The sequence below is a fragment of the Ruegeria sp. BF10 genome, assembly GCF_056538725.1.
Window position 1 is genome coordinate 1 of the sequence record NZ_JBQFTR010000004.1, and the last position, 112,770, is coordinate 112,770.

Annotated in this window: 105 protein-coding genes, 1 tRNA gene and 1 pseudogene (1 of these 107 only partly in view); 59 read left to right on the forward strand and 48 right to left on the reverse strand. The window is 58.0% G+C overall.

What is annotated here, in order from left to right:
- The first annotated feature begins 832 nt into the window (after window positions 1–832).
- The gene (locus ACR0DJ_RS15085; RefSeq protein WP_480685477.1) at window positions 833–2,452 is read left to right on the forward strand and encodes a GMC family oxidoreductase; all 1,620 of its coding nucleotides are present in this window, start codon (window positions 833–835) and stop codon (window positions 2,450–2,452) included.
- A 5-nt stretch (window positions 2,453–2,457) separates the two neighbouring features.
- On the opposite strand, the gene ACR0DJ_RS15090 is transcribed toward ACR0DJ_RS15085, so the two are convergent.
- Window positions 2,458–3,303, reverse strand: a complete 846-nt coding sequence (locus ACR0DJ_RS15090; protein WP_171616716.1) for an SDR family oxidoreductase — start codon at window positions 3,301–3,303, stop codon at window positions 2,458–2,460.
- 88 nt (window positions 3,304–3,391) lie between these two features.
- Here ACR0DJ_RS15090 and ACR0DJ_RS15095 point away from each other — a divergent pair, with 88 nt between their 5' ends.
- Window positions 3,392–4,024, forward strand: a complete 633-nt coding sequence (locus tag ACR0DJ_RS15095) for a class I SAM-dependent DNA methyltransferase (protein WP_170345968.1) — start codon at window positions 3,392–3,394, stop codon at window positions 4,022–4,024.
- A gap of 57 nt (window positions 4,025–4,081) precedes the next feature.
- On the opposite strand, the gene ACR0DJ_RS15100 is transcribed toward ACR0DJ_RS15095, so the two are convergent.
- The gene (locus ACR0DJ_RS15100) at window positions 4,082–4,837 is read right to left on the reverse strand and encodes a class II aldolase and adducin N-terminal domain-containing protein (RefSeq protein WP_480685479.1); all 756 of its coding nucleotides are present in this window, start codon (window positions 4,835–4,837) and stop codon (window positions 4,082–4,084) included.
- Between the two features lie 112 nt (window positions 4,838–4,949).
- Between ACR0DJ_RS15100 and ACR0DJ_RS15105 the strand changes: the two genes are divergently transcribed.
- The 5 genes from ACR0DJ_RS15105 (at window position 4,950) to ACR0DJ_RS15125 (ending at window position 10,517) form a co-directional block, all read left to right on the forward strand.
- Window positions 4,950–5,819, forward strand: coding sequence for a LysR family transcriptional regulator (locus ACR0DJ_RS15105; RefSeq protein WP_480685481.1), 870 nt, complete (start codon window positions 4,950–4,952; stop codon window positions 5,817–5,819).
- 178 nt (window positions 5,820–5,997) lie between these two features.
- Window positions 5,998–7,800 (forward strand): adenine deaminase, encoded by a 1,803-nt coding sequence (gene ade, locus ACR0DJ_RS15110; RefSeq protein WP_480685482.1) that lies wholly within the window; start codon window positions 5,998–6,000, stop codon window positions 7,798–7,800.
- Window positions 7,797–9,260 (forward strand): AMP nucleosidase, encoded by a 1,464-nt coding sequence (locus ACR0DJ_RS15115; RefSeq protein WP_480685483.1) that lies wholly within the window; start codon window positions 7,797–7,799, stop codon window positions 9,258–9,260. The genes ade and ACR0DJ_RS15115 overlap by 4 nt, the downstream gene beginning before the upstream one ends.
- A 130-nt stretch (window positions 9,261–9,390) precedes the next feature.
- Complete coding sequence (locus tag ACR0DJ_RS15120) at window positions 9,391–9,678, forward strand: HU family DNA-binding protein (protein ID WP_117871130.1); 288 nt, start codon at window positions 9,391–9,393, stop codon at window positions 9,676–9,678.
- A gap of 350 nt (window positions 9,679–10,028) precedes the next feature.
- Window positions 10,029–10,517: a CHAP domain-containing protein gene (locus ACR0DJ_RS15125; protein WP_480686285.1), complete on the forward strand. Its 489-nt coding sequence runs from the start codon at window positions 10,029–10,031 to the stop codon at window positions 10,515–10,517.
- Window positions 10,518–10,719: 202 nt separating this feature from the next.
- Here ACR0DJ_RS15125 and ACR0DJ_RS15130 read toward each other — a convergent pair whose 3' ends face one another.
- Window positions 10,720–11,916 (reverse strand): BCCT family transporter, encoded by a 1,197-nt coding sequence (locus ACR0DJ_RS15130; RefSeq protein ID WP_480685726.1) that lies wholly within the window; start codon window positions 11,914–11,916, stop codon window positions 10,720–10,722.
- 182 nt (window positions 11,917–12,098) lie between these two features.
- Here ACR0DJ_RS15130 and ACR0DJ_RS15135 point away from each other — a divergent pair, with 182 nt between their 5' ends.
- Entirely contained in the window at window positions 12,099–12,986 is an 888-nt protein-coding gene (locus tag ACR0DJ_RS15135; RefSeq protein ID WP_480685485.1) for a DMT family transporter, read from the forward strand.
- Here the strand turns inward: ACR0DJ_RS15135 and ACR0DJ_RS15140 are convergent.
- Window positions 12,962–13,483, reverse strand: coding sequence for a glutathione peroxidase (locus tag ACR0DJ_RS15140; RefSeq protein ID WP_480685486.1), 522 nt, complete (start codon window positions 13,481–13,483; stop codon window positions 12,962–12,964). The two genes, ACR0DJ_RS15135 and ACR0DJ_RS15140, sit on opposite strands and share 25 nt — an antisense overlap.
- Window positions 13,484–13,628: 145 nt before the next feature.
- Here ACR0DJ_RS15140 and msrB point away from each other — a divergent pair, with 145 nt between their 5' ends.
- Entirely contained in the window at window positions 13,629–14,075 is a 447-nt protein-coding gene (gene msrB / locus ACR0DJ_RS15145) for a peptide-methionine (R)-S-oxide reductase MsrB (protein WP_170345953.1), read from the forward strand.
- Window positions 14,075–14,587 (forward strand): peptide-methionine (S)-S-oxide reductase MsrA, encoded by a 513-nt coding sequence (gene msrA / locus ACR0DJ_RS15150; protein WP_480685488.1) that lies wholly within the window; start codon window positions 14,075–14,077, stop codon window positions 14,585–14,587. The genes msrB and msrA (ACR0DJ_RS15150) overlap by 1 nt, the downstream gene beginning before the upstream one ends.
- 39 nt (window positions 14,588–14,626) lie before the next feature.
- Here the strand turns inward: msrA (ACR0DJ_RS15150) and ACR0DJ_RS15155 are convergent, their stop codons facing one another.
- The 8 genes from ACR0DJ_RS15155 to ACR0DJ_RS15190 all read right to left on the reverse strand — a co-directional run bounded on the left by ACR0DJ_RS15155 (window position 14,627) and on the right by ACR0DJ_RS15190 (window position 26,833).
- Window positions 14,627–16,630: a hydantoinase/oxoprolinase family protein gene (locus ACR0DJ_RS15155; protein WP_480685490.1), complete on the reverse strand. Its 2,004-nt coding sequence runs from the start codon at window positions 16,628–16,630 to the stop codon at window positions 14,627–14,629.
- 72 nt (window positions 16,631–16,702) lie between these two features.
- Complete coding sequence (gene queG, locus ACR0DJ_RS15160; protein WP_480685492.1) at window positions 16,703–17,740, reverse strand: tRNA epoxyqueuosine(34) reductase QueG; 1,038 nt, start codon at window positions 17,738–17,740, stop codon at window positions 16,703–16,705.
- Between the two features lie 75 nt (window positions 17,741–17,815).
- Window positions 17,816–18,481 carry an FtsZ-binding protein FzlA gene (gene fzlA / locus ACR0DJ_RS15165; protein ID WP_170345944.1) on the reverse strand — a complete coding sequence of 222 codons (666 nt, stop codon included), beginning with the start codon at window positions 18,479–18,481 and terminating at the stop codon, window positions 17,816–17,818.
- Window positions 18,482–18,539: 58 nt separating this feature from the next.
- Entirely contained in the window at window positions 18,540–19,274 is a 735-nt protein-coding gene (gene mtgA / locus ACR0DJ_RS15170; protein WP_257599644.1) for a monofunctional biosynthetic peptidoglycan transglycosylase, read from the reverse strand.
- 39 nt (window positions 19,275–19,313) lie between these two features.
- A complete protein-coding gene (locus ACR0DJ_RS15175; protein ID WP_480685494.1) occupies window positions 19,314–20,228 on the reverse strand; it encodes a Hint domain-containing protein in 915 nt (304 codons plus the stop codon).
- A 180-nt stretch (window positions 20,229–20,408) separates the two neighbouring features.
- A complete protein-coding gene (gene gltB / locus ACR0DJ_RS15180; protein ID WP_480685495.1) occupies window positions 20,409–24,941 on the reverse strand; it encodes a glutamate synthase large subunit in 4,533 nt (1,510 codons plus the stop codon).
- The gene (locus ACR0DJ_RS15185; protein ID WP_170345937.1) at window positions 24,938–25,375 is read right to left on the reverse strand and encodes a GFA family protein; all 438 of its coding nucleotides are present in this window, start codon (window positions 25,373–25,375) and stop codon (window positions 24,938–24,940) included. Before ACR0DJ_RS15185 ends, gltB begins: the two co-directional genes overlap by 4 nt.
- Before the next feature lie 24 nt (window positions 25,376–25,399).
- The gene (locus ACR0DJ_RS15190) at window positions 25,400–26,833 is read right to left on the reverse strand and encodes an NAD(P)-dependent oxidoreductase (RefSeq protein WP_480685497.1); all 1,434 of its coding nucleotides are present in this window, start codon (window positions 26,831–26,833) and stop codon (window positions 25,400–25,402) included.
- Window positions 26,834–27,063: 230 nt separating this feature from the next.
- Between ACR0DJ_RS15190 and ACR0DJ_RS15195 the strand changes: the two genes are divergently transcribed.
- Window positions 27,064–27,867: an undecaprenyl-diphosphate phosphatase gene (locus ACR0DJ_RS15195; protein WP_425079492.1), complete on the forward strand. Its 804-nt coding sequence runs from the start codon at window positions 27,064–27,066 to the stop codon at window positions 27,865–27,867.
- On the opposite strand, the gene ACR0DJ_RS15200 is transcribed toward ACR0DJ_RS15195, so the two are convergent.
- On the reverse strand, window positions 27,868–28,851 hold the full coding sequence (locus ACR0DJ_RS15200) for a complex I NDUFA9 subunit family protein (RefSeq protein WP_480685499.1): 984 nt from the start codon (window positions 28,849–28,851) through the stop codon (window positions 27,868–27,870). It lies immediately after the preceding gene.
- Between the two features lie 201 nt (window positions 28,852–29,052).
- Here ACR0DJ_RS15200 and ACR0DJ_RS15205 point away from each other — a divergent pair.
- Both ACR0DJ_RS15205 and ACR0DJ_RS15210 read left to right on the forward strand, forming a co-directional pair.
- Window positions 29,053–29,139, forward strand: a tRNA-Leu gene (locus ACR0DJ_RS15205).
- 163 nt (window positions 29,140–29,302) lie between these two features.
- Window positions 29,303–29,668, forward strand: coding sequence for an Arm DNA-binding domain-containing protein (locus ACR0DJ_RS15210; protein WP_480685501.1), 366 nt, complete (start codon window positions 29,303–29,305; stop codon window positions 29,666–29,668).
- Here ACR0DJ_RS15210 and ACR0DJ_RS15215 read toward each other — a convergent pair.
- Both ACR0DJ_RS15215 and ACR0DJ_RS15220 read right to left on the reverse strand, forming a co-directional pair.
- Window positions 29,638–30,540 carry a class I SAM-dependent methyltransferase gene (locus ACR0DJ_RS15215; protein WP_480685502.1) on the reverse strand — a complete coding sequence of 301 codons (903 nt, stop codon included), beginning with the start codon at window positions 30,538–30,540 and terminating at the stop codon, window positions 29,638–29,640. The two genes, ACR0DJ_RS15210 and ACR0DJ_RS15215, sit on opposite strands and share 31 nt — an antisense overlap.
- 562 nt (window positions 30,541–31,102) lie before the next feature.
- Window positions 31,103–32,065: a viperin family antiviral radical SAM protein gene (locus tag ACR0DJ_RS15220; RefSeq protein WP_480685504.1), complete on the reverse strand. Its 963-nt coding sequence runs from the start codon at window positions 32,063–32,065 to the stop codon at window positions 31,103–31,105.
- Between the two features lie 97 nt (window positions 32,066–32,162).
- Here ACR0DJ_RS15220 and ACR0DJ_RS15225 point away from each other — a divergent pair, with 97 nt between their 5' ends.
- A complete protein-coding gene (locus ACR0DJ_RS15225) occupies window positions 32,163–34,181 on the forward strand; it encodes a hypothetical protein (RefSeq protein ID WP_480685505.1) in 2,019 nt (672 codons plus the stop codon).
- A 173-nt stretch (window positions 34,182–34,354) separates the two neighbouring features.
- Here ACR0DJ_RS15225 and ACR0DJ_RS15230 read toward each other — a convergent pair whose 3' ends face one another.
- From ACR0DJ_RS15230 to ACR0DJ_RS15240, 3 genes are read right to left on the reverse strand one after another with little or no spacing between them, the layout of a single operon-like run.
- Window positions 34,355–35,848 (reverse strand): heme biosynthesis HemY N-terminal domain-containing protein, encoded by a 1,494-nt coding sequence (locus tag ACR0DJ_RS15230; protein ID WP_480685506.1) that lies wholly within the window; start codon window positions 35,846–35,848, stop codon window positions 34,355–34,357.
- A 10-nt stretch (window positions 35,849–35,858) separates the two neighbouring features.
- Entirely contained in the window at window positions 35,859–37,121 is a 1,263-nt protein-coding gene (locus tag ACR0DJ_RS15235; RefSeq protein WP_480686286.1) for a COG4223 family protein, read from the reverse strand.
- A 54-nt stretch (window positions 37,122–37,175) separates the two neighbouring features.
- On the reverse strand, window positions 37,176–37,889 hold the full coding sequence (locus tag ACR0DJ_RS15240; RefSeq protein WP_480686287.1) for a uroporphyrinogen-III synthase: 714 nt from the start codon (window positions 37,887–37,889) through the stop codon (window positions 37,176–37,178).
- A 98-nt stretch (window positions 37,890–37,987) separates the two neighbouring features.
- Between ACR0DJ_RS15240 and tsaD the strand changes: the two genes are divergently transcribed.
- The 5 genes from tsaD (at window position 37,988) to ACR0DJ_RS15265 (ending at window position 42,205) form a co-directional block, all read left to right on the forward strand.
- Window positions 37,988–39,085 (forward strand): tRNA (adenosine(37)-N6)-threonylcarbamoyltransferase complex transferase subunit TsaD, encoded by a 1,098-nt coding sequence (gene tsaD / locus ACR0DJ_RS15245; RefSeq protein WP_480685511.1) that lies wholly within the window; start codon window positions 37,988–37,990, stop codon window positions 39,083–39,085.
- A complete protein-coding gene (locus ACR0DJ_RS15250; RefSeq protein WP_257599661.1) occupies window positions 39,082–40,044 on the forward strand; it encodes an NAD(P)H-dependent glycerol-3-phosphate dehydrogenase in 963 nt (320 codons plus the stop codon). The genes tsaD and ACR0DJ_RS15250 overlap by 4 nt, the downstream gene beginning before the upstream one ends.
- Window position 40,045: 1 nt before the next feature.
- The gene (locus ACR0DJ_RS15255; protein ID WP_480685514.1) at window positions 40,046–40,315 is read left to right on the forward strand and encodes a YciI family protein; all 270 of its coding nucleotides are present in this window, start codon (window positions 40,046–40,048) and stop codon (window positions 40,313–40,315) included.
- Window positions 40,315–40,737: an EVE domain-containing protein gene (locus ACR0DJ_RS15260; RefSeq protein ID WP_480685516.1), complete on the forward strand. Its 423-nt coding sequence runs from the start codon at window positions 40,315–40,317 to the stop codon at window positions 40,735–40,737. Before ACR0DJ_RS15255 ends, ACR0DJ_RS15260 begins: the two co-directional genes overlap by 1 nt.
- 160 nt (window positions 40,738–40,897) lie before the next feature.
- On the forward strand, window positions 40,898–42,205 hold the full coding sequence (locus tag ACR0DJ_RS15265) for a hypothetical protein (protein ID WP_480685517.1): 1,308 nt from the start codon (window positions 40,898–40,900) through the stop codon (window positions 42,203–42,205).
- Between the two features lie 218 nt (window positions 42,206–42,423).
- On the opposite strand, the gene ACR0DJ_RS15270 is transcribed toward ACR0DJ_RS15265, so the two are convergent.
- The 4 genes from ACR0DJ_RS15270 to ACR0DJ_RS15285 form a co-directional block, all read right to left on the reverse strand.
- Entirely contained in the window at window positions 42,424–42,765 is a 342-nt protein-coding gene (locus tag ACR0DJ_RS15270; protein ID WP_170345908.1) for a DUF2853 family protein, read from the reverse strand.
- Between the two features lie 141 nt (window positions 42,766–42,906).
- Window positions 42,907–43,656, reverse strand: coding sequence for an extensin-like domain-containing protein (locus tag ACR0DJ_RS15275; protein ID WP_170345906.1), 750 nt, complete (start codon window positions 43,654–43,656; stop codon window positions 42,907–42,909).
- Between the two features lie 12 nt (window positions 43,657–43,668).
- A complete protein-coding gene (gene ahcY / locus ACR0DJ_RS15280) occupies window positions 43,669–45,057 on the reverse strand; it encodes an adenosylhomocysteinase (protein WP_170345905.1) in 1,389 nt (462 codons plus the stop codon).
- A gap of 103 nt (window positions 45,058–45,160) precedes the next feature.
- Window positions 45,161–45,475, reverse strand: coding sequence for a hypothetical protein (locus tag ACR0DJ_RS15285; RefSeq protein WP_170345903.1), 315 nt, complete (start codon window positions 45,473–45,475; stop codon window positions 45,161–45,163).
- Between the two features lie 206 nt (window positions 45,476–45,681).
- Here ACR0DJ_RS15285 and ACR0DJ_RS15290 point away from each other — a divergent pair, with 206 nt between their 5' ends.
- Window positions 45,682–46,275 (forward strand): HD domain-containing protein, encoded by a 594-nt coding sequence (locus ACR0DJ_RS15290; RefSeq protein ID WP_425079480.1) that lies wholly within the window; start codon window positions 45,682–45,684, stop codon window positions 46,273–46,275.
- 49 nt (window positions 46,276–46,324) lie between these two features.
- A complete protein-coding gene (locus ACR0DJ_RS15295; protein ID WP_480685520.1) occupies window positions 46,325–47,038 on the forward strand; it encodes an SGNH/GDSL hydrolase family protein in 714 nt (237 codons plus the stop codon).
- Between the two features lie 66 nt (window positions 47,039–47,104).
- Here ACR0DJ_RS15295 and ACR0DJ_RS15300 read toward each other — a convergent pair whose 3' ends face one another.
- The 3 genes from ACR0DJ_RS15300 to ACR0DJ_RS15310 all read right to left on the reverse strand — a co-directional run bounded on the left by ACR0DJ_RS15300 (window position 47,105) and on the right by ACR0DJ_RS15310 (window position 48,841).
- Window positions 47,105–47,476: a VOC family protein gene (locus ACR0DJ_RS15300; protein WP_170345897.1), complete on the reverse strand. Its 372-nt coding sequence runs from the start codon at window positions 47,474–47,476 to the stop codon at window positions 47,105–47,107.
- Window positions 47,477–47,576: 100 nt separating this feature from the next.
- Window positions 47,577–48,131, reverse strand: a complete 555-nt coding sequence (locus ACR0DJ_RS15305; RefSeq protein ID WP_152459641.1) for an ActR/PrrA/RegA family redox response regulator transcription factor — start codon at window positions 48,129–48,131, stop codon at window positions 47,577–47,579.
- A gap of 80 nt (window positions 48,132–48,211) precedes the next feature.
- A complete protein-coding gene (locus ACR0DJ_RS15310) occupies window positions 48,212–48,841 on the reverse strand; it encodes an SCO family protein (protein ID WP_170345895.1) in 630 nt (209 codons plus the stop codon).
- 90 nt (window positions 48,842–48,931) lie between these two features.
- Here ACR0DJ_RS15310 and regB point away from each other — a divergent pair, with 90 nt between their 5' ends.
- The 10 genes and pseudogenes from regB to ACR0DJ_RS15360 all read left to right on the forward strand — a co-directional run bounded on the left by regB (window position 48,932) and on the right by ACR0DJ_RS15360 (window position 61,537).
- The gene (gene regB / locus ACR0DJ_RS15315) at window positions 48,932–50,329 is read left to right on the forward strand and encodes a sensor histidine kinase RegB (RefSeq protein WP_480685522.1); all 1,398 of its coding nucleotides are present in this window, start codon (window positions 48,932–48,934) and stop codon (window positions 50,327–50,329) included.
- A gap of 66 nt (window positions 50,330–50,395) precedes the next feature.
- Complete coding sequence (locus ACR0DJ_RS15320; RefSeq protein WP_480685523.1) at window positions 50,396–51,904, forward strand: PAS-domain containing protein; 1,509 nt, start codon at window positions 50,396–50,398, stop codon at window positions 51,902–51,904.
- 41 nt (window positions 51,905–51,945) lie between these two features.
- On the forward strand, window positions 51,946–52,419 hold the full coding sequence (gene tsaE, locus ACR0DJ_RS15325; protein WP_480685525.1) for a tRNA (adenosine(37)-N6)-threonylcarbamoyltransferase complex ATPase subunit type 1 TsaE: 474 nt from the start codon (window positions 51,946–51,948) through the stop codon (window positions 52,417–52,419).
- Window positions 52,416–53,420: an aminoglycoside phosphotransferase family protein gene (locus tag ACR0DJ_RS15330; RefSeq protein ID WP_480685527.1), complete on the forward strand. Its 1,005-nt coding sequence runs from the start codon at window positions 52,416–52,418 to the stop codon at window positions 53,418–53,420. The genes tsaE and ACR0DJ_RS15330 overlap by 4 nt, the downstream gene beginning before the upstream one ends.
- The gene (locus ACR0DJ_RS15335) at window positions 53,417–54,103 is read left to right on the forward strand and encodes a nucleotidyltransferase family protein (protein WP_480685528.1); all 687 of its coding nucleotides are present in this window, start codon (window positions 53,417–53,419) and stop codon (window positions 54,101–54,103) included. Before ACR0DJ_RS15330 ends, ACR0DJ_RS15335 begins: the two co-directional genes overlap by 4 nt.
- Entirely contained in the window at window positions 54,096–57,020 is a 2,925-nt protein-coding gene (gene addB / locus ACR0DJ_RS15340) for a double-strand break repair protein AddB (protein WP_480685529.1), read from the forward strand. The genes ACR0DJ_RS15335 and addB overlap by 8 nt, the downstream gene beginning before the upstream one ends.
- Window positions 57,017–60,373, forward strand: coding sequence for a double-strand break repair helicase AddA (addA, locus tag ACR0DJ_RS15345; protein ID WP_480685530.1), 3,357 nt, complete (start codon window positions 57,017–57,019; stop codon window positions 60,371–60,373). Before addB ends, addA begins: the two co-directional genes overlap by 4 nt.
- A gap of 51 nt (window positions 60,374–60,424) precedes the next feature.
- Window positions 60,425–60,754 (forward strand): annotated as a pseudogene (gene trxA, locus ACR0DJ_RS15350) (thioredoxin); the annotation flags it as partial.
- Between the two features lie 73 nt (window positions 60,755–60,827).
- Complete coding sequence (locus ACR0DJ_RS15355) at window positions 60,828–61,178, forward strand: Lin0512 family protein (protein ID WP_257599675.1); 351 nt, start codon at window positions 60,828–60,830, stop codon at window positions 61,176–61,178.
- A complete protein-coding gene (locus ACR0DJ_RS15360) occupies window positions 61,175–61,537 on the forward strand; it encodes a Lin0512 family protein (RefSeq protein WP_170345876.1) in 363 nt (120 codons plus the stop codon). Before ACR0DJ_RS15355 ends, ACR0DJ_RS15360 begins: the two co-directional genes overlap by 4 nt.
- A gap of 61 nt (window positions 61,538–61,598) precedes the next feature.
- On the opposite strand, the gene ACR0DJ_RS15365 is transcribed toward ACR0DJ_RS15360, so the two are convergent.
- On the reverse strand, window positions 61,599–61,793 hold the full coding sequence (locus tag ACR0DJ_RS15365; RefSeq protein ID WP_171640561.1) for a DUF1127 domain-containing protein: 195 nt from the start codon (window positions 61,791–61,793) through the stop codon (window positions 61,599–61,601).
- Window positions 61,794–61,990: 197 nt separating this feature from the next.
- Between ACR0DJ_RS15365 and hslV the strand changes: the two genes are divergently transcribed.
- A complete protein-coding gene (hslV, locus tag ACR0DJ_RS15370; RefSeq protein WP_170345873.1) occupies window positions 61,991–62,548 on the forward strand; it encodes an ATP-dependent protease subunit HslV in 558 nt (185 codons plus the stop codon).
- Here the strand turns inward: hslV and ACR0DJ_RS15375 are convergent.
- The gene (locus tag ACR0DJ_RS15375) at window positions 62,540–63,781 is read right to left on the reverse strand and encodes an MFS transporter (protein WP_480685532.1); all 1,242 of its coding nucleotides are present in this window, start codon (window positions 63,779–63,781) and stop codon (window positions 62,540–62,542) included. The genes hslV and ACR0DJ_RS15375 overlap by 9 nt on opposite strands.
- 191 nt (window positions 63,782–63,972) lie before the next feature.
- Here ACR0DJ_RS15375 and hslU point away from each other — a divergent pair, with 191 nt between their 5' ends.
- From hslU to ACR0DJ_RS15390, 3 genes are all read left to right on the forward strand, one after another.
- Window positions 63,973–65,280, forward strand: coding sequence for an ATP-dependent protease ATPase subunit HslU (gene hslU / locus ACR0DJ_RS15380; RefSeq protein ID WP_257599679.1), 1,308 nt, complete (start codon window positions 63,973–63,975; stop codon window positions 65,278–65,280).
- A 68-nt stretch (window positions 65,281–65,348) separates the two neighbouring features.
- Window positions 65,349–66,479: an alpha/beta hydrolase gene (locus ACR0DJ_RS15385; RefSeq protein ID WP_480685534.1), complete on the forward strand. Its 1,131-nt coding sequence runs from the start codon at window positions 65,349–65,351 to the stop codon at window positions 66,477–66,479.
- Complete coding sequence (locus ACR0DJ_RS15390) at window positions 66,476–67,696, forward strand: MFS transporter (RefSeq protein WP_480685535.1); 1,221 nt, start codon at window positions 66,476–66,478, stop codon at window positions 67,694–67,696. The genes ACR0DJ_RS15385 and ACR0DJ_RS15390 overlap by 4 nt, the downstream gene beginning before the upstream one ends.
- Here the strand turns inward: ACR0DJ_RS15390 and ACR0DJ_RS15395 are convergent.
- The 3 genes from ACR0DJ_RS15395 to ACR0DJ_RS15405 are packed head-to-tail and all read right to left on the reverse strand — an operon-like array spanning window position 67,693 to window position 69,976.
- Window positions 67,693–68,280 carry a Smr/MutS family protein gene (locus ACR0DJ_RS15395; RefSeq protein WP_170345865.1) on the reverse strand — a complete coding sequence of 196 codons (588 nt, stop codon included), beginning with the start codon at window positions 68,278–68,280 and terminating at the stop codon, window positions 67,693–67,695. The genes ACR0DJ_RS15390 and ACR0DJ_RS15395 overlap by 4 nt on opposite strands.
- Window positions 68,280–69,320, reverse strand: a complete 1,041-nt coding sequence (mltA, locus tag ACR0DJ_RS15400; protein WP_170345863.1) for a murein transglycosylase A — start codon at window positions 69,318–69,320, stop codon at window positions 68,280–68,282. Before mltA ends, ACR0DJ_RS15395 begins: the two co-directional genes overlap by 1 nt.
- Complete coding sequence (locus tag ACR0DJ_RS15405) at window positions 69,317–69,976, reverse strand: Tim44/TimA family putative adaptor protein (protein ID WP_480685537.1); 660 nt, start codon at window positions 69,974–69,976, stop codon at window positions 69,317–69,319. The genes mltA and ACR0DJ_RS15405 overlap by 4 nt, the downstream gene beginning before the upstream one ends.
- 108 nt (window positions 69,977–70,084) lie before the next feature.
- On the opposite strand from ACR0DJ_RS15405, the gene ACR0DJ_RS15410 reads away from it, so the two are divergent.
- Window positions 70,085–70,585: an FxsA family protein gene (locus tag ACR0DJ_RS15410; RefSeq protein ID WP_170345859.1), complete on the forward strand. Its 501-nt coding sequence runs from the start codon at window positions 70,085–70,087 to the stop codon at window positions 70,583–70,585.
- A gap of 54 nt (window positions 70,586–70,639) precedes the next feature.
- Complete coding sequence (gene secB / locus ACR0DJ_RS15415; protein ID WP_152459620.1) at window positions 70,640–71,140, forward strand: protein-export chaperone SecB; 501 nt, start codon at window positions 70,640–70,642, stop codon at window positions 71,138–71,140.
- A gap of 24 nt (window positions 71,141–71,164) precedes the next feature.
- On the opposite strand, the gene dnaQ is transcribed toward secB, so the two are convergent.
- From dnaQ to ACR0DJ_RS15435, 4 genes are read right to left on the reverse strand one after another with little or no spacing between them, the layout of a single operon-like run.
- Complete coding sequence (gene dnaQ, locus ACR0DJ_RS15420; protein WP_152459619.1) at window positions 71,165–71,887, reverse strand: DNA polymerase III subunit epsilon; 723 nt, start codon at window positions 71,885–71,887, stop codon at window positions 71,165–71,167.
- Window positions 71,880–72,473: a dephospho-CoA kinase gene (coaE, locus tag ACR0DJ_RS15425; RefSeq protein WP_425079466.1), complete on the reverse strand. Its 594-nt coding sequence runs from the start codon at window positions 72,471–72,473 to the stop codon at window positions 71,880–71,882. The genes dnaQ and coaE overlap by 8 nt, the downstream gene beginning before the upstream one ends.
- Window positions 72,470–73,303, reverse strand: coding sequence for a shikimate dehydrogenase (locus ACR0DJ_RS15430; protein WP_171330670.1), 834 nt, complete (start codon window positions 73,301–73,303; stop codon window positions 72,470–72,472). Before ACR0DJ_RS15430 ends, coaE begins: the two co-directional genes overlap by 4 nt.
- A complete protein-coding gene (locus ACR0DJ_RS15435; protein WP_170345851.1) occupies window positions 73,300–73,899 on the reverse strand; it encodes a Maf family protein in 600 nt (199 codons plus the stop codon). Before ACR0DJ_RS15435 ends, ACR0DJ_RS15430 begins: the two co-directional genes overlap by 4 nt.
- Before the next feature lie 404 nt (window positions 73,900–74,303).
- On the opposite strand from ACR0DJ_RS15435, the gene ACR0DJ_RS15440 reads away from it, so the two are divergent.
- The 7 genes from ACR0DJ_RS15440 to ACR0DJ_RS15470 all read left to right on the forward strand — a co-directional run bounded on the left by ACR0DJ_RS15440 (window position 74,304) and on the right by ACR0DJ_RS15470 (window position 81,676).
- Complete coding sequence (locus tag ACR0DJ_RS15440; protein ID WP_170345850.1) at window positions 74,304–74,753, forward strand: CopD family protein; 450 nt, start codon at window positions 74,304–74,306, stop codon at window positions 74,751–74,753.
- Between the two features lie 122 nt (window positions 74,754–74,875).
- Window positions 74,876–76,147 (forward strand): transcription termination factor Rho, encoded by a 1,272-nt coding sequence (rho, locus tag ACR0DJ_RS15445; RefSeq protein ID WP_170345848.1) that lies wholly within the window; start codon window positions 74,876–74,878, stop codon window positions 76,145–76,147.
- A gap of 31 nt (window positions 76,148–76,178) precedes the next feature.
- Window positions 76,179–77,465 (forward strand): tRNA uridine-5-carboxymethylaminomethyl(34) synthesis GTPase MnmE, encoded by a 1,287-nt coding sequence (mnmE, locus tag ACR0DJ_RS15450; RefSeq protein WP_480685539.1) that lies wholly within the window; start codon window positions 76,179–76,181, stop codon window positions 77,463–77,465.
- Between the two features lie 12 nt (window positions 77,466–77,477).
- Entirely contained in the window at window positions 77,478–79,346 is a 1,869-nt protein-coding gene (gene mnmG / locus ACR0DJ_RS15455) for a tRNA uridine-5-carboxymethylaminomethyl(34) synthesis enzyme MnmG (RefSeq protein ID WP_425079464.1), read from the forward strand.
- Window positions 79,346–79,963, forward strand: a complete 618-nt coding sequence (gene rsmG / locus ACR0DJ_RS15460) for a 16S rRNA (guanine(527)-N(7))-methyltransferase RsmG (RefSeq protein WP_480685727.1) — start codon at window positions 79,346–79,348, stop codon at window positions 79,961–79,963. Before mnmG ends, rsmG begins: the two co-directional genes overlap by 1 nt.
- Window positions 79,956–80,759 (forward strand): ParA family protein, encoded by an 804-nt coding sequence (locus ACR0DJ_RS15465; protein ID WP_306977794.1) that lies wholly within the window; start codon window positions 79,956–79,958, stop codon window positions 80,757–80,759. The genes rsmG and ACR0DJ_RS15465 overlap by 8 nt, the downstream gene beginning before the upstream one ends.
- Before the next feature lie 20 nt (window positions 80,760–80,779).
- Entirely contained in the window at window positions 80,780–81,676 is an 897-nt protein-coding gene (locus ACR0DJ_RS15470) for a ParB/RepB/Spo0J family partition protein (protein WP_170345840.1), read from the forward strand.
- Here ACR0DJ_RS15470 and ACR0DJ_RS15475 read toward each other — a convergent pair.
- From ACR0DJ_RS15475 to rph, 4 genes are read right to left on the reverse strand one after another with little or no spacing between them, the layout of a single operon-like run.
- A complete protein-coding gene (locus tag ACR0DJ_RS15475) occupies window positions 81,666–82,019 on the reverse strand; it encodes a YbaN family protein (protein ID WP_170345838.1) in 354 nt (117 codons plus the stop codon). The two genes, ACR0DJ_RS15470 and ACR0DJ_RS15475, sit on opposite strands and share 11 nt — an antisense overlap.
- Window positions 82,020–82,021: 2 nt before the next feature.
- Window positions 82,022–83,176 (reverse strand): radical SAM family heme chaperone HemW, encoded by a 1,155-nt coding sequence (gene hemW, locus ACR0DJ_RS15480; RefSeq protein ID WP_480685540.1) that lies wholly within the window; start codon window positions 83,174–83,176, stop codon window positions 82,022–82,024.
- Entirely contained in the window at window positions 83,166–83,780 is a 615-nt protein-coding gene (gene rdgB, locus ACR0DJ_RS15485; RefSeq protein WP_257599691.1) for an RdgB/HAM1 family non-canonical purine NTP pyrophosphatase, read from the reverse strand. The genes hemW and rdgB overlap by 11 nt, the downstream gene beginning before the upstream one ends.
- Window positions 83,777–84,490, reverse strand: coding sequence for a ribonuclease PH (gene rph / locus ACR0DJ_RS15490; protein WP_425079459.1), 714 nt, complete (start codon window positions 84,488–84,490; stop codon window positions 83,777–83,779). Before rph ends, rdgB begins: the two co-directional genes overlap by 4 nt.
- A gap of 112 nt (window positions 84,491–84,602) precedes the next feature.
- Between rph and hrcA the strand changes: the two genes are divergently transcribed.
- On the forward strand, window positions 84,603–85,667 hold the full coding sequence (hrcA, locus tag ACR0DJ_RS15495; RefSeq protein ID WP_152459604.1) for a heat-inducible transcriptional repressor HrcA: 1,065 nt from the start codon (window positions 84,603–84,605) through the stop codon (window positions 85,665–85,667).
- A 10-nt stretch (window positions 85,668–85,677) separates the two neighbouring features.
- Entirely contained in the window at window positions 85,678–86,241 is a 564-nt protein-coding gene (locus ACR0DJ_RS15500) for a nucleotide exchange factor GrpE (RefSeq protein ID WP_171116719.1), read from the forward strand.
- 57 nt (window positions 86,242–86,298) lie between these two features.
- On the opposite strand, the gene mutS is transcribed toward ACR0DJ_RS15500, so the two are convergent.
- Window positions 86,299–88,914: a DNA mismatch repair protein MutS gene (gene mutS / locus ACR0DJ_RS15505; RefSeq protein WP_480685728.1), complete on the reverse strand. Its 2,616-nt coding sequence runs from the start codon at window positions 88,912–88,914 to the stop codon at window positions 86,299–86,301.
- A 161-nt stretch (window positions 88,915–89,075) separates the two neighbouring features.
- Between mutS and ACR0DJ_RS15510 the strand changes: the two genes are divergently transcribed.
- A complete protein-coding gene (locus tag ACR0DJ_RS15510; protein WP_171206495.1) occupies window positions 89,076–91,331 on the forward strand; it encodes an NADP-dependent malic enzyme in 2,256 nt (751 codons plus the stop codon).
- Window positions 91,332–91,334: 3 nt separating this feature from the next.
- Window positions 91,335–92,207 carry a ribokinase gene (locus tag ACR0DJ_RS15515; protein ID WP_170345832.1) on the forward strand — a complete coding sequence of 291 codons (873 nt, stop codon included), beginning with the start codon at window positions 91,335–91,337 and terminating at the stop codon, window positions 92,205–92,207.
- On the opposite strand, the gene msrA (ACR0DJ_RS15520) is transcribed toward ACR0DJ_RS15515, so the two are convergent.
- The 4 genes from msrA (ACR0DJ_RS15520) to ACR0DJ_RS15535 all read right to left on the reverse strand — a co-directional run bounded on the left by msrA (ACR0DJ_RS15520) (window position 92,204) and on the right by ACR0DJ_RS15535 (window position 95,090).
- Window positions 92,204–92,875, reverse strand: coding sequence for a peptide-methionine (S)-S-oxide reductase MsrA (gene msrA, locus ACR0DJ_RS15520; protein WP_480685542.1), 672 nt, complete (start codon window positions 92,873–92,875; stop codon window positions 92,204–92,206). The genes ACR0DJ_RS15515 and msrA (ACR0DJ_RS15520) overlap by 4 nt on opposite strands.
- A 190-nt stretch (window positions 92,876–93,065) precedes the next feature.
- Complete coding sequence (locus ACR0DJ_RS15525; protein ID WP_170345830.1) at window positions 93,066–93,347, reverse strand: SCP2 sterol-binding domain-containing protein; 282 nt, start codon at window positions 93,345–93,347, stop codon at window positions 93,066–93,068.
- Between the two features lie 79 nt (window positions 93,348–93,426).
- Window positions 93,427–93,831: a DUF1810 domain-containing protein gene (locus tag ACR0DJ_RS15530; RefSeq protein WP_480685729.1), complete on the reverse strand. Its 405-nt coding sequence runs from the start codon at window positions 93,829–93,831 to the stop codon at window positions 93,427–93,429.
- Between the two features lie 32 nt (window positions 93,832–93,863).
- The gene (locus ACR0DJ_RS15535) at window positions 93,864–95,090 is read right to left on the reverse strand and encodes an argininosuccinate synthase (RefSeq protein WP_480685544.1); all 1,227 of its coding nucleotides are present in this window, start codon (window positions 95,088–95,090) and stop codon (window positions 93,864–93,866) included.
- 177 nt (window positions 95,091–95,267) lie between these two features.
- Between ACR0DJ_RS15535 and ACR0DJ_RS15540 the strand changes: the two genes are divergently transcribed.
- Together ACR0DJ_RS15540 and ilvA are read left to right on the forward strand one after the other, a co-directional pair.
- Entirely contained in the window at window positions 95,268–95,999 is a 732-nt protein-coding gene (locus ACR0DJ_RS15540; RefSeq protein ID WP_480685545.1) for a hypothetical protein, read from the forward strand.
- A gap of 58 nt (window positions 96,000–96,057) precedes the next feature.
- Entirely contained in the window at window positions 96,058–97,284 is a 1,227-nt protein-coding gene (gene ilvA / locus ACR0DJ_RS15545; RefSeq protein WP_170345826.1) for a threonine ammonia-lyase IlvA, read from the forward strand.
- Here ilvA and ACR0DJ_RS15550 read toward each other — a convergent pair.
- The gene (locus ACR0DJ_RS15550; protein WP_425079454.1) at window positions 97,281–97,610 is read right to left on the reverse strand and encodes an Hpt domain-containing protein; all 330 of its coding nucleotides are present in this window, start codon (window positions 97,608–97,610) and stop codon (window positions 97,281–97,283) included. The genes ilvA and ACR0DJ_RS15550 overlap by 4 nt on opposite strands.
- Window positions 97,611–97,773: 163 nt before the next feature.
- Here ACR0DJ_RS15550 and ACR0DJ_RS15555 point away from each other — a divergent pair, with 163 nt between their 5' ends.
- On the forward strand, window positions 97,774–99,048 hold the full coding sequence (locus ACR0DJ_RS15555) for a PP2C family protein-serine/threonine phosphatase (protein ID WP_480685546.1): 1,275 nt from the start codon (window positions 97,774–97,776) through the stop codon (window positions 99,046–99,048).
- Here the strand turns inward: ACR0DJ_RS15555 and ACR0DJ_RS15560 are convergent.
- On the reverse strand, window positions 99,045–99,488 hold the full coding sequence (locus tag ACR0DJ_RS15560; RefSeq protein ID WP_480685548.1) for an NUDIX hydrolase: 444 nt from the start codon (window positions 99,486–99,488) through the stop codon (window positions 99,045–99,047). The two genes, ACR0DJ_RS15555 and ACR0DJ_RS15560, sit on opposite strands and share 4 nt — an antisense overlap.
- Window positions 99,489–99,564: 76 nt before the next feature.
- Here ACR0DJ_RS15560 and hslO point away from each other — a divergent pair, with 76 nt between their 5' ends.
- The 8 genes from hslO to ACR0DJ_RS15600 all read left to right on the forward strand — a co-directional run bounded on the left by hslO (window position 99,565) and on the right by ACR0DJ_RS15600 (window position 108,804).
- Window positions 99,565–100,551, forward strand: a complete 987-nt coding sequence (gene hslO, locus ACR0DJ_RS15565) for an Hsp33 family molecular chaperone HslO (protein WP_224858535.1) — start codon at window positions 99,565–99,567, stop codon at window positions 100,549–100,551.
- Window positions 100,526–101,140 (forward strand): CoA pyrophosphatase, encoded by a 615-nt coding sequence (locus ACR0DJ_RS15570; RefSeq protein ID WP_480685550.1) that lies wholly within the window; start codon window positions 100,526–100,528, stop codon window positions 101,138–101,140. Before hslO ends, ACR0DJ_RS15570 begins: the two co-directional genes overlap by 26 nt.
- On the forward strand, window positions 101,137–102,291 hold the full coding sequence (locus ACR0DJ_RS15575; protein WP_480685551.1) for a CCA tRNA nucleotidyltransferase: 1,155 nt from the start codon (window positions 101,137–101,139) through the stop codon (window positions 102,289–102,291). Before ACR0DJ_RS15570 ends, ACR0DJ_RS15575 begins: the two co-directional genes overlap by 4 nt.
- A gap of 191 nt (window positions 102,292–102,482) precedes the next feature.
- The gene (locus ACR0DJ_RS15580) at window positions 102,483–104,321 is read left to right on the forward strand and encodes an ABC transporter ATP-binding protein (protein WP_480685553.1); all 1,839 of its coding nucleotides are present in this window, start codon (window positions 102,483–102,485) and stop codon (window positions 104,319–104,321) included.
- Window positions 104,318–106,150, forward strand: a complete 1,833-nt coding sequence (locus ACR0DJ_RS15585) for an ABC transporter ATP-binding protein (protein ID WP_480685554.1) — start codon at window positions 104,318–104,320, stop codon at window positions 106,148–106,150. The genes ACR0DJ_RS15580 and ACR0DJ_RS15585 overlap by 4 nt, the downstream gene beginning before the upstream one ends.
- A 39-nt stretch (window positions 106,151–106,189) precedes the next feature.
- Window positions 106,190–107,419, forward strand: coding sequence for a class I SAM-dependent RNA methyltransferase (locus ACR0DJ_RS15590; RefSeq protein ID WP_480685556.1), 1,230 nt, complete (start codon window positions 106,190–106,192; stop codon window positions 107,417–107,419).
- 21 nt (window positions 107,420–107,440) lie between these two features.
- Window positions 107,441–108,226 (forward strand): ion transporter, encoded by a 786-nt coding sequence (locus tag ACR0DJ_RS15595; protein ID WP_170345807.1) that lies wholly within the window; start codon window positions 107,441–107,443, stop codon window positions 108,224–108,226.
- Between the two features lie 59 nt (window positions 108,227–108,285).
- Window positions 108,286–108,804 carry a L,D-transpeptidase family protein gene (locus ACR0DJ_RS15600; protein ID WP_480685557.1) on the forward strand — a complete coding sequence of 173 codons (519 nt, stop codon included), beginning with the start codon at window positions 108,286–108,288 and terminating at the stop codon, window positions 108,802–108,804.
- Here the strand turns inward: ACR0DJ_RS15600 and ACR0DJ_RS15605 are convergent.
- The 3 genes in view from ACR0DJ_RS15605 to ACR0DJ_RS15615 are tightly spaced (at most 6 nt apart) and all read right to left on the reverse strand, a layout consistent with a single transcriptional unit that may run on beyond the window.
- Complete coding sequence (locus ACR0DJ_RS15605) at window positions 108,801–110,240, reverse strand: nodulation protein NodH (protein WP_480685559.1); 1,440 nt, start codon at window positions 110,238–110,240, stop codon at window positions 108,801–108,803. The genes ACR0DJ_RS15600 and ACR0DJ_RS15605 overlap by 4 nt on opposite strands.
- A gap of 6 nt (window positions 110,241–110,246) precedes the next feature.
- Window positions 110,247–111,947, reverse strand: coding sequence for a DUF5927 domain-containing protein (locus ACR0DJ_RS15610; RefSeq protein WP_480685560.1), 1,701 nt, complete (start codon window positions 111,945–111,947; stop codon window positions 110,247–110,249).
- Window positions 111,944–112,770, reverse strand: the 3' portion of a protein-coding gene (locus ACR0DJ_RS15615) for a glycosyltransferase family 2 protein (protein WP_170345982.1). The gene runs 160 nt beyond the window's last position; the window shows 827 of its 987 coding nt (coding positions 161–987); the start codon falls outside the window, past its right edge; the stop codon is at window positions 111,944–111,946. Before ACR0DJ_RS15615 ends, ACR0DJ_RS15610 begins: the two co-directional genes overlap by 4 nt.

A 112,770-nucleotide genomic window follows, 5' to 3' on the forward strand; every position in this document is an offset into this window, starting at 1 on the left:
GCCAGGATCAAACTCTCAAGTTGAAAGGCTATTGCTAACCTATCCTTGACGTTCGAACCTCTGCACATCTCATCAGGAGGCTAATCCTGATGAAGTCTTCTGTTTGATGTACACAGACTTCCTAAGAAATCAGTGAACCACTCAAACAGTGAAGCTGACACTCTATAATCGGGCCGAAACCCTAAGAGCGCGATATACAGACATTCAATCCGTCGAAACGAACCAAACCGCCCACATATCTCTTCAGTTATCCATCAATGTCAAAGAGCAATACACCCAGAGCCAAAAACCAGACCGTTGCGCCAATCCCTCAGCGCGCCCGCCTAAATCCTAACCTCAGATGCCCCCGGCCTCTCCCGGGCGTCTCAACCGTCTTTCCAGTCCGTCAGGCCAGCTATCCGACCCATCAGCACCGCCTCAGCAGCGCCGGTGAAGGGGTATTTACGGATTAGGCCTGAGACCTGCAACCCCCATTTTCAAAAAACTTTGCATTTCGCGTCGATTTCTTGTGTTTGTTAACTAAAACAATGAGTTAGTTTAACAAATCAAGATTCTCAGGCCATCTGGAACGTGCGGATTTCCCAAGAAGGAACCCTAAGACTCGCCCCTGCGGGGGAATCGAGAGGTTCGGCAGACAGAAACGATCTGCAAAACCTTTCCGCACCTGTCGTGCAGCCCGGACCTGACCCTCAAGAAAAGGCTGGGTTACGCAAATACTGACTTTGGGTCACAGTTGTTTTTTTGCTCCATTAACGCACTCTCACCGGGAAGGTGGTAACCTTGCCCGACCAGTCAATGAAACGAATACGTCGCAAGAGGTGCGTAAGACAGAATGGATTTCGACTATATCATCGTAGGCGGCGGTTCGGCCGGCTCGGTTCTGGCCAACCGCCTGAGCGAAGATCCATCCACAAGTGTCTGCCTGCTTGAAGCGGGTGGTGGTGGGAAAAGTCTTTTCGTCAGAATGCCTGCCGCTGTCGTGACCGCACTTCCGGGGCGCCCCAGAATCAACAACTGGGCCTTTGAAACGGTCCCGCAACCCGGTCTGAACGGGCGCAGAGGCTATCAACCACGCGGCAAGGCACTGGGCGGCTCGAGCGCGATCAACGCCATGCTGTATGTACGCGGTCAGCGGCAGGACTATGATGGCTGGGCCGATCTGGGCTGCGACGGCTGGGACTGGGACAGTGTAGTGCCATATTTCAAACGGGCCGAAAACAATGAGCTTGGCGCAGACAGCGTGCATGGTGACAGGGGGCCGTTACAGGTTTCACGGCAAAAAGAGCCTCGTCCAATCACCCATGCGTTCATTCAAGCCGCACAGCAGCTGCAACACCGCCATACCGAAGACTTCAACCGCGGCGACAACGAAGGCGTCGGCCTGTACCAGGTCACCCAGTTTCACGACCCGGCAAAGAATGGAGAACGGTGTTCTGCGGCGGCTGGTTATCTTTTTCCAGTTTCCGACCGCCCGAACCTGAAGGTCATCACGCATGCACATGCCAGCAGGCTGCGCTTTGAAGGCAAGCGCGCGACGGGCGTTGTATACCGGGCGAAAGGCAAGGGCGCAGACATCACCATCCGGGCGAAGCGCGAAGTCCTGCTGTGCGCAGGCGCTTTGAAATCGCCACAACTGCTTCAGGTTTCGGGTGTTGGTGCAACGAGCGATCTTGAGCCGCACGGAATCGCTGTTCACCACGAACTGCCTGGCGTGGGGCGGAACTTGCAGGATCATCTGGATTTCGCGTTGATCTTCAAAACCACAGACACCGACAATTTTGGTATCGGCCCCGCAGGGGCAGCGCGGTTGTTGAGACATATTCAAAGGTGGAGCAAGACGGGCGTCTCGATGGCGGCCACCCCATTTGCCGAAGGCGCAGCGTTTCTGAAAACCACCCCCGATCTGGAGCGTCCCGACATTCAGCTGCATTTCACCATCGCAATGGTCGATGATCATGCCCGCAAACTGCATTACGGGTACGGGTACAGTTGCCATGTTTGCAAGCTGCGACCGGAAAGTCGGGGGACCGTAGGCCTGAACAGCGCAGATCCCATGGCGGCCCCCGCCATCGATCCGGGGTTTCTGTCGGACAAACGCGATCTGCAAACCATGATCAAAGGCGCGCGAATGGCGCGGGATATCCTCAACGCGCCAGCTTTGGCCAAGTATCGGCACAAAGAACTGTTCGGCACCGATACCGCCCAGACCGATCAGGATTGGGAGGAGCACATCCGCGCCCGCGCCGACACGATCTATCACCCCGTGGGCACCTGCAAAATGGGCGTAGACGAAATGGCGGTCGTCGACCCTCAGCTTCGCGTACGAGGGCTTGAAGGCCTGCGGGTCGTCGATGCCTCGGTGATGCCGACATTAGTGTCGGGCAATACAAACGCACCCACCATCATGATAGCCGAAAAAGCGGCCGCCATGATCAAAGCGGCGGCGATGTAACGGCGCTACTTGCCTTTCATCAGGGCTTCCAACCCGACACGGTAATTGGGATAGATCAGATCAATACCCAGTTCTTCCTTGATCCGGTCGTTTCGAACCCGCTTGTTTTCGTTGTAGAAACTGCGCGCCATCGGCGACAGATCGGCGTCGTCGAACCGGACCGCAGGAGGCAGGGGCAGACCCTGCAACTCGGCAGCATAGCCTATGACATCCTGCGGCGGGACCGGTTCGTCGTCACATACATTATAGACCCGTCCCGGATTCGGCTTCATCATCGAAGCTTCCAGGATCTGCGCGATGTCTTCCACATGAATGCGCGAGAACACCTGCCCCGGCTTGATAATGCGCCGCAACCCACCACGCTTGAGCTTGGAAAACGGCCCGCGCCCCGGCCCGTAGATACCCGCCAGGCGGAAGACATGAACAGGCAGGCCCGGAATGGCCGACCATTGCGCCTCGGCCAGCATACGCCATCTGCCGCGCTTGGCGGTCGGTGCAGGTGGTGTGTCCTCATCCACCCAGCCACCCTGATGGTCGCCATAGACGGCCGTTGTCGACAAATAGCCCACCCATTCGAACTGACTGGACCGCTTGGCGATTTCACCGCCCAGCGCCGCCAAAACCGGATCACCCGCTTCAACTGGCGCAGTCGAGATCAGCAAATGGCTCACCCCATCAAGGTTCGGTGCCTCACCCGGCCAGATCAGCGGCTCGGCGCCAGAGGCCCGAATTGCGGCCATCCCTTCACGGTCTCGCGTAGTGCCAACAGTTTTCCAGCCTTTCGGGGCAAGGTTTCGGGACAGGGCCTGGGCAGAATAGCCATGGCCGAAGGAAAAGAGCGTCTTGGTCATGCCCCTTTGATGATCTGCGCCGTACCGGGATGCAAGCGCCGCATGGACGCACTTGAATCGAATCTTCGAATGCGCCTTTCTGTTGGTCATGAGCAAAAAAACACCTGACCTGCATTCGGCCTACGCGCTGAGTTCTCCGGACGAGAACAGACAGCTCTATGCGGAATGGGCAGGAGATTATGATGACGGTTTCGCCGCGCGTGAAGATTATCAGCTTCACACCCATACGGCGCGGGCATTTGTCGGCGCGGGCGGTCAGGGGCCCGTTCTGGATGTCGGCGCAGGAACCGGCCTGTGCGGCGCGGTGCTGTCGGCGCTAGGCGTCGGACCCATTGATGCAACCGATATCAGCGCAGAGATGCTGGATCAGGCGATGCGCAAGGACCTTTACCGGGACGCGATCGAGGCTGATCTGACACAGGGCATCCCCGTTCCGCGTCACAGATATTCCGGCATAGTTTCATCCGGCACTTTCACACATGGTCATTTGGGCCCCGAGGTGTTGCCCGAACTGTTACGCGTGGCGCGGCACGGGGCGCAGTTTGCCCTTTCGATCAATGCGCGCCATTACAAGGAACTGGGTTTTGCTGACGCTTTCCGCAAACTGGAACAGGATCAGATTCGCAACCTGACCCTGCCCGAAGTCCGCATATACGGAGATCTCGCGGCTGGCCCCAACAAGGATGACACCGCTTTGATCGCTTTGTTTGAACGGGTTTGAGTCCGGTTATTCGGATGCAATCAAACCCCCCGCTTCGACCAGGCGCATCGCTTTGCCTCAGGTCGCGTAGTCCGAATTTTCGGAATCAAGGATCGCTTTGATCTCACGCAGGTGCGCCTCGGCCTGATCGGGATAGGCATCCAGCTCTTGCGCTGTTTTCTCGGCAATCTCGTCGGACAATACGCGCAGGGGCAGCCCGGTCTGCAAGGCACGAATGTAGGTTTCGGCCGCGCGTTCGAAATAATACAGCCTGTTGAAGGTGTCGGCAGGGTCGCTGCCGATGACCAGAACACCGTGATTGCCCATGATCATGACCTTCTTCCTGGGATCTGACAGCATCCCGGCGCAGCGCTCACCCTCGCTTTCAAAGGCCAGACCTCCGAATTCTTCATCAACCACGTAACGGTTGTAAAAGGTCGCCGTGTTCTGATCGATCGGCGGCAATGAACTGTCGGCCAATGAGGCCAGAACGGTTGCAAAGATCGAATGCACATGCATGACGCAGCGCGCATGAGGGCAGTGGCGGTGGATTGAGCCGTGCAGCCCCCAGGCCGTCGGGTCCGGGGCACCGGGTTGTTCCATCACATGCGGGTCATTGGCATCCAGCAACAAAAGATCCGAGGCACGAATGCGCGCAAAGTGCACCTGACTGGGGTTCATCAGAAACTGCGTGCCGTCATCATTCACCGCCAGGCTGAAATGGTTGGCAACCGCCTCATGCATGTTCAGCCGGGCCGTCCAGCGGAAGGCGGCGGCCATATCTACGCGCTCGGACCAATGGTCGATATTGGGACGAAGACTGGTGAGGCTCATGCTCGGCTCCTTTCGCGGCTGGTCGTGGCCAAACCTGCATGGGGCCCGGCAGTTTGACCAACGAAAAAAACACGACTATCCCATTAGCTGAACTTATGCCGGAGTTATGTCGATGCAAAACAAGCTGCCGCCGCTTGGCTGGTTGCGCACTTTCGAAGCCGCCGCACGCCATCTCTCGTTTACCGGCGCGGCGCGAGACCTGAACATGACGCAAAGCGCCGTCAGCCAGCAGATCAAATCTCTGGAGGGGCATCTGGGGCAGCCACTGTTTCTGCGCCGCCCCAAAGCTCTGGAACTGACCGAGGCCGGAATCACCTATCTGCCAGTTGTGCGAGAAGCCTTTCGGACACTGATGCGCGGAACCCGGGCAGTTACCGGTGCGCAACCAAACGCGGTTCAAGTGCAATGCAACATCAGCTTTGCCGTCAACTGGCTGGCCCCGCGCCTGCCGGCATTTCGGGCGGAACATCCACATGTTCAATTGAACGTCTTCACCGAGCTTTGGGAACCGCGCGAAATGGCCGAATGCGCAGCGGTCGAGATTCGGTTCTCGCTTCGTCCGTCGGATACGGTCCGAACCGAGATTCTGCGCACCGAACACTATTATCCGGTCTGCGCTCCCGGATATCCGGTATGCCTGGAAAACCTTCAGGAACAGCCACTTTTCGACTGCTCCAACCTGCTGTCCAACTGGCCAAGTTGGGCGGAAGATAAGGGTCTGAATTGGGAAAATCCGCCGATAACCTACGCGACGACCTATCTGGTTTGCCTGTCAGCGGTCATGGCTGGCGGTGGTCTTTGCCTGGCACATGACACGATCGCCAGTCATCTGATCAAGCGCGGTCAACTGGTTGCGCCATTTGAGCACCGCGTTCGAATGCCCGAGTCCTACTATCTGCTGCTGTCCCCACAGGCCGAGGACACACCCGGCGCCGTGGCCTTTGCCAACTGGGTGCGGCGTGAGATCGGGTCTGCGGCATAAAGGGAAGTACTCCCGCCCAACGGCAATGCCCCGCCGGGGCATCTTCGTAGGTTGGGCCGGGCAGCGCTGACGCGCTGCGGGCGCGCTCGGACCAGAAAGCATACCCAATACACATGAGGAATCCCCAACACCGAAGAACCGGGGTTGCACCCGCTGGCGCATTCGTGAAAGTTGAGCCATGGAATACACACCTTTCCCAAGCTGGCCCGATGTCGCCCCCAAATTGATCGCAGTTGCAGCCGGACGTGAGGCGGCGGACACGGTCATTCAGGGCGGAATCTGGGCGAACGTACACAGCCGCGAATTGCTGCCGGATCATTCCGTGGCGATTGCTGCCGGGCGCATAGCATTCGTCGGACCGGATGCCTCGCATTGCGTGGGGCCGGATACGGAAATCATCGAAGCACAAGGGCGCTACATTCTGCCCGGCTTGTGTGATGCGCATATGCATATCGAATCCGGCATGCTGACCCCCGCCGAGTTCGCCCGGGCCGTCATCCCGCATGGAACCACCAGCATGTTCACCGATCCGCATGAAATCGCCAACGTGCTGGGTCTGGACGGCGTGCGCATGATGCATGACGAAGCGATGATGCAACCGGCCAATATATTCACTCAGATGCCATCCTGCGCGCCATCCGCACCGGGGTTGGAGACGACGGGCTATGAGATCACGCCCGAAGACGTGGCCGAGGCGATGAACTGGCCGGGTATCCTCGGGCTGGGTGAGATGATGAATTTCCCGGGCGTGATCCATGGCGATCCCAAGATGCTGGCCGAGATTGCAGCCACTCAACGGGCCGGGAAAACAGTCGGAGGGCACTATGCTTCGCCCGACTTAGGGCCTGATTTTGCTGCTTACGTGGCGGGTGGCCCCGCAGATGATCACGAAGGCACGTGCGAGGCCGACGCCATTGCACGGGTTCGCCAGGGGATGCGCTCGATGATGCGTCTGGGCTCGGCCTGGTATGATGTGGAAAGCCAGATTTCTGCCGTGACAGAAAAAGGGCTGGATCCGCGCAACTTCATTCTGTGCACGGATGACTGTCATTCCGGCACATTGGTAAATGACGGGCATATGAACCGCGTCGTACGTCATGCCATTGCCTGCGGGTGTGACCCGCTGATCGCGTTGCAAATGGCGACGATCAACACGGCAACGCATTTCGGGCTGGAACGCGAGATCGGTTCCGTGACTCCGGGGCGGCGGGCGGATATCATCCTCAGCTCGGATCTGACTGAGTTGCCGATTGAGATGGTGATGGCACGCGGGCAGGTGGTCGCGGAAAACGGTTCTATCAAGGTGGACTGTCCACATCTGAACTGGCCCGAAAAATCACGCAACACCGTGCATCTGGGGCATGAACTGACGTCGGCCGATTTTGAGATCAAGGCACCGGAAGGGGCCAACAAAGTTCAGGCCAACGTCATCGGCGTGGTGGAAAACCAGGCCCCGACTAAGGCGCTGAAAGCAGAATTGCCGATCATTGGCGGGCTGGTCGAGGGCGAAGGCGAAGTGTGCCAGATTGCGCTGGTCGAGCGGCACCAGGCCACCGGGGGCGTCACCAACGCGTTTGTTTCGGGCTTTGGCTATCAGGGAAAAATGGCCATGGCCTCGACCGTGGCGCATGACAGTCATCACATGATCGTCGTCGGTACAGACCGGGATCAGATGGCGCTGGCCGCCAACCGCCTGGCCGAAGTGGGCGGTGGCATCACCTTGTTCCGGGACGGGCAGGAACTGGCGCTGGTCGAGCTGCCCATCGCAGGCCTTATGTCCGACAGTCCTGCCGTCGAAGTCGCAGCCAAGGCCGACAGGATGGTGCAGGCGATGCAGGAATGCGGCTGTCATCTGAACAACGCGTACATGCAGCATTCATTGCTGGCGCTGGTCGTGATTCCCGAGCTTCGAATCTCGGATCTCGGGTTGGTCGACGTACGCACATTCGAAAAAATAGAACTTCTGGAACCATTGGCATGACCACACTCCTGACACCGCAAGCACCCGCGCCAGAACAGTTTACCGATCCCGCCGCCGCCGTTGCACGGCTGGAAGAGCTGTACGTGCAGGCCACCGATTTCCTGTGCGACAGCTTTGCGGCCGCCATGGGAAATGGGGCGCCCGCCGCGAGATACAGAGCCTATTACCCGGAAATTCGCATCAAAACCTCGACCTATGCCCAAGTCGACAGCCGCCTGAGCTTTGGTCACGTGTCCGAACCCGGCGTTCACGCCACGACGGTGACACGCCCGGATTTGTTCAGATCCTACCTGACCCAACAGATCGCACTGTTGATCAAGAACCATGGCCAGCCTGTGACGATTGCGGCGTCGGACACACCGATTCCGGTGCATTTTGCCGTGGCAAACAATCCCGATCTTGTCGTGCCTCATCAGGGCGCGGCCGACTTCACCCTGCGCGATGTGTTTGATGTTCCGGACCTGACAACCACCAATGATGACATCGTCAATGGCGTACATGACCATGATGATGCCGTTGGACCCTTGTCTCTTTTTACCGCTCAACGTGTGGATTATTCGCTTGCGAGGCTGGCACACTATACCGCAACTGACGCAGGTCACTTTCAGAACCACGTGTTGTTCACGAACTACCAATTCTATGTCTCGGAATTCGAAAACTACGCTCGCGAGCAATTGGCGGATCCTGCCAGCGGCTATACCAGCTTTGTTTCAACCGGCAATGCTGAGATCACGGACCCCAAGGCACCTATCGAACAACCGCTGAAACTGCCGCAAATGCCGACCTACCACCTGAAGCGCGAAGATGGTTCGGGAATTACGTTGGTGAACATCGGTGTTGGCCCATCCAATGCAAAGACCGCCACCGACCATATTGCAGTTCTGCGCCCACACGCGTGGCTGATGGTTGGTCACTGCGCCGGGTTGCGCAACACACAGGCATTGGGCGATTTCGTTCTGGCCCACGCCTATCTGCGCGAAGACAAGGTTCTGGATGACGATCTGCCGGTCTGGGTGCCGATCCCGCCTCTGGCCGAAGTACAGGTGGCGCTGGAACACGCCGTGGCCGAAGTGACCAAACTGGAAGGGTATGAGCTGAAGCGGATCATGCGGACGGGCACTGTGGCCTCGGTCGACAACCGAAACTGGGAGTTGCGCGATCAGTCCGGTCCGGTCCAGCGACTCAGCCAATCCCGGGCAATCGCGCTGGATATGGAAAGTGCCACCATTGCCGCGAACGGCTATCGGTTCCGCGTTCCGTATGGCACTTTGCTGTGCGTTTCGGACAAACCCCTGCACGGGGAATTGAAGCTGCCGGGCATGGCGTCTTCGTTTTATACCACTCAGGTCAGCCGACATCTGGCCATCGGCATCAAGGCGATGGAACATCTGCGCGGCATGCCGTTGGAGCGTTTGCACAGCCGGAAATTGCGCTCCTTCGACGAAACGGCCTTCCTCTGAAGCAAAAAAGCAACGTTTTCCCCATATTTTTAGGGGTTTCAGCGCTACTATTCGTTGTGTTTGGCCACAATATCCCGTTACAGTTACGCGGTGAGGCCCTATAGATCGGGCACGTTAAGGAGACCAAGAAATGGCAAAGCCTATGACAAAGACTCAGCTGGTTGCTGCTCTCGCTGAGGAAATGGGAACCGACAAGAAATCCGCGAACTCCGCGCTGGAGGCCATCACCGGCCTGATCACCCGCGAAGTTTCGGCCGGTGGCGCAGTGACCCTGCCCGGCGTCGGAAAAATCTACTGCCGCGAACGCCCCGAGCGTCAGGTTCGCAACCCGGCCACTGGTGAGACCTTCACCAAAGAAGCCGACAAGGTTGTGAAAATGACCATCGCCAAAGCGCTGAAAGACAGCGTGAACGGCTGATTTCAGCTTTTCCAGTCAACGATAAAGGGCCGCCTTCGGGGGGCCCTTTTTCTATCGTCTTGAATGTTTTGTGCCTGCGGGTTTTGAACCCGTTTCGCACAGCATGTGTCGGGCCGGAATTCGCCACCAAAGGGAAAATGCGCCTTCGAGGGCAGCCATTGACCTGAACCTGGGTCGGAGAACTGGCAAAATCTTGCCGTGGCGGTGGCGGGCCTCTTTTCAAGGCTTGTCCGATCATCTTACAACTTCGTCAATCTTCGAACCGGCAATGAAGCATCTTGCAAAACAGCGTCTGTAGAAAGAAAACGACTTGGCCGCGCTTGTCCGGCAGTGCCCGTTCCGCGATTGCGGTGGGTTTAATCACTCTTGTCTCTGCCTGTGCGCAAAACACCAACTATGAGAATCTCGATCCCGAACGTCAGTTGATGGCGCTGCAAGAGGTCTCGAAAAAGCGGGCCCGAGGGCAAAGAGTATGGTGCGTGCCCTACGCCCGAGACCTCAGCGGTATTGAAATTCGTGGCAATGCGAAGGACTGGTGGCGGAAGGCGCAGAAAGTGTTCGAGCGCGGCAAGGAACCGGTTGTTGGTGCGGTAATGTCGTTTCGGGCAACCCGCGGGATGCCCCTGGGTCATGTGGCTGTCGTTTCCGATATCGTCTCCGATCGTGAAGTCATCGTGAATCATGCCAATTGGCACCGCAACAAGGTGTCGTTGCAAATGGGCGTCAAGGATGTCTCGAAAAACAATGACTGGACGTTGGTCCGGGTTGAAAGCCAACCGGGCCGTTACGGCAATCCCTACCCGGTAAACGGGTTCATCTATCCGGCGGTTGACGAATAGCCTTGCCCAACCTCATTTCACGGGTCGGTTGATCGCACCGCGGGCAACGTTCCTTTTGATCGTATCGCAAAGGCAGCCGCCGCCCGGTTTGGGATGCCGCGTGGTTGAAAAGCCTGCAAATTGTTCGGAGCGGTGAGAGCGTGCGGTCAAAATAAAAACGGGCACCAAAGGCGCCCGTTTCTGTTCCGTGTCTCTGGTCCGGTCAGTGGACCGTCTCAACCTTGTGGAAGTCCAGATCACGGTCTTCTGGCATTGAATCGATACTCATCACCTCCTGGCGTTTGGTGATCAGGATATAGACGACGCAGGCCAGATACAGGCCAACCACGACCGCTCCGATCCACTGGATTTGCAGCCACTGGCTCTGGAACAGCAGGGTCAGGACAAACAGCAGCGCGACGTTGCCAGCCACATAGATCGCCTTTCCGAACCGCTCGACGGTCAGGTTCAGGTTGTCGGTGTACAGTCGGATCAGCGAGTCCAATGAGTTGATCACGAACGTCACACCCACGATCACCATCGCAATGTTGGTGATGCCTGCGGTACTGATGTCGTTCAGGTGGTAATAGTAAAGAACGGTGAACCAGATCCCCAGCGGGATGGACGGGAAGATCAACAGCGCGGCCAGCAACTGCCACGTGGTCAGACCACCCACGAAGCGCGACGTAAACTGTCCGATCATGATCGACCATGCAAACCACCAAAACAGATAGAACGCGTGATAGTCGGTCAATGGCAGGACGAACTTGTGCAGGTTGGCGAAATAGGCCCCGATATTGCTGCCGGTTTCCACGAACCCGGTCACGCCCATGCCTGCGGCTGCCCACATGCCCAGAATCAGGGCAAGGAACAGAAAGGTCGAACCGACGGACAGGATGCGAACGTATTTCAGATCGGTCGAGGAATAGGCCGCCGCCAGAATGACGACAAACACGATGATGTAGAAGGTGGTGACGACGGATTCACCATCTCCGACCTCGGGCAGATAGCCGGGCAGGTAGATCAGGAACAGGCTGGCGGTGAAGGCGCAGGTGCCGATGATGACCACGTTGTTGATCAGCTTGACCAGCGGGATCTCAAAGAACTTCACGCGGGGTTCGATCACGCAGAAGTAGAAGGCGGTCAGGAAATAGAAGGCCCAGATCAAAAAACCCCAGAATCCGAACTCGATGGCCAGCGGGTTCGCGAAGGCGTAAGCCGGGTCTTCGGCATATCCACCAAATTCGGTAAGTGGGAACATGATCAGACCGACATCCAGACCGGATGTGAACAGGATCGCGATGAACGTGAACAGATGAACCGGTGTCACGCCGACACAGCGCAGGTTCCACCATTTCACGACGAAAAAAGCGACCAGGCCCAATGCCAGCAGGACGCCGAAAGATAGAATGTACTCCAGAAGCACCGACAAACCTCCCTTGATATGTCAGATCGTGCCGCCGATATCTTTAATTGGCTAGTCAATCAATATAAACATGCACAAGGTTTTTCTTGCATCACGCATGTGTCTTTTTTGACGCGCACCGCTTGCGACCGATCCCGAAATCAGGGACAGTCCGCGCGAAGTGACAGGGGGTCTCCATGGATCTGCGCGCCATAGCCATGGGGCTGACATTTGTCCTGATCTGGTCATCTGCCTTTACCTCGGCGCGGATCATCGTGGAGGATGCGTCCCCTCTGTTTTCGCTGGCCTTGAGGTTTCTGATCTCGGGTGTTCTGGGGGTCATGATTGCCCGCTCGATGGGGCAAAGCTGGCACCTGACCCGAAACCAATGGCGCGCAACGATCCTGTTCGGGATCTGCCAAAATGCCCTGTATTTGGGTCTGAATTTCTATGCAATGCAAACGGTCGAGGCATCGGTCGCGGCCATAATCGCATCCACCATGCCCTTGTTGGTGGCGCTGGCGGGGTGGTTGATTTTCGGCGAAAAGCTGCGGCCATTGGGTGTTTTGGGTCTGTTCGCCGGTTTCGCCGGAGTCGCCCTTATCATGAGCAGTCGGATCAGCGCGGGCGTTGATGTGTTCGGGGTCGCGCTTTGCGGTTTGGGTGCTCTTGCCTTGACCTTCGCAACCTTGGCCGTTCGCGGCGCAACGTCCGGCGGGAACTTCATGATGGTCGTCGGCCTGCAAATGCTGGTTGGTTCAGCCGCGCTGTTTGTGGCTGCTCCGGTCTTTGAAACCATCTACATCCACCCGACGTTGCCACTGGCGCTGGCCTTTACCTACACAACCCTTTTCCCCGGATTGCTGGCGACATTGATCTGGTTCCTGCTGTTGGACCGGATCGGAGCCGTTCGCGCTGCCACCTTCCACTTTTTGAACCCTGTGTTCGGGGTCACCATCGCGGCGATTCTGCTGGGCGAGAAGCTAGGCGCCATGGATGCGGTTGGCGTTGCCGTTACAACCCTTGGCATTCTTGCGGTTCAGCTTTCACGCCAGCCCGCTCAGGGCAGCAAAGCTTCGACCTGAGACAGCAGTTTGCGGGAATCGGGTTTTACATTTGACCCGAAGGTCGCCGCGACTTCACCCTCAGAATCGATCAGGATCTTGTTGAAGTTCCATTTGGGCGTGAACCCGGTCTGCGCGGCGACGGCCTTGTAGAACGGGTGCGCGTCAGCCCCTTTGACCGGAGTGATATCCGTCATCGGCAGGGTTAGCCCATAGTTCATCTCGCAGAACTGTTTGACCTCACCTGCCGTTTCCAGCTCCTGATTGAATGAATCCGACGGAACCGCAAGAACGACCAGCCCTTTGCCGGAATAGGCCTCATGTACCTTTTGCAGCGCCTTGTATTGCCCGGTAAACCCGCATTGTGACGCGGTGTTGACCACCAGCACAGGTTGGCCGCGCCAGTCTTCGATGGCCAATGTGCCTCCGTCGATCGAGTCGAACTCACCGGTCAGAGGCGCCGCCTGAACGGCGCGGCCCAGTAAGATCAGGGCAGTCAAAAGCAGCAATCTCATCATGTCATGTCCTCCCTTTCATCCTGATACGCGCGTCTTTGTTGTTCAGATCACTTGCACGACTGCGAGAGCGGTTTGAAATATCGCTTTGCTTTCCTCCCCGCAGCCCCCAGATAATGGCGCAAACAATTATTCAGCCGGAGGATCCATGACTCGCTATACCAAAGACCCCACGGCCATTGCTGCGCTTTCGCCCGAAGAGTTTCATGTCACTCAGCGCAGTGGTACGGAACGTCCGGGCACCGGAAAATACCTGAACAACAAAGAACCGGGCATTTATGTGGATATCGTATCAGGTGAACCGCTGTTTGCCTCGACCCACAAATACGAATCCGGGTGCGGTTGGCCCAGTTTCACCAAGCCGATCGTGCACGAACATGTCGAAGAGTTCCGCGATACCACGCATGGCATGATCCGGACCGAGGTTCGCTCGAAACACGGCGACAGCCATCTGGGGCATGTCTTCCCGGACGGTCCGCGTGAACATGGTGGTTTGCGGTACTGCATAAACTCCGCCTCGCTTCGGTTCATTCATCGGGATGAGATGGAAGCCGAAGGTTATGGCGAATACCTGATTCATGTGGAGGATATCTGATGACCCAACAACGCGCTGTACTGGCCGGGGGCTGCTTCTGGGGGATGCAGGACCTGATCCGCAAACTGCCGGGCGTGTCGCGTACACGGGTCGGCTATACCGGCGGCGACGTGCCCAACGCGACCTATCGCAACCACGGCACCCACGCGGAAGGGATCGAGATCTGGTTCGATCCGTCTCGGATCAGCTATCGCGACCTGCTGGAATTCTTCTTTCAGATCCATGACCCGACCACGGTCAACCGTCAGGGCAACGATATCGGCATGAGCTATCGATCTGCGATCTACTACGTGGATGACATGCAGAAACAGGTGGCTTTGGACACCATCGCCGACGTGAATGCCAGCGGCTTGTGGCCTGGAAAAGTCGTGACCGAGGTCGAACCCGTCGGAGACTTCTGGGAAGCCGAACCAGAGCATCAGGATTACCTGGAGCGGATCCCGAACGGCTATACCTGCCACTTCCCGCGTCAGGATTGGGTCCTGCCCAAACGCTCAAGCGCAGCAGAGTAAAGCACCACCTACCCGGCCCCTCTGAAGCTTTCAGGGGGGCTAGCCTGCGGCCACCCTCGGACGTCCGCTTGCCTCGACCGTGATCAGGGCCTCGACAAAAACATCCTTTGCCTCGACTCGCGCGGTTTTGATGTCACGATCCACGATCACGCGAATGTCTTCTGCGCCGGCTTCTCGTACTGCGCCCTCTGCTTCGGACATCAAAACCTTTTCCAACAGGGCCAGGGCGTCCTCTGACGCGGCGAAATCCTTCGGGCCATCCTCCAGATGCACACGATATCGCCCTTCCGCCGGGGATGTGACCGTGCCCGAGCGACGCAGAGTCAGCCGCCCCACGACAGCACCAATCGCATTGGCCACGCCCGCATGTTCCGGCAGGATCATTCGGCAATGCAGCCGCTCACCTACGGCAGGGTAGTAACTGGGGGCCGACGCCCCAAGGCCCACCACATCCACATTCAAAGCAGCACTCAGCGACAGCAACCCACGGTGTTGTGCCAACCCGCGCTGTGTCAGCACATGACGCGCCAAGTCTTGCGAAGGCAAACCAAAACCAACCTGCTCTTCGTCAAAAGCAGCCTCTAACAAGGTCAAACTGGTCTGTTCCGTCAATTGATCCACGATCATCTGGGCCAGCGCTTCGGGAGAGTTTGCCAACATATCCCCTGACCCGACCCGTTTGCGCGCCATCAGGTCCAATGCCTTGCGCGCCGCATCGACGTCCCAGGCACGAACCCGCCCCAACACGTGGCTGGCATCAGATGGCGTAACCCCCGACACCTGGATGATTCCGCGATCGACAAGGCGCATCAGCGCCCCGTTCTCCATCCGCGACCGCAGCAGGGCGCTCAGGGGCAGAACGTGATCTCCCAGCCTCTCCAACAGGCTTTCTTCCCGCGCACCTACTCCTTCAGCATGGATGCCGGGCACGCGGCGGGCAAAGCGCGTATCATGCTCGCCCACGGTCGTGGCCCGCAATTGTTCATCCAGTACTGAATGCACAACGTCGGGTGCTTCTGATGCGATCAGCGAAACGGGCAACACGCGACGCGGGCCCAGGAAAACACCGCCCCGCAACCCTTCGGTCGCAACATGAACCTGACTGTCGCCGCCCAGACCGTGGGTTCGCATCGCCACGGCTTCGACCATGGTGCGAAACCCACCCACCTGCGCCCCGGCCGGGTCGATCGCGGGCTTTCCGTCCCGGATAAGCGCCACATCAGTGGTGGTTCCCCCGATGTCCGAGACCAGCGCATTCTCCGCTCCGGTAAGCCACCGCGCCCCGACGATAGAAGCCGCAGGCCCGCTGAGGATAGTCTCAATCGGCCGTTCCCGCGCCTGTTCCGCGCTCATCAGGGCGCCATCCCCGCGCACCACCATCATCGGTGCCGAAATCCCCAGCGCGTGCAGCTGATCCTGTGCACGCCCGATCAGGCGGTCGATCATCCCGATCAGCCGCGCATTCAGCACAGCCGTCACCGCGCGTTTCGGACCATTGAGCTTGGCGGACAAATGATGCGAACAGGTCACTGGCGCCCCGGTTCTTTCCGAGATCATGCGCGCCGCTTCCAACTCATGCGCCGGGTTGCGGGTGGCGAACTGGGCAGCAACCGCAAAGCCGGAAATCCCCTTATGCGAGTTCAAAAAGGCCTCAAGCGCTGCGATATCCAAGGCCGCAGCCTGCCCACCGGAATGGGTATGCCCACCGGCAATCACCAGGGCCGGATCGCCTTTCAACGCCTCTTTCAACCCGTGTTTTTCAAGATCACTGTCCTTGAACCCGATATAGATCAACGCGACACGGCCGCCCTGCCCCTCGACCAGAGCATTCGTGGCCAGCGTCGTCGACAATGACGCCATCGAGATCTGATCCGGCGTGACCTGCGCCTCTGCCAGCACAGACGAGATCGCCTTGCCCACACCAATCGCCAGATCCGCCCGGGTGGTCAGCGACTTGGCCGAGGCGATGACCTCTTTCTCATCCCTGATCAATACCGCGTCGGTATAGGTCCCGCCCGTATCTACCCCCAAAGACACCGTCATCGGGTCCTCCTCACTGTTCGCTGGGGATGGGTGTAGCGGTTATGCACGACACGTCCAGCCTGTTTGCGGCAATTATGACAGTTGTTCCACCGCCCAGCGCGCCGCGTCGGCCACGGTCTCGTCGGGGTCTTCCAACAGACGCTGAGCCACTGCTTTCAATTTCGACTGTCCCGAGTTTCCAATGGCATACAGAACGTTGCGCACGAACCGGTCCCGCCCGATACGTTTGATCGGCGAGCCCGAAAACTTTGCACGAAAAGCAGCATCGTCCAGCGCTGCCAGTTCTTCCAAACCGGGCGCTTTCAGATCGTCCCGGGCGGCATAGCGCATATCGCTCGCGGCGACGGCAAACTTGTTCCATGGACAGGCCGCCAGACAATCGTCGCAGCCATAGATCCGATTGCCCAACTTACCGCGCAGCTCATGGTCGACCGGGCCTTTATGTTCAATGGTCAGATAGGAAATGCACCGCCGTGCATCCAGTTGATACGGGGCCGGAAACGCATCGGTCGGGCAACTGTCCAGACAGGCGCGGCACGACCCGCAATGATCGATCTCTGAATTGTCTGCTGGCAGGTCCAGAGTAGAAAAAACAGACCCTATAAAGGCCCAATTTCCCCATTCGCGGCTTACAAGATTGGTATGCTTGCCCTGCCACCCCAGTCCGGCGGCATATCCCAGCGCCTTCTCGGGAACCGGCGCGGTATCGACAAATACCTTCACCTCGCCTCCGGCTTCGGCAATCAGCCATCGCGCCAACCGCTTCAGCCGCTTCTTGACCAGATCATGATAGTCCTTGTTCTGCGCATAGACCGAAATTGCACCACGATCCGGGTGTTTCAGAATCTCCGTCGGGTCATGTTCCGGCGTATAGCTTTCGGCCAACATGACCACCGATTGCGCCTCGGGCCAAAGGGCGGCAGGATCGCCACGCCAATGTGTGCGTTCGGCCATCCATCCCATTTGCCCGTGGTATCCGGCGTCCAGATATGCCCGCAAGCGTTTCGGCACCTGTGGAACATCCCAAGGGCGGCACACGCGACAGGCAACAAACCCCTCTGCCAAGGCTTGTTGCACCAGCTTTTCCTTAAGATCCGATCCGCTCTTCATCTGGCCAAAAATATCCTCGGGGGGAATCGCGCCCACGGCGCGATGGGGGGCAGACGGCCCCCCTTGCGCACCCTATCAGAAATCCAGATCAGCGTAATGGGGCGGCGGTCGGAACCCTGGCACCTGATCCGCCAGAATTGACCGAAATGCTGGTCGAGACTTGATCTTGGCATACCAGTCCTTGACCACCTGACTGCGGTTCCAGTCCACGTCCGAGATGTAATCCAGCGAAGACAGATGCGCGGCGGCCGCGAAATCCGCCAATGTCATCTGATCCCCGGCCAACCAACGGCGGTGATCCAGCAGCCATGCCATGTAATCCAGATGGTACTTGATCGCCTTGGCACCTTGTTTGACATTCTTGCTGTCCGGATACCCCTGCCCTGTCACCTTTTTGTTCACTCGCTCATACAACAGCTTCGATGTCACCTCGTGGTGAAACTTGTCGTCAAACCACCCGACCAGCCGTCGCACTTCGAACCTGGCTTCGGGGTTTTTCGGCATCAAAGCTGGCTCAGGCCGGGTTTCTTCGATGTATTCGCAGATGGCCGCGCTTTCCGACATGATCTGGCCGTCCAGACGCAAAACGGGTACTTTTCCCGCCGGGTTGCGCCGCAGAAAGTCGGGATCCTGTTCCCAGTATCGCTCTTCTACCAGCTCAACCTCGATCTTCTTCTCCGCCAGCGACAGACGGACCTTGCGGCAATACGGAGAGAGGGGAACGTGAAACAGACGCGCCATGGACTTCCATTCGAACCAGTGAATACCCGACAGATTTACCCTTGTCAGATAGCGGGTTTCAATCCTCGAAACAATCCGCGCGACCATCTGCGCGGATGGTGGCCGCCCCATCGAGGATTGAAGCCGCCCGTCTGCGGGTGTGCGCAGTCGGGTCCGTGACCGACCGGTTGCGCGGGGACGGCAGGATTGCGGCAATCCGTGCCGCCTGAACCGAAGTCAGCTTTGCCGCGCTGGTGTTGAAATAGCGTTGCGCCGCAGCTTCGACCCCAAACACGCCATTTCCGGTTTCGGCGACATTCAAATACACCTCAAGAATACGCTGCTTGCTCCAGAATATCTCAACCAACGGCGTGATCGAGGTTTCCAAAGCCTTGCGCACCCAGCTGCGGCCCTGCCAGAGGAACACATTCTTCACCACCTGTTGCGTGATGGTCGACGCACCGCGACTTCCGCCATCCTCAAGCGCATCGCGAATGGCTTCAACGTCAAATCCCCAATGCAGACAGAAATTTGCGTCCTCAGCCGCCACAACCGATCTTGCCATGATCGGGGCCATGTCCTCGATCGGCACCCATTCGCGTTCAACCTTTCCCAGCCGGCGCCATTCCGACCAGATGGTATGAGTCACGGGCGGGTTCACGACCGAATAAATCAGGACCAGACCAACGACGAGACACACGACTGCCATGGCCGCGCGCGCTACCCAGCGGCGAATCTGCCGCGCCACCGGTACTTTCTTTCTGGATGCCTTGCTTTTTTTACCGCCGGATTTGCGGGCTGCTTTCTTCGCCATGCCTCAGCTATACGACGCAGGGTTCCGGTTTGAAACGGCCTAAATCGCGAAAACACGCGCCTCGCGCGGATGAACGATCGGGCGCGCGGTTTTCAGCGACATCGGATCAAGCCCGGTCAATTCGGGAAACAAGTGCAGCACCTCGCTTTGCGTTTCACGATCCGAGGCCGACAACGCGTGCCCGGGATAATAGCTTTCGCTTTTCGCTCCGTTGGCGAAAATGATCTCATGCTGTTTGAACAAGAGGTGGAAATATTCAACCTCACCGCCCTCGACCCGTGTCACCGTGTCATCGTTGACCAGGGTATGCGCCGGAACCAGAGCTTCGGTATGGCCGAACAGATAGGACGCCTGCCAGTCTTCGATCAGCATCCGGTGCTGCGGTGAAACCAGCAAGGGGCGATCCAGACCGAACACCCCGGCATCGAAACGGATTGGAGCCAATTTGCCTTCGGCTGCGACGGTTTTAGACCCGACCCAGATCAAGGGTTGCGGTCCGTGATCCACCGTGATGACCAGATCACCAGCCTTCAAATCCTCAACCGCGCGCTCACCTTCCGGTGTCGCGATCATGGTCCCTGCCGTAAAACACGGCGGTCCCAGATTTCCGACATTCAGGGGGCCCGATGTATTGACAAAAGTGGTCGACACCAGCGTTCCAGGCTGAAGCACCTGGTTGTCTGTGGGGGTGAAAACCCGTGATCCATCGGCCAGGTAGAAAGTGGTTCCTGTATAGGTCACGTTCCCGACGCCTGACACGTTGATCGTAACAGTATCCCCCGGCCAGGAATTTGTTACGTCTTGTCCGTTGACCGTATCGCCACTGGGCGCGTCAATAAGATTGTCATCATTCACGTCAGTCAGGTTTAAACTGCTGACAGTGACGGCGGTTCCTCCCGGTGGCGGGTTTGCGGGATCAAAGGTGAAGAACTGATCGCGATATGTCGTTGGCATCCTTTTGCCCCTACTCTGTCACCATTGGAAACCGAAACAGGCCATGGCTATCACTACAAGGTAAAAAAAGCATGGCGAAATTCGGGAGAGCAGGCAAGAATCCCACTGAAACCGCTCAAAAGTCGGGGCCCCGCGTGCTGCAAATGGCACGCGGGGCCGGTTTTTTGATGGGATTTCGGGTTACTCCGCCGGAACTGCCGTGACTTCTTCGCTCAGCGGGTGGCTGAGCTTGTTCAGCATTTCCTTGGGACAAACCTGTAGGAAGTTGCCCTTTTCCACATCCCAATGCTGGAGAATATCCGCGGCCTTGCGGCTGTAAGTCTCCTCGGCGTGACGCATGATCAGGGCTTTCAACTGATCCACCCAATGGTCCACGGTGACGGGGCAGGTCACAAGCGTTTCCTTGTTCATCAACGCTTCGGCCTTGCCTTCGGGATCATAAAGATATGCCATGCCACCGGTCATCCCGGCACCGAAGTTGGCCCCGATGTCGCCAAGAATCACGGCCACACCGCCGGTCATGTACTCACACCCGTTCGAGCCACATCCTTCAACCACAACTTTGGCGCCCGAGTTGCGCACGGCAAACCGTTCACCCGCGCGGCCGGCCGCAAACAGATGGCCGTCAGTTGCACCGTAGAGAACCGTGTTGCCGATGATTGTGTTGTCGTCTGCCTTCAGCGGGCTGACCTGCGGCGGGCGCACAACGATCGTGCCGCCAGACAGGCCCTTGCCAACATAGTCATTGGCATCCCCCGACACTTCCAGCTTCAGACCCGGGGCAGCGAAAGCCCCCAGAGACTGACCGGCCGAACCCTGGAGTTTCACGTGCAGGTGGTCATCCTGGAACGTGTTCCGCATGCCGAAGTTCTGCACAATGTGGCTGGAAATACGGGTTCCGACAGTGCGGTGCGTGTTCTGGATGGCATATGACAACTGCATCTTCTCGCCGTCCTTCAGGAACCGTGCCGCATCGCGCACGATCTCGGCATCCAGCGTGTCGGGCACGGCGTTGCGGTCCTTGTCGCGATTGTACACGATGTTATGCGCACCATCGACGGTGATCAGCAGCGGGTTGAGATCCAGATCGTCCAAATGTGCCGAACCCCGGCTAACCTGCGCCAGCAGATCGGCCCGACCGATGATTTCATCCACGGAACGCGCGCCAAGGCTGGCCAGCAGCTCGCGCACTTCCTGCGCGTAGAAGGTGATCAGGTTCACCACCTTGTCCGCGTTGCCGGTGAACTTGGCACGCAGCGATTCATCCTGCGTGCAAACGCCGACGGGGCAGGTGTTCGACTGGCACTGACGCACCATGATACAGCCCATGGCGATCAGTGCGGCGGTGCCGATGCCGTATTCCTCGGCCCCCATCATCGCCGCCATGACGATGTCGCGCCCGGTGCGCAGGCCGCCATCGGTGCGCAGAGTCACCCGGTCGCGCAGGTTGTTCATCGCCAGAACCTGATGCGCCTCGGTCAGACCCATCTCCCATGGCAGACCGGCATATTTGATGCTGGTCGCGGGTGATGCGCCGGTACCGCCATTGTGACCCGAAATCAGGATAATATCCGCTTTCGCCTTGGCCACGCCGGCGGCGATCGTGCCGACGCCCGAGGACGCCACCAGTTTCACCGTCACCTTGCAGCGCGGGTTGATCTGTTTCAGGTCATAGATCAGCTGCGCCAGATCCTCGATCGAGTAGATGTCATGATGCGGCGGCGGAGAAATCAGCGTCACGCCCTTGGTCGAGTGCCGCAGGCGCGCGATCAGGTCGGTGACCTTCATGCCCGGCAGCTGGCCGCCCTCGCCCGGTTTCGCACCTTGGGCTACCTTGATTTCCAGCTCTTCGCACTGGTTGAGGTATTCAGCGGTCACACCGAACCGGCCCGAGGCCACCTGCTTGATCTTGGCCGAGGGGTTGTCGCCATTGGGTTCGGGCACGAAATGCGCCGGGTCCTCGCCGCCCTCGCCGCTGTCGGACTTCGCACCGATCCGGTTCATCGCCACGTTCAGCGTCTTGTGCGCCTCGGGGCTGAGCGCGCCCAGTGACATGCCCGGCGTGACGAACCGCTTGCGGATCGAGGTGATCGATTCCACCTCTTCGATCGGCACCGGCTTGCCCAACGGTTTGAAATCCATCAGGTCGCGCAGATGGATCGGCGGGTTCGATTGCATCTTGGCTGAATACTGCTTCCACAGCTCATAGGACGCCTTGTTGCAGGCCATCTGCAACATGTGCATCGAGGTCGCTTGCCACGCGTGGGTCTCGCCCGTTGCGCGGGCCTTGTAGAAACCACCGATGGGCAGAACGTCCAGACCACTGTTCCAGCCCTTGGCATGGATTTCTTCGGCCTTTGCCTGAATGCCGGTGACGCCGATGCCGGAAATCCGGCTGGTCATGCCCGGGAAATATTCTGCCACCATCGCGCGGCTCAGTCCAACAGCCTCGAAGTTCAGGCCTCCGCGATAAGACGAGATCACCGAGATCCCCATCTTGGCCATGATCTTCAGCAGGCCCTGGTCGATGGCCTCGCGATAGCGGGCAACATTTTCGGTCAGGGTGCCATCCAGCAACCCGCGTTCGATCCGGTCGGCCAGCGAGTCTTCGGCCAGATAGGCGTTCACAACGGTCGCGCCACAGCCGATCAGAACCGCAAAGTAATGCGGATCGACACATTCAGCCGAGCGTACGTTCAAGGAACAGAACGTCCGCAGGCCCTGACGGGTCAGGTGCGAGTGCACTGCGCTGGTGGCAAGGATCATCGGCATCGCCACACGATCTTCACCCGAGTTCATATCGGTCAGCACCAGATGCCCTGCGCCAGACCGTACCGCCTCTTCAGCTTCGGCTCTGACACGGGCCAAAGCAGCGCTCAGCGCGCCTTGACCGGGCTCAAAGCTGCAATCGATCTCGGCCAGCGGAGCATTGAGGTTCCCAACCAGTTCATCCCATTGTGCGTTTCCGACAAAGGGGCTTTCCAGAACGATGATCTCGGTCTGGCTGCTGTCCTCATCCAGCACGTTCTTCAGGTTCCCGAACCGGGTTTTCAAGGACATGACGCGGTATTCGCGCAAACTGTCGATCGGCGGGTTGGTGACCTGGCTGAAATTCTGCCGGAAGAAATGGCTGAGCGGGCGGTATTGCTTGGACAGAACCGCCGAGGGCGTATCGTCTCCCATGGACGCCAGCGCTTCTTTGCCATCTTCAGCCATGGGCGCAAGAATCTGCTCCAGCTCTTCGACTGAATAGCCTGCCGCGATCTGGCGCTTGCGCAGATCTTCACCCGAAAAAATCGGCTTTTCGGTCACGCCTGCCAACGCCTCGTCCAGATCGTTGATCTTGCCGACCCATTCGCCAAACGGCAATGCGCTCGCCAGTTTGTCCTTGATCTGCTTGTCGCGGTACAGCTTGCCCTTTTTCATATCGACGGCCAGCATCTGACCGGGGCCCAGCGCGCCTTTTTCGGTCACTGTGGACTCATCAATCGGCACCATGCCGGCCTCGGATCCTGCAATGACAAGACCATCGCCAGTCACGACGTAACGCATCGGACGCAGGCCGTTACGGTCCAGCCCGGCGCAGACCCAGCGGCCATCCGTCATGGCCAGTGCGGCAGGGCCGTCCCACGGCTCCATCACCGAGTTGCAGTAGGAATACATGTCACGCCACGCCTGCGGCAGTTCCACCGCCTGCTTGGACCAGCTTTCCGGAACCAGCATGGTTTTCGCCATCGGGGCCGAGCGGCCCGCGCGCACCAGAACCTCAAAAACCGAGTCCAATGCTGCCGAATCCGACGATCCTCCGGCGATGATCGGTTTGATATCCTCGGCATAATCCCCAAACGTCGAGGACGCCATGCGGATCTCGTGGCTTTTCATCCAGTTGATGTTGCCTTTCAGCGTGTTGATCTCACCATTATGCGCCAGCATGCGGAAGGGCTGCGCCAGCCACCATTGCGGGAAGGTGTTGGTGGAATAGCGCTGGTGATAGATGGCGAAGGCGGATTCAAACCGTTCGTCCATCAGATCGGGATAGAAGACGGCAACCTGCTCGGCCAGCATCATGCCCTTGTAGATGATCGAACGGCAGGACAACGACGCCAGGTACAGCCCGGAAATACCGGCAGCCGAGGCGGCCTTTTCAATACGGCGACGAATGACATAGAGCTCGCGCTCGAAGGTTTCTTCGTCCACGCCCTTGGAATTCGAGATCAGGATCTGCTCGATCTCGGGCCGGGTGGCGTTGGCTTTTTCACCCAGACAGGTGACATCGACCGGCACATGACGCCAGCCGTAGATGTAATAGCCCATGCGCAGAACTTCGGTTTCCACGATGGTCCGACACTGTTCCTGTGCGCCAAAGTCGGTGCGCGGCAGGAAAACCTGACCAACGGCGATCAGTTCATCCAACTTGGGCTCGTGGCCTGTGCGCCTGATCTGATCGTAGAAAAACGACACCGGAATCTGCACGTGAATGCCCGCGCCATCGCCGGTCTTGCCGTCCGCATCAACCGCGCCGCGGTGCCAGATCGCCTTGAGTGCGTCGATACCGGCGTCCACAACCTTGCGCGACGCTTTCCCATCCACGGACACAACGAGACCTACGCCACAGGAAGAATGCTCTTCCTCCTCGGAATAGAGACCATTTTCAGCCATCCATTTGCGCTTGGCTTCTTCGGCCCGCACCCAATCGGCATCATATTTGGTCATTGGCTGTCTCCTTCGTCAGAGGGGGCATACATGGCTTCGACCTCGGCTTTGGTCATCTGCCGGCGTTCGCCTGCGAACGCGTAGCCCTCGGGCTTTTTGTCGATGTAAAGTTCAAGTTTCAGCGGGTTGCCTGCGGCGTTGTCGAACAGGCCGGCCGCCATTTGTGTCTGGCCGTGCATCTCGCCCGGAAGCGTGATCCGATACCAAAGCGCCGAGCCACAATCGGCGCAAAAGGCGCGCTCGGCCCAGTCAGAGGAAGTGAAGGTTTTGACCGGGCCAAGCGCGGCATAGCCTTCTTCGGCCTGAAACGTCACAAGCATGGAACTGGTCCAGCGGCGGCATTGGTCGCAATGGCACGCCCCAAGCGCATCCCGCGCCGGAGTTGCCGTCACCGTGACCGCGCCACACATGCATTGGCCTTGCAATTCAGGCATTTCAAACCCTCCTGGTCGCCGGGATTATTCAGCCGCAACGGCAGATTTTGCATTGAAGCGTTCGATGATCGCATCAGCGCAGTCACGACCGTCCCGGATCGCCCAGACCACCAGCGAGGCACCGCGCACGATGTCACCGATTGCATAGACTCCGTCCATTTCGGTCTCGCCGGTTTGGAACGCCGCCTTGATCGTACCCCAGCGGGTGACCGGCAGGTCGGGTTGTCCAAACAGCGTGGGCAGGTCTTCAGGTTCGAATCCAAGCGCCTTGATCACAAGATCGGCTTCTTCGACATAGTCCGCGCCCTCGATGACTTCGGGGGCCTGACGACCGGACGCGTCTGGCTGTCCTAGGCGCATCTTCTGAACGATAACACCCTTGACCGTGTCTTCACCCGTGAACCCTTTGGGTGCGCTGAGCCATTCGAAGATCACACCTTCTTCTTCGGCGTTCTGTGTTTCACGCTGTGATCCCGGCATGTTGGCGCGGTCCCGGCGATACAGACATTTGACAGAAGTCGCGCCCTGGCGGATCGAAGTGCGGACGCAATCCATCGCGGTGTCACCGCCGCCAATCACGACAACTTTCTTGCCGTCGGCGTTCAAGCGACCGCTGTCGAAATCTTCGACCTCGTCGCCAAAGCTCTTACGGTTCGAGGCCGTCAGGAAGTCGATTGCCTTCTCGATCCCGGCCAGACCGCTGCCCGGCATTGCCAGGTCGCGCGACTTGTAGACACCGGTCGCAATGATAACGGCATCATGCCTGGCCCTGATTTCCTGGAACTTGGCCGCGTCCACGTCGCAGTTCAGAACAAACTCGACCCCACCATCTGCCAGCAGGTCATTGCGGCGCTGAACAACGTCTTTTTCCAGCTTGAAACCCGGAATGCCATACATCAGCAGACCACCGGCCCGGTCATAACGGTCGTATACCGTGACCTGGATACCAGCCTGGCGCAGCATATCCGCGGCGGCCAATCCACCGGGGCCTGCACCAATGATACCCACGCTTTCAGCGCGCTCGACCGATGGAGCGACCGGCTGGACCCAGCCTTTTTCCCATGCGGTATCCGTTATGTATTTCTCGATCGAACCAATCGTGACCGTTCCATGGCCCGACTGTTCGATCACGCAGTTGCCCTCGCACAGGCGGTCCTGTGGACAGATGCGCCCGCAGATCTCGGGGAAGGTATTGGTGGCCTGGCTTACCTGATAGGCTTCTTCCAGACGTCCGGTCGCAGTCAGGCGCAACCAGTCGGGAATATTGTTGTGCAACGGGCAATGCGACTGGCAGTAAGGAACACCGCATTGGCTGCACCGACTCGCCTGTTCGGCTGCTTTTTCAGCGGCGAACTCGGAATAGATCTCGTCAAAGTCGTCCTTGCGGTCATTGGCAGCACGCTTTTCCGGCATGACGCGGTCGATCTGCACAAATTTCAGCATCGGTTGCTTGGCCACGGGTCAGACTCCATGAATTGGCTAGGTTCCGTTTCTTTACGGGATGAACTTTTGGATGAAAAGTCAATTATACTGACCTAAATTGAAAAAATGCGGCGCGCCTTTAAGAAAAAGGAAAAATAATTGGAAATTTTAGATCCGTTTCGGACCTATATGCGCGCTTTCCTTTTTTCCATCGCCCTTATACCCATAACCCACAAAGAACACGTGGCAGCAGCACGGCAGGGCAGATGAGTTTGTTTCACCTGATTCTCGTAGCAATCATTCAGGGAATCACTGAGTTTTTGCCCATATCTTCATCCGGTCACCTGATCCTGCTGCCCAACCTGTCGGGGTTGCAGGACCAGGGTCAAGCCATTGATGTCGCGGTGCATGTGGGAACCCTGGGCGCCGTGGTGCTGTATTTCTGGTCGGATGTGAAACAGGCCATTGCCGGGTTGCCGCGCGCGCTGACCGGACGCGCGGATACACCGCAGGCCCGGCTTGCTCTGGGCCTGATCGTTGCAACTGTTCCTACCGTGATCGCGGGCCTCATTCTGCATGTCACCGGGTTGAGCCAGGCCATGCGCTCGATCACGGTCATCGGATGGACAATGCTGGGTTTCGGTCTGCTGCTGTATTGGGTGGATCAGAAGGCTCCTGAAACCAAAGGGGCCGAAAACTGGGGAATACGCGACGCGCTCATAATGGGTCTGTGGCAGGTTCTTGCCCTGATCCCTGGCACGTCCCGTTCCGGGATAACCATAACCGGCGCGCGGCAATTGGGATACACCCGTGAAGACGGCGCGCGGATTGCCATGCTGATGTCGATCCCGACGATTCTGGCGTCGGGCACTCTGCTGGCATTGGATGCCGTGCGCGGGGCCGATATGCAACTGGCCCGGGATGGGGCCATTGCGGCACTGTTTGCCTTTCTTTCGGCCCTGCTGGCGCTCAGCTTGATGATGCGGCTTCTGCGCAGCGTCAGCTTCACACCCTACGTCATCTACCGTGTCATTCTAGGCCTGATACTTTTGATCATGGCCTACAGCTGATCAGATGCGCAGGTTTTTGGCCGAGTTCTGAATGTCGTCATACTGACCCGAGGGGCGGAACTTCCACAGGTATTCCGGCAGCACCGATTCCAGCGTGGTCGGTTCAATCCCAAGATCTGCAAATGACTTGGCACCCTCGGCGACAACATTGTCATGGCGCAGGTTCTTGAGCTGGTCGCGGGTCAAAATGTTGTTGGGGAACAGCTGGAAGCTGACAAACTTAACCATGTCCAGCACACCGGCCATGATCCGGGCAACAAAGAACGGCAGACCGATGATGACGCGGCGACGGTGAATCACTTCAAGCATTTGCTGCATCAGGGCGCGGAAGGTTTTCACCTCGGGGCCGCCAAGCTCGTAGATACCCGGCTCTGCCTGTCCCAGAACACCTTTGACGGCAGCCTGCGCCACATCGTCTACATAAACCGGCTGGAATTTTGTCTCGGCCCCGACCAAAGGCAGGAACGGTCCCAGGCGGGTCATTCCGGCGAAACGGTTGAAGAACTGGTCTTCGGTGCCAAAAATCACCGAAGGACGCAGGATCACGGCATTTGGCATATGCTTCAAAACGCCCGCTTCGCCATGTGCTTTGGTCCGGGAATACGCGCTGGCTGAATTCGCATCTGCACCGATGGCCGAGATATGAACCATCCGCTTGATGCCCTGCTCGGCCGCCAAACGCGCGATGCGTTCAGCTCCTTCGGTCTGTACGGTATCAAAACCGTTCTTGCCAAGCTCGTTCAGCACACCCACGCAGTTCACAACCGCATCGGCGCTCTGCATCGCCAGCGCCACCGAGGCATCATCCCGGATATTGCACAGCACCGGTTCGACCTGACCCACGGCACCATAGGGTTTGACGAACATGGCCTCGTTCGGGCGACGTACGGCTACCCGGACACGCCAACCCTCTCTCGCCATGCGCCGCGCGATGTAGCGACCGACAAATCCCGATCCGCCAAAAATCGTCACCAGTTTCGACATGAGAGGGCTCCTGCTGAGAAATTGCGCCCTAGAACTAGCGCCCGCAGGCCAGGCAAACAAGGCGCTAATTCGCCGCGACAGTGTTGAAAATCATGGGCTGAAAACACCGGCCGGGAACCGAAATAAAAAAACTTCAAAAAATCTCACCGAATCTGGTTGACGCCCCCCACGACTAGGCTTAAACGCCCCTCCACGACACCTGCCCAGGTGGCGGAATTGGTAGACGCGCTAGCTTCAGGTGCTAGTGTCCGTATGGACGTGGAGGTTCGAGTCCTCTCCTGGGCACCATTCATCCGAACATAGATGGCCTTGAACGCTCTGTTTCATTGAGTGTTTTACCGAATCTCAATTACCGCCCTGAAGGTGGTGGAACGCTCCACACCCGCGGAAAACACGACACTAGAGGGTTTGATTGGGGCTTCACCCCAAAAAGCACGAGCTTGATGCCCCAATGGCACTTTCCGATCTTTGGATTCGAAAGGCATGGCCAAGTCCAAAACCATTCAAATTGGCGGATGCTGTCGGCTTGTTCGCATTGGCAAGGCCAAGTGGCTCGGGACTATGGCACCGGAACTATCGTCATCTTGAACTTTGCCGAACGCATGGCAACGTCCTGCCGCACCAGCAGCCGGTTTTTCGTTCACGAAGCCTGGGTAAATGCCTGCAACGCGAGGCAAGGCCGAAGATTGTTTTTCTCGACAAGCGCTTTTGCGCACGCGTTGAACGCTGCAACCCGGGATCTGACTGCTTTGTCCGGATCAAAAACCTGCATGAATTGCTTGGTGTTCAAATCCGTTTGAGCGTGATGACCGACTGAGCAAACCTGGATTTGTCATCTATGACGTCAACGACTTTGAAGTCCGGGGCCCAGTTCTCTTCGATATAGGAAACTGGCACGATCGTATCGCCGTAAGTCTTGTTGCCATCTGTGCCTTCCATGAAGACCAGTTCGCCGCTGTCATAACGCGCGGCAAACTCGGGCACCCTATCTGCGGACTCTGCAAGCAGCTTGTGCCAAGCGTTCGACCCTCTTCGTTTTCCAAGTTGGAAGTGACGAAGCAAACCAATTCTGCTTCCAAATATTTTCGGACCCAATATCTCGCGCCCGCGATTTTCAATGTATCTCAGGAACCGCCTCGGCTGGACCGTGATCACCAGCACAGCGCCGGGTTTGGTAACGCGCGCGAGCTCGGTACGCCAATGCAAATGAACATCCTCTGGCAGATGCGTGAAAACTGAATACGCCATTGCAGACGAAATCTTGCCATCGGGCAGGGAAAACGCGCCCAATGGGGAAATATGCATGAACTCGCCTGGCAGAGCTCTTTTCCGGCACTCATCAATGATGTCGGCATTTACATCAGCGGCGAATATTGATCGGCTGGGATAATCTTTGGAAAACAGACGAATATACCGTCCCCAACCACATCCGAAATCCAAAAAGCAATCGTCCTTGCTGGGGTTTTCGCCGTGCGTTGAAAACATCTGCTTTGCGTGCACGTAAAAACCATGCGCTTCTCTGATTGCACTGGAAAGCGCGCTTCCGACATATTCGACTTGAATATCATTTGGAGGAAAGTCCGGCAGAGCGCTTGCAAGCTCGCCGCCTTTGTTTTCGGCTTTATCCAGCCATAGCTGAAGCCATTCGGCATCGGTCAGTTCGTTGAAGCTCTTATACAGGTCTTTCATGTCCGCTGCCCAGTAACTGGAATAATGCTCTTTGGATACGATACGAAATGCGCGATTACAATTGATTGAATTTCTGGCCTTCAGTCGACGGCCCAAGTCTTGCCAACGCACCTAGCGCGAGCGGGTGCACGTTGAGTGCCCGAGCCGAAAGATCAACCGATTTGGAGGCGGCACGACGGTGCGGGACGTCGATGGATAGAGTTCTGTGTCGGCCAAAGGTGGCGCCACAGCACTTCCGTCATGGGCTCGAAGCATTCATCTGACGGTTCAGGCGGGTCGATCCGGTTCGAAGGGCGGTAAAACCGGACAAACCCGCCTTTGCTGTGGTGTCAGTGCCAACCCATCATATACGCGCAGATTCAGCAGCTTGATCGCTGCTGACGGGCTGACAAGATAGCCAACGCATCACATCTGCCGTTATCTGCCGGGATAGCTTCTCAAGCAGAACGCGCATATTGCCTCTCATGAACCCGGCCGCGTTTGCAGGCCCAGCCGGCCTCTGGAAGCTTCCCGATCACTTTGCTTACGTCTTTATCGCCGCAATACTTCTGCGCCGAAAAGCTCATCGGTAACGGTCGGCGAAACCGAGCGCCGAGAATCCGACAGACTCCAAGGCAGCACCCGGACCAGCATCCAGTATGGGTCTGCTGTATCGGTATCCTTCCTTCAGGGTATCATTGTGGTTCTGGTAAAAACGGCCCTTCGGATCGATCATCAGGTACGACCCCAGCATGTCTGCGTTGTCTTCAACGCGGATGATGTCCTTCAACGAGCGGTGCCTGTGCACAAAGGCCCGGAACTGCTTATCCGTCACCATGCCGGCCGTGGTTGTCATCGGAAGCGCCCGGAGGATCTTCCACTTGTGGGGTGCCAATTGCGCAATGACTCGAGCCAAGTCCGCCTCATGGTTCTGGGAATTCACGACCGTATTGATCTTCAGCTTCAGGTCAGGGTTGTCTGAGCGCGCCATTGCGACGCTGTCCCTCAAAGCCTCTAGATCCAACTGCCGAGCGCGACGGTCTTCGCGGCCGATCGCCTTGTTCGTGTGCATGTCGGCCGCGTCCAGGCTTACTCCCAGCCAATCGAGATGCGGCGCCAGGGCAGACATGGTTTCCGCATCAAGCCTGCTGCCGTTGGTAATGATCGAAACATCGAACCCGATTTGGGCGGCCAGCTCAACGGCACGGATCAGGTCAGCGCGACACAACAATGGCTCACCGCCAGCAAAATTGAGACGGACACGCCGCCAAGTCAAAGTGCCATTCAAAGGGTTCTTCAAATTCGCAGGATCGAAAAAAGCCCAGAGCGACCGCAGCAATTTGGCTGTGTTGTCCGGCTGGCGGATCACGTCGCGCGCTGAAGACGGTCGTTCCCACTTGGCATAGCAATACACGCATCGGTAGTTGCAAGCTTCGTTGACGTGCCAATTGATGACCAGTTGGTCGATGCTGTGTTTCAGGGAAGTTTCCACGTTTGGTTCTCCATGTTCATTACATGATTCGAACCTGCCACCGGCGCGCTTCAAAATATCTGACACAAAACGTGCAAACCAATTTCCCGGCGTTGCCCCCCTTCATAATAATACTTATTGTCAAGCAGTTACACTGTTTATGAGGGTTCTCTTGGCACTTGTACCTCCTCCGGAAGCCATCTTTGTCGAACTGTCCCGGTCTTTCTTTGGCTCGGTAATGGGCAAGCGAGAAAAAACGCGCCTTCTTCGGCGAGAGCTTTCGATGAAGCAGATCGAAAAAGAGCACCGTAGAAGTTGTAGAGAGCTCTGCGTTGCTCTTGAGTTTGATGAGAGCGCAGTCCGGGATGCCGAACAAAATATCTGGGAAGTGGTAATGTCCTTTTGGCGGATCGAGCAGGAGCTTTGGACATTCGACGCGCCGATCCAACATATTGTCTGGGAGCTTTTGATTCACCTGTACGTGCCAGGCGCTGCCCGACGGGCCGCATTCTGGATGATCGACGACCGTTCGGATGATGGTTTGCCGGACGGGCGGTTTTGGTTTTTGCCGGAACCGGATCCCGCGGACCCATCAAGGCTTCAGCTTCCGGTTCAACAGGTTTTGGATTGGGCTTTCGATCTGATCGGTCTGTCAGTTGAGGGTTACGCCGTTCGATTGGCGGAAGATCAGATCGAAAATGGAATCTGCAACCCGGACAAAGACCCCAAAGCAAAAATCGCACGGGCGCTTTACCGCTGGCAACAAGGCATAGCTCTTCCTGACCAGGACAGTATCAAACGCACATTTCCGGACAGGTTGGCCGAGTCCGGGGATACAGGACCAAACCCGAAATCCCGGCTACCGTTTTCCGGATGTTGGGAATACGACAAGGGCGAAGATCTGGAATACAACTACCAATCGGCCCGGGATTTCATTCAGGCCCGAAATCTTTCCATCCCACGGCTGCGTTTTGACCTGGGCATTTCAGAAGACGCCCTGAGCCGCGCCCTCGATGGGCATCCGCCCGAGGACGAGAAGGCAAGATTTACCTTTCTTGTAAGTCGGCGCTTTGCGCGGCCCAGCATGAAGACCATTCGCCAAATGTTGTTGCTCGCGCGCGCGATGCAGGACGGTTACTTGCGCCTTCTCAAACTGCTTTGCCCGGATGTTCAGCCCACATGCGCCGATCCCCGTGAAAACCGCGTTCTGGAACTGACCCACATCTTCAAGCTGGTCTACAACCTGACACTGGAAGCCTATCGCAGCACGGCCGGGCACGAAACAGGGGCTCAGGACCAGCATTTCGAGGCCAAACTGAAGGCTTGCGTTCCTTGGATGGAGAGTGCGTTTGCGACGATCATACCCTCGAATTTTCGGTATCCGGATGCAACACGCACGGGCATCTGTGAACGCCTGAGCCGACGCTTTTCCGAGATACAAGACGGTGATCGACTACAGGCTTACCTCCCCGGCTCCGGGGATCGCGACGAGCTCAGGAAAATTGTCGAGCGCGAATACCGGTCATCAAAAAACGTCGTGGCCGAATTTCAGGATCACCAGCGGCATTGTGAAAGACTGGATCATCAGGCTGCCGCGGAAGAAATCGAAAAGGAAACGCGCCTTTGGTTTCTGAACAATCTTGCGCAGGATACGAACGTTCCTGGCGTGATCCGAGCCGCCTCGACGAACCGACTCGCGACAATCGCAAAGGGGACTGCGCTGGAAGGCGTTTGGTTCCGGGACGCGCTTGAAGCGGCTCGTCAGAGGGGCGACAGGACACGCGTCGACAAACTGCTGAGTGAGACGAAAGAGCTTGACCCTTCGGACCGCTGGCGTCCGGTTTGGCTTCACCAAAAAGCACGGCATCACATCAATCTCAATGAATGGAACCAGGCAAAAACATGCTTGAAGGAAGCAATCGAGCTGACGCGGATACAAAGCTTCGGCCCGACCCGCGGCCTTCTTTCACTTGACCTGCTTGGGCTGGAGTTGACGAAGTCAGCATATAACCAGCGAAATCACGGCGGACTGGTCAGAGATGTGATCATGTTCGGAGTCGTGGACGTCCCGCCAACGGACAAGTGGGTAGTTGTCACGGCGGAAACCCATTTCTGGGAAGAGGTGTATCAACCCTACGCAGGGACGACGAGGCGAAAGAGGGCGAGCAAACAGCGCAGCCAGAGGCGCTAACCACGAACAAAAGCATGTACCGTCAAGATCTGGGCCGAAAACTGCGACAGACCACCGAAGGGGCACCAACACGATCAATGGCACCGCTGTGGCGGATCATGTGTTTTGCCCAGAAAAGCCTGACCCTCGGAACGCAGAGGAACAGGCCGGCTGCAAAGCGGGCGTTGCGTGGCTCAGGCCTGTTTGTGAACCTCGGCTTCCTCTGCCACCTCTGCCGACTCAGGTGTCACTTCGACCACATCGTCCTCGTCCGCAGGCTCCATGACGTCTGGCTCTTCGGTTTGATCTTCAAGCGCTCCAACAATCAAAGGCAACATATGTACGCCGGTCGCGCTTGCGATTTCGGGTGTTTGCGGCGTTTGCCAGCTAAGCGTGTCGAAGCTGCCGCAGTTCTGGCAGACCGGTCCCCATTCAGGTTGGATATCATGGCAGTTGGTGCACACCCATTGCGGACCACGCGGCGCATTCAGCGCCTTGGCCAACCAGCCTTGCACAACCGCGTCCGAGGCCCCCTCGCCCCGTTCGATAGCGGCCATCAACGTATAAGCGCGCGCATCGCCCTGCTTTTCGACCACATCGCCCAACGCACGGCGGGCTTCGGGGAAATTCTCGGCCACAATGTTCAATTCGGCGAGAATCAGACGCGTTTCCAAATTCTCGGGGTGAATGCGGGTCAGCGCCGTGAACCTCTTGATACGTTGCTCGGGAGTTTCATCCGGCACGATTTCGGCAAAGGCATGGGCCAGATCCGGATGCGGCTGAGCCTCCCATGCTTTTTTCAAAATCTTGGTCGCGGCCCGGGGTTTGCCTTTGGCGATATACGCGCGCGCGGCCATGGCGGCGGCAGGCACCAGATCAGGTGACAGGCGATTGGCTTCGATCGCGCGTTCCTGCTGTTCAACGGTCGCACCTTCGTCCAGAATGCCTTTGGCTTCGGACAAGGCCAGAACAGCATCGCGCCTTTTGAAGACATCGCGCGGCAAATACCCGGCCTTCAACTTGGCCGTCAGGGTCGAACGCGCCCCGGCCCAATCCTGCGCCTTGGTTTGCAGGTTCAGCAGCACGTCCTGCGTTTCTTCATGACGCGGTTTGATCGCAAGGGCCTTCTCGGCCAGTTTGCGGGCCGTTTCATCATCACCTTCGGCCAGCTTCTGCTTCATGATCCCGCGTACGCCGACAAACCGAGTCGCGTTGTTGGTCACCAGTTTTTTATAAGTATCCGATGCCTTTTTCGTGTCACCGGTCATCTCGGCGGCCTGTGCCACCAACAGATCAGTCAGCTCAGGCTTGTTCAGCAGTTTTTCGGCCTTGGTGGCTTTGGTCATCGCCACGCGCCCTTCGCCCGAGGCCAGCGCCATCAGGCCATCAGCCAGCGCCTGATATCCCTTTTGCTCGCGATTGCGGTCAAAGTACCGGGACAAGGCAGTTTCGTCACCGTTCAGGAATTTCAGCGTTGCGATCAGCAGGCTGAGCAACTTGAAAAACAGCCAGACCGCAAAAACCAACACACCCAGCGCGATCACCGACTGAAGCGGCCCCAGCGTGAATTCCGTGCCCGCGACGGTGATCTGAACCCCGCCACTGGTTTGCATCAGGAAGTGACCGCCCAGCGCCAGCAGGCCGATAATCGCAACAAAAACAAGGATCTTAAACAGTGACCACAGCATGGCAGGTCCTTCAGTTCGAGTTCAGGCTGGAAGCCAGTGTATTCACCGCATCGACGGCGGCGACCCGTGTTTGGGCCGCCTGTTCCCAATCGGCCATTGCAGCCCGTGCCGCCTCGGGAAGTGATTTCAGTTCGCTCAAGGCTTTGGCCAGGTCTCCGTCCGCAAGCGCAGCCTGCGCACGAGACAGGACGGCATCTGGCCCATCCCCTTCCTGGGGCGTGACCGAGCGCGCGCCCGTTTGACGTTGCAGGAATGCGATCAGGCCGGTGCCCTTGTCGGCTTCACGGGCTTCGGCCAGCGCGGTTCGGGCCGCAGGCGCGAAACTGTCCCGCAGAGAAGAGAGTGTTTCAACGCCCTTCTCAGCCGGCCCGGACAGGGCATCCGGCACATCCACACCGCCTGCTTTCAGTTCTGCAACCAGATCGGAATAGGGCTGACCCGCATCCAGTTGCCCACGCAAGCGGGACAGAACGGCGGCATTGGCCGCGGCCTGCGCGTCGGCAGATGCTTTTGCCTCCAGCGCATGGGCGTCGGAAACCATTTTTTCAACCTCGGCCCGTTGCGAGGCCAGCGAGTCCTGGAGCTTCTTCAGCTCAGCTTCGAAGGCGGCCATGGATTCGGGCGACACGTTGGATTCGATCGGGGTTTTCTCAAGCGTCGCGATGCGCTCTGACAATGGTCCGATCTGGCCTGACAGCGTTTCCACAGTGGATTTGATCGCACTCAGGTCACTTTCCACGGGTGCCAGTTTGTCGGACAGCGCATTGACCTGATCCGTCAAACCGGCAACATCCGGACTGTTTGCAAGCTCTTGCGACAGCTTGGCAATCTGGTTGGATTGGTCTGCCAGTTTGGATTCCAACGCCGCCAAGGTATCCGAACTGTCCGAGCCCGTTGACAACAGCCCGCCATTGCCCAGCGCAAACCCGACAGCGGCTGCAATGGCACCGCCCAGCAAAGCGGGAACAAATCCGCCACGCTTTTCAACAACACGCTCGACCACTTTTTCTTCGGCCGGAGCAGTATCTTCAGTCAACGCTTCGGCTTCGGCTTCGGCTTCGGCTTCGGCTTCGGCTTCGGCTTCGGCTTCGGCTTCGGCTTCGGCTTCGGCTTCGGCTTCGGCTTCGGCTTCGGCTTCGGCTTCGGAAAGTTCTTCTTCTACGGTCTCAGTCGGGTCAACAGTCGCATCGTCCTGTTGCAGTTCGGGTTCGACGACGTCATCTGCCTTGGGGGTCTCCACCGGCTTTTCTACGGACTTTTTCTTACCAGCCACCGCAATATTCCCCTTATCGAATCCAAATTCAGATGAATAACAGCCCTGGTTAAGTTAATCGGGGACCGCGCCACCCTCAACCCGCAACGCATGTTTCACAAGCTTTTTGACAGCCTTACGCATTTTCTTTGGTGTCGGCTTCTTTGCGATCTTCAGGCGCGCATAGTCCAATGAATAAAGGGGATCCGCCGTAGCCTGACTGATTGCGGCCAACCACAAAGGCGCGGATCCGGTCCAAATATCGGCAAAATGTCGCGCCGTTCTTGGCGAAAAAAGCGGTGTGATCACCGGCGAATCCAGATCTGCCACCCGGGTCGCTTCGGATGTTAGCGGCAACAGCAATTGCTGGTAGACCGGCAGTTCCCGCACCGTCAGGCCGGATTCGGTCAGTCGACCGGCAACATTGCCGCGCGTGTTCTCACCCCTCAAATGCAACAGCGGGCTTTTGGGCCTCCGCTTGAGCAGATGTCCCACCAGTTCTTCCGCCGTGGCCCCGACCATTTCGGCCTGCCAGCCGCAACCTTTTGCGGTACTGGTCGTTGTCGGTCCGACGCAGAAAGCGGGCAGGTTGCGGTCCACACCCTTCAAGACCGCCGCGTTCACCGCATTGGCCGATGTGAAAATCAATCCCTGCACACCCTCGGTCTCAACGGCAACCGGCAGAGGTCGGATTTCCATGATCGGGGAATAGATGGCCTGAACCCGAGTTCTGGTGCGGGTAGGCAACTGCGCAACGAACCTTTCAGAGGCGGCGCGCGGGCGGGTCATCAACAAATACAACGTGCGGCCCCTTGGCCCTTCAGGATTGTTTGCATCCGCGCAGGGTGATACCCCGCCGTAGGATCATGATGCAACGGATCAGGGTGATGGTGCAAACACTTACCGTACTGGGATTGGAAAGCAGCTGTGACGATACGGCCGCAGCCATCGTGCGCCAAACGACGGGCGCCGAAGCCGAAATCCTGTCATCCGTGGTACATGGCCAAACCGAACTGCACAGTCCTTTTGGCGGCGTCGTGCCTGAGATCGCAGCCCGGGCGCATGCGGAAAAGCTGGATGTCTGCGTTCTGCAAGCACTGGAAGCCGCGGGGCTTTCCCTGAAAGACATGGACGCCATTGCCGTCACCGCCGGGCCGGGTCTGATCGGAGGGGTCATGTCCGGCGTGATGTGCGCCAAGGGGATCAGCGCGGCAACCGGTCTGCCGCTGGTGGGTGTCAATCACCTTGCCGGTCATGCGCTGACACCGCGACTGACGGACAACATTGCCTTCCCCTACCTGATGCTTCTGGTGTCGGGCGGCCACTGCCAGTTCCTGATCGCCCACGGGCCCAAACATTTTACCCGCCTTGGCGGCACCATCGACGATGCGCCCGGTGAAGCCTTCGACAAAACCGCCCGCCTGCTGGGCCTGCCGCAACCTGGTGGCCCTTCCGTCGAAGCCGAGGCGCGCGCCGGTGATCCCAAACGATTCCGGTTTCCAAGGCCGCTTCTGGACCGGCCCGGTTGCGATCTGTCCTTTTCGGGATTGAAAACGGCTTTGATGCGGATGCGCGACCAGATCGTGAACGAAAAGGGTGGTTTGACGCGCCAGGACCGCGCAGATCTGTGCGCTGGATTCCAGCAGGCGGTTGTGGACACATTGGCCGAAAAAACCCGACGCGCAATTGATCTGTATCTGGAAAACTCTCCGTCTGAACCCGTGATTGCCGTTGCCGGAGGGGTTGCCGCCAACTCGGCCATTCGGTCCGAATTAGAGTCTGTTTGTGCTGAAAAAGACACCAGGTTCACCGCCCCCCCGTTGGCGTTGTGCACGGATAATGCTGCGATGATTGCCTATGCTGGCCTGGAACGCTTTCGTACCGGCGCACGGGACGGGCTGGATCTGACCGCCCGCCCTCGCTGGCCTCTGGATCAGCACAGCCCGGCCATGCTGGGCGGCGGCAAGAAAGGGGCCAAGGCATGAGCGTATCCGTTCTGGGATCCGGTGCGTTTGGTACTGCTCTGGCAATCTCGCTGGCAGGCAACGGGCCGGTGACACTGTGGTCAAGAAACGCCGATCAGGCGAAGCAGATGCGCGCGGCGCGCGAAAACGCAACCCGGCTGCCCAACATCGCCCTACCCGCGGACATCACCGTGACCGCGGACATCGCCGAGGCGCTGAGGGCTGACACGCTCTTGTTGGCTGTGCCAATGCAGAAATTGCGCAGCGCTTTGCAGGATCACGCCCCGGTCCTACGTGGCAAGACTCTGGTGGCCTGCTGCAAGGGAATTGAACTGACCTCGGGGCTTGGACCTGTCGCCGTCATCAAAGAGGTTGTCCCGGATGCCCGCATCGCGTTGCTGACCGGGCCCAGTTTTGCAGATGACATTGCACACGGCCTGCCCACCGCGTTGACGCTGGCTTGCGAGGATACGGAACTTGGCAAGGCGCTTCAGGCCGAACTGACGACGGCGAACCTGCGCCTCTATCGCACCACAGACACGGTCGGCGCCGAACTTGGCGGCGCGCTGAAGAATGTCATGGCCATTGGCTGCGGGGCCGTCATCGGCGCAGGTCTGGGAGACAGCGCCCGGGCGGCCTTGATGACTCGCGGGTTTGCCGAGATGCAACGCTTTGCCGCGATGCGCGGCGCGCGTCCCGACACCCTGATGGGTTTGTCCGGGCTAGGAGATCTTGTGCTGACCTGCTCGTCCGAACTGTCCCGAAACTATCGTTTTGGCCTGAGTTTGGGTCTGAATCAGCCCTTCGACAGTCAAACGACGGTCGAAGGCGTCGCCACCGCCCGCGCCATGTCGGACATAGCCGCCAAGGAAGGGCTGGATATGCCCATCAGCACCACGGTGGCGGACCTGAGCCATGGCGCCTACAGTGTCACCGAGGCCATTCAAAACCTGCTCAATCGACCCCTCAAGGAGGAATAACATGCTGATCGCCCTCATCGCTCGTGACAAACCCGGCGCGTTGCAAACCCGATTGGACAACCGCTCGGCCCACCTGGCTTATATCGAAGAAACCGGCGTCGTGTCACAGGCCGGACCACTGCTGGACGGCGATTCCATGATCGGCTCTTTGATAATCCTCGACGTGGAAGACCTGGCCGCCGCACAGTCTTGGGCCGATGGCGACCCCTACGCGAAGGCTGGATTGTTCCAATCGGTCGAACTGATCTCGTGGAAAAAGGTGGTCGGTTGATGGCCTATTGGTTGTTCAAATCGGAACCGTCGACCTGGAGCTGGGATCAGCAAGTCGCGAAAGGTGACGCGGGCGAGGAATGGGACGGCGTTCGCAATTATCAGGCGCGCAATTTCATGCGTCAGATGAAGATTGGGGACCGGGGGTTCTTCTACCATTCGCAAAAGGACAAATCCGTTGTGGGCATTGTCGAGGTCTGCGCCGAGGCCCACCCCGACAGCACCACCGATGACGAACGGTGGGAGTGCGTGGACATCAAGGCCGTGCGGCCTTTTTCCAAACCCGTAGCGCTGGATCAGATCAAGGCGGACGAGCGCCTGGCCAATATGGTGCTGGTGAAGAACTCTCGCTTATCGGTGCAACCCGTGACCGAGGATGAATGGCGGATAATTTGCATGCTGGGTGAAACGCAGCCTGACTGAATGGGAACATGTCGTCAGGTGCAGAACTTCTCAAACACCTGTCAAGATGGTATCTTTCCTTGGGCTTTGCCGAGTGGGGGCTTGTCGATCGCTAATCCTGCAATAGCGTACACTTGGCAGTGTTCGAATAAAGTTCGGTCTTTCTTGAAAGCATGGACCCATGTCTGACGAAGAAGGCGGCAATGGGGTATTCGAAGACGCCGTTGCTGCGAAGAATTCAAAAAACTGGGAAGCGCGCCTGAAAGAGGCGCGTGAAAAGCGTGCCAGAGTGCTCAGCGGGGCGCAGGGTGAAGCGCAGGAAAAACCCGCCCTGAAACCTTCCGAGACAGAGCATCTGTCCCGGCCCGACGAAACCAAAATCGAAGAGATCGTATCAGACCGGGTCCGTTCCCTGCATTTGGAAGAACCAAAAGACAGGAAAAAACCCTTAGTTAGAGCAGGTATTATTCTGGCCGCCTTGGTTTGCGGTGCGGTGCTGCAATGGGGTGTCACCAATATTGCCGGAATTTGGCGCTCTACCAGCGGAACGCCCCCACCCAGCCTGGATGCGGCTACGGAAACTTTGCCTGAAATCGAGGAACTGCTTTCAGACAGAGCGTCCATTGTCAGAATTGATGAGCCACTGGCCCCACGAGACACACAAGCAGCAGAAGAACCCACCGATCCAGCGTCTTCGCAGGGCGCACCCGTTTCCACCCCCCCGATCATCGAAGAGGCCGAGGATGCGATCACAGGCGCATCTCGCGACCAGAGCGTCTCGGTTGAGGCGGTTGTGACGTCACCGGTTCCTGCTGAAGACATTTCGAATGCGGATGGCCAAGGCGAGTTGGAACCAGGATCCCCAGGCCCGGAACCGGCCTTGTCTTTGTCTCCGCCAGCCATTTTCATTCCGCCACAGCTCGAGCCCATCTTGGCCACCGATTCTTCAGCGGATGTTCAAACCTTGCATCCAGCTTCTGCGGAACCTCCGTGGCGCTACTCCAACCGGTCGAACAAAGACAACTTTTCGCAGGTATCCTTGATGATTTTGGACCCTGCCCTGCAAGAGATCACATTATCTGCGGCCCCGTCTTATGCAGAGGTAAAACCGCTTTCGCCCGCTCAATCCCCCATTGATCTGGAAGTTTCGCTTTTTGTCCCGTCGAGAGTGTCACAAGAAGCCAGTAGCCGGGCTTACGAATTGCTTACACAGGGCCGTGCGACAGTTGTATCAACAGACCGCGTGGGTTTCCGCGTCCGAGAAACACAGGTTCGATTCTATCATCCAAGCGACGCTGAAAACGCGGCGCTGGCGGCTGATGCTCTTGACGGTGTTCTGAGGGACTTCACGAATTCAGGCAACAAAACCCGCCCGGGACGGATAGAGGTTTATCTGGCAGGCAGCGGCGGTGCTTCGCAAGGGAGATCGGACCAGAAGCCCACCGAATTCGACAATTTCATTGCGCGCATTCTTGACGAACTCAGATGAGAAACGAGGGAAGGCTCTGACGATACAGAACCTTCCCTACCCCCGCGTGCTCCCTACTCACCACACGCGTATGGAAATATCTGGTTCTGACCGTCCTGGTCACAGGTTGAACTTAGCGCAGCCGCGCCCCTGGTTTCAAATGCCAAGTCTTTAAATTGAAACTCAAATTAAGTACGCCCGCCAAAATCTCGGCGGGCGCTTGGTGAATTTCGACCGGGTCAGCTGTAAACGGATTCTTTTCCGAAATGCTTGGTCAAAATATAATAGACAACGGCACGGTACTTGTTGCGCTCGGACATGCCATAGGTTTCCATGGCTTTGTTGATCCCTTCCATCAGCTCGGGGCCATCTGCCAGACCCAGCTTTTTGATCAGGAAGTTGTTCTTGACGGTTTCCAGTTCCGAGTCCTGGCTGGCCGCGACAGTTGCCGCATCTGCGTCATAGATCGCCGGACCACAACCGATGGTGACCTTGGTCAAAAGGTCCATATCGGGGTCCATGCCGCATTTGGTTTTCAGGTCTTCTGCGTATTTGGCGATCAGATCGTCGCGCTTGCCCATATCCTAGTCTCCTTGATCCGTTTACCCGGCACCTTTTACCGATGATCAAAAGACTAGCCGCGTCCAGGGCTTTTCCAAAAGGAAAAAAAACCGCGATTTCTCCCCCTTGGTCGCAGCCAGCAAGTTTCTTTCCGAAAAATTCTAGCGGCAATAGCCCCACCCCGGGCCTTGCAAGTGGAAATGATCCGCGTGCAAGCGATTGAAGTCGGGCCCAAGAACCACACGAAACCAACCGCAGGCCCCGCGCCAGATCAGTCGAAAAAAGGCGCCTTCCGGTCCGGAGCCCTGCCAGTTTGACAGCAAGGTCAGCGTTCGACCGTCAACGGTATCCACACCGACGATATCTATCGAATCCGCGCGGGCATGGCTGCTCCACCCACTGTTTTGACCCTGCGCGGTGCGTATGCGGCGGCAATTGTAACTGCCGATGTGGCGCAGTCGGGAAATGTCCGCCCCAAGCAGATCGCGTGCGGCGGGCTGCACGACGTGATGTTCCCACATGGTCAGGCGCAACGCCGTGGCGCAACTGGTTTCAACATCCTCGATCCGCGATGTCACCAATTTGGTCAGACGACCCCGACCGGCGATGCCGCAGTTCTGATCGACAATCAGATCCTCCATCGCCTCAAACTGAACACCTGCGTCTTCCAGAGCGGCCCTGCACCGTGCTTCGCTGGCCAGCGCGCGGTTCAACTGGACCTTTGTGACGGGTGTGATCGGGGCGGTTACCTTTAGATCACGCAACGGGTTCCAGTGCGACGGTATCGGCGTTTCGGGATGCGCCAACACCCACCAGACACCACCGCCCAAAAGGATCACAACAACCGCCAGCCTGAAAAGGAAAGACGCCGCCAGGTAAAAATACCGGCGGCGCCCAGAATTCTGCGTCATACCAGACGGCGATCAGTAGCGGTAGTGTTCCGGCTTGTACGGACCTTCCGGTTTGACACCGATGTAAGCGGCCTGATCCGCATCCATCTGGGTCAGCTTCACGCCGATGCGGTCCAGATGCAGGCGGGCCACTTTCTCATCCAGATGTTTGGGCAGGATGTAGACCTTGTTCTCGTACTGGTCACCCTTGGTGAACAGTTCGATCTGGGCCAGAACCTGGTTGGTGAACGAGGCCGACATCACGAAGGACGGGTGCCCGGTGGCGTTGCCCAGGTTCAGCAGACGGCCTTCGGACAGCAGGATGATGCGGTTGCCCGAGGGCATCTCGATCATGTCCACCTGTTCCTTGATGTTGGTCCATTTGTGGTTCTTCAGGCTGGCCACCTGAATTTCGTTGTCGAAGTGGCCGATGTTGCCGACGATGGCCATGTCCTTCATCTCGCGCATATGCTCGATGCGGATCACGTCCTTGTTGCCGGTGGTTGTGATGAAGATATCCGCGCTGGCGACTTCGTCTTCCAGCAGGGTCACTTCGAACCCGTCCATCGCGGCTTGCAGGGCGCAGATCGGGTCGACTTCGGTGACTTTTACACGGGCACCCGCACCACGCAACGACGCGGCCGAGCCTTTGCCCACATCACCGTAACCGCAGACCACGGCAACCTTGCCGGCCATCATCGTGTCGGTGGCGCGGCGGATACCGTCAACCAGCGATTCCTTGCAGCCGTATTTGTTGTCGAATTTCGACTTGGTGACGCTGTCATTCACGTTGATCGCCGGGAACGGCAGGTGGCCTTCCTTGACCAGTTGATACAGGCGGTTCACACCGGTGGTGGTTTCCTCGGAAACGCCCTTGATCTGGTCACGCATCTTGGTGAACCAGCCCGGGCTTGCCGCCATACGCTTGGCGATCTGCTTCTTGATCACTTCTTCCTCTTCCGAACCCGGAACAGGGATGATGTCCTCACCCGCTTCGGCACGGGCGCCCAGCAGGATGTAGAGCGTCGCGTCACCGCCATCGTCCAGGATCATGTTCGGGCCGTCTTCGAACAGGAAGGATTTGTCCAGATAATCCCAGTGCTCTTCCAGCGTCTGGCCTTTGACGGCGAAGACGGGAATACCCGCCTCGGCGATCGCGGCGGCGGCGTGGTCCTGGGTCGAGAAGATGTTGCACGACGCCCAGCGCACATCCGCGCCCAGCGCCACCAGAGTTTCGATCAGAACGCCCGTCTGGATGGTCATGTGCAGCGATCCAACGATCCGCGCACCTTTCAGAGGTTTGCTTTCGCCATATTCCGCGCGCAGGGACATCAGGCCCGGCATCTCGGTTTCGGCTATGTCCAGTTCTTTGCGGCCAAAGCCAGCCAATGAAATGTCTTTAACGATATAGTCCCCGGCCATCAGGTGCTCCATTTTCCGGTAATTCACAGTCCTGGCTGCCCCTAGCATTCCTTGGGGCAGGTGGCAACTTTGAAGACTGTGATCGGAAACGATATGGCCAATATCAGCTTGGTGTGCCTTCAATTTCGATCTTTGGTATCGCTTCAAAAAAATCGGTACCAACGGCAACAATACAACTGATACCGTTCGCATTGGTTACCAAAACGGTATAACTTCCCGTTTCTTTCGAGGTCCAAACCTCCATCACCGATTGCGCGCCGCGTGTTTTTTGCAGGCCGCCAAAGGCCAATTCCTCGGCATAGTTCTCCTGCAATTTGGATATGATGTCGTCCCGTGCCGCACAATTCTGGGCAAAGGCAGGCGGCGCGGTGGCGGCCATTCCGAAAGTCAGTGCGATTGCGAATAAACGTTTGAACATAGGGTGCTCCTTTCGATACGTGTTTCCGTTCGAGAGGGGCACACTGGGAGGAGAATGCACCCCCCTCAGTCTTTAATGTCGGGATCCTACCGCGCCGTTTCAAAGCACGAACGCTCAAGAAAATGTTGGCAGCATGTGACCCAGACAGGTACATCATACCATAAAAACGCGAATTGAACGTGTCCAACTTCACAAGGCATGGCAGAATGGCAACACAACCCAGAGCGTGGCAAAGGATGCTGTCGGGCCGCAGGCTGGACCTGCTGGATCCGACACCGGTGGATATCGAGATTGAAGACATCGCACACGGCCTTGCCTTTGTCGCTCGTTGGAACGGTCAGACAAACGGCGATTTCGCGTATTCCGTGGCCGAACATTCCCTGCTGGTTGAAGAGATTTTTGGCCGTATTGCCCCCAAAACACCCATGAAATGGCGTTTGGCCGCATTGTTACATGACGCGCCCGAATATGTGATCGGCGACATGATCTCGCCTGTGAAATCCGCCGTCGGCCCAGACTATGGCGCGTTGGACGACCGGCTGGCGGCAGCAATCCATATACGGTTTGGACTACCGGCTGAGGTCCCAAAAACGGTGAAGCGCCAGATCAAGAAGGCCGACAAGATCAGTGCCTGGATGGAGGCCACACAAATCGCGGGCTTTTCCGAGGCCGAAGCCACGAAATTCTTTGGCCGTCCGGACAGGGGGGTCATGGCGGGTTTACAGATCAGGCTGCGCCCCCCGGTCGAGGTGCGGCACGCCTTTACAGCACGGCACGCAGAGTTGATCGCACAGATCTGAGAGACGCTGTCCGAAGGCGGTGAGTGGTACGGGGGACTGGTGGAAAAAGATGAAAACAAAGACCGGAACCCGAGCTTTTCTTGTCGTCAACGTCGTGCTGACTGTTGTTCTTGCGGCAGCGTTGGTCGAAACCGGGTATGTTTCGAAGGCACTCAGAAAAATCTCTGGCGCGTATGTCCCGGTCACGGAAACCGATCACTACAAACTCATGGTCTGGCTGCACGAACGGCCAATTTCTCAGGCGCTGGCTTCACCGGATATTCAGATCGCTTTCATCGGTGATTCCATAATCGAAGGGTGGTTGACCAGCAACATCCTGCCCAACTCGCTGAACCTTGGGATCAGCCGCGACACCACCCCGGGCCTCATCGCGCGGGCAAAACCGGATCTGATTGCCCATGTTCCGACATGGTATCTTGGAATCGGGGTCAATGACGCTCTGACTGCCACACCTCCGGAGGAGATTGCAGAGTATGTCGCACAGTTGAAGACCGTGTTCATGCCCGCCGAAAGGTTGATCTGGCGTGCTGTGTTGCCCGTCACCGGTGCAAGCTGGACCCCGGAGAAAGAGGCGTTTCGAACGGCCTTCAATTCGGCTGCCCAACGCGCCTGTCAGGAGATGGCGAACTGCACATTTCTGACCCCGCCGGACGGGTACGGCGAGAACACCGCCGAATGGACATCGGACGGGCTGCATCCCAACGCTATCGGATATCGTCAGCTGGCGCAGCAGCTCTGCGCAGAAATCTCCTGCTCACCCTGAAGGTACTGAACGGAAACTGCCCGCAGAACTGTCCGAAGCTTGGACAGGGTTTGTTGTCACCCTGTTTCAGCCAAAGACGTAGAAGCACAATTTGTTGCCATCCGGGTCACGCACATAGGCACCATAGAACCTGTCGGGGACACGTTGACCGGGTTCGCCTTCGTCCACCGCACCCAGGCTGATTGCCTTGTCGTAAAGTTCCTTGACCTCATCCTTGGAGGCGGCTGCAAAGGCGACCATGTTGCCATTTCCGGCGACGCAGGCATCACCGTCGTAGGGCTCGCACACCGCCAGCATCGGCGCGTCTGGTCTGTTGCCGATGAACGCGATCCGGCCTGCGTCTATAACCACTTTCGCGCCCTTGCCCGCGAAAAGTTTGGTATAGAAGTCCTTGGCGCGTTCCATATCCGAAACGCCTACGGTTACATATCCGATCATCGAGTGGTCCTGTTCTGACAAAAGTTTCCAGATAGCCGAACAGTCCTCGACAGGGTCCAAGGTTACAAGTCACTAAACCGTCATCGAGCGGCCGGCCGACCTAACGAGGGCTGCGTTTCGCCAGTATCCGCTGCAACGTCCGCCGATGCATATTCAACCGTCGCGCGGTTTCAGAGACATTCCGGTCACACAGCTCATAGACGCGCTGGATATGTTCCCAGCGCACACGATCCGCGCTCATGGGGTTTTCCGGCGGCGGGGGCATCTCGTCGCCCTTCGCCAGCAATGCGTTCGTGATATCGGTGGCGTCCGCCGGCTTTGACAGATAGTCGGTCGCGCCGATCTTGACAGCCGCGACGGCGGTCGCGATCGCACCATATCCGGTCAGAACAACAACGCGGCTGTCAGGGCGTTTTTCCCGCAACACCTCGACAACGTCCAGGCCGTTGCCATCCTCAAGCCGCAAATCGACCACGGCATAAGCCGGGGGCCGGGCGGTGGATATCGCGCGCCCTGCCGCGACGGATCCTGCGGTTTCAACCTCGAAGCCACGCTTTTCCATGGCCTTGGCCAGACGTCTCAGAAACGGCTCGTCATCATCAACCAAAAGCAGGGATTTATCAGGGCCGATGTCAAGCTGAGAAGTATCTGCCATATGTTAGGTCTTTCGCTATTTCATGCTTTTGGCTCGAACATGAGTAATAGCAGCGCGGGAACAAAGGTCAAACAACCTTGTTACGACGCGCCCTGCTTCAGAAAGCATTCAACCTTGTCCGCCATCTGTTCTGCCGTGTCTTCGCGCTTGAAAAACTCCAGGAATCCATCTTCGGGTGTGACCAGATATGTGAAAGTGGAATGGTCAACCAGATAGAATTCGTCGCTTTTGTCATGCGCCTTGTAATAGGTCTTGTAGGCCTTGCTGGCCGCCTTGACCTGTTCGGGCGAGCCGGTCAGCGCGATCGTCTTGCCCCCGAGGTTGAAGGCATAATCGGCCATCACTTCGGGCGTATCGCGATCCGGGTCGATTGAGATGAACAACGGTGTCACCGACAACCCGCGTTCGGCCAGAATATCGACGGCCTCGGCGTTGCGGGACATGTCGAACGGGCAAACGTCCGGGCAGAACGTATATCCAAAATAAACCAGTGTCGGTTCGGTGATCACGTCTTTGTCCGTGACCGTCTCGCCCTTGCCATTCACCAGTTCAAATGGCCCGCCAATTGCGGCGGAACCCCCGGCGATCTGGCTGGACCGGCATTGTGCGAACTTGTCATCGGACCCGCCGCCCGACGTCAGAAGCCACATGGCCCCAAGTCCGCTGGCCAGAGCAAGGGTTGCGAGAATTGCGTACAGTAGACGGCTCATTTCGATTATCCGGTCGCAAGGGGTTGTTGATCGTTCCGGCCGGGACACCTATCAAGATGACCAGCCGATGCAACAGGACATAAGCAACCGATGGCAGAATCCAATCAGACTTTTTGGCGCGGCCAGGAACGCAGCAGCTGGATTCGTCTGCGGACCCTGATCCTTTTGCGATGGGTGGCCATCATCGGCCAGCTCACCGCAATCACGGTGGCGCAGCGATACTATGACGTGCAGCTGGAACTGGGCCTGTGTTACCTGGCCATCGGAATCTCGGTCATGGGCAACCTGACCGCCATTTTGCTGTTTCCGCAGAACAAGCGCCTGACCGAGTTTGAAAACTTCCTGATGGTTCTGTTCGACCTGCTGCAACTGTCAATCCTGCTGTATTTGACAGGCGGGCTGAACAACCCGTTTGCGCTGCTTCTGCTGGGCCCGGTCACGATTTCAGCCAATGTCATGAGCACACGATCGACCCTGATCGTCGGCGCCGTTGCAATCGTTCTGACAACTGTTCTTGCGGAATTTCACCTTCCGTTGCGGACAAGCCTCGGGCTTGTTCTGGATATCCCGGATATCCTTCTGTTCGGAAACTGGGCCGCAATCATCATCGCCATCATCTTCATCGGCGCCTATTCCCACCGCGTCAGTTCCGAAGTCCAATCCATGTCGGAAGCGCTGGCCGCCACGCATATGGCGCTGGCGCGCGAACAGAAGCTGACCGATCTGGGGGGCGTCGTTGCCGCTGCCGCGCATGAACTGGGCACGCCTCTGGCGACGATAAAACTGACCAGCGCGGAACTGATCGAAGAACTGGACGACCGCCCGGACCTGAAAGAAGACGCCGCTTTGATCCGCGAGCAGGCAGACCGTTGCCGTGACATTCTGCGCGACATGGGGCGGGCGGGCAAAGATGATCTGCATCTGCGGCAGGCGCCGCTTTCGACAGTGGTGAACGAAGCGGCCGAACCACATGTCGGTCGCGGCAAAGAGGTTCATTTTTCAGAAGGCCCCGCGCAGGACGGGGATGTTCAGCAGCCCTCGATTCTGCGCAAACCCGAGATCATTCACGGGTTGCGCAACCTGATTCAGAATGCGGTGGATTTCGCCCGTGCAAATGTCTGGGTCGAGGCCGAATGGACCGACGGCCGGATCACCGTCAGCATCATGGATGACGGGCGTGGATTCCCGCCCCACATGATCGGACGCATCGGCGACCCCTTTATGCGCCGCAGACGGGCGGAATCCGATCAGAGAGCACGCCCGGAATACGAAGGCATGGGCCTGGGATTGTTCATCGCCAAAACCCTGCTGGAACGCAGCGGTGCCGATCTGGAATTCGCCAATGGTTCTGACCCTTACCAGCATCTGACTGACAACCCGGATCGGCGCGGGGCCATCGTCAAGGTGACCTGGCCTCGCAAATCGATTGACGCACAAAAAGGCGACACGCCCGTCCCTTCCGGTTCCAACACGCGCATCCAGGTGTGAATTAAGAGACCGTTAACCAATCCCACGCATAGTCTGTCCGGATATCGTTCAGGCTTGGGGAGTTTGATGGCCGATTGGATCATTCTGGCCGCGATCAGTCTTGTTTCGTGCTGTTTCGCCGTTCTGTGGCTGCTGCCGCGCCGGGCGCAGCGCGACAAGTCTTTTGGTCTGTTTTCACACACCTCGCTGTTTGACGCCGTATTTCTGTTCGACGGTGATCGACTGATCAGCCATTCTGATTTCGCTCTGGCCGGGTTGGAACATGTTGGAAACTGGCAGGACCTGCGGCGCCTGTTGCAAAGGGATTTCCCCACTTTCCCCGAAACGCCTGACATAGTGCGCGATCAGGGTAGAATCGTGGTATCGGCCATTGACTGCACGATCGAACGAGAAGTCGTGTGTGAGTGGATTGATGGTATCGTCCGCGTTCGACTTTGCGAAAGCGCAAAGGCCTCCCCGGCAGGACCGGCCACCCCAAGCGAACCGACCCGTCTGGCAATGGATCTGGCCCCTTATCCGGTATGGCTGGTGGACAATGACAACCGGGTGCAATGGTGCAATGCCGCCTATGTCGCACTTGTTCAAAAGGCACGTGATCAGGACACCGATCTGACTGCGCCGCTTTTTGAAGGCCCGGAAGATGCCAAAAGACCCACCGGAAAAATTCGCGTGTCGGTGTATGTGGCAGATACTGATCGCAAGCTTTGGTTCGACTTGACTCGGATCGAACACGAGAATGGTCATCTGTGCTATGCCGTTGACGTCAACGCGATTGTCGAGGCGGAGACCGCCCAGCGCAAATTCGTGCAGACCATGACCAAGACCTTTGCTCAATTGTCCATTGGTCTCGCCATTTTTGACCGCAATCGGCAACTGGCCCTGTTCAACCCGGCCCTGATCGACCTGACCTCGTTGCCGCCTGATTTCCTCAGTTGCCGCCCCAGCCTGAGCAGTTTTTTTGACCGTTTGCGCGATCAACACATGATGCCCGAGCCGAAGAATTACCGCAGCTGGCGGCGTCAGATGAACGACCTTCTCGAAGCGGCTGAAGATGGAAACTATCACGAGACGTGGTCGCTGCCATCCGGATCGGTCTATTCCGTCAGCGGGCGCCCTCATCCGGACGGAGCAGTGGCCTTTCTGTTCGAGGATATCACCGCCGAAATCACGCTGACGCGGCGCTTTCGATCAGAAATGGATCTGATGCAATCGATCCTGGACAAACTGGCGGATGCGATTGCCGTCTTTGCGGATGACGGCACGCTGGCCTTTACAAACTATGCGTATCAGAAACTGTGGGGAGACGCGCACGAGGTCGGGTTCCAAAGCGAAACGGTCACCGATGTCACGCGACGCTGGCAAGACCTCTGTATTGCGACGCCGGTTTTGGGTGAGGTTCGGGATTTTGTCGAAATGCGGGAAAACCGCGCCGAATGGACCGCTGAAATCCAGATGAGAACCGGCATTACCGTGGATTGCACCGTCACACCGGTTCACAACGGCGCGACAATCGTCCGGTTTACGCAATCCGAGTTTCCGTCGAAATCCACCGCGATGGAACAGATCAGCGCCTGAACCGGGTTGCAGCCGGTCAGGCGCAAGGCCATTGTGGCGGCATGACACAGACCGCCCGATCTTTTACTTTCAAATCGCCCGAAGAAACCGCAATTTTCGCACGGCAATTGGGAACATCACTGCGCCCGGGCGATGTCGTTCTGCTGGAAGGCTCGATCGGCAGCGGCAAGACGCATTTCGCGCGCAACCTCATTCAGTCATTGATGGCTGAACCCGAAGATGTGCCCTCGCCAACTTTCACTTTGGTCCAGGCTTACGACACGCCATCAGGGGAAATATGGCATTGCGACCTGTATCGCCTGAGCGCGGCGGAAGAAGTTGACGAACTGGGCCTGACGGAAGCTTTTGATACGGCAATCTGCCTTGTGGAATGGCCGGACAAGCTGGGCCCGTTGGCGCCCCGGGGCGCGTTGACGCTGACCTTTGAAACAGACCCTAACAATACTGAATTCCGCCATGTGACCCTGTCTTGGACTGCTCCGAAATGGGTGGAAAAACTGGAGAATACTGCATGACGAACAGGACGGTCCTGGCCGAGGCCCTGATTGCACAAACACCCTGGGCCGAGGCAACACGTACGCCACTTGCAGGCGATGCCTCGAACCGGCGATATGAACGGCTGATTGATCCAACCGACGGGCGCACTGCGGTTTTGATGGACGCGCCACCTGAAAAAAGTGACGATGTTGAACCCTTCGTGCGCGTTGCGGAATACCTCCGATCGATTGGTCTGAGCGCTCCGGAAATCTACGCAGAAGATACCCGGTACGGTTTTCTGTTGCTGGAAGATCTGGGTGATGACCTTTTCGCGCGCGTCCTGAAAAAAGATCCCGACAAAGAACGCGAATTGTACCGGGCCGCCACCGACGTGCTGCTCCACCTGCATCAGGCGCCTTCGCTGTCCTTGCCGTCTTATGATCCGTCCCTGATGACGGAACTGGCCTCATTGGCCTTCACCAAGTATTCGGCCGGTATCCTGGGAGCATGTGATGAAGACGCCCTGTCCCGGTTCGAGCACCGGTTCGCGGACATCCTGCATCGTGAAACATCCGGTGCGAAAGTTGTCATTCTCAGGGATTATCACGCGGAAAACCTGTTGTGGCTGCCGCAGCGTGAAGGCGTGAAACGTGTCGGTTTGCTGGACTTCCAATTGGCCATGCTGGGGCACCCGGCCTACGATCTGGTGTCGCTGCTACAGGATGTACGCCGAGATGTCTCGGCCGGGATCGAAATGCAGATGATCAACCACTACATCTCTGCGTCAGGTATGGACGACCATGATTTCCGCACGGCCTACAGTGTTTTGGGGGCCCAGCGAAACCTGCGCATCCTTGGCGTCTTCGCACGTCTGGCGACGGAATATGGCAAGCCTCACTATGTGGACATGATCCCGGCCGTCTGGGCACATCTGATGCGCGACCTTGATCACCCTGCCCTGGTTTCGGTGGCGCCCCTGCTGCACGAAGCTTTGCCCAGGCCCACACCGGAAAACCTGGCCAAGTTGAGAATGCAATGACCGGATCGCCATTTGCCGTAATGCTGTTCGCAGCCGGGTTCGGCACCCGCATGGGCGTGTTGACCAAAGACCGGCCCAAGCCATTGATCGAAGTGGCGGGGCGACCACTGATTGATCATGCGCTGGACCTTGTCAAAGATCTTGATCCTGTCCGTACCGTTGCCAACCTGCATTATCACGCTGATCAGCTCGCAGCGCATCTCGGCCCCAAGGGCGTTCTGCTGTCTCGGGAAGACCCTGAAATCCTGGAAACAGGCGGCGGATTGCGGGCTGCTTTGCCGATGCTGGGCACCGACCCCGTATTCACGTTGAACACCGACGCGATCTGGTCCGGGCCAAATCCTTTGACCCTGTTGCAGAAAGCCTGGGACCCGAGCCGTATGGACGCGCTGCTGGTGTGTGTTCCAGTTGCGCGAACCGTTGGTCATATTGGATCGGGTGATTTCACGGCCGAAAAAGATGGACGGATCACGCGTGGTCCCGGTTTGGTGTATGGTGGAGCACAGATCCTCAAGACCGATGGATTGCATTCGTTCTCGCAAACGGCGTTTTCGCTCAACCTGCTTTGGAACCAGATGCTTGATCAGGGTCGGCTTTTTGCGGTCGAATACCCCGGACGCTGGTGTGACGTAGGCCGCCCCGAAGGTATCGCTCTGGCCGAGGGTTTGCTGGCTGATGTTTGAGTCTGGTACCCTGCCCCGAGTTTTTGCCGTGCCCCCCGGTACGGATTTCCCAAAAGCGTTGGTCGATGGCCTGCGGCAGCGCTGTTCGGGCCCGCCCGAAGCTTTGGCGCGGATAGAGTTGGTTCTGAACACAAGACGCATGGAACGGCGTGTCCGCGATCTGTTCAATCAGGGGCCGCCATGCCTTCTGCCCCGTCTCTCGTTGGTAACGGACCTGGGTGAAAGGGTTGATCTGGCACAGATTCCACCAGCCATACCACCCCTGCGGCGGCGTCTTGAGTTGACTCAGCTTGTGTCCAAGCTGCTGGAACAACAGCCGGATCTTGCCGCCCGATCCTCGGTCTTTGACCTGTCCGACAGTCTGGCCTCGCTGATTGACGAAATGCAGGGCGAGGGCGTGTCGCCCGAGGCGATCCGGCAACTGGATGTCAGCGACATGTCCGGACACTGGGCGCGGGCACAGGCTTTTATCGGCATCGCGGATCATTTCATCGACACCGGCGGGCAGACGATGGATGCACAGGCCCGCCAGCGCCGCGTGGTCGAAAACCTGGTCGCGCGATGGCAGATTGCCCCCCCGCAACACCCGGTCATTCTGGCGGGCTCTACCGGGTCTCGTGGCACCACCTTGATGCTGATGGAAGCCATCGCGCGCCTGCCACAAGGGGCACTGGTGCTGCCTGGATTTGATTTCGACCAGCCGGATCACGTTTGGCAGGGGTTGGATGATGCGTTGACGTCTGAAGATCACCCACAATACCGTTTCCGCAAGTTGATGCGCGCGCTGGAACTTGCGCCGGGTCAGATCACCCCATGGACGGATTTTTCAGCCCCCTCACCCGCTCGTAACCGACTGGTATCCCTGGCTTTACGTCCGGCGCCCGTCACTGACGCATGGATGACCGAAGGCCCCAAACTGTCCGATATCAAAGGCGCGACCGACGGCCTGACGCTGGTCGAGGCGCAATCACCCCGCGCCGAGGCATTGGCCATCGCTCTGCGCCTGCGGCAAGCGGCGGAAACAGGACAGACCGCCGCTCTGATCACGCCGGATCGCATGTTGACCCGCCAGGTCAGCGCCGCGCTGGATCGGTGGAACATCGTGCCGGACGACAGTGCTGGCCTGCCGCTGCAACTTTCTCCGCCGGGTCGTTTTCTGCGCCATGTGGCCAACCTGTTCACGCGCCGTCTGGAAGGCGAGACGCTGCTGACCCTTTTGAAGCACCCGCTTTGTCATGACGGCGGTGACCGCGGAAACCATTTGCTGCTTACGCGTGATCTGGAGCTTGACCTGCGCCGCCACGGCCCGCCCTTTCCTGACAGTGCAAGCCTTACGGCTTTTGCGGTACGCAAAGAAGCCCCGGAAAGCTGGGTCAAATGGGTCGTGCATCACTTCTGCGACCAGCAGATCACCAATGAACTGCACCTCGCTGACTGGGTAGAGCGTTTGATCGAACTGGCCGAGGCGATCTCGGCTGGCAGCACGGGTGAAACAGGTACTCTGTGGGACAAAAACGCAGGCCAAAAGGCGCTGGAGGTGCTGAATTCGCTTGGGGCAGAGGCGCAGCATGGCGGCCTGATGACGGCCCATGACTTTGCCGATCTGCTGGGCGCTCTGCTTGCGGGCGAAGAGGTTCGTGACCGCGATGCGCCGCATCCGCACATCATGATCTGGGGCACGCTCGAAGCACGGGTGCAGGGTGCCGACCTGCTGATCCTTGGAGGGTTGAATGAAGGAAGCTGGCCAGAGGCGCCAACACCCGACCCCTGGCTGAACCGGCAGATGCGTGACCAAGCCGGCTTGTTGCTGCCCGAGCGCCGGATCGGCCTGTCTGCGCATGACTTCCAGCAGGCCGTCGGCGCACCCGAAGTGTGGTTGACCCGCGCGACCCGCTCGGATGATGCCGAGACGGTTCCGTCACGTTGGCTGAACCGGCTGACCAACCTGTTGCAGGGTTTGCCGGGTCAGGGTGGCCCCGAAGCTCTGGCCAAAATGCGCGCTCAGGGCGAAAAATGGCTGAACTGGTCCGAGGCACTGGAAGATGCGCCGCCTATCGACCCCGCACCGCGCCCATCTCCGCGCCCACCGGCTGCCGCACGCCCGCGCCGACTGTCTGTGACCGAGATAAAAAGGCTGATCCGCGACCCATACGCGATATACGCCAAACATGTGCTTCGGCTGAGACCGCTTGATCCACTTGTGCAAGCCCCCGATGCCTTGCTGAGAGGGATTGTTATTCACGAAATCCTCGAGCATTTCATCAAGGACAGCGTCCTCGACAGCGCTTTGCTGACGCGGGAAAACTTCCTGAAACGGGCACACGCCCTGTTGGATCAGCATGTCGCCTGGCCAACCGCCAGAAAACTGTGGCTGGCCCGGCTGGAACGGATCGCGGAGGACTTCCTTGGCGCAGAACTCGCACGCCGGGCTGATGGCGGGCCGGTGGCATTTGAGGCGGCGATGAAGCTGGTGCTGAACCCTCTGGATTTCACCATTGTCGGGCGCGCGGACAGGATCGATTGCAACAGCCGGGGCGCGTTGCGGATCATCGACTATAAAACCGGCGCACCACCCACGGAAAGTCAGCAATCCAAATTCGACAAGCAGTTGCTGATCGAGGCGGCCATGGCCGAGCAGGGCGGGATTGAGGGCCTGGACCCGACAGGCGTGGCCGAAGCCATCTTCATCGGTATGGGTGGCAGCTACAAGGAGGTTGCCGCGCCCTTGGACAAAGAACCAACCGACAAGGTTCTTGCCGAGCTGAAAGAGTTGATTTCCGCTTATTTAGAGCCTGATCAGGGATTTTCGTCCCGTCGTATGCTGCACAAGGATTCAGATATCGGTGATTATGATCACCTGGCTCGGTTCGGCGAATGGGACCGGACAGCCGAAACATGCCCCGAGGATCTGTCATGAGCCCGCGCAACGATGCAACAGAACGGCAGGTGCAGGCCGCGCGCCCCGATGCCTCGACCTGGCTGGCGGCCAATGCCGGGTCTGGCAAAACCCGGGTTTTGACGGACCGGGTGGCGCGTTTGTTGCTGGACGGAGTCCAGCCTCAGCACATCCTGTGCCTGACCTACACCAAAGCCGCCGCCAGCGAGATGCAGAACAGGTTGTTCAAGCGCCTTGGTGAATGGGCCTTGCTGGATAACAGCTCTTTGCTGGAACAGCTGACCGATCTCGGTGTACCCGGTGAAATCAGCTCGGACAAGCTGGCGCAAGCACGCACCCTGTTTGCCCGCGCCATCGAAACGCCGGGAGGTCTGAAAATCCAGACCATCCACTCGTTCTGCGCCTCGTTGCTGCGACGATTCCCGCTCGAGGCTGGCGTCAGCCCGCAGTTCACCGAAATGGAAGACCGCGCAGCAGCCTTGTTGCGAGAGGAGATTGTCGAAGATTTCGCCGCAGGCCCTCAGGCCGGGTTGATTGAAGATGTGGCCCGGTTTGTCACGGACACGGGTTTTGACAAACTGACTGCTGCACTCACGCAAAAACGCAACCTGTTTGCGCAGCCGCTGGAGTGGTCCGATCTGCTGCATCGCTTCGATCTGCCCGCCGGCTTTGACGAAACCGCGCTGCTTGGGCGGGTTTTTCTTGGTAGCGAAGTCGACCTGATCCGGTCCATGCTGCCCGCTTTGACCGAAAGCGGTGGCAACAACGCCAAGGCCGCCGCGAAACTGGCCGGGTTCAACGAAGCCAGATTGGCACATCTACCCATGTTGGAAAGCGTGTTTCTGACAGGGAAGGGCGCAAAGGAACCCTTCACGGCCAAACTCAACGCTTTTCCGACCAAACCCCTGCGCGAAGGTGTGCTGGCCGACCGGATGCCGCAGCTCGAGGCCTTCATGCTGCGGATCGAAGCCGCACGAGAACAGCGTCTGGCGCTGGTCGCGGCGCAGAAAACCGCGGTTCTGCACCGTTTTGCCGCAGCCTTCCTGCCGGAATACGAACGGCGCAAGCAATTGCGCGGCTGGCTGGATTTCGACGACCTGATCCTGCGCGCGCGGCAGGTGTTGAACGATCCGGCAGTGGCCGAATGGGTGCTGTACCGACTGGACGGGGGCATCGATCATATTCTTGTGGACGAAGCACAGGACACCAGCCCCGATCAATGGGACGTGATCGAGAAACTGGCGCAGGAATTCACCAGCGGGGAAGGGGCCCGATCCGGGGTTGAACGCACGATCTTCGTCGTCGGTGACAAGAAGCAATCGATCTATTCCTTTCAGGGCGCCGATCCACAGGCCTTTGACAGAATGCAGGAAGAGTTTGGCCGGAAACTGGCTGAATCAGGCTCTAAACTGTGGGATTCGACGTTGGAATACTCGTTTAGATCCTCCAGCGCGATCCTGACTCTGGTCGATATCCTGTTCGAAAACCGCTCTGATGCGGGGTTTCACAAGGACAGTCAGCACCGTGCTTTCAAGGCCGATCTGCCAGGTCGTGTTGATCTTTGGCCCGTGGTTGAAAAGGTTGCAGATACCGAAGACGGGGATTGGACCGATCCGGTTGATCGTCCCGGCGCACGGCATCACACCGTCATTCTGGCCGAAAAGGTTGCACAGTCGATCAAAGACATGATCGAACGGGGTGAGACGATCCCGGAAGATGGCAAACCCGGCCAATTCGTTCGTCGAAAGGTGCAGCCGGGGGATTTTCTGATCCTTGTGCAACGCCGCTCGGACCTGTTTGCCGAGATCATCCGTGCCTGCAAGGCGCTGCACCTGCCCATCGCCGGAGCAGATCGGTTGAAAGTGGGCGCTGAGCTGGCGGTCAAGGATCTTGCGGCATTGCTCAGCTTTCTGGCCACGCCCGAAGACAGCCTGTCCCTGGCGACGGTTCTCAAATCCCCCTTGTTCGGCTGGTCCGAACAGCAGCTTTTCGATCTGGCGCACCGTCGCAAGGAACAGTTCCTTTGGGCCGCACTGCGCAACCGCGCGGAAGAGTTTCCCGAAACTCTGTCGGTGCTGAACGATCTGCGCAGCCAGATCGACTTTCTGCGCCCCTATGATCTGATCGAACGTATCCTGACCCGCCATGACGGGCGGCGCAAGCTGTTGGGGCGGTTGGGGGCGGAAGCCGAAGATGGCATCAACGCGCTGCTGTCCCAGGCACTGGCCTATGAGCGAACGGATATCCCCAGCCTGACGGGGTTTCTGGTCTGGATGCAGACCGACGATCTGGAAATCAAACGACAGATGAGCGGCGTCGGCAACAGGATCCGGGTGATGACCGTTCATGGCTCAAAAGGGTTGGAGGCGCCGATCGTCATCCTGCCGGACACCGGCAAACGCCAGCCTCCGCGTGATGCCGAGATCATGCTGGCCGGCGGCACGCCGTTGTGGAAAGTGTCGGCGGACGCGTCACCAAACCTGATCTCCCAGGCGCGGGAAGAGGCGCGCAGCCGCGAGGAAAACGAACGGCTTCGGTTGCTGTATGTGGCTCTGACACGGGCGGAAAAGTGGTTGATCGTAGCGGCGGCAGGCGATTTGGGGAAAGACGGCAACAGCTGGTATCAGATGGTCGAGGCGGCGATGAACCGGGCCGGGGCCGCGCAGGTTCCGGGTTCCAATATCCGCCGCCTGTCCCACGGGGATTGGGACGCGCTGCCCTTGGTCGATCAACCGAACACTGACGTTGGGCCAGTCGATTTGCCGGACATGTTTCACCATCCGGCTCCGGATCCGGTTGCGCCTGCCAGCACGCTCAGCCCTTCGGATCTGGGTGGCCCAAAGGCGGTGCCCGGTGATGCCGGCCTGGATGAAGAGACGGCCAAACTGCGCGGAACCCGCCTGCACCTGCTGCTGGAACACCTTCCGGAGGCAGAGAAAGACCTTTGGCCAGAGCTTTGCGCCCGGTTGCTGCCCGATATGCAGGAAACGGACCGGCAAGAGATATTGAACGAAGCCGCAACTGTTCTGACAGCAGAAGGCTTGCAGCCCGTCTTCGCGCCTGACACGTTGGCCGAAGTGCCCATTGCTGCCGCTCTGAACGGGCAGCGGATGCATGGTGTTGTCGACCGTCTGATCGTATCGGGAACGGAAGTGCATGTGATTGATTTCAAATCAAATGCCACCGTTCCAGACCGCGCGGAAGACTGCCCTGAAGGCCTGTTGCGACAGATGGGGGCGTACGCACAGGCGCTGGCTCAGATCTATCCGGACCACGGCATTCGAACCGCCATCCTGTGGACTCGAACGGCAAGCCTGATGTGGTTGCCACACGATCTTGTGACAGATGCACTGGCCCGCACCCAGATATCTTGACCTTACCCGAAGCGGCACCTACGTTCTGTTCCCAAGTTTACCCCATTCAGGAGACAGAATATGTCGACCGTAGCCGTAACCGACGACACCTTTGACGCCGAAGTCAAGAATTCGACCGTTCCCGTGGTCGTGGATTTCTGGGCCGAATGGTGCGGCCCCTGCAAGCAAATCGGCCCCGCGCTGGAAGAACTGGCAGCCGAGTATGGCGACAAGGTAAAGATCGCCAAGGTCGATGTGGACAGCAACCCGAACGCGGCGGCCGCGATGGGCGTGCGCGGCATTCCGGCACTGTTCATCTTCAAGGACGGTCAGGTTGTTTCCAACCGCGCCGGCGCGGCGCCCAAAGCCGCCCTGCAAAGCTGGATTGACGAATCCATCTGATCTGGTCCTAACAGATTGTCTCGAAGGCGCCTCAGATCGGGGCGCCTTTTTTTTGAAGACGTCGGAGAAACCAATGGCAAAAACGCGGGTCCTTGTGGAATTCGGGATGGGCACGTCCCTGCGCCGGATGGACTATACCCAGGCGTCACTGCGGGCGATCAAGGATGCGCTTTGGCACAACTCGGTCAACATGGCGGAGCTGTTCGGTTTCCCGAAAGAGGCGATGATCATTGATGCCGAAATCGGGGTTCAGCAACCGGATCAGGTGGACATCGACGCGCTGAAAGCTGTCTTTCCCTATGGTCATCCCAACATCACTGTCACCAAAGGGGGCTTGGACATCGCAAAGCCCCACAGTGACGGGCACACGGTCATTGCCAACGCCGCCCTGATCGTTTCCTTCGACATGGAGCCCGCACAATGAGTGAAAAACGCATCATTCTGGAGATGGGAACAGGCAACGACCTGTACGGCCGGGACTATACCAAGGCAGCCCGCCGCGCGGTGCAGGATGCCTTGCACCATTCATCCATCACGTTGTTTTCGAAACTGGGGATCGACCATTCCGAAATGCGCGTCAGCGTCACGATCGGCGTGCAGGACCCTGAACAGGTAGATTGCGATCTGGTTGCCTCTGATCTGCCGCGGGGCAGGGCCGAGGTTCGCGCAGTCAAAGGTGGGCTTGACGTTGTCGATGAAGAAGCGGGAACGCGGCACGTGGTTGCAACTGCGGCGATCGAGGCATTTCTGCCTGATCTTGCCGGAAAATACGTTCAAGGCTGAACAAAGAAAAAGCCGCTCGGAAAACCGTGCGGCTGTCTTGAATTGGTGATCTGTGGGAACATCAGAGATCGGCGATGTCTGCGCGGCTCAGGCCGATATCGTCCAACTGAGCGTCGCTGAGTTCCGACAGGAGTTTGCGGGTTTTGCGGGATTCTTTCCATTCGACAACGGTGTTGACGACATTGATGAACGCGTCCACTACGTGCAGGATGGTAGCTGCTCCGAGCGGCGCATGAATGTTAGCTGTGGTTGCCATGTGCGCGGTCCTTTGTGAAGAAACAGCCGACCCGTTGTCGGTTGTGAGCCCCATGTAGTCCCGCATGCCCGGACTCACAATTGCTGGTCCGGTAACCCCGGAATGCGTTTTTTGCATATCTTTTGGGCAATTGAAGAACGGGTTGCGCCAACCTGCGACCCGGCCCATATATACCGCCAGCGAAAACGGAGACGATCATGGCAGACAACGACTTTCCCGGTTGGCACGGCACGACGATCATTGGCGTCAAGAAGGGCGGTCAGATCGTCATAGCCGGTGATGGGCAGGTCAGCCTGGGTCAGACCGTGATCAAGGGCACGGCGCGCAAAGTGCGCCGCCTGTCCCCCGGAGGGTCCGAAGTTGTCGCCGGCTTTGCCGGGTCGACGGCCGACGCCTTCACATTGCTGGAACGGCTGGAGGCCAAGCTGGAGGCGACACCGGGCCAACTTGCCCGCGCTTCGGTGGAATTGGCCAAAGACTGGCGCACCGACAAATACCTGCAAAAGCTTGAGGCGATGCTGATCGTCACGGACGGCAAGGACATGTTCGTGATCACCGGGGCGGGTGACGTGCTGGAACCTGAACACAACGTGGCCGCCATCGGATCCGGGGGCAATTTTGCACTGGCCGCCGCGCGCGCGATGATGGACAGCGACAAGTCGGCGGAAGAGGTCGCGCGTCAGGCAATGGCCATCGCGGCCGATATCTGCGTCTATACCAACGGCAAACTGACGGTTGAGACGATCTCAGGCTAGCAGCGCCGAGATTTCCTTGCCTTTCCAGCGGCGATGCATGCCGATCAGGCCAATGATCGCTGCGATGATCACGACATAGTAGGGCACGCGGATATCGATGCTCATCAATCCGCCCCCTATCAGCGACATGATCCCGCCCGCAAGGCAGAACACCGCGGTTGTCACGCCCATGACCCAGCCCTGATCCGCCTCGCTGACGCTGGAAGAGAAAAGCCCAAGCATGGTGGGGTAGGCGATTCCGAACAGGAAGTAGAAGAAAAAGACCGGCACGTAACTGAACATGCCACTTGGGCTGAAGGCGAATGCGAATCCGCAGATCACCATGACGATGAGTGACGTGTAGATAATCGCATATTTGCTGAACTTCTCCTGCGCGGGTTTCACCAGAAACGTGCTGGAAAAGGCCAGCGCGACGCCGATGACGACCATCGCCATACTGCCACCGATGACTCCGTATCCGAAGGCGCTGGTCAGGAAATTGTCGACAAACACGTAGAAGGTGACGTTGGCAATCATGAAGAACGAATAGACCGGCAGGATCTTCAACACGATCGGGTGACCACGCACTGCTGCCAGGCTGTCTGTTATGTCACGGGGACGGAACACAAAGGGTGCACGATCGGTTCGGGTATCCTGGAAGAAAAACAGGACCAGAAAGATAGCAATCATCACAAGGACAAAAGCGCCGTAAAACGGCGTTCTCAGCGTGGCGAAGCCGCCCAGCAGGGCTGCGTCTGACAGGACCGCGCCGATGATCGGCCCGCCCACCAGGCCAAAGCTGACGCCCGTCACGATATAGCCCATGTTCCGGTCCCGGTCAGTCGCGTCGGTGCTGCCGTCGATCATCGCCGCTTGCGCAATGGGTTGGTTGCCCGCAGTAAACCCGGTGATCGAACGCCCGACGATCAGCAGAAGAAGGCTGTTGAGGTAAAGCGCGGCAATCGTCAGGGCATAGCCGGCCAGAGCACCGCCCAGGCACACCAGCAAAGCGTTCTTGCGCCCGATCGAATCCGATACTTTCGAAACATAGACAACGCCCAGAAACCACGACAGGAAAAAGCACCCGATCACGAGGCCATAATAGAAATGCCTGCGCCCCTCGGGCGTGTTTTCGGGCAGAAACCCGGATTTCGTTTCCATGATCAGCGAGTTGATGATGGGAAAGACCAGCCCCTGTCCGATCAGATCCACGAACACCACAAACAGAAGGGTAATCTTGGCAATATTCGTCATGTCTTACGCTCCTGGCCTTCAAACCCTCGATACACCGTAGCAGACGGATCCCGCATTCCCCAAGCAAAGCATTTGCAAACCTGAGCCTGCATTGCTAACCAACACGGCCATGAATACAGGCTTGGTTGTTTTCGCCCGTACCGTGATTACCTAAGCCGCATGAAACAAATGCCGACCGAAAGGACCGCCCTTTGACCGACCTGACCCCGCGCGAGATTGTCTCGGAACTGGATCGCTTCATCATCGGGCAGAAGGATGCCAAGCGTGCCGTGGCCGTGGCCCTGCGCAATCGCTGGCGCCGCAAGCAATTGCCGGACGACATCCGGGAAGAGGTCTATCCCAAGAACATCCTGATGATCGGACCCACCGGTGTCGGCAAGACCGAAATCAGCCGCCGTCTGGCGAAACTAGCCCGCGCGCCGTTTATCAAGGTCGAGGCCACCAAGTTCACCGAGGTTGGATATGTCGGTCGCGATGTGGAACAGATCGTGCGCGATCTGGCAGACGCGGCTATCCTGCAAACCCGCGAATTCATGCGCGAAGACGTCAAGGCCAAGGCGCATCAGGCCGCCGAAGACCGCGTGATCGAAGCCATTGCTGGCGCGGATGCGCGCGAAGGCACGCGCGAGATGTTCCGCAAAAAGCTGAAAGCCGGTGAATTGGACGACACGGTGATCGAGCTGGAACTGTCCGACACCTCGAACCCGATGCCGATGTTTGACATTCCGGGGCAGCCGGGCGGTCAGATGGGCATGATGAATCTGGGCGACATTTTCGGCAAGGCCTTTGGCGGACGCACCGTCAAGAAACGCCTGACCGTCGCCGAAAGCTATGATTTGCTGATCGGGGAAGAAGCCGACAAGCTGCTGGATGACGAAACCGTCACCCGCACCGCGCTGGAATCCGTCGAACAGAACGGCATCGTATTTCTGGATGAGATCGACAAGGTCTGCGCCCGTTCCGACGCACGCGGCGGCGATGTCAGCCGGGAAGGGGTGCAACGCGACCTTCTGCCCTTGATCGAGGGAACCACAGTCAGCACCAAGCACGGTCCGGTCAAAACGGACCATATCCTGTTCATCGCCTCGGGTGCGTTTCACATCGCCAAACCGTCGGATCTGTTGCCGGAATTGCAGGGGCGCCTGCCGATCCGTGTCGAACTGCGCGCCCTGACCGAAGAAGATTTCGTGCGCATCCTGACCGAAACCGACAATGCCCTGACATTGCAATACACGGCGTTGATGGGCACCGAGGACGTGACCGTCAGCTTTACCGAGGACGGCATCGCGGCATTGGCGAAGATCGCGGCTGACGTGAATCAGAGCATCGAAAACATCGGCGCGCGGCGGCTCTATACGGTCATGGAACGGGTTTTCGAAGAACTGTCCTTCGCTGCACCGGACAAGGCCGGTACGAAAATCACCGTTGACGCGCAATTCGTCAGTGACAATCTTGGAGAATTGACCAAGTCCTCTGATCTGAGCCGTTACGTTCTGTAACACGGCCAGCCGTTTTTTGCCGTTGTTCTCGACTTGCCATGCTGGACGTTAGGCAAGAATAGGATAGCGTGTCCACAATTCACCCAGAGGGTTGGCCCGTGCTGCGCTATTTCATCATTCTGCTCGTATCTCTTTCGCTCGGCGCCTGTGTTGACCGGACGGTGTCCGAGGTCGTGCCAAGTGCCATGAATGTCGGCACACCCGAAACCATCTTCACAAGCACGACCCGCGCGCGTGAGGCTGACGGATCTTATGGATTCCGACGCGGTGAAACGCTCAAGTTTCTGGAAACGACTGTTTCGATTCCACCGACGCATACGCCGGGTACGCTCCGCTTCTCCTACGCGAATCCGAATCCACAGAAAGAGTTCGTTCTGGCTGATGTGACCGAGTTGGATGGACCGCAGGGGCTGCACAAGCACCTGCGAGGACAGGATGACGTCACGATCTTCGTGCACGGCTACAATTCGACCCAGACCGAAACGATCTTCCGAGCGGCGCAGCTGACACATGACATCGGCCTCCCTGGATCAACGCTGGTGTATTCGTGGCCAAGCCGTGCGACGGGATATGGATACGCCTATGATCTGGACAGTATGCTGTTCGCCCGCGACGGGTTGGAACAGACCATCCGCGAGTTGAAAGCCATGGGTGTCAAACGCGTTATTCTGGTCGCGCATTCCATGGGCGGTGCGTTGGCGATGGAAATGATGCGACAAACCGAACTGCAAGAACCCGGCTGGGCCAACCGAAACATCGATGGGGTCGTGCTAATCTCGCCCGATCTGGATCTCGATCTGTTTCGCTCGCAGATGAAACGTATCGACAACCCACCCGATCCGTTCATCGTAATGGTGTCCCAAAAGGACAAGATACTGAACATCTCGGGCCGCTTGCGTGGCACTGATGAGGGCCAGCGATTGGGGAACATCAGTTCGATCGACTCACTCAAGGAATTTCCGATCAGTGTGATCGACACGACCGCTTTCAACAGCGACGCGGCATCCTCTCATTTCGTTGCCGCGACCTCCCCGGCTTTGTTGTCGATCCTCAACTCGTTGCGGCGTGTCAACAATACCTTCGGGCGGGAAGACCGACCGGCCATCGATATTCTGGTGCCACCTACCGAACGCAATCCAGATGGTGCTACTGAAATTGTTCTGACGGAAACCGGGCAGGCACAGGTCAGCTCTCCGTGACGCGGTTCAAGCTGCGTCAGTATCTTCTGGACAATGCCACCTGGCTTGGCGCCGGCGTTCTTCTGACGTTTTTGTCCAGCTTCGGGCAGACCTTCTTCATCTCGATCTTTGCCGGTGAGATCCGCGCGGAATTCGGTCTCGGCCACGGTGCATGGGGTGGGCTGTACACATTGGGCACAACCCTGTCGGCCATCGTGATGATCTGGGCCGGAGGGCTAACGGACATCTTTCGCGTCCGGGTGCTGGGTCCGGTGGTTCTGACCGGGTTGACCCTGGCCGCCCTTGCCATGGCGCTGAATACCTGGCTGCTACTGTTGCCGGTGGTGATTTTTCTGCTGCGCCTTCTCGGTCAGGGGATGAGCACGCATCTGGCCGCGGTCGCCATGGCGCGGTGGTTCACGGTCACGCGGGGCAAGGCGCTTTCCATTGCATCCATCGGCTATGCCATCGGTGAGGCCTTGCTGCCCCTGATCTTTGTTGCGGCCATGGTTTACATGGACTGGCGTTGGCTGTGGGTCGTCGCGGCGGGGATGACCGCCTTGGGAATTCCCGTGTTGATGCGACTGTTGCGCGAGGAACGAACACCGCAAAGCCTTGCCAGCAAATCCTCTGCCATTGGGATGCAGGGTCGCCATTGGAGCCGTCGCGACGCGCTGTTTGACCCCTTGTTCTGGTTCATGGTGCCCGCCGTGCTTGCGCCATCGGCATTCATTACCGCGTTTTTCTTCCATCAGGTCTATTTCGCTGAGGTCAAAGGCTGGCAGCATATTCAACTGGTCGCTCTGTTCCCGATCTTTACCGGAGTATCGCTGCTGTCGATGTTTGCTGCGGGCTGGGCATTGGACAAATGGGGCACTGCGCGCATCATGCCATACTATCAACTTCCGATGGCGGTTGGGTTCGTGGTTTTGGGCATGACTGAATCAATCAGCGGCGCGACGGTTGGGTTGGTGTTTCTTGGCCTGACGGTCGGAGCAAACAGCACTTTGCCCAGTGCGTTCTGGGCAGAATTCTATGGGACCCGGCATATCGGCGCCATAAAGGCGTTGGCTGCGGCTGTCATGGTACTGGGGTCAGCCATCGGCCCTGGTTTGACCGGCATTCTGATTGACCTTGGTATCCCGCTGAGCATTCAGTTTTTCTGGATAGGCCTGTTTTTCGTGCTGGTATGCGCCTTGGTTTGGGTCGGTATTTCCCGCGCGCGCCGCGACCTTTAGCGCGCGCGCCTGAGATATACGTAATACGCCCCGTCTCCGCCGTGGCTTATATGAGCCGGCGTGACCTGCAACACCGCCTGGGCCAGCGGTGGGATCGACAACCAGTGAGGAACCTGATTTCGCAGAACACCACGCGGCGTCGGAATCGGACCGGGCTCGTCCCGATCCTTGCCTTTGCCGGTCACGACCAAAACCAGACGCTTTCCCTGTGCCTGCGCGCTCAGGATAAATCGGATCAGCGCCGGATGGGCCGAAGCGACCCGCATACCGTGCAGATCCAGCTTGCCTTCGGGCTTCAGCTTGCCGCGCTTCATCCGGCCAAAGGCCTTGTTGTCCATCTGAACCGGTGCATTGCGCAGCGCATCCGTCACCGAAGGTTTCAGATCATTCGGTTTCGGTTTCGACTGAAAGGTCTGTCCAAGTTCGAATGCCTGAAAACGCGGTTTCGGGGTTTTCTTGGGCTTGGGTTTCGGCAAAGAGGTCGGATGGACCGTCTGCGGGATTTCCGGGTGCAGCCTCTCGGCCTGTTTGGCGACCTTGCGCCACAGCTCGATCTCTTCGTTTGTCAGTTTGCGCCGGGTCATCAGAATTCATCCGGCAGCAGGGCATAGGCACGCTGGATGGGCAGCAACAGCACCATCCGGCCCGGATCCTTCAGCTTGCCCGCGGCCTGACCGGCTTCGTCCCCCGTTCCGAAAAAGATATCAGCCCGTTGCGCGCCTTTGATGGCCGCACCTGTATCCTGCGCGATCATCAGGCGGCGGATCGATTCCTTGCCGTCCTTTTCCACCCAAACCGGCGCACCCAGCGGCGTATAGGCCGGATCGACCGCGATGCTGCGCATGGTCGTTATGGATCGGTTCATGGCACCCAGCGGTCCAAGCTCGGGCGCGACACGTGAAACTTCGCGGAAAAACACGTATGAGGGGTTGTGGAGCAGCAATTCCGCACCGGCCTCGGGGTTCTTGCGCACCCAGGCGCGGATCATCTGCGCGCTGACCTCATGCGCGCCAAGAATACCGCGCCGCACCAGTTCCACGCCAATTGACCTGTAGGGATGCCCGTTCGCACCACCATACCCGACGCGCAAAGCCCCCCCATCCGGCAATCGAACACGACCCGAACCCTGGATTTGCAAGAAAAACAACTCTACGGGGTCATCGACCCAGGCAATCTCAAGCCCGCGGCCCTGCATTACATCACTGGTCAGGATTTCTCGCCGGCTCAGCCAGGCCCCCTCAGCGCGGGCCTCGGGCGGCATTTTGTAGATGGGGTACCTGAAACGATCCGTCCGGGTACGCGCACCATCAAGTTCGGGTTCGAAATACCCCGTGAACAGGGCATCCTCACCATCCTCGACCAGAACAGGGCGAAAAAAGAGCTCAAAGAACGACCGTGCCGCTTCGGCATCATAGGTTCTTGCCACACCGCACAGGGCCCGCCAATCGGGATCTTTCAGATCACCGCAGGTGTTCAAAAAAACCGAAAGGGCTGCACCGTGGTCATCCTCGGCCCAGCCATGCAGATCATCGAACGACAGAATGGATCGCGTTGCCTCGGCCCCGGCAGCGCTGGCAGCGGTCATTGCACCCACCAGTAAAAGCGACCGGAGCGTGGCAATCATGCGTCCGTGGCAACAAGCAGCCAGTTCGGATCGTCCTTGCCCATCACACGGGCAAAGGTCCAGCTGTCCTTTTGGCGTTTCACGGTATTGGGGCTGCCTTCGACGATATCGCCACCGCGATCCCGCACGACCGATGTCAGTTCACCCACGAATTTCACGGTGATTTCGGCCTGATTGGTATCCTTGTCGAACTTCACATCCGTCAGGGTCGTCTCTCGGACACCGATAAACTCGGCCTCGATCGTCAGGCCCTGATCTTCTCGTGCGGCGACGCCCGCAACGAAGGATTCAAAAACTTCTTCCGACAGGAACGGTTGGATCTCGTCCAGGTTTCCCTTTTCATACCCCATCAGGATCATTTCATAGGCACCGCGCGCACCCTGAACAAACTCGGTGACGGAAAAACTGGGTTCAACGCGTTTCATCGCCGCCAGCGTCTGTGCCAGCTCGCTGTCTTCCGGGACATGGTCTGTGATGTCATGATCCGGGCCGCCTTCGATCACTTCGAAATCGCGGCGCGACTTATGCGCTTCGGGCTGCTGCTGCACAGGCGGTTTTTCAAAACCTTCACGCGTGCCCAATACGCTCTTGAGGCGCAGGATCAGGAAAACGGCAATTCCGGCCAGGACCAGCAACTGGATCATGGGTTCGTTCATTTCATCCTCTTTTCAGAACCGCGGCTTTGTATACGCGGCCTCATGCCACTATGTAGGTGACCGTAGGTGGCAAGTCCACAGCCCGGCCTAAGGGAAAGGATAACGCAAATGTATCTGTTCTTGGCATTTTTGTTGGTGCCCATCATCGAGATTGCGCTGTTTATTCAGGTTGGCGGGTTGATCGGCTTGTGGCCAACCCTTGCCATCGTAGTACTGACGGCGGTTTTGGGCACTGTTTTGGTGCGGACACAAGGTCGCATGGCGTTGGGAAACCTGCAACGGTCGTTTGCCGAACTGGACGACCCGACCGAGCCGCTGGCGCATGGTGCGATGATCCTGTTGTCGGGTGCTTTGTTGCTTACACCGGGATTTTTCACTGATGCCATTGGATTTGCCTTGCTTGTTCCGGGCGTACGGGTTGCGGTTTTCAGGTACCTCAGATCGAAAGTCACCGTTACCCAGTTTCAGATGGGTCAGGGCCCCGGTTTTCGGTCACGGGAAAATCCGTTCGATCAGGGTGACATCATAGACGGCGACTTTACCGAGGTCCGCCCGAAAAATGATCCGTCAAAGCCGTCTAAATGGGTGGAAGGCCCCCACCGGCATTGAGGTGCCGCGCCCAACTTGATAAGCAGTGGCGAATTTCATTTTTGGAGTAGATCCATGGCCGAAGAAAAAGCTGCAGAAAACACTGCGGCCAAAGCCGCCCCGCAAGTTCAGATGCGTGTTCTGGGGCAGTTCATCCGCGACATGTCCTTTGAAAACGTGATGGCCCAGAAGGGTGTTTCCGGTGACGTACAGCCCGAAATCGCGGTTCAGGTGAATCTGGACGCCAAGAAACGCCCGGCAGACCACCAGTTCGAAGTGTCGATCAAGCTGAACCTGACATCCAAAGCCAAAGGTTTGGAAGACGTTCTGTTCCTATGTGAGCTGGACTATTGCGGCCTGTTCCACGTGGAAGGTGTGCCGGAAGACCAGCTGCACCCGTTCCTGATGATCGAATGCCCGCGGATGCTGTTCCCGTTCCTGCGCCGCATCGTCAGCGACATCACCCGTGACGGCGGTTTCCCACCGGTGAATCTGGACAATATCGATTTCGTCGCCCTGTATCGCAACGAATTGATGCGTCGTCAGGCCGAACAGTCCCAAAAGACAGACGCCTGAGGTTTTGGCCCGTACCTGACGGGATCAGGTGCGGGTCCACAGGGCATTGTCGCCCAGTTTTTCGATGAACGCGTCATGTGCCGCGCGTTCATCCTCGGTAATACGAGACGGCAGCGGCGTGGCTCGTGGTGCCGGTCGCCAATCATCGCCGCCGCCTGCCACGGATGATGCAGATGTTGACAGTCCAAAATCGGGCTGTCGTCCTCCGATCAGCTCAAGATAAACCTCGGCCAGAATTTCAGAGTCGAGCAACGCGCCGTGCAGAACACGGTTCGAGTTGTCGATATTGAAGCGGCGGCAAAGCGCATCCAGTGAAGCCGGCGAACCGGGAAACCGTTTGCGCGCAATCGCCAGCGTATCCAGCGCCTGTTCCATCGGGATGAGCGGGGCACCCATCCATTTCAGTTCGGCATTCAGGAACTTCATGTCGAAAGATGCATTGTGGATCACCAGCCGCGCATCGCCGACGAATTCGCGAAAAGCGTGTCCGATCTTGGCGAAAACCGGTTTGTCTTTCAGCGTCACTTCGCCTTTTTCCGGCGGACGCGGGTTTTCCAACAGGTCCGGGCCGATGCCATGCACGCCAAATGCCTCTTCCGGCATCGAACGTTCGGGGTTGATGTAAACGTGATACGTCTCACCCGTTGCGACGTGGTTCCACAGTTCGACGGCGCCGATTTCCACGATCCGATCACCGCTTTCGGGATCGAAACCCGTGGTTTCGGTGTCGAGTACAATTTCACGCATCTGCCATCCCCGCCCGTATCTGCCTGACCACATCCTGCACCTGCGCGCGGGCGTGGTCCAGAGTGTCGGTCACGATGACGTAATCCGACCGCGCGCATTTTTCTTCATTCGGCATCTGCTTGGCGCGGATTTGCTCGAACTGCGCCTCGGTCATTGTGCCCCGTTCCATGACACGCCGCTTTTGCTCGTCGGCCGGGATCGAAACACACGCCACCGCGTCCATCGCCGCGTCACCGCCCGTTTCAAACAAAAGCGGAATATCGAACACCAGGATGTCGTGTGTCGCGGTTTCACGATATGCTGCGCGGTCAGCAGCGACCAGAGGGTGAACGATGGCTTCGATGGCCTTCAGCGCAGCGGGATCGGCGGCAATAATCTGTTTCAGTGCCTCCCGGTTGACCGCACCGTCCTGTATGGCCGCCGGAAACAGTCGTTCCATGGGGCCAACAGCCGCGCCCCCCCTGGAATACAGACGATGCACCGCCGCATCCGCATCCCACAGGGCACAGCCTTCTTCGACGAACATCTGCGCCGTTGTGCTTTTCCCCATGCCGATGGAACCGGTCAGGCCAAGCGCGAAACTCATGCCAAGGCCGCCGCACGCGCATCAGCATCAACTTCGGGGCGCACACCGAACCAGCGTTCGAAACCGGGTACCGCCTGGTGCAACAACATGCCCAGCCCATCGACTGCGGTGCATCCTGCCTGTTCTGCGGTTTGCAACAGGCGGGTTTTCAAAGGTGCATAAACCAGATCCGTTACCACGGCACCGGGCTGCAACCCATCGAGTGGAACCCGCAATTCCGGTTGACCCTGCATGCCCAACGAGGTGGTGTTCACCACGAGCTCTGCGTTTTCGATGACATTTCCGGCCTGAACCCAATCCACCACGCGGATACGTTGGCCGAATTCCTCTTTCAGATGATCCGCACGGGCGCGGGTTCGGTTGGTCAGCAGGATTTCCGGGACACCCGCGTCAGACAATGCCTGCAACACGGCGCGCGCGGCCCCTCCGGCCCCGAAGACAACAGCCGGCCCGTCCTTTGCATTCCAGTCCGGTGCACCGGTGCGAAGATTCTCCATGAACCCGTACCCGTCAGTGTTATCCGCGTGGATCGAGCCATCTTCACGAAAGACCAGAGTGTTCGCCGCACCTATCACCGTCGCACGGTCAGACGCATGATCCGCGATCTTCAAGGCGGCTTCCTTGTGGGGAACGGTCACATTGGCGCCGACGAAACCCGCCTTGGGCAGGGTGCGCAGCACGGCTTCCAGATCGGCGGGTGCCACATCCATCGGGATGTAATGACCGGCAAGACCGTATGTCTTCAGCCAATGACCATGCAGTTTGGGGGATCGTGAGTGACCAATGGGATGTCCAATCACACCGGCCAAAGGAACCCGATAGTCCGTCATTGATCGATTACCCCTTTGACAGCCAGAAAGTTGAGCAGCTCCAACAGGGGCATACCCAAAACGTTAAAATAGTCGCCGTCAATGGTGGCGAACAGGCGGACACCTTCTTCCTCCAGCTTGTAGGCTCCGACGGCATGCCGGATACTGTCCCAGTTTCGCGCCACATAGTCTTTCAGATAGGCGTCGGAACTGGCCCGCATCCGCAACCGCACCTGCCCTACATGCCGCCAGATCGGCTCTCCATTCTGATAGATCACGGCCGCGGACAAAAGCATGTGCCGCTTGCCTCGCATGGCTTTCAGCTGGGCCAACGCCTGTTCGGGGGTTTCCGGCTTTGACATCAGCTGACCGTCAAAGTCCAGTACCTGATCACATCCCAGGACCATGGCACCGGGGTTTTTGTCGCTGACCTTCCGTGCCTTCATTTCTGCGAGTGTATCGGCAATGTCCCGTGGAGATGCGTTTTCAGCCAGCAGGGCGCGTTTGGCCGTCTCTTCATCCACGCGCGCGGTTTGAACCACAAACGGTACGCCTGCATTTTCAAGCAGCTGCGCGCGAATGGCGGACCCGGAAGCAAGAAGAATGGGGACAGACATGTGGAAAACCCCGTGCGCAAATCATTGAGAGTTCAGGGATGCTTTGTATGGGTTTCCGGTTGACACGCAACCCCGTGGATTTCGCGCCAGAGATCCCCGAGTCGCTCAAATCCCATCCCGTCCGGACAAGGATAAGTCAGTTTCTCTGGAAAACCTCGATATCCCGAATTCTCCTACCAGTTATCCCCAAGTGAAACAAGGAAGGATGAGAATAAACCATTGATTTTAAATGTTTAAAATATCCACCAACAGAATCACCTAAAGAATTCCGTGATCTGTCCACCTGGGGAAAACGCTTGTGTAAAAAAGTAATCCACGGATTTTGCTCACCCTACAAAACCATCATCCTTTTTCTTTTCTTATTTTTTTATTAGGGAGGGTTCCGAACAACGCCCGGAGCCGAAATGACCGATCTTCTTTTCACACTGTATCCGTGGGTGAAGTCACTTCATATCATGGCGGTGATTTCCTGGATGGCAGGCCTGTTCTATCTGCCCAGGCTGTTTGTCTATCACGTTGAAAAAGCTCAGGCCGTCGATGGCGCACAGGAAATTTTCTTTGAAATGGAAGAAAAGCTGCTGCGTGTGATCATGGGCCCGGCGATGATCGTAGCGTGGGTCTGTGGTTTGATCATGGTGTTTACGCCGGGCATCGTGGGGTGGGAATGGAGCTGGCCCTGGGTCAAGGGCGCCGCCGTGATCGGCATGACATGGTTTCATCACTGGTTGATGGCGCGACGCAAGGATTTCCTGGAAGGGCGAAACAAGCTCACTGGGCGGCAGTTTCGCATGATGAACGAGGTCCCGACCGTTTTGATGGTTGCCATCGTTCTGGCGGTCGTTCTGAAGTTCTGAGGGCCTGTTTGACTCCGAACCGCACTGCGCTTATGTAGGGATCAACACGCCCGTCCGGGCGGCGTATCTTCCATACTGAAATTCCACTTCGTGCCGCGCTGTGAGCGGTGAAGGTATATATCATGACAACCGAATCCCTGAATCTTGCTGATCTGAAAGCCAAAAGCCCCAAAGACCTTCTGGCGATGGCCGAAGAACTGGAGATCGAAAACGCCTCGACCATGCGTAAGGGCGAGATGATGTTCCAGATTCTGCGTGAACGCGCGGATGAGGGCTGGACCGTCGGTGGCGATGGCGTGCTTGAAGTGCTTCAGGACGGTTTCGGTTTCCTGCGCTCGCCCGAGGCGAACTATCTGCCCGGCCCGGATGACATCTATGTCTCACCCGAGATGATCCGCCAGCACTCGTTGCGGACAGGGGATACCGTCGAAGGCGAGATCAAGGCTCCGGATGAGAATGAGCGCTATTTCGCGCTGACGAAGGTGACCAAGATCAACTTCGAAGATCCGGAAAAGGCCAAGCACAAGATCCTGTTCGACAACCTGACGCCGCTCTACCCGGATGAGCGGCTGAAGATGGAGATCGAGGATCCGACCATCAAGGACAAGTCCGCCCGCGTGATCGACCTGGTCGCGCCGATCGGCAAGGGCCAGCGGTCGTTGATCGTGGCGCCGCCGCGCACCGGTAAGACGGTGATCCTGCAAAACATCGCGCATTCGATCGAACGCAACCATCCGGAATGCTACCTGATCGTGCTGCTGATCGACGAACGCCCCGAAGAGGTGACGGACATGCAGCGTTCCGTGAAGGGCGAGGTGGTGTCCTCGACCTTCGACGAACCGGCGTCGCGTCACGTTGCCGTGTCGGAAATGGTCATCGAAAAAGCCAAGCGTCTGGTCGAACACAAACGAGATGTTGTTATTCTTCTCGACTCGATCACAAGACTTGGTAGGGCCTTTAACACCGTGGTCCCATCCTCGGGCAAGGTTCTGACCGGTGGTGTGGACGCAAACGCCCTGCAACGGCCCAAGCGGTTCTTTGGTGCGGCGCGGAACATCGAGGAAGGCGGATCGCTGACCATCATCGCAACCGCACTGATTGATACCGGCAGCCGGATGGACGAAGTCATCTTCGAAGAATTCAAAGGTACGGGTAACTCGGAAATCGTTCTGGATCGCAAGATCGCAGACAAGCGTGTGTTCCCGGCCATCGACATCCTCAAATCCGGCACCCGGAAAGAGGACCTGCTGGTCGACAAGGGCGACCTGGCCAAGACCTTCGTTCTGCGGCGTATCCTCAACCCGATGGGCACGACCGACGCAATCGAGTTCTTGCTGTCCAAGTTGAAGCAGACAAAGACAAACAGCGAATTCTTCGATTCCATGAACACCTGACACTGGTCTTTAACTCTAGCGAGGCCTTCGAATGGATACGATATTCGCCTTGGCCAGCGCGCAGGGCAAAGCCGGGGTGGCGGTCATCCGCCTCTCGGGTCCGGACTCCCATTCAGCAGCGGCGCGCCTGACGGGTGGTGCGCTGCCAAAGCGTGGCATGGTCCTGCGCACTCTGACCGATCATGGCGGAGCACGTTTGGACGACGGATTGATCTTGACCTTCCAGGCCCCGGCGAGCTTTACCGGTGAGGACGTGGCCGAGCTTCAGATTCATGGAAGCACCGCCTCGGTCAACGCCGTGCTGCGTTGCCTGTCGGATACGGAAGGATTGCGCATCGCTGAACCGGGTGAGTTCACACGCCGGGCACTGGAAAACGGCAAGATGGACCTGACTCAGGTTGAAGGCCTTGCCGATCTAATTGATGCAGAAACGGAAGCACAACGTAAGCAGGCGCAGACCATTCTGGCGGGCGAGCTGGGCACATTGGCCGAACGGTGGCGTCGGGATCTGATACGGGCTGCGTCCCTGTTGGAGGCTGTCATCGACTTTGCTGATGAAGAAGTTCCAACCGATGTGACGCCGGAAGTACGCGCGCTGATCCAAGGTGTCATGTCGGACCTTCATCGTGAAGCAGATGGCGTCAAGATTGCCGAGCGAATACGTACAGGGTTCGAGGTTGCGATCGTCGGCCTTCCAAATGCGGGAAAATCCACTCTTTTGAATGCATTGGCAGGCCGTGAGGCGGCCATTACTTCGGAATATGCCGGGACCACGCGTGATGTGATCGAAGTTCGCATGGATCTGGCTGGTCTACCGGTGACCTTGCTGGATACGGCGGGGTTGCGACAGACCGAAGATCATGTCGAAAACCTGGGCATCGAGCTTGCGCGCAGCAGAGCGGAGGCTGCCGATCTTCGCGTTTTCCTGTCTGAAACGCCGAAGGACCTGGGGGTGGAGATGCGGGAAGATGATATACATGTTTTGCCCAAAGCAGACCTTCGGGGGATCGAGGGGAAGGGTGTGTCAGGGAAAACAGGTCAGGGAATAGATGCGCTAGTAGACCAGATATCGTGTGTGCTGAGTCAACGAACTACTACCCATGGTATTGCAACTCGGGAACGTCACCGCATTGCAATCACCAGAGCATTGGACTCACTCAAATCTGCAATCTCGGTTCTGGAATCAGGCCCAGACCTGTATGATATAGCGGCAGAGGAGCTGAGAACCGCCATTCGCGCCCTTGAATCCCTGGTGGGCAGAATAGACGTGGAAACTCTGTTGGATGAAATCTTCTCCAGCTTCTGTTTGGGAAAATAAGGAGTGTTTCACGTGAAACATTCGAAGTTTGATGTCATCGTCATCGGCGCAGGTCACGCCGGAACCGAGGCTGCTCATGCATCAGCCAGAATGGGCGCAACAACTGCGCTGGTAACGCTGTCTGCAGCCGACATTGGCGTCATGTCCTGCAATCCGGCGATTGGTGGTTTGGGGAAAGGCCATCTTGTGCGTGAGATTGACGCTTTGGATGGCGTCATGGGGCGCGTGGCGGATCAGGCGGGCATTCAGTTTCGTTTGTTGAACCGTCGAAAAGGGCCCGCCGTTCAGGGGCCGAGAGCGCAGGCGGATCGCGCCCTTTATCGTCATGCCATGCAACAGGTAACGGAGAAACAGGATAACCTGTCCGTCGTTGTCGGAGAGGTTGTCGATTTCCTGATGAACGGCGAAAAGGTTGCAGGTGTTGTTCTTTCCGATGGATCAGAAATTTCAGCGCGCGCCGTTATCCTGACGTCTGGTACGTTTCTAAGGGGCGTCATCCATATCGGTGACGTGTCTCGCCCAGGTGGGAGAATGGGGGATCGGCCTTCCATCAAGCTGGCCGAGCGGTTGGATGGATACGATCTTCCCATGGGGCGATTGAAAACCGGCACGCCGCCGCGTCTGGATGGACGAAGCATTGATTGGTCCGATCTTGAAAGGCAGGACGGCGACGATGAGCCAACCCTGTTTTCTTTCATGTCGAAAACCGTTGTCGCGCCCCAGATTTCTTGCGGAATTACGCATACAAATGCGCGAACACATGAGATCATTGCGGCGAATCTTTCGAAATCTGCCATGTATGGTGGTCACATCGATGGGGTAGGCCCGCGTTATTGCCCCTCGATCGAAGACAAGATCGTACGCTTCGCGGACAAGGAATCGCATCAAATCTTTCTCGAGCCCGAAGGGGTCAATGATCACACGATCTATCCGAACGGTATATCGACGTCATTGCCGCAAGACGTTCAGCTGGACTATGTGCGATCGATTAAGGGTCTGGAGAATGCAGAGATTCTGCAACCGGGATATGCGATCGAATACGACTATGTTGATCCGCGCGTCCTGAGCGCTTCTTTGTCCTTGCCAGCTGTTCCCGGACTATATCTAGCGGGTCAGATAAATGGAACCACAGGATATGAGGAAGCTGCGGCTCAGGGCATGGTGGCCGGCCTCAATGCGGCGTTGGAGACCCAAGGGCGGGAACCCATCCATTTTACGCGATCCGACAGTTATATTGGCGTGATGATCGATGATTTGACAACTCGAGGAGTTGCCGAACCTTACCGCATGTTCACGTCACGCGCGGAATTCCGGCTATCCCTGCGCGCCGACAATGCCGACCAACGGCTGACACCGCTTGGTTTGGAATTGGGGTGTGTCGGACAGGAGCGTAAAGTTCAGTTCGAAGAAAAAATGCGCCAACTTGAGAGTGTGAAGTCAAAGCTGACGGAACGGACTTATACGCCCAAGGAAGTTCTTGCCGCTGGTATAAACGTTAATCAGGATGGAAACCGTAGGGATGGGATGGCAATTCTGGCATTCCCCGATACCTCGTTTGAAGATTTGTTGCCCCTTGTTCCTGATTTACAAGACGTTGATCCAAAAATCCGCCTCCAGATCGAGCGGGACGCCTTGTATGCCAATTACATTGCCAGACAAAAGCGGGACGTCGAAGCAATGAAACGGGATGAATCCTATGTCATCCCCCATGAGTTCGACTATTTTGCTTTGGACGGCCTGTCTTCGGAGATGAAACAGAAGCTGTCGCAAGCCAAACCCGCAAATATCGCTCAGGCAAGCCGTGTTGAGGGGGTCACGCCCGCAGCGCTGACGCTTGTTCTGGCAAAACTGCGCCGGGATCAAAGAGCTCGCCAAGCATGATGGTTGATTATTCGAAGTTTGAGGACCTGAATGTTTCACGTGAAACATTCGAGCGCCTTGTAACCTATGTTGATCTGGTGAAACGTTGGAATCCTAAGATCAACCTCGTGTCGCGGAACAGCTTGGAGAATATCTGGGACCGGCATATTCTGGATTCCGTGCAAGTCTATCGGTGCGCTGACAGTTTTGACACCTGGGCGGACCTGGGAAGTGGCGGCGGATTCCCTGGTATGGTCTGCGCCATCATCGCTGCGGAAGAAAACCCAGGCGCCGCATTCAATATGATCGAGAGCGACCAGCGGAAATCGGCTTTCTTACGCAGCGTTGCGCGGGAATGCGGCATAAAATGCGCGGTGACTTCAAAACGGATTGAATCGGTTGATCCTTTGGCTGCTAGCATAGTTTCCGCCCGAGCACTGGCTGACTTGCGCACCTTGTTGTCCTTTTGTGACAGGCATTTACGCACCGACGGGACAGCGTTGTTGCCCAAAGGCGCAAATTGGAAAAAAGAGCTGGAAGACGCACGTGAGGAATGGAATTTCGAGGCTGAGGCGATTACAAGTTTAACTGAACCTCAAGCCGTTATCCTTAAGATAAATGGAGTATCACGTGGTTGATTTGTCTCGACCTTCAGGGCCTCGGATAATTGCTGTTGCCAATCAGAAGGGTGGGGTCGGGAAAACAACCACAGCTATCAATCTTGCCGCTGGATTGGCAGAGGCCGGTTGCAGAGTTCTGGTGGTTGATCTCGATCCACAGGGGAACGCTTCGACAGGTTTGGGTGTCGAAGATCGAGACTGGACAACTTATGATCTGATCCTCGACGACGCGCCATTGGAAGCCGTTGTTCAGGAGACTGAAATTGAAGGTCTTTTCGTTGTCCCGGCCACCGTTGATCTGAGTTCCGCCGATATCGAACTGATCTCAAACGAAAAACGCAGCTATCTTTTGCATGATGCTTTGCGGCAGACAGCCATAGACGCGTTTGAACTGGATTTCGTGCTTATCGACTGCCCGCCGTCCTTAAATTTGCTGACCGTGAATGCAATGGTCGCTTCGCATTCGGTGCTTGTGCCGTTGCAGAGCGAATTCTTTGCCCTTGAAGGCCTGTCGCAATTGATGCTGACGATTCGAGAGGTTCGTCAAACGGCGAATCCAGATCTGAGAATCGAAGGTGTTGTGTTGACCATGTATGACAACCGCAACAACTTGTCCCGCCAGGTTGAAAAGGATGCGCGTGACAATCTGGGTGAGATGGTTTTTAAAACCAAGATACCAAGAAATGTGCGGGTCAGCGAAGCGCCGTCATATGCGCTGCCTGTTTTGCAATATGATTCGGGCTCGCTTGGGGCCATGGCCTATCGGCATCTTGCTCGCGAGATCATGCACAAGAACAATAAGACCGCTGCCTAAGCGGGAACGAGGAGGGCGACATGAGCGCCAAGAAAGCAAAGTCCAGAGGTTTGGGGCGGGGCCTGTCTGCCCTAATGGCGGATGTGAATCCTGAATCGGAAGGTCGGATTCCAACGGATGCACGCAGACCTGATCTGAAAGTCCCGATTGAAAAACTGAAAGCCAACCCCAACCAGCCGCGCCGGACATTCATGCCCGAGCAGTTGGACGAGCTGGCAGCGTCGGTTAAGGAAAAAGGCATCATTCAGCCGTTGATCGTTCGCGCGACGGGTTCCGACGAATATGAAATCGTCGCGGGGGAACGCCGTTGGCGCGCGGCGCAGATGGCGCAGCTGCATGATATCCCGGTGATTGTACGTGATTTCGATGATACGGAAGTGTTGGAAGTTGCGATTATCGAAAACATCCAACGCGCGGATCTGAACGCTGTGGAAGAGGCCGCCGGCTACAAGCAGTTGATGGACCGGTTTGGTCACACACAGGAAAAGCTCGCCGAGGCCCTGGGTAAAAGCCGAAGCCATATCGCAAATCTTTTGCGGCTTCTGTCCTTGCCGTTGGACGTGCAAACTTTTGTTATTGAAGGTAAATTATCCGCGGGCCACGCAAGGGCACTGATTACGGCGGAAAATCCGTCGGAACTTGCGAAACAGATTGTCAAGGATGGCTTGTCGGTGCGCGCGACCGAGGCTTTGGTCAAAAAACAGCAACAAGGCAGTGCCGAGCGCTCTGCACCTCGCGCCAGAAATCTGGATGCTGGAAAGGATGCAGACACACGTGCGTTGGAAAAAGACCTGTCTGCGATCCTGGCGATGAAAGTGTCGATCAATCACAAGGCCGGAACGGAAACAGGGCAAGTTGTTCTGACCTACGAAAACCTGGATCAGTTGGACGACTTGTGCGCCAAGCTCAGCCGTTAGGCCGTGACCAGATAAAGATCATGACGCCGCCCAGCACAACCGCCTGAATGATCAACACAAAAGGCGGTGCTGACAGCAAAACAGAGAGTCCGAAAACGGCGGCGATCGAGACGGTTGCCGCCCTTTTTGCGACCGGGCGAATGGCACCGGAGCTTTGCCAATCAAGAATCAATGGCCCAAAAAGGTTATGGGTCACAAGCCAATTGTGCAGCCGCGAGGATGAGCGGGCGAAGAAAAACGCGGCAAGCAGAAGAAAAGGCACCGTTGGAAGAAGGGGCAGGACAACCCCAACAGCCGCCATGGCAACACAAAGCAATCCCAGCCCGGCCCAAAGATACTGCATGCTCAGTCCAACAGCTCCCGGATGACTGCGTTCAATACGGCGCGCCCGTCTGATGTGGCGATGAGACGCCCGTTGCTGTGCCGAACCATGTTGATGTCGGTCAGGTGATCTATGGCCTCAGAGGGAAGAGGGCGGCCAGAGAGGGCTTGCCACCTATCTATATCTAGCCCCTCAGCAATTCTCATACCCATCATAAGGTATTCATTTGCCTGATCTTCAAGTGGCAACGCGCTGCGGTTCTTTTCACCATTGCCTTGATTGGCGGCATCAAGCCAACGCTGGGGGTTCAGATGCGTTTCGGTCGCGTATTTCTGACCATTCAGGGTAATCCTCCCATGGGCACCGGGGCCGATGCCGACATAATCGCCGTACCGCCAGTATATCAGGTTGTGCTGCGATTCTGCGCCCGGGCGTGCATGGTTCGAAACTTCATAGGCCGGCAAGCCATGTGCTTCGCATATTTCCTGAGTGACCAGATACATGTCGGCGGCACTGTCATCTTCGGGCAGGCCGCGTAACTTACCTAGGGCATACCGATCCCCAAAGGCCGTCCCGTCTTCGATCGTCAATTGATAGAGCGACAGGTGATCTATGGCCATCGACAGCGCTTCGGTCAGTTCTGTACGCCAGGCGTCCAGCGTCTGGTGTTGGCGCGCATAGATCAGGTCAAAGCTGACCCGGTCGAAACAGGTGCGGGCGATGTCAAAGGCGGCGCGTGCTTCTGCCACGGTGTGGATGCGGCCCAGTCGCCTGAGATCTTCGTCATTCATCGCCTGAATGCCCATCGAAACCCGGTTCACGCCCGCATCGCGATAGGCGGCGAACCGTCCGGCCTCGACCGAACCGGGATTGGCCTCGAGGGTGACTTCCATGTCATTGGCGGGCCGCCAAAGGGCGCGGGCGGTGTCGATCACGGCGGCCACGGTCTCGGGCGCCATCAATGACGGGGTGCCGCCGCCAAAGAAGATCGTGTTCAGAACCCGGTCGGGCGTTTCGGCAGCAGATCGGTGAAGCTCGGATAGATAGGAGTCAAGCCATTGTTTTTGATCAATATTTTTGGAAACATGGCTGTTGAAGTCGCAATAGGGGCACTTGGCCTCGCAAAAGGGCCAATGCACGTACAGGCCAAAGCCCCCGTTGCGCCAATCATCCGCCAAAGCAGCCTTTCACGAACATTTCCACCGCGCGACCGCGATGGCTGATCTTGTTCTTTTCCCAGCGATCCATTTCGGCAAAGGTAATGTCATATCCTTCGGGGACAAACATCGGGTCATAGCCGAACCCGTCCTTGCCACGAATCGGCCAGACCAGATGACCGGGCGCGACGCCTTCGAACACTTCGTCGTGCCCGTCGGGCCAGGCCAGAACCAGTGTGCAGCGGAATTGGGCCGTGCGCGGATGCGGCGCGTTTTTTGCTTCGAGCTCATCATGGGCGCGGGTCATGGCCATCAGAAAATCGCGCCCGTTGCCGGTTTCTGCCCAATCGGCGGTGTAAACACCCGGTGCGCCGTTCAGCGCATCGATCGTGATCCCTGAATCGTCCGACAAAGCGGGCAGGCCGGTGGCTTTGGCGGCCGCATGGGCCTTGATCCGCGCATTGCCGACAAAGGTGTCCTCGGTCTCTTCGGGTTCTGGCAGGTTCAGTTCGCCGGCACCGACGACTGTCACGCCGAAGGGCTCGAGCAGATGCGCCATCTCCTCGAGCTTGCCTTTGTTGTGGGTGGCGACCAGCAATCTGTCGCCGTCGAACTTGCGGGTCATGCGGTGGCGGCCTTTTGCGCGGCCGCCAGTTCCGACACGCCTTTTTCCGCCAGATCCATCAGTTGATCCATTTGGGCGCGGCTGAAGACCGAGCCTTCGGCGCTCATCTGTACTTCGATCAGTTTGCCGGATCCGGTCATGATGAAGTTGCCATCTACGCCCGCTTCGCTGTCTTCGGGGTAATCAAGGTCCAGCACCGGCTGACCTGCATAAATACCACAGGACACGGCCGCGACCGGATCAACCAGCGGGTCCGAGATCACATCGCCGGCCTTCATCAACTTGTTCACCGCCAGCCGCAGCGCGACCCAGCCGCCGGTGATCGAGGCGCAGCGGGTGCCGCCATCGGCCTGGATCACATCACAGTCCACGGTGATCTGACGCTCACCCAGAGCAACCCGATCAACGCCGGCACGCAGGGCGCGGCCGATCAGGCGCTGGATTTCGACCGTACGACCCCCCTGTTTGCCCGCGGCCGCCTCGCGCCGCATCCGCGTATTGGTGGCGCGGGGCAACATGCCGTATTCGGCTGTGACCCATCCCAGGCCCGAGCCCTTGATAAACGGCGGCACGCGATCTTCGATCGTGGCGGTGCACAAAACATGCGTGTCGCCCATTTTGATCAGGCAGGAACCTTCGGCATGTTTCGTGACTCCCGTCTCGATTGAAACGGCGCGCATTTCACTTAAATCTCTTCCAGAGGGTCGCATCGGAATTCCTTTGTTTGCTGGGTTGGGGATAACGCCCCGCAGCGTTACGATGCAACCCCGATTGACCTTTCATTTGCCTGCTATTTAATGACAAGCGAGCAGGGGAACACGGATGAGCGAAGCGAGCAAGATACTGGACGAGATGAACGACCGGTCACGAGAAGTGTTCCGGCTGATTGTCGAGAGCTATCTGGAAAGCGGAGAGCCCGTCGGCAGCCGTACTTTGACACGTACGTTGTCCGAAAAAGTCAGCGCCGCAACTGTCCGCAATGTGATGCAGGATCTGGAGTTTCTGGGCCTTCTGGACAGCCCCCATGTCAGCGCCGGTCGAATCCCGACGCAGCAAGGTCTGAGAATGTTTGTGGACGGATTGCTTGAGGTCGGCGACCTGGGTGCAGATGACCGGCAGAAACTGGAACAGACACTAGGCTCTAACACGGGTGATGTTGGTGGAATGCTGGACCGTGTCGGGTCTGCCTTGTCAAACGTGACACAAGGGGCTTCGCTGGTTCTGACGCCCAAGCATGAATCGGAAATCAAGCATATCGAATTTGTTTCTCTGGGCCATGACCGGGCTTTGGTGGTTTTGGTTTTCTCGGACGGACATGTGGAAAACCGGCTGTTCACGCCGCCGCCCGGGCAAACGCCCAGTTCAATGCGCGAGGCCGCGAATTTCCTGAACGCACTTATCGAGGGGCGGACACTCAGCGAAGTGCGGCGGCAGATGCAGACTCAGATCGATGCGCGTAAGCAGGAAATCGACACCCTGGCGCGTGAGATGGTCGAAAGCGGAATGGCCGTTTGGGACGGAGACGGAAGCGACTCGGCCCGATTGATCGTGCGCGGGCGCGCGAATCTTTTGAACGAACCCGGTCAGGCCGAGGAACTTGACCGCATCCGCACCCTGTTCGATGACCTTGAACGCAAGCGAGACATCGCCGAATTCCTTGAATTGACCGAAGAAGGCGAGGGTGTGCGCATTTTTATCGGGTCTGAGAACAAACTTTTCTCACTTTCGGGTTCCTCTTTGGTGGTGTCTCCTTATATGAACGCTGATCGAAAGATAATCGGTGCGGTTGGGGTTATCGGACCCACCCGTCTGAATTATGGGCGGATCGTACCGATCGTGGATTATACGGCGCAACTGGTCGGCAAGCTGATATCCGACCGGAGCTAGAGGGTAAAAGATGGCAGAGCCGAAGAACGAAGATTTTCTGGACGATATCGCAACCGCCGAGGCCGAAGAGCTGGCCGAAGAGCTGATGGATATCAGCGAAGAAGAACTGGAACTGGACGCGCTGCGGGCCGAACGGGATGACTATAAAGACAAGTTCATGCGCGCGCTGGCGGATGCCGAAAACATGCGCAAGCGCAGCGACAAGGCGCGCCGCGATGCGGAACAGTATGGCGGGTCCAAGCTGGCCCGCGATATGCTGCCCGTCTATGACAACATGAAGCGCGCCCTTGAAGCTGCGACGGATGAGCAAAAAGAAGTGGCTGCTGGTTTGCTGGAAGGCGTCGAATTGACCATGCGCGCTTTGAAGGACGTGTTCCAGAAGCACGGAATCGAAGTGATCACACCCGAAGTGGGCGACCGGTTTGATCCGAACGTGCATGAGGCCATGTTCGAGGCACCTGTTCCCGGAACCAAGGCAGGAGACATCATTCAGGTGTCCGCCGAAGGGTTCATGTTGCACGATCGTCTGCTGCGCCCGGCACAGGTGGGCGTGTCGTCAACCCCGGCAAGCTGATACGCGCCCAAGGGCACGGCCTTCGGCGAGAGTATTTGGGAAAAGATGAAGGGGCGGTCAGGATCTGGCCGCCTCTTTCAGTTTGTAGATCAGATCGAGGGCTTCGCGCGGGGTCAGGTCGTCCGGCAGGATCTGGTCCAGCATATCGGTGACGGGCGATGCTTTCGGGACCGGCGGCGGCGGGGGTGGTGCGGCGGAAAACAGCGGCAGATCATCGATCAACGCCTTTTGTTTGCCGCCCTCGCGCTCGGTCTTCTCCAGCTGGTTCAGTACCACACGGGCGCGCTCGACCACGGATGCGGGCAGCCCGGCCAATTGCGCGACCTGCACGCCATAGGAGCGGTCGGCGGCGCCCTTGTGGACCTCGTGCAGGAATATCACCTCGCCGTCCCATTCCTTGACCGCGACAGTGGCGTTTTCGACGCCCTCCAGCTTGCCGGCCAGCGCGGTCAGCTCGTGGTAATGGGTGGCGAACAGCGCACGGCAGCGGTTGGCGCCGTGCAGATGTTCCAGCGTGGCCCAGGCGATGGACAGGCCGTCATAGGTGGCGGTGCCACGCCCGATTTCGTCGAGGATCACCAGCGCCCGGTCATCGGCCTGGTTGAGGATGGCGGCGGTTTCGACCATCTCGACCATGAATGTCGACCGGCCCCGCGCCAGATCGTCAGAGGCGCCCACGCGGCTGAAAAGCTGGCTGACCACGCCGATATGAGCCTGCTCGGCCGGGACGTAGCTGCCCATCTGGGCCAACAGGGAGATCAGCGCATTCTGGCGCAGGAAGGTCGATTTACCGGCCATGTTCGGGCCGGTCAGCAGCCAGATGGCGGCGCCGTCCTCGGCGCTGAGGTCGCAGTCATTGGCGATGAAGGCATCACCGGACTGCTGGCGCAGCGCGTGCTCCACCACCGGGTGGCGGCCCGCGACGATATCAAAGGCGCGCGAGCCGTCCACCTGTGGGCGGCACCAGTTCTCTCCCCGCGCCAGATCGGCCAGCGCGGTGGTCAGGTCCAGCTCGGCCAGCCCGCGCGCAGCCTGATTGATGCGGGCGGCTTGCGCCAGAATCTCATCAGAAAGCCTTTGATAGAGCCGCTTTTCGATTTCCAATGCCAGGTTGCCGGCATTCAGGATGCGGGTTTCGATCTCGCTGAGTTCAACCGTGGTGAAGCGCACCTGGTTGGCGGTGGTCTGACGGTGGATATAGGTCTCGGAAAAGGGCGGGTTCAGCATCTTCTCGGCGTGGGTGGCCGTGGTTTCGATGAAATAGCCCAAAACGTTGTTGTGCTTGATCTTCAACGAAGCGATGCCGGTATGTTCCGCATATTTCTGCTGAAACCCGGCAATGACCGAGCGGCCTTCGTCGCGCAGGGTGCGGGCCTCGTCCAGTTCGGCGTCGAAACCCGGCGCGATGAAGCCGCCATCGCGCGCCAGCAGCGGCGGGTCGGCGACCAGCGCCTGATCCAGGAGGTCGAGCAGATCGTCAAAGCCCACGAGGTTCTGCACCGCAGTCGCCAGCAGCACGGGCAGGTCCTGACCTTCGCAGATCTCGGCAATTGCCTGCGCCTGCGCCAGCCCGTTGCGGATGGCGGCCAGATCGCGCGGGCCGCCTCGGTCCAGCGACAGGCGAGACAGGGCGCGGTCCAGATCCGGCGTTTTCCGCAATGCTTCACGCAGGTCTGACGCGACAAGACTGTATTCGGCCGCAAAGCTCACCGCGTCCAGTCGGGCGTGAATGACATCCAGATTGCGTGAGGGGCTGGACAGGCGTTGCTCAAGCAAACGCGCACCGCCCGGGGTCACGGTTCGATCGACTACCGAAAGCAGTGAACCGGCACGCCCGCCAGCCAGGGACCGGGTCAGCTCCAGATTGCGGCGCGTTGCAGCGTCGATCTGTACAACGCGGTCTTCGGATTCCTTCAGTGGCGTTTGCAACAGGGGCAGTTTACCCTTCTGTGTGATCTCCAGATAGTCGATCAGCGCGCCCATCGCGGACACTTCGGCGCGTCCAAAGCTTCCGAAAGCATCCAGCGCACCCACGTGAAACAACCCGCAGATGCGTTTTTCAGCCGCCGTGCTGTCAAAACTGGCCCGCCCGACCGGGGTGATGGAAATACCCAAGTCACGGACCGGCTCGTTCAGTTTGTCTTGCATGCCATCAGCCACGATCAGTTCCGACGGCGCCAGTCGGGCCAGCTCGGGGCTCAGCCGGACCGAGGTCAGCGGCATCACGTGGAACGCCCCGGTCGAAATGTCGGCCCAGGCCAGCGCGGCCTCATCCCGGACTTCGGCATAGGCGGCCAGAAAGTTGTGGCGGCGGGCTTCCAACAGCGCGTCTTCGGTCAGGGTGCCGGGGGTGACAAGGCGCACGACATCACGCTTTACGACTGATTTAGAGCCTCTTTTCTTGGCCTCGGCCGGGCTTTCCATCTGCTCGCAGACAGCCACGCGAAAGCCCTTGCGGATCAGCGTCAGCAGGTAGCCCTCGGCGGAATGCACCGGCACTCCGCACATCGGAATGTCTTCGCCATTGTGCTTGCCACGTTTTGTCAGGGCGATGTCCAGCGCCTCGGCGGCGTTGACGGCGTCTTCAAAAAACATCTCATAGAAATCGCCCATGCGGTAAAACAGCAGGGCATCCGCGTGGGCCTCTTTGATTTCCAGGTATTGCGCCATCATCGGCGTGACATTGGACAAGGCTGCTCCCCTCTGGCGTATTCCGGCGCGACCTTACAAACCCGGCCCCTGCGACGAAAGGTGAAAACGTATTGTCGTTGAGACGCGCCTTTGCCTGCGCTATGAGGCAAAAGCCCAACAGATGTAAAGAAACGACATATCCGATGCCCAAAGCGAAGATCACCAAAGAAGAGGCGCTGGCCTTTCACCTCGACCCGACCCCCGGCAAGTGGGAGGTGCAGGCAACCGTCCCGATGACCACGCAGCGGGATCTTTCGCTTGCCTACAGCCCGGGTGTGGCCGTTCCATGTGAAGCAATCGCCGAGAACCCAGAAACCGCCTATGACTATACCAACAAGGGCAACCTGGTGGCCGTTATCTCGAACGGGACGGCGGTGCTGGGGCTTGGCAACCTTGGCGCGCTGGGCTCGAAACCGGTGATGGAGGGGAAATCCGTTCTGTTCAAACGGTTCGCCGACGTGAACTCGATCGATATCGAGCTGGATACAGAAGACCCGGATGAGTTCTGCCGCGCGGTTCGACTGATGGGGCCGACCTTCGGCGGGATCAACCTGGAAGACATCAAGGCGCCCGAGTGTTTCATCATAGAACAGCGCCTTAAGGAAGAGATGGACATCCCCGTCTTTCACGACGACCAGCACGGCACGGCGGTGATCTGTGCGGCGGGGCTGATCAACGCGCTGCATATTTCGGGCAAGAAGATCGAGGATGTGAAGATCGTTCTGAACGGGGCCGGTGCGGCAGGGATCGCCTGTATTGAACTGCTCAAATCCATGGGCGCGCGGCACGAGAACTGTATCGTCTGTGACACCAAGGGCGTGATCTACCAGGGCCGGACCGAGGGCATGAACCAGTGGAAGTCGGCCCATGCGATCACCACGGATCTGCGTACTCTGGAAGAGGCCATGAAGGGCGCGGACGTCTTTCTTGGTGTTTCGGTCAAGGGCGCGGTCACGCAGGAGATGGTCGCAAGCATGGCCGACAATCCGGTGATCTTTGCCATGGCCAACCCCGATCCGGAAATCACCCCGGAAGAGGCGCACGAGGTCCGCGTGGACGCCATCGTGGCGACCGGGCGCAGCGACTATCCCAACCAGGTCAACAACGTTCTGGGCTTTCCCTATTTGTTCCGCGGCGCGCTGGACATTCACGCGCGTGCCATCAATGACGAGATGAAGATCGCCTGTGCCCATGCACTGGCCAATCTGGCGCGCGAAGACGTACCGGATGAGGTCGCGATGGCTTATGGCAAATCGCTGACCTTCGGGCGCGACTACATCATTCCCACGCCGTTTGATCCGCGCCTGATCCACCGTATTCCGCCCGCTGTTGCCAAGGCGGGGATGAATACCGGCGCGGCCCGCCGTCCGATCATCGACATGGATGCGTATGAGCTGAGCCTGAAGTCCAGGATGGACCCGACCGCAAGCATTCTGCGCGGGCTGAACGCCCGGGCGCGACAGGCGCAAGGCCGCATGATTTTTGCCGAGGGCGATGACCCCCGCGTGCTGCGTGCGGCGGTCATGTATCAGCGCTCGGGCTTCGGAAAGGCGCTGGTCGTTGGTCGCGCCGATGACGTCAAAATCAAACTTGAGGCTGCCGGGCTCGGAGATGCTGTGCGTGAGCTGGAGGTGGTGAACGCCGCCAACACCACTCACCTCGATACCTATAAGGAATTCCTCTATAAACGCCTGCAACGTAAGGGGTTTGACCGCAAGGATATCCACCGTCTGGCCGCGCGCGACCGACATGTGTTTTCGTCTCTGATGCTGGCACATGGGCATGGCGATGGTCTGGTTACGGGCGCAACCCGGAAATCAGCGCATGTGTTGGATCGGATCAATCACGTCTTTGACGCGGATGCGGCTCATGGCGCTGCTGGTGTCACGGCATTGCTGCACAAGGGCCGGATCGTCCTGATAGGTGATACGCTGGTTCACGAATGGCCGGATGAGAATGATCTGGCCAATATCGCGGAACGCGCAGCCGCCGTTGCCCGCCATATGGGTCTGGAGCCGCGCGTTGCTTTCGTCAGCTTCTCGACCTTTGGCTATCCGGTGTCGGAACGTGCGGAAAAAATGCATGTCGCACCGGAAGTTCTGGACGGGCGTGGTGTGGATTTCGAATACGAAGGCGAGATGACCGTCGATGTTGCCCTGAACATGGATCAGCAAGAAGCTTATCCATTCTCGCGCCTGACCGGTCCTGCGAACATTCTGATCGTTCCCGCGCGGCATTCGGCCAGCATCTCGACCAAGCTGATGCAGGAAATGGGCGGTGCCACCGTGATCGGGCCGATCCTGTCGGGTGTCGACAAGCCGATTCAGATTTGCTCGACCGTCTCGACAGCGAACGATATTCTGAACATGGCCATTCTGGCCTCGTGCGACATCGGATAAACCATGACGATCTGGAACCTCGGCTCGATCAACGCGGATATGGTCTATGACCTGCCGCATCTGCCTGCGCCGGGGGAAACTCTGGCCGCCCACGGGCTGGATCGGTTCCTTGGCGGAAAAGGTGCCAATATGTCAGTGGCGGCTGCGCGGGCCGGATCGCGCGTCAGCCATATCGGTGCCGTCGGGCATGATGGCCGCTGGGCGAAGGACCGACTGACGGAATATGGCGTGGACACACGCTATATCTCGGAGGTGGACCTGCCGACGGGGCACGCGATCATTGCGGTGGACGCCGAGGGCGAGAATCTGATCATCCTCTATCCGGGGGCCAACCATGCCTTGGATATCAGCCATCTTGGGCAGGCCCTGTCATCGGCAAGCACCGGTGATCTGCTGATCTTGCAGAATGAAACCAACGCACAGGTCGAAGCCGCGCAGTTGGGGCGCAAACTTGGACTGACCGTATGTTACGCCGCCGCACCGTTTCAGGCACAGGCGGTTCAGGCGGTTCTGCCCTATCTGGATTTCCTGATCCTGAACGAGATCGAGGCCGAACAACTGCGGCAGGAAACCGGGATGGGTGCGGCTGACCTGCCCGTGCGACATGTCATTGTCACGCTGGGCTCAAAAGGTGCCCGGTATTTGCAGCAGGGCAAAGACCCGGTGGAATTTGCGGCCCACAAGGTTCAGGCCGTGGATACCACCGGGGCAGGTGATACATTTACCGGCTACGTGCTGGCTGGAATGGATCGCGGAATGCCGATGGAACAGGCCATTCTGCAAGCGAACCGCGCCGCTGCCCTGATGGTCACGCGGCACGGAACCGCGGATGTCATTCCTGACCTGAGAGAAGTGCGCGACGCGACCTTTGATTAAGACCCGGCGAAAGGCGCATCTGAACCCCAAAGCTGTTTGACACGCGCGTCACGGCCACAGGCTTTGCGATATGCTTTATAGGCGTTGTGCTGACGTTTGGGCCCAAAGCGGGTAAGGATCAGCTTGTTCCCTTTGTAGTAATCCTGATGATAGGCCTCGGCAGGGTAAAACGTGCCCGCCTTCAGGATCGGGGTGACAACATTTTGACCCAGGGCTCGTTGTGCTTCTTTCTTCGCCTGTTCAGCCAACGCTTTTTCGCCTGTGTTAGAGACGAATATCGCAGTTCGATAGCTGTCGCCCCGGTCGCAGAACTGGCCGCCGGCGTCCGTCGGATCAACCGAACGGAAGAACATGTTCAGCAGTGTTTCACGTGAGACGCGGGCCGGGTCAAAAGTGATCTGAACCGCTTCATAATGGCCGGTGCCACCTTTGGAGACCTGATCATAGGTGGGGTTGGCGGATTTGCCGCCGGTATAGCCCGACACGGCCCCGATAACGCCCGGTACAGATTCAAAATCGGACTCGACACACCAGAAACACCCCCCTGCAACTGTCAGCGTTTCGGCACCTGCCGCGGGGGCAGGCAGGGCGCGCAACATCATCGCAAGTGTGATCAGGGCAAACAAAATGGCCGGTTTGAAGGCGTCCAGATAAGCAGTCCGTGACATGTCGGGTCTCCTTTCCGCACCAAGGTGACCCGAACCCGGATGACATTCAATTGCCTGACATCTGATGTCACGGGCTGGTGAGGCAAGTTTATCGGCGCCGGATGTCGGTGGAACACCTTGCGCCGAGCCGTCTTGGCGGTGGGACAGGGTGCCCCGGCGGGGGGCAGTCCGCGATGAACCTGCTTTCGGCTTAACCCAGCAACTGCCCCAGTTTCATCGCAACGCCCATATTGCCCGAGATTTTGAGCTTGCCCAAAGCGACACCTGTCATCGGGTTCAGTTTTCCGGTCAAAAGCTTGGTCAGGTTGTCCTGCGAGATGCGGATCGTGCAATCCGTTTCCTGATCCAGTGTCGATGCCTGACTGTCGGCCAGAACAATCACGCCGTCCTCGCCACAATCGAATTTCAATGAGCCGTCAAAGGTTTTGCCGTTCAGGCCTTTTTGAATTTCGTCGGCGATATGCTGAAGCATCCGGGTTCCTTTCGCAGTTTCCGAATGCGTAAAGCGTCAGGTATCGAACAGGCAAGGCTGACCCAACTGGAACTTCCGATCACGATGCGCCAAGGCTCTGAACGGTTCGTGCGCAAGGCTCGCCGTCGTAGAAAGCATCAAGAACGGCCTGAAACTCTGCCGGAGCATCTGCCACCGAGGAAAACAATGTCATCGAAGAGCGAAGCTTTTTTGCGTCAATCCCGCCCAGAATGTCGCTGGCGTCGCGCCCCTGATGCAGCAACATCAACGAGGCCGCTTGTGTCAGACGGCGGCGCAGTACGGGGTGGTTCAGATAGCGCGTGGCTTCGTCCAGATCTTCGATGCCGTAAAGCTGCGCCATATGGGACTGGCCCAGCTCGGCCAGTTGCGGAAACACGAACCACATCCAGTGGCCGGTTTTCTGCCCCTGTTCCAGTTCGCGCAGGACATCGGCCCAAACCGTGTCCTGCGCCTCGATGAACATATCGAGTTCGTCGTCGTTATCGTCTTCGTCGATCACTTGGACAAACGCTTGTCACGTGCGGCCAGCAGTTTCAGACGCAGCGCGTTCAGCTGGATGAAGCCTGCCGCGTCGGTCTGATCATAAGCACCTGCATCTTCTTCAAAAGTGACATGTGCCTCGGAATACAGCGAGTGATCCGACCAGCGGCCCACGGTCGAGGCCAGACCCTTGTACAGCTTCACCCGTACGGTGCCGGTGACATGTTCCTGGCTCTTGTCGATGGCGGCTTGCAGCATCTCACGTTCAGGTGAGTACCAGAAGCCGTTGTAGATTAGTTCCGCATATTGCGGCATCAACTGGTCTTTCAGGTGCATCGCGCCGCGGTCCATGGTGATGGATTCGATGCCGCGATGCGCCTCAAGCAGGATGGTGCCGCCGGGCGTCTCATAGATACCGCGCGACTTCATGCCCACGAAACGGCCTTCCACAAGGTCCAGACGACCGATGCCGTGCTTGCCGCCATATTCGTTCAGCTTGGTCAGCAGGGTGGCCGGGCTCATCGCCTCGCCATTGATGCTGACCGCGTCGCCTTTTTCAAAGCCGATCTCGATGAACTCCGGCTCATTCGGGGCATCTTCGGGGTGGACGGTGCGCTGATAGACATAGTCTGGCGCCATATCCGCAGGGTCTTCCAGAACCTTTCCTTCGGACGAGGTGTGCAGCAGGTTGGCATCGACCGAGAAGGGCGCCTCGCCGCGCTTGTCCTTGGCGATCGGGATCTGGTTCTGTTCGGCAAACTCCAGCAGCTTGGTGCGGCTGGTCAGGTCCCACTCGCGCCAGGGTGCGATCACTTTGATATCGGGGTTCAGTGCGTAAGCCGCCAGTTCGAACCGCACCTGATCGTTGCCCTTGCCGGTCGCACCGTGGGCGACCGCATCGGCACCCGTCGCTTCGGCGATCTCAACCAGACGCTTCGAGATCAGCGGCCGCGCGATGGACGTGCCCAGAAGGTACAGACCCTCGTACTGCGCATTGGCGCGGAACATCGGGAAGACGAAATCGCGCACGAATTCTTCGCGGATGTCCTCGATATAGATGTTCTCGGGCTTGATCCCCAGCAGCTCGGCCTTTTTGCGAGCAGGCTCCAGTTCCTCACCCTGACCCAGATCGGCGGTGAAGGTAACGACCTCACAACCATACTCGGTCTGCAGCCATTTCAGAATGATCGAGGTATCAAGGCCACCGGAATAGGCCAGAACAACTTTCTTGGGCGCGGACATCTGACTTCCCTTTATGCGTAGAACGATTGGCCCCTAGCGGGTTTTGCGCGCGGGGGCAAGTTGTGAGGATTGACGCAGTACCTGAATTGGGGTGAAACGGGTGCAGAGAATAACAAGCATTGGTTGAAGGGGCGGTTTCAAATGTTGGGATGGCAGATTTTCTTGCATTCTGTGCGGATGGTATTTGGAAACATCAAGCAGGTGCTACAGATTGCGGTTGGCCCTGCCCTGATTGCGACGATCATCATCGTGGGCGTGTTCTTGGCGCTTGGTATTCCGCTTGAGGCACTTGAAGACAACGCAGGCGCGTTGCCGTCAGGTGCAACCGCAGGTTCAGTATTTGTTTTTGTGGTCGTTTTGCTGGCGGTAATGTCCGTCACGATGTTCTGGATTGCGGTGTCATGGCACCGCTTCATCCTGTTGGAGGAGTATCCCACGGGAATACTCCCGACATTCCGCTTCGACAGGATTCTTGCCTATTTCGGTCGCTTTCTGATGTTGGGGATTTTGATGGTGATCGCTTATATCCCCATGGGTCTGGTCGCTGCTGCACAAGGCGAAGGTCTTGCGGGGCTTTGGTTCATTCTGATGATTGTTTACACCGTTTTTCTGGTCGTGTGCTTCTATCGCCTTTCAATTATTCTGCCCGCGGCGGCGATAGGAAATCCCATATCGATCGGTGAGGCATGGAACAACACATCCGGGGTCAGCGGTGCAATCTTGTTGCTGCTACTCGTCGCCCTCCTTTTCCAGATTCTGGTGCAGCTGGCTTTCGCCCTTCTGGCAATAATACCTGTGCTGGGCGTATTGCTGACCGTGTTCTTTGGCACGCTCATTCTGCCGATGATCAATGTCAGTATCCTGACCACGATGTACGGAATCTTCATCGAAAAACGCGAACTGTCCTGAGCGGCGTACACATATGTATTCCTTGCCCTTATCGCGATGATGGGGCAGGGAAACGGGCATGACTGATTTCATGACCCGCGCCCGCGCCGCCGAACAGGCGATGCGCTCTGTGTTTCCGGCGACGCCATTGCAGCGGAATGCCCATCTGTCTGACCGCTACGGCGCCGATATCTGGCTCAAGCGCGAGGACCTCAGCCCGGTGCGGTCCTACAAGATCCGCGGTGCGTTCAACGCCATGCGCAAGCAGCAGGGGCAGGACCTGTTCGTCTGTGCCAGCGCGGGCAACCACGCGCAGGGCGTGGCGTTCATGTGCAAGCATCTGGACGTCAAAGGCGTGATCTTCATGCCGGTGACGACCCCGCAGCAGAAAATTCAAAAGACCCGCATTTTCGGCGGCGACAATATCGAGATTCACCTCACCGGCGACTATTTCGATGACACGCTGGCCGCCGCGCAAGCGTGGTGCACACAGCAGGGCGGGTATTTTCTGTCTCCGTTTGACGACGTGGATGTAATCGAAGGCCAGGCATCATTGGCGGTCGAGATCGAAGAGCAAATGGGCGGTGTGCCGGATCACGTCGTTCTGCCGGTTGGCGGCGGCGGCATGTCCTCGGGCGTGGCCACGTGGTTCGGGGATCGCAGCCATTGTCTGTTTGTCGAACCGGCCGGAGGTGCCTGTTTGCGCGCTGCGCTGGCTGCGGGCCATCCTGTGTCGCTGGATCATGTGGATACCTTTGTCGATGGCGCTGCGGTTGGACGGATCGGTGAGAAACCGTTCGAACTGCTGAAATCACGCCATCTGTCGGATGTGCTGGTTCTGTCCGAGGACCGAATCTGCACCACCATGATCGAGATGCTGAATGTCGAAGGCATTGTTCTGGAGCCCGCTGGCGCGCTGGCGATCGAAGCGGTGGGCGATATCCAAAGCTTTGTACGGGGCAAAACCGTGGTCTGTGTAACGTCGGGCGGCAATTTCGATTTCGAACGCCTGCCCGAGGTCAAAGAACGCGCCCAACGCTATTCCGGGGTGAAGAAGTATTTCATCCTGCGCCTGCCGCAGCGCCCCGGCGCGTTGAAAGAGTTTCTGGGTATTCTGGGCCCCGAGGACGATATCGCCCGTTTTGAATACATGAAAAAATCGGCGCGCAATTTCGGGTCGGTCCTGATCGGGATCGAAACCCGCAAGCCTGAAAACTTCATGCGTCTGTTCGCGCATCTGGATGAGGCAGGGTTCACCTACACCGATATAACCGAAGACGAAACGCTGGCGCAGTTCGTGATTTAATCCAGATTCTGGCGCAGATCAGCCTCGAATTTCTGTTTCGAGCTGTCAAATACGGCCAGAATAGCGGGCAGATCGACATCCTCGCCCTGACCCGCGGCCGCCTGCCGTTCGCCGTCCTGACAGAGTTTCGAGAACTGATCGAATCCAAGACTGAGCGCGCTGCCTTTCAGGAAGTGCAGGTTCTGTTCCAGTTCGGACCGGCTTGTATCCTGATGCAGGCGGGCGATGACCTCCTGCACTTCTTCCAGAAAGATGTCGACCACTTCATCAAACTCATCCGGGCCAACCTCGTCCCGCAATTGTCGGACTCTGCCCCAGTGGATCATACTGCGTCACCTGCCGTTGAACATGCGTTTTCAGGAATAGGCAACAGCAGTAAAAACCGGGTTAACGGCCAAGCGGGATTGCTGCCTTCGGTCTTCACCGGATGTTAAAACCGCCGCCACTAGGATCGCCCTGTGTGAATGAACGCATCAGGTCAGAGGGTAAATGGTGCCAAGGGCGAGTCTTGAGGAAACCAGATCAGATCTGGATTTCGGCGCGATCCGTAAGGTGCTGGTTGTTGATGACAGCCGTCTACAGCGGCGCATCCTGGTCGCATCGCTCAGAAAATGGGGCTTTGAGGTGGTCGAGGCCGATACGGGCGATGCCGCTTTGGCGCATTGTCTGGACGATCCGCCCGATCTTGTTCTCAGCGATTGGGTCATGCCGGGGATGAGCGGGCTTGAGTTCTGCAATGCGTTTCGCGCCCTGGATTCCGATCAATATTGTTATTTCATCCTCCTGACTTCCAAAAGTGAAAAGCAGGAGGTTGCGCGCGGGCTGGATGCCGGGGCAGACGATTTTCTGATCAAACCCCTTGAGGCGGATGAATTGCGGGCGCGCATATCCGCAGGCGCGCGCATTCTGGACATGCAGCGCGAGCTTTCGCAGAAAAACCGCCTGATTGAATCCGCACTGGAAGAACTCAGGCTGGCGCATGACGCGATCGACAAGGACCTCATGCAGGCCCGTAAAATCCAGGAATCGCTGGTTCCGGAGTTTACGCGGAGCTTTGGAAAATCCCGGGTCAGCCTGTTGTTGAAACCCTGCGGCCATATCGGTGGGGACCTTGTTGGCATGTTCTCGCCCGGGGTCAATCGGCTGGGGTTCTACAGCATAGATGTATCCGGGCATGGCATCACCTCGGCCATGATGACGGCGCGTCTGGGCGGTTATCTTTCCAGCAAGCATTTCGATCAAAACGTCGCAATGGAGAAGAGGTTCAACAAATTCTACGCTCTGCTGCCTCCGGAAGATGTCGCCAGTATGCTCAATTCCCGATTGATGGCGGATGAAGGGATCGAGGAATATTTCACGATGGTCTACGCCATTGTGGATCTTCGAAACGGGCATCTCAAGATGGTGCAGGCCGGGCATCCGCACCCGCTTCTGCTGCGGCAGGATGGCAGCACTGAATTTCTGGGTGATGGCGGGTTGCCGATCGGGCTGATCGAAGACGCGAGCTTTCAGCAAATCGAGATTCAAATGAAACCTGGCGACAAGTTGTTGGTGTATTCGGACGGGTTTACCGAATGTCAGCTTGCCGAAGGCGGTTTGCTGGAGGAAGACGGTTTGCGGCAGATGGCCCAGCAGTGCATTTCTGAAAAGGGCGGGTCGGAGTTTCTGGACGACATGTTCTGGCGATTGACCCAGGAGATTTCGCCCAAAGATGGCATTGGGGATGACGTATCCGCCGTTTTCTTTGAATATAACGGGCCTTAAAGCGAATTGAGATGCATTTCCGCAAAGTGCCGGTCACCGTCATTGCCCAGCAATTCAACAGCATCGGTGGCTTCCATCCACAGTGCTTCGTGGAATGCCTCGCTCGGCGGGCCTTTGCGGCGTACGGGGCGGGCGCGGTAGATCAGGCAGACCTTTTCGGCCCACAGATCGTATTCGGGCATATAGGTAAACCGACGGAAAGCGCCGACGCGACGCGGGTTGGCAACGTGCCACCCGGTTTCTTCATAGACTTCGCGATGCAAGGCCGAAATCGGTGATTCGCCCGGATCGATGCCTCCACCCGGCAATTGCAGATCCGGGCCCGGCTCGGTCTGACAGGTCAACAGCAACTGGCCGCCACGTGGCAAAAGGGCATATACGCCAACCCTTCGGGTGTATTTCCGCCCCGTCTCGGGGGTTTCACCGAACCGCCTGATCATGTATGGCCCCTTTCAACCCGATCTGTACGACCTATATGGTGCCGGTATGCCAACCCGTGGCGTGTAAGGAAACCCCATGTCTCTTGGAACAAAAATCGCGTGGGACGATACCGTCCTGCCCTTTCAACTTGATGCATCCGACATGCGCGGTCGCGTGGCCCGTCTGGATGGCGTGCTGGATGGTATCCTGAAACAGCATGACTATCCTGAACAGGTCGAGGCGCTTGTGGCCGAGATGGCCTTGCTGACCGCGTTGATCGGCCAAACGGTTGCGCTGCGCTGGAAACTGTCGTTGCAAGTACAGTCCAAAGGGGCGGTGCGCATGATCGCAACCGACTATTATGCGCCGCAGGAAGAGGGCCAGCCCGCCCAGATTCGGGCTTATGCCAGCTTTGACCGGGACCGGCTTTCCAATTCCGCGCCTTTCGATCAGGTGGGTGAAGGGTATTTTGCCATCATGATCGATCAGGGTGAGGGCACGCAGCCGTATCAGGGCATTACCCCACTGGCCGGTGGATCGCTGAGTGCCTGCGCCGAGGCGTATTTTGCGCAATCCGAACAGCTGCCGACGCGGTTCTCGCTGAGCTTCGGCAAATCGACCGAGCCGGGCGTGGGCGAGCATTGGCGTGCAGGCGGCATCATGCTGCAACACATGCCCAAAGCGTCGCCCTTTGCCGCGTCGGGCGAAGGAACCGGCGACATCCTGACCGCTGCCGACCTGGTCGATGGCGAAGAAGGCGAAAACTGGGGTCGCGTCAATATCCTGCTGGATACTGTCGAGGAATTGGAGATGATCGGCCCCTCTGTTGCGCCGACCGACCTTCTGGTTCGCCTGTTTCACGAGGAACAGCCACGTGTCTATGATGCGCAATCTGTGCAATTTGGCTGCACCTGTTCCGAGGATCGTGTGCGACAGAGCCTGTCGATCTATTCGGCCAAGGATATCGAAAAGATGACCACGCCCGAGGGCGAGGTCACCGCGGATTGTCAGTTCTGCGGGGCTCATTATGTGTTGGACCCGGCAACTGTCGGGTTCGATGCCGAAGACCCCAAAGGTGCATGACCCGGTTGAAAAGATCCGGGCGGCCCTGCGCCGCCCCGGTCAAGGATCAAGCGACTTTGACCTGAACCCGGATACCGTTCTGCCGCCCGGACGACGGTTGCGACCCGCCGGTGTTCTGGTGGCCATTTCCCTGGTGGACGACACACCGCAGGTCATCCTGACCAAACGCTCATCCGCGCTGAAACATCACCCGGGCCAGATCGCCTTTCCCGGTGGCAAACAGGACGAAACTGATGCCGATGTTACGGCTGCGGCTCTGCGGGAAGCTCAGGAAGAGATCGGCCTGCCCCCGGGAATGCCCGAAATCCTGGGATTTCTGCCGACGCATGAAACCGTGACCTCGTTCACGGTGACACCGGTTGTCGCAGTTTTGCGGGACAGGTTCCAACCCGTGCCTGAACCCGGCGAAGTGGACGAAGTTTTCTCGACCCCCCTTGCCCATCTTTTGAATCCTGAGAATTATCTGGTCGAGTCGCGCCGATGGCGTGGCCAGAGACGCAGATACTACGCAGTTCCGTACGGCCCCTATTACATTTGGGGCGCGACCGCCCGCATATTGCGCGGGCTTGCAGCACGGGTGAATGAATGATGCTGATTAACGAAGCCTGGATCAGTGAACCAGCGACCCAAAAGGTCTGTTCGGCGCTGACCTCATCCGGGGCTCAGGCGCTTTTCGTGGGTGGATGCGTGCGCAACGCGCTGCTTGGCGCACCAGTGTCGGATATCGACATTGCCACCGATGCAAAGCCCGGGCAGATCGTCGAATTGACGCAGGCTGCCGGGCTCAGGGCCATTCCGACCGGCATCGAGCATGGTACGATCACAGTGGTCAGCGCGGGTATCCCGCACGAGGTCACCACCTTCCGCCGTGACGTGGAAACCGACGGGCGACGCGCGGTCGTGGCTTTTTCCGATCACGTCGAAGAAGACGCGGCGCGACGGGATTTCACCATGAACGCGCTCTACGCCCAACCCGATGGCACAGTGCTGGACCCTCTCGGTGGTTTTCCCGACCTCGAGGCCCGGTTGGTGCGGTTCATCGGAACCGCCGAGAACCGCATTCGCGAGGACTATCTCCGTTCGCTTCGCTACTTTCGTTTTCACGCCTGGTACGGGGATCCGGATGGCGGTTTCGACCCCGATGCGCTGGCCGCCATCGGCGCCAATCTTGACGGGCTGGAGTCGTTGTCGCGCGAGCGGGTCGGGGCAGAGCTGCTGAAATTGCTGGCATCGCCTGATCCGGCCCCCGCCATTGCGACCATGCGCAGTACCGGTGTTTTGGCCCGGGTGTTGCCGGGTGCGGACGACCGGTCTTTGGCCCCTTTGATCGCGCTGGAACAGGCGGCTGGCGCCGATCCCGATCCGGTGCGTCGCCTGGCAGCTATTGCCACGCCCGATGATGCCGCGACTTTGCGGTTGAGCCGTTCGCAGTTGCAACGCCTGACAAGGATGCGTGAAGAGGCACAGGCCGAAACCAGTATAGCTGAACTGGGATACCGCTATGGCGACGAAGGCGGATTGCACGAAACGCTTTTGCGCTGCGCCTTTCTGGAACAACCCTGGTCCGAAGATTTGCGGCGCGATCTGCACGCCGGGGCAGCAGCGCGTTTCCCTGTCCAGGCCAGGGATCTGATCCCCAACTTCACAGGCCCGGCGCTGGGCAAGAAGCTGGCCGAGCTGGAAAAACGCTGGATCGCTTCCGGTTTTGCGCTGTCTCGCGAAGAGTTGCTGGCACACTAGTGCGAAGTCTCAAAAAGGGATGACAACTTTGATCCTTTGTGCTTAGGTGCGCCTGTTACATGGATGGAGGACTGCGAATGTATTACGGGATCTGGTTCGGCTAAAGCCGGGACACTTGCCCCGTAAAGGGTGGTGTTCAGGCGCCATCTTTCTTCGCACGTCTTTGTTTCTGCTCAATCGGAGCACTCTCCATGTTTCGCTATTTCGAAAACCTTGTTGACCCTTTTGTTGCCTACCGCGAGGCTGACATTCCGCCGACGCGCTTGTGGCCCTTTATGCTGGACTATTCGCGACCGTTCTTTCGGGTATTTGTATGGGCGGCGCTGATTTCCATTGTCGTCGCGGGTGTTGAAATCGGGCTGATCTACTACATGGGTCGCGTAGTGGATCTGTTGGCCGGCACGCCGGCAGATGTCTGGCAAAATCACGGAACGGAATTGTTGTTGATGGCGGCCTTTGTATTGCTGTTGCGTCCGCTTCTGCATTTGGTCGACGTACTTCTGCTGAACAATACGATTTTGCCGAACTTTGGTACGCTGATCCGTTGGCGTGCGCACAAACACGTGTTGCGTCAGTCGGTTGGCTGGTTCGAAAACGACTTTGCCGGGCGGATTGCAAACCGGATCATGCAGACACCGCCCGCGGCGGGCGAAGTGGTCTTTCAGGTATTTGACGCGATTTCATTTTCGCTGGCCTATCTGATTGGTGCGGCGATCCTGCTGTATGCGGCGGATCCGCGTTTATTGATCCCGCTGCTGATCTGGTTTGCGTTCTATGCGGCACTGGTTCGTTGGACCGTTCAGCGTGTCGGCCCGGCGTCAAAGGCGGCATCGGACGCGCGTTCGACGGTCACGGGACGGGTCGTGGACAGCTATACCAACATCCATTCGGTCAAAATGTTTGCCCATGGCCCGCAAGAGCTGGACTATGCCCGTGAAGCGATCGAGGAAACCCGCCGGACATTTCAGATCGAAATGCGGATTTTCACCATCATGGATGCCGTTCTGGTCACTTTGAACGGCATGCTGATCGTGGGTGTTGTGGGCTGGGCGATCGCGTTGTGGATGCAGGGCAGCGCTTCGGTCGGAGTTGTTGCAGCGGCCACGGCGCTGACCCTGCGCCTGAACGCCATGACCGGATGGATCATGTGGGCCCTGACCAGCTTTTTTCGCCAACTTGGTATCGTGGCCGAGGGGATGGAGACCATTGCCCAGCCCATCGATTTGATCGACGCACCTGATGCAAAACCCTTGCGGCTCGGCAAGGGAGAGATCCAGATCCGCGACCTCTCGCATCACTATGGACGCGAGGCCGGCGGTTTGGACCATATCAACCTGACCATCCAACCGGGTGAAAAGATTGGCCTGATCGGTCGCTCCGGCGCTGGCAAGTCAACCCTGGTAAAGCTGCTGTTGCGGTTCTACGACGTCGAACGCGGTGCGATTTATATTGATGGTCAGAACATTGCGAACGTCACCCAGGACAGTCTGCGCAGCCATATCGGTATGGTTCAACAAGACAGCGCCTTGCTGCATCGCTCGGTCCGCGACAACATCCTTTATGGCAGGCCGGATGCGTCCGAGGCGCAGATGATCGCCGCCGCCAAGCAGGCCGAAGCGCATGAGTTCATCCTCGACTTGCAAGATCCGCAGGGTCGGACCGGGTACGACGCGCATGTCGGTGAACGGGGGGTGAAACTGTCAGGTGGTCAGCGGCAGCGCGTGACGCTGGCGCGGGTGATCCTGAAGGATGCGCCGATCTTGTTGTTGGATGAGGCGACTTCCGCCCTAGATTCCGAGGTCGAAGCGTCAATTCAGGAAACCCTCTACGGCATGATGCAAGGAAAAACCGTGATCGCCATCGCCCACAGGCTCAGCACCATCGCGCAGATGGATCGCATTCTGGTTATGGATGCAGGCCGTATCGTCGAGGAAGGCACGCATTCCGATCTTCTGGCGCAGGGTGGCCTTTACGCCCAATTCTGGGCGCGGCAATCTGGTGGCTTCATGAACCCGGAGGCCGCTGAATGAGGATTGCCGATCTCATCTATCCGTTCAGGAACATCGAAACGCCCCCACCGCAGACGTTGGGGGCGTTCATCCGCTGGAGCCTGTCCGGGGCGTGGCCGATGCTGTTTGTTGCGGCGTTCTTCTCGGCCATTGCAGGCGCGATGGAGGCGGGGACAGCATGGATTCTGGGCCGCGTGATTGATGTAGCGACCGCCAGCGGGCCCGAGAATTTTCTGACCGCTTCCAATATGTGGATGATCCTCGGTGCGGTCGCCTTCTTCATGTTGCTTCGCCCGATCCTGTTTGGCCTGTCATCCTTGTCGAACAATTACATTGTCATGCCAAACATCACACCTTTGGTTCTGGCCAAGCTGAACCGTTGGACCCTGGGTCAGTCGGTGACCTATTTCGACGATGATTTTGCCGGTCGGATCGCGCAAAAGCAGATGCAGACATCGAACGCGATGGCATCGGTGGTGTCGGAAACCATCAGCGCGATTGTGTTTGCCCTGGCGTCTCTGATGGGGTCTTTGCTTTTGTTAGGGTCTATTCATCCTTTGGTGATGCTGCCCTTCGCGGCATGGCTGGCGGTGTATTTCATGCTGGTGCGCTGGTATCTGCCGCGCATCCGCAAACGTTCCGCCGCGCGGGCCGGGGCGCGGGCGATGGTGTCCGGGCAGGTGGTCGATACGATCACCAACATCAAGACCGTGAAGCTGTTCGCCCACTCAGAATTCGAAGATCAGGCGGCGCGCGAATCGATGGTGGATCTGCGCGAAAAATCGCTGGATTTTGGCAAGTTGTCGGCCAGTTTCCGGTTCATCCTGATGACGCTGGCCGGTGTCCTGCCCGTCTTGCTGCTGGGCGCGACCTTGTGGCTGTGGCAGGGCGGCATGGCGACCGCCGGGGATATCGTGGCTGCCGGGGCTGTTTCGATCCGTATTGCTCAGATGACCGGTTGGGTCAGTTTCACCTTGATGGGGCTGTATGCCAATGTCGGTGAAATCGAAAACGGGATGAAAACGCTGACCAAGCGTGACCGGGTCGAAGATATGCGCGGGGCTAAGGACCTTGATGTGACCGAAGGGTCGATTTCATTCGACGGCGTCAGCTTCGCCTATGGTCGCGATATCGGTGGCGTCACGGATTTGACCCTGACCGTCAACCCGGGTGAAAAACTGGGCATCGTCGGTGCCTCGGGGGCGGGGAAATCCACGCTCGTTTCGCTGTTGCTCAGGCTCTATGACAAGGAAAGTGGCGCCATTCGCATCGACGACCAGGACGTGTCGCAGGTGACGCAGGACAGCCTGCGCCGACAGATCGGTATGGTTACGCAGGAAACGGCGATGTTCAACCGGTCTGCTCGTGAGAACATTCTGTATGGCCGGCCGGCCGCCTCAGAGGCCGAGATGATCGAGGCCGCAAAGAAGGCCGAAGCGCATGACTTCATCCTGAGTCTTGAAGATGCTCATGGTCGTAAGGGCTATGATGCCCATCTGGGGGAGCGGGGCGTGAAACTCAGCGGCGGGCAGAGACAACGGATCGCTCTGGCGCGCGCCATTCTGAAAGATGCCCCAATTCTGGTTCTCGACGAAGCGACATCGGCGCTGGATTCCGAAGTTGAAGCCTCGATTCAGACCGCGCTGCATCGGGTGATGCAGGGCAAAACCGTGCTGGCCATTGCGCACCGTCTGTCCACGCTCAGCGAAATGGACCGGATTGTTGTTTTGGACCAGGGACGGATCGTGGAAACCGGAACCCATGAGGCGTTGCTGGACCTGGGCGGGCTGTATGCGCGGTTCTGGCACCGCCAGTCGGGCGGGTTCATTCAGGCAGAAGCTGCGGAATAAGGGTTTTTTTGCTGTGAAAGCCCGGCTATCAGGCCTCTCATGACGCAGCAATTCACAATCACACGGCTTGGACATCAGGGCGACGGTATTGCCGATGGCCCCATTTACGCCCCACGCACCCTTCCGGGCGAAGTCGTAAGCGGCACCCTTGTTGGCCAGCAATTGACCGATATCCGGGTCGAGACACCGTCCGAACACCGCGTCAAAGCGCCTTGCCGCCACTACAAAGCGTGCGGTGGCTGCCAGTTGCAGCACGCATCCGATGCATTTGTGGCCGACTGGAAACTGCAAATCGTCCGCAAGGCGCTGATGGCGCAAGGTCTCGAAGCGCAACTGCGCCCGATACACACATCGCCCGAACAGTCGCGGCGGCGCGCTACGATTGCCGTGAGGCGCACGAAAAAGGGCACGTTGGCGGGGTTTCACGGTCGTGCATCCGGCACGATCACCGAGATACCCGATTGCCGGTTGCTTGACCCGACATTGATCGCGGCCATTCCGGTGGCCGAGGCGCTGGCCACCCTGGGCGCAAGCCGCAAGGGCGTTCTGGCTGTCACGCTTACACTGTCCGAAGGTGGTCTGGATGTGGCCGTAACAGGCGGCAAACCGCTGGACGGCCCGTTGGAACTGGCGTTGGCCCAGGCGACCGAGAAACATGGGCTGGCCCGGCTCAGCTGGGATGATGAGGTTATTGCCATGCGGCATGCGCCGGTTCAGCGTTTCGGGACAGCCAGCGTCACGCCACCCCCCGGGGCTTTCTTGCAGGCAACAAAGGACGGAGAAAAGGCTCTGTTAAAGGCAGTTTCCGAGGCTACACGGGGTGCAAAACGTATCGTAGACCTGTTTGCAGGCAGCGGAACGTTCTCTCTGCCGTTGGCGGAAAACGCCGAAGTTCACGCAGTTGAAGGCGAGGCCGCCATGGTCGAGGCGCTGGATCAGGGCTGGCGTCGGTCACAGGGGCTGAAACGCGTAACGACCGAGGCCCGCGACCTGTTCCGCCGCCCGCTGATGCCGGACGAGCTGAAATCCTTCGGTGCCATTGTCCTGGATCCGCCTCGTGCCGGCGCCGAAGCGCAGGTAGATGAGATAGCACAGGCGCAACGCCCGGTGATTGCCTATGTCTCGTGCAATCCCGTCACCTTTGCGCGCGATGCGAAAATGCTGGTTAACGCGGGTTACACCCTTGAATGGGTACAGGTCGTTGACCAATTTCGATGGTCGTCACATACGGAACTCGCTGCGCGGTTTGTCCTGAGCGCCGCATCTTGATCTTACTGGGGAAGCTGACACATGGGGTCCAAACAGCGTTTGCTGAATTTTATCGAAGCGCCCGTTTTCGGTCGGTTCATAACGGCCGTGATCATTTTCAACGCCATTCTTTTGGGGATGGAGACATCGCCGACCCTGATGGAGCTGGCAGGCCCTTTGATCGTGGCGCTGGACCGGCTTTGCCTGACGATCTTCGTGGTCGAAATTGCCATGAAGCTGATCGCCACCGGGCGCAGGTTCTTCACAAATGGCTGGAACATATTCGATTTCCTGATCGTTGGAATTGCCCTGGTTCCCAGCGCCGGAGGTCTGTCGGTGCTGCGCGCCCTGCGAATTCTGCGGGTTCTGCGCGTGATTTCCGTGGCGCCTCGTTTGCGTCGCGTGGTCGAAGGGTTCATCTCGGCCCTTCCCGGAATGGCCAGCGTGTTTCTGCTGATGGCAATTCTGTTCTATATCGGGGCGGTTATCTCGACCAAGCTGTTCTCGACATCCTTCCCGGATTGGTTCGGCGATCTGGGCCTGTCTGCTTATACGCTGTTCCAGATCATGACACTGGAAAGCTGGTCCATGGGCATCGTGCGCCCGGTGATGGAGGTCTATCCCTATGCCTGGGTCTTCTTTGTTCCCTTCATCATGGTCACGACCTTTGCGGTGGTGAACCTGTTGGTGGGTCTGATCGTCAATTCGATGCAGGATGCCCACCACGCCGAGGATGAGGTTAAAACCGATGCCTATCGTGATGAGGTTCTTGTGCGGCTGGAAAGCATTGAACGTCGACTGGCCGAGCAGTCGAACATCAAAAAGTGATTTCAGTTTTTGCCTTTTTTGGCATAATGATCGAAAAAAAGCAGAGCAGGCAGTGAAACATGGATCGTCGAGTATTCGGTTTGGGGGCGTTGGCAACGCTGAGCCTTTCGGCTTGTGCCTCTGGCCGCCCAAGATTTCTGACTTATGACGGGCCCGAGGTGACCTCTTTGGTGGTCAACAAAGGTGCGCGCAAGCTTTACTTGTTGCACAACGATAAAATCCTCAGGGAATATGACGTCGATTTGGGGTTCGCGCCGAATGGAACAAAGAACCAGCGCGGTGACGGCAGAACGCCCGAGGGCACTTATCTGATCGACCGTCGCAATCCCAGAAGCCGGTATCATCTGTCCCTGGGCATTTCTTATCCCAACTCGCAGGATGTCGCCAAAGCCAAGGCTGCGGGCGTTGATCCGGGTGGAGATATATTCATCCACGGTGAACCCAATCTGCGCTCAGAGCGGAAGCGCGCAAAAAAGAAGCGGGATTGGACAGCAGGATGCATCGCGGTCAAGAATGACGAAATCGAAGAGATCTATGCGATGGTCAACAAAGGTACGCTGATTACCCTGCGCCCCTAGGCTGTTTTTGGCGCCCAGTCAGTGAACCCGAATGCTTCATAGTCGCGCTGGTACGCTGCAACCGCCAGCGCTTCGAGGTTTTCGTCGTAGATCTGGTCCAAAGCGTATGGTTCATCCGGCGCGCAGGAGCCAGGTTGAGGCGGGTTTGAATGCCCCATATTGCGCGCCAGATCCGGCAGGGCGGTCATCAGATCCTCTTCTCTCAGAATCAGATCCGGCATGGTGAAGGATGCGATTCCCTCCAACGTCCTGGACTGGCTGCACCACGTGCCGTCTACGCGGATCGGCGTCTGCCCGTTGAGGTTGAGGCGCAGAAACTCCAGAAAGCCCGAAAAAGCTTCGCGGTGTTGTTCAACAGAATAATTGGTGTCCCGCACTTGCCCCGGGATCGGCAGCTTGAGCCGGTTGCGAAGATAATTCCGCACCATCTTGTAGCTGCCTGGTCCGGTATTCAGAATGTGACTGCAAAACGCCGTATGTGCCCGCGCCAGAGGGTGACGCAGAACCGTAAACTGCCGATGACCGGGATGGCCCTGCTTCCATGAGCGGACCTGTTTGCGATTTCGATCCGTGATCAGTTTGTCGGTCTGACATCCGTCCAGATCAGCCAGCCATTGCACAACAACAGGCTCTATTCCGCCCCGAATGGGCAAATACATCAAAGAAGACCGCGCAGCGGCAACATAAAGCGGCACAGCCGCGCCGCGCTGCGGCTCAAAACTTGTTGACCGATGCAATCCGAACCGATCCTGATCGCACAGGGCTTGCTTCATTTCATCAGGATTCGTGACCTTCGACAAAGCCGGCGCCGGGTTTTGCGGCTTCAGGGTATCATCCAGTCGGGTCAGCCGCCCGTCAACACCCAGCCATGCAGCCAGCCCGTTTATGACATCCAGCTCGGTCAGGTCGTCATAGTGAATGAAGAACCCGGTTTGACCTGTCTTTTGCAGGTGCCGTTGCACCGTAAGCTGATAGTCTTGCAGCTGATCCAGGTAATCCGAAAACTCGTCGGCGTCGAAGTCAACCTGCGCGTCGACGCGGCGTTTCACATTCTTCAGCAACCACTGCTGCGTTTTCCGTGCTATTTTCAGCGACAGATAACTGTCCAATGGATTGCGGGTCAGAATGATCTTGGCACAGCGCGGGTCGTTCAGCATGGGTTTCAGGATACGCGGGTCATGGTCTTCAAAATATCGAAACCCATTGATGTCACCCGGTGCTGATTTGATGGCCTTGAGCATTCGCATCGGATCCGCATCCCGGTCTTCCAGTGAAAGGCCGAGCAGGTGGTCGGATTTCAGGCTGCCCGCAAAATGCGGATTGAACGCCTCTCCGTGACAGGTAACCCCGTCCATCGCATTCAGGTTGGCTTCCAGCAGGTTCGAACCTGTGCGCATGGCGGCCAGAATGACGAAGTAATCAAAATGGGCTGACATGGGCAATCACTGCACCAGATACGGTTTTCGGTATGGCTTTTTCTGGCGACCGAACACATCGTCCGCCGGGAAATCACCCATCAGATATGGGTGCATTCCCTGATTCTTGAGGTTTTGCAGGAACTTCCCGAACCCGGACAGGTCGACCATGGTTGGCACTTCGGTCAGATGGCTGGTCTGCTGCATGCCGATTTCTTCAAGAATGCCCTGCAAGGCATCCATCGGAGATTCAATGAAGTCGGCCAGCGTCCAGCTGCGCATCCGCGCCTTGGTCCAGACCGATGTCAGCACCTCCAGCTGTTTGGTTTCAATTTGTTGCAGGCGCGCCGCCTCACACCGGATTTCCGAGAAGTTCATATTGGACCGGAACAGTGGGATCGCCCAAGCGCCGGTGATAACCGAAATCTGAGCGTTCTTGTCCCGCGCCAGAAACCAGTTGATTTCCTGAGTGTCCCGCGGGCTGAACTGGAAACACTGGCGTTCGCCCCGCGTATTCCAGATCAGGTTCGACAAAAAGGCGGTCGGGTTGTAGTCCCGCAGCGTCGCACTGTCGCTGAGAGCACCATTCGTTATGGCTTCCCCCTGCGAAAATTCGGCGCGTTCGGGGCCGAAAAGATGCCCGTGGACTCTGGCCCCAGTGGTTGCGGCCAACCATGGCTCGAAATCCTCGAACAGTTCCGAAAAGCCTTGGAATACGGAATATTGTGACGATGTCAGACCGTTTTCACTGCCATGGCGGGGAAACCGGCTTTGCATATACAGCCCGTCGCGCCCGCGGGTTCGCCGTTCCACCGCTTTGGAAAATACCCGATCGATCTTGCCCGGATTGGGCTCTGCCGGTTTCATCGCCCCGGCCTGATCTGTCAGGAATGCCTGGTACAATCGCTCTGCGCGGGGCCAGATTTTTCGGGCGACAAAACAATCCGATCGGCGCAGCAATTGCAGATGATCGTCATAGAAGATGTGTGGGCGGCCCTGGTAATCGAATTTGGACAGGGTCAGGGACCTGCTTTCAATATGTGTGGAATACAACCGCGCCAGCGTCTGGAAATAGCTTTCATCCGGAATCCAGACATGACGGAAATACTTGTCATACAGCTTGCGTCTGGGGTCCTGAAGGATTGCAGACAGCGTTTGGCGGGTCAGGCACCACCATTGGCTTCCCATATGCGGAACCAGGCCGTCGGGGATTCTCCTGCGAAACCCCATCAGGCGCTGAAGTTTTACATATGCGTCGAATAGTTTGCGATGTTTGCGCCAGGAAAACGGAAACCGCAGGGTGAACCGTTCATGATCCAGCCCGCCGATGGTCCAGCTGACATCGGATGTCGTCGCGCTTTCGATGAAATCGACACGTGGCCGGTCTGACAGGTAGTCTATCAGCTCCTGAACCGGTCGCAACGGCAGGCAGGCCCCCGAGGCAAGAAACACATGCCGAACCTCGGGGAATCGCTCCAGCATCAACTCGGACGCGCATTGCGAGGCAGCAACGATACCCCAGCCACCCCAATCGCACCGATGCCGGTTTGAAAACACGATCGAGGGATTGTTCGAACAGGACGCAACAAACCGGGAATAGACATTGTCGGACACCTTGCGATCCACATGGATGACCACCGGGCACCCCGCTGCCGTCCAGTGGCGCGCGACCTGCTCGGCGCAGTCCAGCGAGGTATGAACCAACATGACAATACCCAGACTGCTCATGCCCAGTTTCCTTTCGACATGAGGCCTAGGATCTCAAGCTGTCGCCAGTTGATATAGGCCTCGGACCATTCGCACCAGAAAACAGGCTTGTCCTCAAGCCGGGTTGCATATGCCTTGTATTCGCCAGAGCTCCGGTAATGCTGGCCACGCTGCAACTCTTCGCGGGCTTTTTCCCCAAGAGTGTTGATCAACTTGGCATGAAGCAGTGATCCGCTGGCCTTTTCGCCGCCCCATTCGTCGTAAACCTGATTGAGCCCGCGTGGCAAAAGCGAATGGGTCGAGCTGACATAGACATAGCGCCGGTTCCATTTTACCAGCGGAATCTTGTTCAGCGCCGGTGCCTTCGAGGGGTTGTCCTGAAAGAACACGCGCGCCCGTGGACCCCCTTGAATCCAAAGGTTCTTATACTCGGGGTTCTTGGTGATCATGTAATTCCCGGGATCGAACCAGCGCGCGATTTCGAACGGGTTCTGACCTTCGGCATAGGGTTCGGCGTCCACCGGACCTTCAGGGTACATGTCGATCAGCATCGTGCCAAAACTGCGCACGGCACTGCCGTCCAGCCAGTCCGTCAGGGCACGGATTGGACGGGTGTCGCAGAACGGATAGACGAAGAATTCGTCCGGATCGACGCTCAAAACCCAGTGACCGTGCGCATATTTGCGCAGCAGATAGTTCGACCAGTCCAGACCATAGCTTGCCCGTTTGTAGCTGGTCGTCGTCCGCCAGACCGAAACGTCAGCCTGTTCTTTCAAAAATTCAAAACTGCCATCATCGCTGTTGTTGTCGACAAACAGAAAATGGTTGATGCCCAGTTTGCGAT

What these genes read in the sequence shown, in the direction of transcription:
- ACR0DJ_RS15085 (WP_480685477.1), top strand. Translation starts at nt 833, where the DNA reads ATGGATTTCGACTATATCATCGTAGGCGGCGGTTCGGCCGGCTCGGTT.
- ACR0DJ_RS15090 (WP_171616716.1), bottom strand. Translation starts at nt 3,303, where the DNA reads ATGACCAAGACGCTCTTTTCCTTCGGCCATGGCTATTCTGCCCAGGCC.
- ACR0DJ_RS15095 (WP_170345968.1), top strand. Translation starts at nt 3,392, where the DNA reads ATGAGCAAAAAAACACCTGACCTGCATTCGGCCTACGCGCTGAGTTCT.
- ACR0DJ_RS15100 (WP_480685479.1), bottom strand. Translation starts at nt 4,837, where the DNA reads ATGAGCCTCACCAGTCTTCGTCCCAATATCGACCATTGGTCCGAGCGC.
- ACR0DJ_RS15105 (WP_480685481.1), top strand. Translation starts at nt 4,950, where the DNA reads ATGCAAAACAAGCTGCCGCCGCTTGGCTGGTTGCGCACTTTCGAAGCC.
- ade (WP_480685482.1), top strand. Translation starts at nt 5,998, where the DNA reads ATGGAATACACACCTTTCCCAAGCTGGCCCGATGTCGCCCCCAAATTG.
- ACR0DJ_RS15115 (WP_480685483.1), top strand. Translation starts at nt 7,797, where the DNA reads ATGACCACACTCCTGACACCGCAAGCACCCGCGCCAGAACAGTTTACC.
- ACR0DJ_RS15120 (WP_117871130.1), top strand. Translation starts at nt 9,391, where the DNA reads ATGGCAAAGCCTATGACAAAGACTCAGCTGGTTGCTGCTCTCGCTGAG.
- ACR0DJ_RS15135 (WP_480685485.1), top strand. Translation starts at nt 12,099, where the DNA reads ATGGATCTGCGCGCCATAGCCATGGGGCTGACATTTGTCCTGATCTGG.
- ACR0DJ_RS15140 (WP_480685486.1), bottom strand. Translation starts at nt 13,483, where the DNA reads ATGATGAGATTGCTGCTTTTGACTGCCCTGATCTTACTGGGCCGCGCC.
- msrB (WP_170345953.1), top strand. Translation starts at nt 13,629, where the DNA reads ATGACTCGCTATACCAAAGACCCCACGGCCATTGCTGCGCTTTCGCCC.
- msrA (WP_480685488.1), top strand. Translation starts at nt 14,075, where the DNA reads ATGACCCAACAACGCGCTGTACTGGCCGGGGGCTGCTTCTGGGGGATG.
- ACR0DJ_RS15155 (WP_480685490.1), bottom strand. Translation starts at nt 16,630, where the DNA reads ATGACGGTGTCTTTGGGGGTAGATACGGGCGGGACCTATACCGACGCG.
- queG (WP_480685492.1), bottom strand. Translation starts at nt 17,740, where the DNA reads ATGAAGAGCGGATCGGATCTTAAGGAAAAGCTGGTGCAACAAGCCTTG.
- fzlA (WP_170345944.1), bottom strand. Translation starts at nt 18,481, where the DNA reads ATGGCGCGTCTGTTTCACGTTCCCCTCTCTCCGTATTGCCGCAAGGTC.
- mtgA (WP_257599644.1), bottom strand. Translation starts at nt 19,274, where the DNA reads ATGGCGAAGAAAGCAGCCCGCAAATCCGGCGGTAAAAAAAGCAAGGCA.
- ACR0DJ_RS15175 (WP_480685494.1), bottom strand. Translation starts at nt 20,228, where the DNA reads ATGCCAACGACATATCGCGATCAGTTCTTCACCTTTGATCCCGCAAAC.
- gltB (WP_480685495.1), bottom strand. Translation starts at nt 24,941, where the DNA reads ATGACCAAATATGATGCCGATTGGGTGCGGGCCGAAGAAGCCAAGCGC.
- ACR0DJ_RS15185 (WP_170345937.1), bottom strand. Translation starts at nt 25,375, where the DNA reads ATGCCTGAATTGCAAGGCCAATGCATGTGTGGCGCGGTCACGGTGACG.
- ACR0DJ_RS15195 (WP_425079492.1), top strand. Translation starts at nt 27,064, where the DNA reads ATGAGTTTGTTTCACCTGATTCTCGTAGCAATCATTCAGGGAATCACT.
- ACR0DJ_RS15200 (WP_480685499.1), bottom strand. Translation starts at nt 28,851, where the DNA reads ATGTCGAAACTGGTGACGATTTTTGGCGGATCGGGATTTGTCGGTCGC.
- ACR0DJ_RS15210 (WP_480685501.1), top strand. Translation starts at nt 29,303, where the DNA reads ATGGCACTTTCCGATCTTTGGATTCGAAAGGCATGGCCAAGTCCAAAA.
- ACR0DJ_RS15215 (WP_480685502.1), bottom strand. Translation starts at nt 30,540, where the DNA reads ATGAAAGACCTGTATAAGAGCTTCAACGAACTGACCGATGCCGAATGG.
- ACR0DJ_RS15230 (WP_480685506.1), bottom strand. Translation starts at nt 35,848, where the DNA reads ATGCTGTGGTCACTGTTTAAGATCCTTGTTTTTGTTGCGATTATCGGC.
- ACR0DJ_RS15240 (WP_480686287.1), bottom strand. Translation starts at nt 37,889, where the DNA reads ATGACCCGCCCGCGCGCCGCCTCTGAAAGGTTCGTTGCGCAGTTGCCT.
- tsaD (WP_480685511.1), top strand. Translation starts at nt 37,988, where the DNA reads ATGGTGCAAACACTTACCGTACTGGGATTGGAAAGCAGCTGTGACGAT.
- ACR0DJ_RS15250 (WP_257599661.1), top strand. Translation starts at nt 39,082, where the DNA reads ATGAGCGTATCCGTTCTGGGATCCGGTGCGTTTGGTACTGCTCTGGCA.
- ACR0DJ_RS15255 (WP_480685514.1), top strand. Translation starts at nt 40,046, where the DNA reads ATGCTGATCGCCCTCATCGCTCGTGACAAACCCGGCGCGTTGCAAACC.
- ACR0DJ_RS15260 (WP_480685516.1), top strand. Translation starts at nt 40,315, where the DNA reads ATGGCCTATTGGTTGTTCAAATCGGAACCGTCGACCTGGAGCTGGGAT.
- ACR0DJ_RS15265 (WP_480685517.1), top strand. Translation starts at nt 40,898, where the DNA reads ATGTCTGACGAAGAAGGCGGCAATGGGGTATTCGAAGACGCCGTTGCT.
- ACR0DJ_RS15270 (WP_170345908.1), bottom strand. Translation starts at nt 42,765, where the DNA reads ATGGGCAAGCGCGACGATCTGATCGCCAAATACGCAGAAGACCTGAAA.
- ACR0DJ_RS15275 (WP_170345906.1), bottom strand. Translation starts at nt 43,656, where the DNA reads ATGACGCAGAATTCTGGGCGCCGCCGGTATTTTTACCTGGCGGCGTCT.
- ahcY (WP_170345905.1), bottom strand. Translation starts at nt 45,057, where the DNA reads ATGGCCGGGGACTATATCGTTAAAGACATTTCATTGGCTGGCTTTGGC.
- ACR0DJ_RS15285 (WP_170345903.1), bottom strand. Translation starts at nt 45,475, where the DNA reads ATGTTCAAACGTTTATTCGCAATCGCACTGACTTTCGGAATGGCCGCC.
- ACR0DJ_RS15290 (WP_425079480.1), top strand. Translation starts at nt 45,682, where the DNA reads ATGGCAACACAACCCAGAGCGTGGCAAAGGATGCTGTCGGGCCGCAGG.
- ACR0DJ_RS15295 (WP_480685520.1), top strand. Translation starts at nt 46,325, where the DNA reads ATGAAAACAAAGACCGGAACCCGAGCTTTTCTTGTCGTCAACGTCGTG.
- ACR0DJ_RS15300 (WP_170345897.1), bottom strand. Translation starts at nt 47,476, where the DNA reads ATGATCGGATATGTAACCGTAGGCGTTTCGGATATGGAACGCGCCAAG.
- ACR0DJ_RS15305 (WP_152459641.1), bottom strand. Translation starts at nt 48,131, where the DNA reads ATGGCAGATACTTCTCAGCTTGACATCGGCCCTGATAAATCCCTGCTT.
- ACR0DJ_RS15310 (WP_170345895.1), bottom strand. Translation starts at nt 48,841, where the DNA reads ATGAGCCGTCTACTGTACGCAATTCTCGCAACCCTTGCTCTGGCCAGC.
- regB (WP_480685522.1), top strand. Translation starts at nt 48,932, where the DNA reads ATGGCAGAATCCAATCAGACTTTTTGGCGCGGCCAGGAACGCAGCAGC.
- ACR0DJ_RS15320 (WP_480685523.1), top strand. Translation starts at nt 50,396, where the DNA reads ATGGCCGATTGGATCATTCTGGCCGCGATCAGTCTTGTTTCGTGCTGT.
- tsaE (WP_480685525.1), top strand. Translation starts at nt 51,946, where the DNA reads ATGACACAGACCGCCCGATCTTTTACTTTCAAATCGCCCGAAGAAACC.
- ACR0DJ_RS15330 (WP_480685527.1), top strand. Translation starts at nt 52,416, where the DNA reads ATGACGAACAGGACGGTCCTGGCCGAGGCCCTGATTGCACAAACACCC.
- ACR0DJ_RS15335 (WP_480685528.1), top strand. Translation starts at nt 53,417, where the DNA reads ATGACCGGATCGCCATTTGCCGTAATGCTGTTCGCAGCCGGGTTCGGC.
- addB (WP_480685529.1), top strand. Translation starts at nt 54,096, where the DNA reads ATGTTTGAGTCTGGTACCCTGCCCCGAGTTTTTGCCGTGCCCCCCGGT.
- addA (WP_480685530.1), top strand. Translation starts at nt 57,017, where the DNA reads ATGAGCCCGCGCAACGATGCAACAGAACGGCAGGTGCAGGCCGCGCGC.
- ACR0DJ_RS15355 (WP_257599675.1), top strand. Translation starts at nt 60,828, where the DNA reads ATGGCAAAAACGCGGGTCCTTGTGGAATTCGGGATGGGCACGTCCCTG.
- ACR0DJ_RS15360 (WP_170345876.1), top strand. Translation starts at nt 61,175, where the DNA reads ATGAGTGAAAAACGCATCATTCTGGAGATGGGAACAGGCAACGACCTG.
- ACR0DJ_RS15365 (WP_171640561.1), bottom strand. Translation starts at nt 61,793, where the DNA reads ATGGCAACCACAGCTAACATTCATGCGCCGCTCGGAGCAGCTACCATC.
- hslV (WP_170345873.1), top strand. Translation starts at nt 61,991, where the DNA reads ATGGCAGACAACGACTTTCCCGGTTGGCACGGCACGACGATCATTGGC.
- ACR0DJ_RS15375 (WP_480685532.1), bottom strand. Translation starts at nt 63,781, where the DNA reads ATGACGAATATTGCCAAGATTACCCTTCTGTTTGTGGTGTTCGTGGAT.
- ACR0DJ_RS15395 (WP_170345865.1), bottom strand. Translation starts at nt 68,280, where the DNA reads ATGACCCGGCGCAAACTGACAAACGAAGAGATCGAGCTGTGGCGCAAG.
- mltA (WP_170345863.1), bottom strand. Translation starts at nt 69,320, where the DNA reads ATGATTGCCACGCTCCGGTCGCTTTTACTGGTGGGTGCAATGACCGCT.
- ACR0DJ_RS15405 (WP_480685537.1), bottom strand. Translation starts at nt 69,976, where the DNA reads ATGAACGAACCCATGATCCAGTTGCTGGTCCTGGCCGGAATTGCCGTT.
- ACR0DJ_RS15410 (WP_170345859.1), top strand. Translation starts at nt 70,085, where the DNA reads ATGTATCTGTTCTTGGCATTTTTGTTGGTGCCCATCATCGAGATTGCG.
- secB (WP_152459620.1), top strand. Translation starts at nt 70,640, where the DNA reads ATGGCCGAAGAAAAAGCTGCAGAAAACACTGCGGCCAAAGCCGCCCCG.
- dnaQ (WP_152459619.1), bottom strand. Translation starts at nt 71,887, where the DNA reads ATGCGTGAAATTGTACTCGACACCGAAACCACGGGTTTCGATCCCGAA.
- coaE (WP_425079466.1), bottom strand. Translation starts at nt 72,473, where the DNA reads ATGAGTTTCGCGCTTGGCCTGACCGGTTCCATCGGCATGGGGAAAAGC.
- ACR0DJ_RS15430 (WP_171330670.1), bottom strand. Translation starts at nt 73,303, where the DNA reads ATGACGGACTATCGGGTTCCTTTGGCCGGTGTGATTGGACATCCCATT.
- ACR0DJ_RS15435 (WP_170345851.1), bottom strand. Translation starts at nt 73,899, where the DNA reads ATGTCTGTCCCCATTCTTCTTGCTTCCGGGTCCGCCATTCGCGCGCAG.
- ACR0DJ_RS15440 (WP_170345850.1), top strand. Translation starts at nt 74,304, where the DNA reads ATGACCGATCTTCTTTTCACACTGTATCCGTGGGTGAAGTCACTTCAT.
- rho (WP_170345848.1), top strand. Translation starts at nt 74,876, where the DNA reads ATGACAACCGAATCCCTGAATCTTGCTGATCTGAAAGCCAAAAGCCCC.
- mnmE (WP_480685539.1), top strand. Translation starts at nt 76,179, where the DNA reads ATGGATACGATATTCGCCTTGGCCAGCGCGCAGGGCAAAGCCGGGGTG.
- rsmG (WP_480685727.1), top strand. Translation starts at nt 79,346, where the DNA reads ATGGTTGATTATTCGAAGTTTGAGGACCTGAATGTTTCACGTGAAACA.
- ACR0DJ_RS15470 (WP_170345840.1), top strand. Translation starts at nt 80,780, where the DNA reads ATGAGCGCCAAGAAAGCAAAGTCCAGAGGTTTGGGGCGGGGCCTGTCT.
- ACR0DJ_RS15475 (WP_170345838.1), bottom strand. Translation starts at nt 82,019, where the DNA reads ATGCAGTATCTTTGGGCCGGGCTGGGATTGCTTTGTGTTGCCATGGCG.
- rdgB (WP_257599691.1), bottom strand. Translation starts at nt 83,780, where the DNA reads ATGACCCGCAAGTTCGACGGCGACAGATTGCTGGTCGCCACCCACAAC.
- rph (WP_425079459.1), bottom strand. Translation starts at nt 84,490, where the DNA reads ATGCGACCCTCTGGAAGAGATTTAAGTGAAATGCGCGCCGTTTCAATC.
- hrcA (WP_152459604.1), top strand. Translation starts at nt 84,603, where the DNA reads ATGAGCGAAGCGAGCAAGATACTGGACGAGATGAACGACCGGTCACGA.
- ACR0DJ_RS15500 (WP_171116719.1), top strand. Translation starts at nt 85,678, where the DNA reads ATGGCAGAGCCGAAGAACGAAGATTTTCTGGACGATATCGCAACCGCC.
- mutS (WP_480685728.1), bottom strand. Translation starts at nt 88,914, where the DNA reads ATGATGGCGCAATACCTGGAAATCAAAGAGGCCCACGCGGATGCCCTG.
- ACR0DJ_RS15510 (WP_171206495.1), top strand. Translation starts at nt 89,076, where the DNA reads ATGCCCAAAGCGAAGATCACCAAAGAAGAGGCGCTGGCCTTTCACCTC.
- ACR0DJ_RS15515 (WP_170345832.1), top strand. Translation starts at nt 91,335, where the DNA reads ATGACGATCTGGAACCTCGGCTCGATCAACGCGGATATGGTCTATGAC.
- msrA (WP_480685542.1), bottom strand. Translation starts at nt 92,875, where the DNA reads ATGTCACGGACTGCTTATCTGGACGCCTTCAAACCGGCCATTTTGTTT.
- ACR0DJ_RS15525 (WP_170345830.1), bottom strand. Translation starts at nt 93,347, where the DNA reads ATGCTTCAGCATATCGCCGACGAAATTCAAAAAGGCCTGAACGGCAAA.
- ACR0DJ_RS15530 (WP_480685729.1), bottom strand. Translation starts at nt 93,831, where the DNA reads ATGTTCATCGAGGCGCAGGACACGGTTTGGGCCGATGTCCTGCGCGAA.
- ACR0DJ_RS15535 (WP_480685544.1), bottom strand. Translation starts at nt 95,090, where the DNA reads ATGTCCGCGCCCAAGAAAGTTGTTCTGGCCTATTCCGGTGGCCTTGAT.
- ACR0DJ_RS15540 (WP_480685545.1), top strand. Translation starts at nt 95,268, where the DNA reads ATGGTATTTGGAAACATCAAGCAGGTGCTACAGATTGCGGTTGGCCCT.
- ilvA (WP_170345826.1), top strand. Translation starts at nt 96,058, where the DNA reads ATGACTGATTTCATGACCCGCGCCCGCGCCGCCGAACAGGCGATGCGC.
- ACR0DJ_RS15550 (WP_425079454.1), bottom strand. Translation starts at nt 97,610, where the DNA reads ATGATCCACTGGGGCAGAGTCCGACAATTGCGGGACGAGGTTGGCCCG.
- ACR0DJ_RS15555 (WP_480685546.1), top strand. Translation starts at nt 97,774, where the DNA reads ATGGTGCCAAGGGCGAGTCTTGAGGAAACCAGATCAGATCTGGATTTC.
- ACR0DJ_RS15560 (WP_480685548.1), bottom strand. Translation starts at nt 99,488, where the DNA reads ATGATCAGGCGGTTCGGTGAAACCCCCGAGACGGGGCGGAAATACACC.
- hslO (WP_224858535.1), top strand. Translation starts at nt 99,565, where the DNA reads ATGTCTCTTGGAACAAAAATCGCGTGGGACGATACCGTCCTGCCCTTT.
- ACR0DJ_RS15570 (WP_480685550.1), top strand. Translation starts at nt 100,526, where the DNA reads ATGCCGAAGACCCCAAAGGTGCATGACCCGGTTGAAAAGATCCGGGCG.
- ACR0DJ_RS15575 (WP_480685551.1), top strand. Translation starts at nt 101,137, where the DNA reads ATGATGCTGATTAACGAAGCCTGGATCAGTGAACCAGCGACCCAAAAG.
- ACR0DJ_RS15580 (WP_480685553.1), top strand. Translation starts at nt 102,483, where the DNA reads ATGTTTCGCTATTTCGAAAACCTTGTTGACCCTTTTGTTGCCTACCGC.
- ACR0DJ_RS15585 (WP_480685554.1), top strand. Translation starts at nt 104,318, where the DNA reads ATGAGGATTGCCGATCTCATCTATCCGTTCAGGAACATCGAAACGCCC.
- ACR0DJ_RS15590 (WP_480685556.1), top strand. Translation starts at nt 106,190, where the DNA reads ATGACGCAGCAATTCACAATCACACGGCTTGGACATCAGGGCGACGGT.
- ACR0DJ_RS15595 (WP_170345807.1), top strand. Translation starts at nt 107,441, where the DNA reads ATGGGGTCCAAACAGCGTTTGCTGAATTTTATCGAAGCGCCCGTTTTC.
- ACR0DJ_RS15600 (WP_480685557.1), top strand. Translation starts at nt 108,286, where the DNA reads ATGGATCGTCGAGTATTCGGTTTGGGGGCGTTGGCAACGCTGAGCCTT.
- ACR0DJ_RS15605 (WP_480685559.1), bottom strand. Translation starts at nt 110,240, where the DNA reads ATGTCAGCCCATTTTGATTACTTCGTCATTCTGGCCGCCATGCGCACA.
- ACR0DJ_RS15610 (WP_480685560.1), bottom strand. Translation starts at nt 111,947, where the DNA reads ATGAGCAGTCTGGGTATTGTCATGTTGGTTCATACCTCGCTGGACTGC.